We start from the raw sequence: 113,713 nt of genomic DNA on the forward strand, positions 1-113,713 counted from the left end.
CGCCCGCTTGGCCGTCGTGAGTTCCTCGACGGCGGTGTACCGGGTGTCGATGCCGGACTGGTCGAACGATGTGGTCACCAGGCGTTGTCCCAGGCGCGTCAAGCCCGGTTGCGTGGAGAACACGTCCCGCGCCTCCGACTGGATCAGGATGGTATCCGGAACAGCGGTTTCCAGGGCTCTCAGCGTGGCCGTCATAGTCCATTCATAGAGCAGGCAGCCGGGTAAGACAATGGACCGGCCGCCGGGCTCCCGGCTGAACCGCTACGTATTACGCGGGCGTCTTACCGGTTGATGGGCCAGGTCTGGGACACAAGGAGCGGATCCGGTGGAGTACGAAATCAATTCCCTGCCGCTGCACGTGCTCCTGGTCCACGCCACCGTGGTGTTCGTTCCGTTGGCGGCGCTGTGCGTTGCGCTCACCCTGCTCTGGCCGGCGGCGAGGCGGCGCCTGGGGATTGCCACCCCCCTGATCGCCCTGCTGGCCCTGGTGCTGGTGCCGGTCACCCAACAGGCCGGCCACTGGTTGTTCCTCAGGATCGACCAGACGCCTCTGGCCGTCGAACACATGCGGTTGGGCGACATGCTGCTGCCGTGGGTCGCCGGCCTTTTCGCCGCGGCGCTGGGGCTGTGGCTGTGGTTCCGCTACGGAACGACGGCGGACGCCTCCTCCCGGCGCAGGCTTGGCGCCGGATACCGTGTCATCGCGGCGGCGGTGGTCGCCGTCGCCGTGCTGGCCGTGTGTGCGGGCGCCACGGTGGCGGTGGTGCTGACCGGCGAATCCGGAACGCGGGCGGTCTGGGAAGGCGCCTACTCCGGGCCGCCGGCGCTGCCCTGACCAACTCCGGCCCACAGGCTCCGGCATCGCGCGCTCCGGGGCCGTGGTGCGGCGCTGCTACCGGCCCAGGCGCCGGTAGGAGGAGCCGAAGTGGATGAGCGGATCGGCGCTTTCCGAACCGGCGGCGTCCCGGCCCATGGCCACCACCTCGCCGACGATCAGCAGGTGGGTGGCCGCCGGATGCGCCGCCGTCGTCCTCAGCTCGAACCACGCGGGGGCTCCGCCGATCACTGCGGCACCGGTGGCCGGGCCGCGCCGGTACGGCACCTGGTTGAGCAGGCCTTCCACCGGATTGCCCGGGCTCGCCAGCCAGTTCGCCGTGCCCTGGTGCTGCGACGCCAGCAGGCTCAAGGCCCAGGTCCCCGACTCGGCCACGGCGTCGCAAATCCTCGACTCCTCGAAGAGGCTGACCAGCATGGTGGGCGGATCGTAGGACACCGAGAGATAACCGCTGACGGTCGCCGCGTAGTCCCGGTTCCGCCACCGCGTCGACACCACAGCGACGCCGGCGGCAATGTCGGCGCTGAGCGTGCGGTACAGGTCGATGTCCCGCTGGTCCGCGGCGCCCAGCCGGACGGGATGGGCCGCCAGTTCTCCGTCCAGTTCCATGCCGCCATCTTTGCATGCCGGCCGCGGCGCGGCTCCGGGAAGGGTTTAAAACGACGGCACCGGATGATAGGGATGATAGACAGTAAGCACCCTGAGGATTACGAGTGGAGTGGATATGGCCCAGCGGCTCGTTGCAGACCTTATTGTCGATCGGCTTCGCGCGTGGCAGGTGTCGCGGATCTTCGGCTACAGCGGCGACGGCATCAACACGTTCATGGGCGCGCTGCGGCGCGCGGGGACGGTCGAGTTCGTCCAGGCCCGGCACGAGGAAAATGCCGCCTTCATGGCGGTGGGGCACGCCAAGTACACGGGCGGGGTGGGGGTGGTCACGGCCACCCAGGGTCCCGGCGCCATACACCTGCTCAACGGCCTGTACGACGCCAAACTCGACAGCGTCCCGGTAGTGGCCATCGTCGGGCAGCAGTCGCGCACCGCGCTCGGCTCCGGGTACATGCAGGAAGTGGACCTGGCCAACCTGACCAAGGACGTGGCCACCTTCCGGCAGCAGGTGAGCACCCCGGAGCAGGTTCCGCTGGTGCTGGACCGCGCCTTCAAGGCGGCCCTGAGCGGCCGCGGCCCGGCCGTGGTGATCATTCCGCACGACATCCAGAAACTTCCCGCCCCCGAACTCGAGCACTCCCATGGCGTGGTGACCACCGCGCCGATCTGGCGAGCCCCGCACGTTGTCCCGGACCCGGACGACCTGCGCGCGGCCGCGGCCGTGCTCAACGCCGGGCAGCGGGTTGCCCTGCTGGTAGGACAGGGAGCGCGGGATGCCCGCGGGCAGGTGGTTGCGGTGGCGGAGAAGCTCGGGGCCGGCATCGCCACCAGCCTGCTCGGCAAGCCCTATGTGGACGAGTCGCTGCCTCTCGCGGCCGGAACCATGGGTCACCTGGGCACCGCCGCCAGCGGCCAACTGCTGGCACACTGCGACACCTTGCTGATCGTCGGCTCCAACGACCCCTGGACGGAGTTCTACCCGCCGCCGGGCGCTGCCCGCGCCGTGCAGATCGACAATGACGCCAGTGCCATCGGCAACCGCTATCCGGTCGAGGCGGCGCTCACCGGCGACGCCGCCACGACCCTGGCGGCGCTGCTGCCGCTGCTGGAGGACCGCCCCGCCGGCCAGTGGCGCGAGCAGGTGGAAGGCTGGGTGCGGCAGTCGCGCGAGCTGTCGCGGCAGCGGGCCATGACGCCGGCGCAACCGGTCAACCCCGAACGGGTGGCCTTTGAGCTCAACGAAAGATTCCCGGCGGACGGCCTGCTCGCCGTCGATGTCGGCAGTTCCGTCTACTGGTATGCCCGGCAGCTGCGGCTGCCGGAAGGCGCCCAGGCACACCTCTCCAGCACCCTGGCAAGCATGGGCTGTTCGATACCGTACGGCATCGCCGCCAAGCTGGCCGCCCCGGAACGGGTGGTTGTTGCCCTCACGGGAGACGGGGCCATGCAGATGAGCGGCCTGGCCGAACTGATTACCGTCGGCCGGCTCTGGCAGCGGTGGATGGACCCCCGTTTTGTGGTCTGTGTCCTGAACAACCGGGAACTCGCCGAAGTAACCTGGGAACAACGGGAGATGGAGGCCGAGCCGCGGTTCGCCGACAGCCAGGCCCTGCCCGATGTCGACTACGCGGGCTACGCACGGCTGCTCGGACTGCACGGGAAGCGGGTCGAGGACCCCGAGCAGCTCGGGGCCGCGTGGGACGAGGCACTGGCCGCCGACCGGCCGTATCTCATCGAGGTGCTCACCGATCCCGATGTTCCGCTGCTCCCGCCGTTCCCTGCCGGGCGGGAAAACGCCGAGACTATGCAGCGGACGCTGGATCAGGAAGGACAGGCAGCCGACGGCGCGAAGGACCTGCTGCGCGCCTACACCGAGCAGGAAGAAGCCGGTAACGATCGGGCACCCGGACAGGAAGAGGCCGGCAGCGATCGGTCCGGACAGGAGGGAACCGGCCGGGACACCGTGTGAATGAAGGACTTGATGGATGAGCGAGGCGGCAGAATTCATCGACCTCACGTTGCGGCGGGAAGCCTCCTGGGAACGCGCGGAGGCGCAGAATGGGGCGGGCGAAGGATTGCGCTACTACGGCGCGTCGGTCGGTGCGGTCCGCGGAACGGTCCGGGACGCCGGGCGGAAGTTCCGGCCGCTCTCGCACGACGAGGTGACGGCCCTCAGCTCCGAACTGTGGTCCCGGCCGGTCTTCGAGCGGCGCCTGGCCGCCGTGGTGCTGCTGCAGTCGAACCAACGCCTCTTGCGAAGCTCTGACCTCACCCGGCTGGAAGGCTTCCTTCGCGACGCGCGCCTTGCGGCCTTGGCTGACCCGCTCGCCGTTGACGTCGTCGGTCCCTTGATCCAGGGGCTGACCGGCCAGTCCCGCACGCGTGCGGAAGCGATCCTCGATCGGTGGGCGGAAGAAGAGGACCCGTGGCTGCGCCGGGCCGCCCTGCTTGCCCCTTTGCGGGCGGTGCGGGCCGGCCGGGGTGATGCCGGCGGGTTTGTGCGCCGGGCACGTGCTGCGGAGGACGACGGCAGCGGCATCGTCCAGGAGGCGGTCGCCGTGGTGCGCGCCGAAGCGGCCGCCATCGGCCAGGGGCGGATGCCTTCTCCCTAGGCACGCCGCCGGGGAGGCCGGCGGTCTGTGCGCGCTGCGGGCACAAAAAAGCCCCGGAAGTCCGGGGCTTTCTCTGTGCGCAGGAAGGGACTCGAACCCTCACCCTCAATAAGAGGACTAGCACCTCAAGCTAGCGCGTCTACCATTCCGCCACCCGCGCAGGTGGACTTTCGCCGGTTCTCCAGCGGCCGTCAGGCGCACCGATTCCGTCGAAAGCAGCGAGAAAAACTCTAACATGTTTTGCCCGAACTGTTGAATCGGGCCCTCCGTGCGCTCGACGATGCCGGCACCGGGGCGCGGCTCCGGCCGCGCCCCGTGGCACCGCGCCGCGGCGCCGCCTGCGGACAGCTGCTGCACTCGGCCGCTCCCGCTCGTTAGGCTGGGGACAGACATCGATTCCGAGGAGCCTTCATGACTGTACCGAGCCCGCACGAAGAAGTGGCCGAGATCTGCCAGGAACTGATCCGGATCGACACCTCCAACTACGGCGGAAACGAGGGGCCGGGGGAGCGGCTGGCCGCCGAGTACGCGGCCGGACTGCTGGAAGAAGCCGGACTGGCCACCGACGTGTTCGAGTCCGCGCCCGGCCGGACGTCGGTCGTCACGAGGATGGCCGGCACGGACCCCTCGGCGCCGGCGCTGGTCGTGCACGGACACCTGGACGTGGTGCCGGCGCAAGCCGATGACTGGCAGGTGGATCCGTTCAGCGGCGAGGAGCGGGACGGGCTCATCTGGGGCCGGGGCGCCGTGGACATGAAGGACATGGACGCGATGATCCTCTCGGTGGCGCGGCACATGGCACGCAGCGGCACCCGGCCGCGCCGCGACATCGTCTTCGCGTTCTTCGCCGACGAGGAGGCCGGCGGCACGTACGGGGCGCGATGGGCGGTAGAGAACCGTCCCGAGCTTTTCGACGGCGCAACCGAGGCCATCTCGGAAGTGGGCGGCTTCTCGGCCACCATCGGCGGCCGCCGCGCCTACCTGCTCCAGACCGCGGAGAAGGGGATCGCGTGGCTGCGGCTGGCGGTCGCCGGCCGGGCCGGGCACGGTTCCCAGATCAACACGGACAACGCGGTGACCACGCTGGCGGCCGCGGTGGCCCGGATCGGGGCGCACCAGTGGCCGATCGAGCTGACGGACACCACCCGCCGGTTCCTCGACGGGGTGACCGAGCTGACCGGCGTCGAATTCGACCCGGACAACCCGGACATCCTGCTCAAGGAACTGGGCACCCTGGCCCGTTTTGTCGGCGCCACCCTGCAGAACACGTCCAACCCGACGGTGTTGAAGGCCGGCTACAAGGAAAATGTGATCCCCGGGCTGGCCGAGGCGCGGATCGACGCCCGGACACTGCCCGGGCAGGAAGAGCTCGTGCTGGCCACCATCCGCGAACTGGCCGGCCCCGACGTGCAGGTCAGCTACGTGCACCAGGACAGGTCGCTGGAGGTGCCGTTCGCCGGGAACCTGGTGGACGCCATGATCGATTCGCTCGCGCATGAGGATCCGGACGCCGTGGTGCTCCCGTACACGCTCTCCGGCGGCACGGACAACAAGGCGCTGGCCCGGCTGGGCATCACCGGCTACGGCTTCGCTCCGCTGCGGTTGCCCGACGACCTGGACTTCACCGGGATGTTCCACGGCGTCGACGAACGGGTGCCGGTGGACTCGCTGAAGTTCGGCACCCGCGTCCTGCAGCGCCTGCTCACCACCTACTGACCTCTTGGAACGACGACGAAAGGACCACCGGCATGCCCGCCAGTGTTGAAGAACTGCTCCCGGACCACCTGCTCGAGACCATCAGGGGCCGGGCCGCAGGCTACGACGAAGCGAACAGCTTCTTCCACGAAGACTTCGCCGACCTCGTCGAGGCGGGCTACCTGAAAATGTTCGTCCCGGAGGAAGACGGCGGCCTGGGCTACACGCTGGAGGAGGCAACCAGGGCACAGATGCGGCTGGCCACCGCGGCGCCGGCCACGGCGCTTGCGGTCAACATGCACCTGGTGTGGACCGGCGTCGCGCGGGTCCTCAAGGCCCGCGGCGACGACAGCATGGACTACGTCCTGGCTGAGGCCGGCCGCGGCGAAGTCTTCGGGTTCGGGGTCTCCGAGGCCGGCAACGACCAGGTCCTCTTCGATTCGCGCACCGTCGCCGCACCCCGCGGGGACGGCGGATACGAGTTCACCGGCAGGAAGGTGTTCACCAGCCTCTCGCCCGCCTGGACGCGGCTCGGCGTCTTCGGCCGCGACGATTCCGGCACCGAACCGCAGCTGGTGTGGGGGTTCATCGACCGGGACAAGCCCGGCTACCGGATCAAGGACGACTGGAACACGCTGGGCATGCGCGCCAGCCAGTCCAACACCACGGTGCTGGAAGGCGCTGTTGCCGCGCCGGAGCGGATCTTCCGGAAACTTCCGGTGGGGCCGAACCCGGATCCGTTGATCTTCGGCATCTTCTCGTGCTTCGAAATCCTGCTCTCGTCCGTCTATGCGGGAATCGGCACCCGGGCCCTGGACCTCGCGGTGGAAGCCGTGCACCGCCGTCGTTCGCTGAAAACGGGCAAGAGCTACGCGCAGGATCCGGACATCCGCTGGCGGGTGGCCGACGCCGCCCTGGCCATGGACGGGCTGTACCCGCAGCTGGCGTCCATTGCCCGCGACGTGGATACGCTGGCCGACCACGGCAAGTTCTGGTTCGCCAAACTGTCCGGCATCAAGATCAGGGCCACCGAAACCGCCAAGGACGTGGTGGAGAAGGCCGTACGCGTCTCCGGCGGCGGCGGGTACTTCCGCGGCCGTGAACTGGAGCGGCTGTACCGCGACGTGCTGGCCGGGCTCTACCACCCCTCGGACGACGAGTCCGCGCACAGCACCGTGGCAACGGCCTGGCTGGGGCCGCTGGAAGACTGACGAGGGCGAACGCACCGCCTGCCGGGGTCAGGCGGTGCGTTCGACCTTGAGCACCCTGCGGCGGAGCCAGTACTTGCGGCCGCCGCCCAGGTACAGCCGGGTCCGGACCAGATCCCACTTGCCGTACTCGGCGTGCTCGGTCAGCGCGCGGCGGGCTTCGCCGACGGATTCGTCTTTGTTCACGGTCAGGACCAGGTATTCGTACTGCCGGGCGTAGTCGCGTTCGCGGGTGACGGCGGCACCCAGAAATTGTTCTCTCATTGCCCTCCTGTTCTCTTCACTTATTCTCCACAATGCGGCTAACGTCTACAGCATGAGCATTGATCCGCGCGTCGCACTCGAGTCACTGGTTTCCGCCCTGCAGGAGCATCTGGCCGCCGCATCCAGCCGCCGGGGTGATGACGATCCTGCCGTGGAAGCGGCCTTCTCGTCCATTATGGAATCGTTCGAAACCTACGAGGACGCGCTCTACGATGCTTACGGCGAAGTGACGCCGCTGGTCATTTACGACGAGTCGGACGACGAGGGCATGGACGAACCCGACGACGTGGTGGACCCGTTCGACGACGATCTGGAGATCGAAGAAAAGTAGCACGCCCCGGGGCCGCCCGGATCCGATCAAGCGCTTAAGCGCCGGGCGCCGCCGCGCCCGGGGCGGGCGGTTACGGCGTGGAAATCTCGTCCAGGGCCTGGCCGATCGCCGCGGGCAGGGCGTCCAACGGTGCCTTCAGGATTTCTGCCAGCTGGGCGGGGGTGCGGGGACCCACCACGGCCGTGCCGACGGCGGGCCGCTGCAGCAGCCAGCTCAGCGCCAGATCCAGCGGCCGGACGTCCAGGCCCCGCGCCGCCGTGGCCAGCGCATCCACGATCCGGGCCGGCCGGCCGCTCAGGTACGGTTCCACGTAGCCGGCGTGCTGCTCGGAGGCGGCCCGGGAATCGGCCGGAATGCCCGTGCGGTACTTGCCGGTCAGGACGCCGCGTCCCAGCGGCGACCAGGCCATCAGGCCCGGCCCGAGGGCCCGCGCCGCCGGAATGACTTCGTGTTCGGCCCGGCGGTGCAGCAGCGAATATTCGTTCTGCACCGCGACCAGCGGAACCGGGCTGATCGAGGCCGCCCGGGCCAGCTGCCAGCCGGAGTAGTTGGACACTCCCACATAGCGTGCGCGGCCCGACGACACCGCGTGCTCGAGAGCGGAAAGGGTCTCTTCCAGCGGCGCGCCGCCGTCGTCCCAGAGATGGACCAGCCACAGGTCCAGGTAGTCCGTGCCCAGCCGGGCCAGGCTGGCGTCCAGGCTGCGCAGCATGGCGCCGCGGGACGTGTCCACCTCGCGCCGGCCCTCGCTGCGCGTCACGCCCGCCTTGGAGACCACCAGCACCTCCTGCCGGGGAACCAGCTCGCCCAGGAACGCCCCGAGCATGGCCTCGCTGCGGCCTTCGGCGTACGGCGCGGCGGTGTCCAGGAGCGTGCCGCCGGCGTCCAGGTAGGCGCGCAGCATGGTGCCGGCGGCTTCCTCGTCCGTTTCCTCTCCCCACGTCATCGTTCCCAGCGACAGCTGCGGGACCTTCAGCCCGCTGTGACCCAAGCGATTGTGCTCCATAAAGCCAGCTTATGGCCTGCGCTGCCGCGCCCTCGGCAGCGGCCCGCCGAGCGACGCGCGTGCGGCGCAGCGCGTGCCCCGTCCTCCCGGACGGGCGGCCCGTCAGCCCCGGCCCACGCCGGGCACCCGGGGTCATGCCGTGGGCGGATCTTCGCCGCCGCGGCTGTGTCCGTTTCCGTTTCGCGCGCCTTGGTGCCATAAGGTCGAGGATGTGAATTGGCTAGAAGCAATCATCCTGGGGCTCGTCCAGGGCCTGACCGAGTTCCTCCCGATCTCGTCCAGCGCCCACTTGCGCATCGTCGGAGAGCTCCTGCCCGGTGCCGCCGACCCCGGGGCCGCCTTCACCGCCATCACCCAGCTGGGCACGGAGACCGCCGTCGTCGTCTATTTCTGGCGCGATATCGTCAACATCATTAAGGCCTGGTTCGGCTCGCTCACCGGCAAGGTACCCCGGAACGACCCGGACGCCCGGATGGGCTGGCTGGTCATCATCGGCTCGATCCCCATCGGCGTGCTCGGGCTGCTGTTCCAGGACCAGATCGAATCCACCTTCCGCAGCCTGTGGATCGTGGCCACCATGCTGATTGTCTTCGGCGTGTTCCTGGCCATCGCCGACTCCATCGGCCGCCAGGTGCGCACGCTGGACAAGCTCACCTACAAGCACGGCATCCTGTACGGGCTGGCCCAGGCGCTGGCCCTGATCCCGGGCGTCTCCCGCTCCGGCGGCACCATCACGGCCGGACTGTTGATGGGCTACACCCGCGAGGCCGCCGCCCGGTATTCGTTCCTGCTGGCGATCCCGGCGGTCTTCGCCTCGGGCCTGTACCAGCTGGCCAAGAGCTTCGGCGAACCCGGGCCGTACGGGCTGGGGGAGACGGCGCTGGCCACGGTGGTGGCCTTCGGCGTCGGCTTCGTGATCATCGGATGGTTCTTGAAGTACGTGTCCACCCGCAGCTACCGGCTCTTCGTCTGGTACCGGATCGCCCTGGGCGCGCTGTTGTTCGTGCTGCTGGGCGCCGGAGTCATCAACGCCTGACCCGCGGGAATTTATCCGGCTCCTGCATCCTTGAATGTTAGGAGCGTAATTTACGACGGCGGCCCGCCCGCCATCTGCGTCCGTGCACCTCATCGGAAGGAAACTCAAGAGTGCTTGGTTGGAATGCCCGTGCCGTACCCGAAATTCCGGGCGGCAAAGACGAACTGACCATCCACGACACCTCCGTGGGGTCGCTGGTACGGCTTGAGCCGTCCTCGACGGGAAGCCTGTACGTCTGCGGCATCACCCCGTACGACGCCACGCACATGGGCCATGCCGCCACCTACGTGGCCTTCGACCTGCTCAACCGCTATTGGCGCGACGCCGGGCGCACCGTCAACTATGTGCAGAATGTCACGGACATCGACGATCCGCTGCTGGAACGCGCCGCGGCCACCGGCATGGACTGGCAGCTGCTGGCGAAGGACCAGACCGAGCTGTTCCGCACCGACATGGAAGAACTCAACGTCATCCCGCCCGGCGAGTACATCGGAGCGGTGGAATCGATCGAGTGGATCGTTCCGGTGGTGGAGGATCTGCTGGCCCGCGGCCTTGCCTACCGCGTACCGGGCACCGGCGGCGAGCCCGACGGCGACGTCTACTTCGATTCCGTTGCCGCTGCGGGACCGGGCTGGCACAACGGCGCCACCTCCAGGCTGACCGAAGACCAGATGCTGCCGCTCTTTGCCGAGCGCGGCGGCGATCCGGAGCGCCAGGGCAAGAAACACCCGCTGGACGCACTGTTGTGGCGCGTCGCCCGCGACGGCGAACCCGAGTGGCCGGGCGCCTCGCTCGGCCCCGGCCGCCCCGGCTGGCACATCGAGTGTTCGGTGATCGCGCGCAAGTTCCTGCCGGAAACCTTCGACGTCCAGGCCGGCGGCTCGGACCTGAGCTTCCCGCATCACGAAATGAGCGCCGGGCACGCCTACGCCATGACCGGAAAGCCGCTGGCCAAGCACTTCATGCACGCCGGCATGGTCGGCCTCGACGGCGAAAAGATGAGCAAGTCCAAGGGCAACCTCGTGCTGGTCTCGGCCCTGCGCGAAGAAGGCGTGGAGCCGGCAGCGATCCGCACCGTGCTGCTGGGCCAGCATTACCGCAGCGACTGGTTCTGGACCGAGGACCTGCTCCGCCAGGCGCAGGCGCGGCTTTCTGCGTGGCGCGGCGCGGCCCCCTCTGTGCGGGCCGAGCAGGTACCCGAGCTTGCGCAGCAAATCCGCCGGGCGCTCTCGAACGACCTCAACGCACCCGCGGCCCTGGCCGAAATCGACGGCTTCGCCGAGCACTCCCGGCAGCAAGCCGCAGGGCAGGCCGGTGACGGCGCCGAGCAGTTCGCGGCGCTGCTCGACGCGCTCCTCGGTATCCGGCTCTAAGCCAAGAACCGGGGCCGGAGGCGGGAACCACTAAGCCGCGCATCGCCGAGCGAGGAACGAGCGAGGTCTAAGCGGCGTGTGGTTCCCGTGCAGGCCCCTACTCTTTCCCGCGCTTCTTGAGGTAGCGCTCGAACTCGCGGGCGATGGATTCCCCGGTCGCCTCCGGCAACTCGGCCGTGTCCTTGGCTTCCTCCAGCTGCCGCACGTAGGCGGCGACTTCCGGATCCTCGGTGGCAAGTTCGTCCACGCCGCGCTCCCACGCTTCGGCTTCTTCGCTCAGGACCGACACTTCCAGCGGGACCTGCAGGATGTCCTCCAGCCGGTGCAGCAAAGCCAGCTCGGCCTTGGGGGAGGGCGACTGTCCCACGTAGTGCGGCACCGCGGCCCAGACGGACATGGTGGGGATGCCGGCCAGCGAGGCGACATCGGACAACACTCCGACGATTCCGGTGGGGCCTTCGTACTGGCTGGATTCGGTATTCAGGGCGCGGCGGACGTCGTCGTCGTCGCTGGTGACCGTGACGGGAATGGGGCGCGTGTGCGGCACGTCGGCCAAGAGGGCGCCGACCAGGATGATGCAGTCCACGCCCAGCTCTTCGGCGTGGGCCAACAGCTCCGCGGTGTACGCGCGCCAGCGGTAGGACGGCTCCACCCCGTGGACAAAGATAATGTCCAGCAGGCTGCCCGGGATGCTGCTGCGGGTCAGTTTCGTCGTCGGCCATTTGATCCGGCGTTCCCCGGAGGCGGTGCGGTGCACCACCGGCCGGGTGAACTGGAAATCGTAATAAAGATCCGGGTCCACCGTGGCCACCTTGTGGCTGTCCCAGAGCCGGCTCAGGTACTTGACGGCGTCCGTGGCGGCTTCGCCGGCATCGTTCCAGCCTTCGAAGGCGGCCAGCATCACGGTGTAACGCCGCGGTGGCTCGCCGGGCTTCGTCTGCGGGAACAGCAAGTGCAAACCGCGCTGCTCGCCGTCGCCTTCCGTGGGCAGGTCGCCACTGTCCTGAGTACTCACGGTTTCACCCTAATCCTCCCGGCACGGCTTGTCAGTGAGCCGACATTCGATTCGCGCCCAGCATAGCCCCCGATTCCGGTGCCGGAGCCCCGTGCCCGAGCCCATGACGGGGCCGATGCCGGGGCCGGGCAGGAAGGGCCCGTAGACTGGATGCATGCCCGAAATCTCCCCTTCCCCCGCTGCGTCCAGCCACCCGTCGTCCGGCCTGCAGGCCGTTTTCTGGGACATGGACGGAACGCTCGTCGACACCGAGCCGTACTGGATCGAAGCCGAATCCGAATTGGTAGCGTCGTTCGGCGGGGTGTGGAACGACGAACTGGGCAAAAAGCTGGTGGGCAACGCGCTGGAGACATCGGCCGCCGTGCTGCAGCAGGCCGGCGTCGAGCTGGGCATCCGCGAGATTGTCGACCGGCTGATCGACGCCGTGACCGAACGTGTCCGCGGCCGCATCCCGTGGCGCCCCGGCGCGCGGGAGTTGCTCGCGGAGCTGGCCGGGGCAGGCATTCCGTCCGTCCTGGTGACCATGAGCGAGACCAAGCTCGCCGCCGAAGTGGTCAGGGCGCTGCCCGAGGGCAGCTTCCGCCACGTCGTCACCGGTGACATGGTCACGCGTGGCAAGCCGGACCCGGAACCGTACCAGCAGGCCTTCGACTGGCTCAGCGGCCACCTGCCCGGCGCCGACAAGCAGTACGTCGTGGCGCTGGAAGACTCGGTCCCCGGAGTTGCCTCCGCCGAAGCCGCCGGCCTCGTGACCGTGGCCATCCCGCACGTCGTGCCCGTGCCGCCGGCACCGGGGCGCCCGCACTGGGACAGCCTGGCCGGAAAGAGCCTGGCGGACGTGGAGCGCGTCCTGGTGCGCGCCGCCCAGGAAGCAGGAGTATGAGCGGGCAGACCCCCCGGCCGGCGGAGGAAAAAGAGCGCAGCGAAGGGATTCCCCTCGGGCGCATGTTTGGCGTCCCGGTAGTCTTGGCCTGGTCGTGGTTCGTGATCGCCGCCTTCATCGTGCTGATCTTCGGCCCCCAGGTGCAGCGCCTGATGCCGGAAATCGGCGTGGGAGCCTACGCCGTAGCCCTAGGCTATGCGCTGCTGCTGCTGTTCTCAGTGCTGGTGCACGAACTCGCCCACGCCCTGACCGCCCGGACCTTCCGGTGGCCGTCGGCCAAAATCGTGCTCAACCTCTGGGGCGGCCACACGCAGTTCGACAACTTCAACGCCACACCGGGCAAGTCCCTGCTGGTGGCCCTGTCCGGGCCCGTGGCCAACTTTGCGTTGGCCGGCGCCGGCATGCTGGTCCTGCCGCTGTTCCGCGGCGAACCGATTCCGTTCCTGCTGACCGACATCTTCATCTGGGCCAACTTCCTGGTGGCCGTCTTCAATATCCTCCCGGGGCTTCCGTTGGACGGCGGGCGGCTGGTGGAGACCGCGGTCTGGAAGGCGACCGGCAGCCAGGAGAAGGGGACCGTTGCGGCGGGCTGGGCCGGCCGCGCCATCGTGGTGCTGCTGGTGATCGGCGTGATCGGCGTCCCGTTGCTGCGGGGCGGCACGCCGGACCTCCAGCTCGTGGTGCTCATGGTGCTGGTGTGCGGTTTCCTCTGGATGGGCGCCAGTTCCGCTATCTCGCACGCCCGGATGCGCTTGCGGCTGCCGTCCGTCAGCGCCGGGCAGCTCAAGCTTCCGGCCGCGTCGCTGCCCGCCACCGCCACGGTGGACCAGGTGCGGCAGCTGATCCAGGGGCACCCCGGGCTCTCCGTGGTGCTTACCGCCGCGACCGGCCAGCCCGAAGCAGTGGTGGACCGCACGGCGCTGGACCAGGTGCCGCCGCCGGCCGCCGCCCGGACGCCCGCCGCGGCCGTCTCCCGGGCCTTGGCGCCGGGGGCCTACGTCCCGGAGGCGGCCGCCGGCCAGGAGTTGGTGCAGTACCTGGCCCGGCTGTCCGGCAGCGAGTACGCCGTGATCGACGCCGAGGGCCGCGTCACCGGGGTGCTCCAGCAAAGCACGGTGGTCCGCGCCATCACCGGCAAGGCCGGCAGGCTCTGATCCCGCCGGCCGCGCGCGCCGGAACCCGGCCGCCGGCCGGAATACAATCGACGGACCGGCCCGGCACACACCGCCGCGGCCGCACACACAACGACCGGAAGTGATCCACGCATGAGCTCCTCCACCAGCGCGCACGGCTCCGACCAGCGACGCGGGCCGTTCCGGCCCGGGGAACGGGTCCAGCTCACGGACGAAAAGGGCCGGATGAACACCATCACCCTGACGCCCGGTGGCGCGTTCCATACCCACAAGGGCTTCCTGCCGCACGACGAGGTGATCGGACGGCAAGAGGGCACGGTGGTGGCAAACACGGTGGGCCACCGGTACCAGGCCCTGCGCCCCCTGCTTTCGGACTTCGTGCTCTCCATGCCGCGCGGTGCCGCCGTCGTCTACCCCAAGGACGCCGCCCAGATCGTGACCATGGCGGACATCTTCCCGGGCGCCCGGGTGGTGGAGGCCGGGGTCGGCTCGGGTGCGCTGAGCATTTCGCTGCTGCGCGCCGTGGGCGACGGCGGACGGCTGCACTCGTTCGAGCGGCGCGAGGAATTTGCCGACGTCGCCCGCGGCAACGTGGAAACGTTCTTCGGCGGGCCGCACCCTGCCTGGCAGATCTCGCTGGGCGATTTCCAGGACGAAGTCGTCAAAGCCGAGGAACCCGGCAGCGTGGACCGGGTGGTGCTGGACATGCTGGCGCCGTGGGAATGCCTCGACGCCGTGGCGACGGTGCTGGCGCCCGGCGGCGTCTGGATCAGCTACGTCGCGACCGTTACCCAATTGTCACGTACCGCCGAGGCGATCCGGGCCGACGGCCGGTTTACCGAGCCCGACGGCTGGGAGTCGATGGTCCGCGGCTGGCACCTGGAAGGCTTGGCCGTCCGGCCCGACCACCGCATGGTGGCGCACACCGGTTTCCTGCTCACTGCCCGCCGGCTGGCCGGCGGCGAGACGGGCCTGACGCCCAAGCGCCGTCCGTCCAAGACCGGCTTCGCCGCCGAGGACGTGCAGGCGTGGACCGGCGACGAGGACGATTGGAATGCCGAGGCGCTGGGGGAGCGGACCGTGTCCGACCGCCGGCTCCGCCGCGTTGCCAAGGACGCCGCCTCCACCGTGCAGCGGGGAGCGTTCAAAAACATCAATCCCGAAACCGACTGAGGACGGGGCGCGGCCGCTTCCGTGAGGGCATCGGAACAAGATGTCTCGGTTTGGCGTTTTCTTTCGTAGACAGGTGCAGCCGGCGCGGGTGCCGGTTAGTGTCTAGGGAAGGAACCGATCACGGAAGCAGGTCGCGGTGATGAACGACCAGAACCAGAACAACCAACCGGCACCGGCTGAACGGCAGGACGACCAGCGCGACGCGCTGACGGTCGCCCAGCGCCAGATCAACGTCCTGCGCGACAAACTGCGCCACCTGGACAAGCAGTTGGCCGCGGCCACGCAAAACAATTCCCGCCTCGTCTCCACGCTCGAGACCGCGAAGAGCGAGATCGTCCGGCTCAAGTCCGCCCTCGAACGCGACGGCGAAACCCCCTTCAGCTTCGCGACCATCACCCAGGTCAACAAGGCGCAAAGGCCGCGGCCCGGCACGAGCAACGCTGCCATGGTGCAGGAGAGCGTCGACATCGTGCAGTCCGGACGCAAGCTGCGCGTCGCGGTCAGCCCGCTGGTGAAGATGGACCACCTCGCCCCCGGCCAGGAAGTCCTGCTCAATGAGTCGCTGACAGTGATCGCCGCGCTCGGCTTCGAGCGCTCCGGCGAGCTGGTCACCATCAAGGAAATGCTCGACGGCGACCGCGTCCTGGTGGTCGGACGGGCCGACGAGGAACGGGTCGTCAAGCTGTCCGGCGCCCTGCGGACCGAACGGCTCCGGGTCGGCGACGCCGTGTCCATCGACGCCCGCAGCGGTTACGCGCTGGAGAAAATTCCGCGCAGCGAGGTGGAGAACCTCATCCTCGAGGAGGTGCCGGACATCTCCTACGAGGACATCGGCGGCCTCGGTCCGCAGATCGACCAGATCCGCGACGCCGTCGAGCTTCCCTTCCTGCATCCCGACCTCTACCGCGAGCACGGCCTGAAGGCCCCCAAGGGCATCCTGCTCTACGGCCCTCCCGGATGCGGCAAGACGCTGATCGCCAAGGCCGTGGCCAACTCCTTGGCCGCCAAGGCCATCGAGCGCAGCGGCACGGACACCCGCAGCTACTTCCTGAACATCAAGGGACCGGAACTGCTGGACAAGTACGTGGGCGAGACCGAGCGGCACATCCGGCTGATTTTCGCCCGGGCACGCGAGAAGGCCTCCGACGGGAGCCCGGTGGTGGTCTTCTTCGACGAAATGGATTCGCTGTTCCGCACCCGCGGCACGGGCGTCTCGTCCGACGTCGAAACGACCATCGTGCCGCAGCTGCTGTCCGAGATCGACGGCGTGGAGAAGCTGGAGAACGTGATCGTCATCGGCGCCTCCAACCGCGAGGACATGATCGACCCGGCCATCCTGCGCCCCGGCCGGCTGGACGTGAAGATCAAGATCCACCGGCCGGACGCCGAGGCGGCCGCGGACATCTTCGCCAAGTACCTCACCACCAATCTCCCCATCCATGCCGAGGACCTCGCCGAGCACGGGCAGGACCGCAAGGCCACCATCGACGCGATGATCCAGCGCACGGTCGAGGAGATGTACTCCACGGACAAGTCCAACGAGTACCTTGAAGTCACCTACGCCAGCGGCGACACGGAAATGCTCTACTTCAAGGACTTCAATTCCGGCGCCGTCATCCAGAACGTGGTGGACCGGGCCAAGAAGAACGCCATCAAGGACCTGCTGACCAACCAGCAGAAGGGCCTGCGGATCGAGCATCTGCTCAGCGCCGTGGTGGACGAATTCCGCGAGCACGAGGACCTCCCCAACACCACCAACCCGGACGACTGGGCCCGGATTTCCGGCAAGAAGGGCGAGCGGATCACCTACATCCGCACCATCGTGCAGGGCAAGGCCGGGCAGGAGGCCGGCAAGGCCATCGAAACGATGTCGAACACCGGGCAGTACTTGTGAGCGTCTATCGCGTGATGGGTTCGGAGACGGAGTATGGCATCCATGCTCCCGGCGAACCCCTGGCCAACTCCACTGTGCTCTCCTCGCAGGTGATCAACGCGTACGCGGCGACCATGCGGAAGGGCCTGGGGAATCTGGCCGGCACCCGGTGGGATTACACCGACGAGGAGCCGCTGCACGATGCCCGGGGATTCGACCTCTCGCGCGACCAGGCCGACCCGTCCCAGCTGACCGATGTCCCGCCGATCCTCGACGCCGAGCAGATAGCGCTGGCCGGCGGCCGCGCGGCCGGCAGCGAGTTCTACACGGACGAATCCTCCGGCGTGCTCATGAACATGGTGCTCAGCAACGGGGCCCGGCTGTACGTGGACCACGCCCACCCGGAATACTCCTCGCCCGAGGTGACCAACCCGCTGGATGCGGTGCGCTGGGACAAGGCGGGCGACGCCGTCGTGCTCGCGGCGATGCGCAGGATCGCCGCCACGCCGGGATTCTCGCCGGTGAACCTGTACAAGAACAACACGGACAACAAGTCGGTCTCCTACGGCGCGCACGAGAACTACCTGATGCCGCGCAGCGTGCCGTTCAACCGGATCGTCACCGGCTTGATTCCGTTTTTCGTGTCCCGGCAGGTCGTGTGCGGTGCCGGACGGGTGGGGCTGGGCAGCAACGGCCGCACCCCGGGCTACCAGGTCAGCCAGCGGGCGGATTTCTTCGAGGCCGAAGTGGGGTTGGAGACCACCATCCGGCGGCCCATCATCAACACCAGGGACGAACCGCACGCGGTCGCGGACAAGTACCGGCGGCTGCACGTGATCATCGGCGACGCGAACCTGAGCGAGGTGTCGATTTTTCTCAAGATGGGCACCACCGCCGTCGTGCTGTCCATGATCGAACACGGCGAGGTGCCGGACGTCCAGCTGGCCGACCCGGTGCAGGCCCTGCAGGCGATCAGCCACGACCCCTCCCTGCAGCAGAAGGTCGCGCTCAAGGACGGCAGCATGGTCACCGGCCTGGACCTGCAGGAGATCTACCTGCAGGCGGCGGTGGAGCATTGCCGCCGGCACGGCACCGACAGCGGCCAGACCGCGGACGTGCTGCGGCGCTGGGCTGCGGTGCTGGAGACACTCCGCCGCGACCCGATGGGCGCCGCGGACCAGCTGGACTGGGTGGCCAAGCTCAAACTGCTGCAGGCCTACCGGGACCGGGACGGCATGGAATGGGGCGACCCGCGCCTGGGCCTGATCGACCTGCAATATGCCGACGTCCGGCCCGAGAAGGGCCTCTACCACCGCCTGGCCGCACGCGGCCGGATCCGCCGGCTGCTCTCGGACGCCCAGATCGACGCCGCCGTGGGCGAGCCGCCCGAGGACACTCGTGCCTACTTTCGCGGGAAGTGCATTCAGCACTTCCCCCGCGAGGTGGTCGGGGCCAGCTGGGACTCGGTGATTTTCGATCTTCCCGACCGGCGCCGGCTGCAGCGCATCCCCACCCGCGAGCCGTTGCGCGGCAACCGCGCACTGACCGGCAGGCTCTTCGAGGAGGCTTCGTCGGCAGAGGAGTTCATCACGGCGTTGCTGGGCCCCGCGGACGAGCCCCACGTGGCAACATAAGCACTAGGACAGAGTCGATCGTCCCACCAGAAGGAGGCCATCATGGCAACCCAGGACCGCAAGAACGTGGACTCGCGCCGCGACGACGAAGAGTACGACGACGAGCCCACGCCCGAGCCTGCCGCCGCACCTGCCGGGCAGGCCGAGACCGAAGGCACGGATGATCTGCTGGACGAGATCGACGGCGTGCTGGAACAGAACGCGGAAGAATTTGTGCGCGGTTTCGTGCAGAAGGGCGGCCAGTAGTTGATGGACATGCCGGCCGGCGGTCCGGGCTCGGTTTTCGCCCAGATTTCCCATTCAGCCACCGCCTCCTTCAGCGAGTATCTGGCGCGCACCGCCCCGGATCTGCTGCCGGGCGCCCGCGGGGCCCAGCAACTGCCGGCGGGGGCCGCACCGATGGTGCCCCACGGCACGACCATCGTCTCGATGACGTTCGCCGGCGGCGTGCTCATGGCCGGCGACCGGCGGGCAACCATGGGCAACTTGATTGCCAGCCGGCACATTGAAAAGGTCTTTCCGGCCGATTCCCATTCGCTGCTGGGCATCGCCGGCACCGCCGGAATCGCCCTGGACATCACGCGGCTCTTCCAGGTGGAACTCGAGCACTACGAGAAGATCGAAGGCACGCTGCTCAGCCTCGACGGCAAGGCCAACCGGCTGGGGGCGATGATCCGGTCGAACCTGCCGATGGCGATGCAGGGCCTCGCGGTCATTCCGCTGTTCGCCGGTTTCGATGCGGAGCGCCGGGTGGGCCGGCTGTTCTCCTACGATGTTACGGGCGGACGCTATGAGGAGCAGGAGCACCACAGCGTGGGGTCCGGGTCGGTCTTTGCCCGCGGGGCGCTGAAGAAGCTCTGGCAGCCGAACCTGGAGGAAGCGGCAGCGGTCCGGGTGGCCATCGAAGCCCTGTACGACGCCGCCGACGACGACTCGGCGACCGGGGGACCGGATGCCGTCCGGCAGGTGTGGCCCGTGATCTACACCGTCAACGCCGCCGGCGCCCGCCGGATCCCGGACCGGGAACTGGCCGTCACGTCCGAGGCCGTCATCGGCGCGCGCGCCGTGGCCGGACGGGAGGCCTGAGCATGACGCAGCAGTTCTATGTCTCGCCCGAACAGCTGATGAAGGACCGGGCGGACTTCGCCCGGAAAGGCATCGCCCGGGGCCGTTCTGTGGTGGTGCTCAGCTGCTCCGAGGGAATCGCGCTGGTCGCCGAAAACCCCTCGCCGGCGCTGCACAAGATCGGGGAAATCTACGACCGGATCGCGTTCGCAGCGGTCGGCAAGTACAACGAGTTCGAAAGCCTGCGCCAGGCCGGTGTCCGCTACGCCGACGTGCGCGGCTACTCCTATGACCGGGACGACGTCACGGGCCGCGGCCTCGCCAGCGTCTATGCGCAAAGCCTGGGCGCCGTGTTCACCGCCGACAGCAAGCCGTTCGAAGTGGAGCTTGCCGTCGCCGAGGTCGGCGATACGCCGGCCGAAGACCGGCTGTTCCGGCTGACCTTCGACGGGTCTATCGCCGACGAACGCGGCTTCGTGGTGATGGGTGGTTCGGCCGAGGCGGTGGGCGAGAGGCTGCGCGGCAACCGGGGCGCCGACCGGGACTTTTCCGGCGCGGTCCGGGCGGCGGTGGCCGCCCTGTCCGGCGGGACCGGCGAACTGGAGGCGGGGCAGGGCAGGGAACTGCGTCCCGAGGGACTGGAAGTCGCCGTCCTGGACCGCGACCCGCTGTCCACCCGGGGGAGCCGGCGCGCCTTCCGCCGGTTGCCCACCGCTGAACTGGACCGGATATTGGGCGAGGGAATGGACGGCTAGCCATGGATCGACGCATCTTCGGGATCGAGACCGAGTTCGGCATTTCCTATTCGGCGCCGGATTCGCGCCCGCTCTCGCCCGAAGAGGTGGCCCGCTACCTCTTCCGCAAAGTGGTCACGTGGGGCAGGTCGTCCAACGTGTTCCTGACCAACGGGTCCCGGCTCTACCTGGACGTCGGGTCCCATCCGGAGTACGCCACCGCGGAATGCGACGACGTCGCCCAGCTGGTGGCGCAGGACCGGGCGGGGGAACTGATCCTCGAAGACCTGATGAACGAAGCCCAGGAGCGGCTGGCGCGGGAGGGGTTCGGCGGCAGCGTCTACCTGTTCAAGAACAACACCGATTCCGCCGGGAATTCCTACGGAAGCCACGAAAACTACCTGATCCCGCGCAAACTGGAATTCTCCCGGCTGGCCGACATCATGATCCCGTTCCTGGTGACGCGGCAGATCCTGGTCGGTGCCGGCAAGGTGCTCAAGACGCAAAACGGCTCCATCTACGCCTTCTCCCAGCGCGCCGACCACATTTGGGAGGGCGTCTCGTCCGCCACCACCCGGTCACGGCCGATCATCAACACGAGGGACGAACCGCACGCAGATGCCGAGTACTACCGGCGGCTGCATGTCATCAACGGCGACTCAAACATGTCCGAGTCCACCACCATGCTCAAGGTCGGGACGGTGGACCTGCTCCTGCGGATGATCGAAGCGGGGGTCATCATGCGCGACCTCCGGCTGGAAAACCCGATCCGCAGCATCCGGGACATCTCGCACGACCTGACCGGCCGCAGGCCGCTGAAACTGGCCAGCGGGCGGGAGATGTCCGCGCTGGCCATGCAGCAGGAATACCTGGCCAAGGCGCGCGGGTTCGTCCAGGCCAACGGGGCACACAGCCCGCACGTGGAGCGCATCCTCGACTTGTGGGAACGGACCCTGGCGGCGGTCGAATCGGGCGACCACCGCGGCATCGAGCGGGAAATCGACTGGGCCATCAAGAAGCGGCTGATCAACCGGATCATGGACCGCCAGGCGATCGACCTGGATCACCCGCGTATCGCGCAGGTGGATTTGACCTACCACGACATCTCCAGCCGGCGCGGCCTCTACCACCTGCTGCAGGCACGCGGGGAGGTGGCCCGGGTGGTGGAGGAACAGGACGTCAAGGACGCCGTGGACCGGCCGCCGCAGACCACCCGCGCCAAACTGCGCGGCGACTTTGTCCGCGCGACCCGGGAAAACGGGCGCGACTTCACGGTCGACTGGGTCCACCTGAAGCTCAACGACCGCTCCCAGCAGACCATCCTCTGCAAAGACCCGTTCAAAAGCGAAGACCCCAGGGTCGAGGCACTGCTCGCCACCTTGTGACCTCCGCGCTGTATTCCAAGCGGTTCACCAGATTTCTCTGCGAGAATGTCCCGTGCCCCGCAAGTTCCGCGATAAGAAAGTCGATTGTGCGCAAAATACTCTCCATCCTCCTGCCGGCCGCCTTGCTGCTCACCGCGTGCGGCGGTAACGGCGATTCGGGTTCGGACAGCCTGGATGACATCTCCGTGACCTCCGGCGCAGAGGGCGCCGCCCCCGCCGTCGAATTCGCCGCGCCGCTGGAGCTGCCCGAATCCCGGGCCGAAGTCATCACCGAAGGCGAGGGGGACGGTGCTGCCGCGGGCCAGTGGATCCGCTACCGGCTGCTGGCCAAGGACGCCGTCACCGGCGAACAACTCGGCGAGACGTACTCCGGCCTGGCCGACCAGACGGTGGAACTGAGCGAGGGCTTCGAGACCGCCGACCCCGCCCTGTACGAGGCGCTGCTCGGTTCCAACCCGGGCAGCGAGATCGCCTACTACGTCCAGCCGCCGGCCGAGGCCGGCGCCTCCGCGCCCGCGCAGAACCCGCAGCTGCTTTTCCTGACCGTGCAGGACGTCAAGGACAAGGGCGTCAAGGCCGACGCGGCCGAGGTCGCGGAACTGGAGAAGGCCGGCAAACTGCCGGAGATCACGCTCGACGACGAGGGCGTCCCCGCGGTCAAGATCCCGGAAGGAAACGACGCCCCGGACAACCTGATCGTGAATGTCATCGAAGAAGGCGACGGCAAGGAGGCCACCGAGACCAGCACCGTGAAGGCGAACTACGCCGGGTGGAACTGGGCCGCGGGCACCGAATTCGACTCCAGCTTCTCCCGCGGAGAAGCGACCGAATTCCCGCTGGACGGCGTCATCGAAGGCTGGACCAAGGGGCTGGCCGGCCTGAAGGAAGGCTCGAAGGTCATGCTGTCCATTCCCACTGAACTGGCCTACGTCCAGGGCCAGGGAGATGCCGTGGGGGACCTCATCTTCTACGTGGAGCTGACGGACGTCCAGTAAGGGATGCCGCCGCACCGTGCGGTAACGTAGCCGACGCAGCACCAGATACACGTCAAGCAAGAGAGGTTCAGCATGTCTTTTGGCAAGCGCGAATATGACCGCACCAAACCCGAGATCGACTTCCCCGGGACCGAAACCCCGCAGGACCTGGTGATCGAAGACATCATCGTGGGAGACGGCGCCGAGGCCAAGGCCGGCGACACCGTATCCACCCACTACGTGGGCGTTGCCTGGTCCACCGGCGAAGAGTTCGACGCATCGTGGAACCGCGGCGCACCGCTGGACTTCCGCGTCGGCGTCGGCCAGGTCATCCAGGGCTGGGACCAGGGCCTGCTGGGCATGAAGGTGGGCGGCCGCCGCCGGCTGGAGATTCCGGCCCACCTCGCCTACGGCGACCGCGGCGCAGGGTCCGCGATCGCGCCGGGCGAATCGCTGATCTTCGTGGTGGACCTGCTCGGCGTCCGCTGAGCCCACCAACCGGCTACCGGGGGCGGAGCGACGGAGAACGTTAGTTCATCGTTACTCCGCCCCTTCGGCGTTGACTTCGCCCCGAAACCCTCCAGCCAGTAACGTTTCAACTATGTCCGCCTCCAAGACCGAACGACTCCTCAACCTGCTGATCGCGCTGCTGGAACGCCGCCGGGGCTACAGCAAGGAAGAGCTGCGCGCGCTGATCCCGCCGTATCGCGAGGCGACCAGCGACGACGCCTTCAACCGGCTGTTCGAGCGGGACAAAGAAGACCTGCGGGAAATGGGCATCCCGGTGGAGACGTTCCCGGACGACACGCTCTACGAAAACGACAACAGCGGGCTGCGGTACCGGATCGACCGGCACAAGTACCGGTTGCCGGAACTCCACTTCACCGCCCGGGAGAGCGCGGTGCTCTCGCTCGCCTCCCGCTTGTGGCAGCAGGCCTCGCTGGGGTCGGCGGCCGCCCGGGCCGTGCGCCGGCTCGACGTGCAGGGAGCCCTGGCCGACGGCGATCCACTGATCGGGGTGGAACCGCGCATCCGGACCGCGGAGCCGGCCTTCGAACCGCTGCTCAAGGCGGTGCTGGACCACACCCCCGTCTCCTTCGACTACCGGTCGCCCAAGGACGGCCGGCCGCAGCCGCGTCGGGTCGAGCCCTGGGGGCTGGGCAACCGGTACGGCCACTGGTACCTGGCCGGCCGCGACCTGGACCGGGACGCGCAGCGCACCTTCCGGCTGTCCAGGGTCACCTCCGCCATCAAGAAGCTGAACGGGACCTACAGCATCCCGGAAGGGTTCGCCATGCGCCCGGTGCTGGACGGGCTGCAGGCGCCGGAGGACAACGGGACCGCCGTGCTCCTGCTCCGGCAGGACAAAGCCAACTCGCTGCGCGCGGCGGCCGCCGCCGCCGAGGGTGTCCGGCCCCCGGCGGGCTGGGACGCCGTCACCCTGGGCTACGGCGACGCGGAGGTGCTGGCGGAGGAAATTGCCTCGCACGGCGCCAACGCCCTGGTTCAGGGCCCGGACGAGCTGCGCGGCGCCGTGGTGCGCCGGCTGGAAGGCGCCCTGGCCGCCGCGACCCAGGCACCGCCGTCGTATGCCCTGCTGGAGGACGGTTCACGGCCGGCACGGAAGACGGGGTCGCTGGACCATCTGCCGCGGCTGCTGGACCTGGTCTCCTACGTCACGGCGAATCCGGGGGTGCCGCTGGACGCCACCGCCGAGAAGTTCAAGATCAGCAAGAACCAGCTGATCAAGGACCTGAACCTGCTGTTCGTCTGCGGGACTCCCGGCTACGGCCCGGACCAGCTCATCGAAGCGTTCTGGGAAGACGGCACCATCTCCATTAACAACGCCGACGAGATCGACAAGCCGGTGCGCCTGAGCCTGGACGAGGCGCTCTCGCTGGTGGTCGGCCTGCAGGCCCTCGAGACCGTGCCCGGGGTGGGGGAGCAGCCCGCCCTGCGCAGCGCGCTCAGCAAGCTGCTGGCGGCGGCCGGCGGGGTTGCCGCCCGCCACACGGCCATCGCCGCGGATTTGGCGGCCGAGGGCAGCACGCCCGAGGTGCTCGCGCTGCAGGAAGCCGCGGCCGCCCGGCGGAGCGTGGACATCGACTACCTCGTGCCGTCGCGGGATGAGATGACGAACCGCCGGATCGACCCGCTCCGGGTCTTCGCCGTGGACGGCCACTGGTACACCGAGGCCTGGTGCCACCGCCAGCAGGCCGTGCGGCAGTTCCGGGTGGACCGCATGCGCTCCCTGGCCGCCACCGCCGAGCGCTTTGAGCCGCCGGCGGAACGGAGCAGCGAATTCCCCGACAGCCTGTTCACCCCGCAGGAGACGGACCAGGTGGTGGTGCTGCGGATCTCCGAGCGCCTGGCCGAACTGGCCGACCAATACAATGCCCGGCGCCGCGCGGTCCTGGCGGACGGTTCGCTCGCGGCCGAAATCCGGCTCTCCAGCACGGCGGTGCTGCCCGGCCTGGCGGCACGCCACGGCGGCGAAGTTGCCGTGCTGGAACCGGCGGAGGCGGCGGGCCAGACGCGGGAATGGCTGCGGCAGGCGCTGGAGGCCTACCGCGAGGCCCCGGCTTCGGCCGGAAGCTAGAGTGGACAGCATGCCCCTTTGGTTCTGGATCCTGCTCTGGGTTGCCCTCTGCGCGCTGGCCCTGGTGTTCATCGCCCTGCTCGGCTGGCGGATTTTCCGCCAGTTCGTGCGAACTTTGCGTGAATTCGAGGCGGCGGCCGACCGGCTGGCCGGCGGACTCCCAACGGAACAGCAGCCCGCCGACCCGCACCGGCCCCGGCTGGCACTCTTCGCCGACTCCGCGGTACTCAAGGAGGAATACGTCCAGGGCAAGGAGCGGCGGCGCGAGGAGCGGAGGCGGCGCCGGTTCGCCCGGCGTACGGCCCGCGGGCAGCGGCAGTCCCTGCGCGACCTGCGGCTGTCCTGACCCGCCGATGGCATAGGATGGACTAGACGAAAGGAACCACGCATGGGACGACTCTTCGATAACCCCTGGACCATCATTATTCTGGTCATCATTGTGCTGCTGCTCTTCGGCGCACCGAAGCTGCCGGGCCTTGCCCGCAGCCTGGGCCAGTCCATGCGGATCTTCAAGTCCGAGGTGAAGCAGATGAAGGACGACGACGCGTCCGCCACCGACCCGGACTCGGAACCCGTCGAGGGCCGCGTGGTCAACCCGCCGCGGAACAACACTGACAACCGCGGACAGCAGCCGAATGCGAACGGCGGATCCCCATCGCCGCACCAGCAGTAAGGGCCGTGGCCGGTAAGAAAGGCCGGAAGGCCAACCCTGAGGGGCGGATGCCGCTCAAGGCCCATCTGAAAGAACTCCGCAACCGGCTCATCATTTCCGGCATTGCCGTCCTGCTCGGCGCGGTCGCCGGCTGGTTCCTGTACGACCCCGTGATGGTCGCCGTCCAGGCACCGCTGATGGAAATCTCGGCGGAAGAGGGCCGGCGCGCGGAAATCAACTACGGCAGTGTCGGATCTCCGTTCGACCTGAAAATCCAGGTCTCCATCTTCCTGGGGCTGCTGGTCAGTTCCCCGGTGTGGATCTACCAGGTGTGGGCCTTCATCACGCCCGGCCTGAAGACCAAGGAACGCCGCTACACGCTCGGCTTCATGGTCGCCGCCGTGCCGCTGTTCCTGCTCGGGATCTACTTCGGCTGGATCGTGCTCCCGGAGATCGTCAAGGTCCTGACCATGTTCACGCCGGAAGGCGGTGTGAACCAGATCCTGGCCACCGACTACCTGACGTTCGTGATGCGGATGTTCCTTTCCCTCGGCATCGCGTTCCTGCTCCCCGTGGTGTTGGTGGGGCTGAATTTCGCCGGTCTGCTGTCCGGCCGCCGCGTGATCAAGAGCTGGCGGATCGTGGTGTTCGTGGTCTGCCTGGTGGCGGCGATGGCCGCCCCCGGCCCGGACGCCATGTCCATGTTCCTGCTGGCGGCCCCCTTGCTGGTGTTGTTCTTCGTGGCAACCGGCATCAGCCTGCTCAACGACAAGCGGCGGGACAAGCGGCGCAAGGTCCGTGAAGCGGAAGTCGCCGCCGGCGTCGACCAGGCCACGCCGCTCGATCAGCTGAAGGCCGACGACCCGGAGCAGGACGGAGCCAAATAGGCTGCGGCCGGTCAGGGGTCGGCGGCACCCATCGGGCCGGCGGATTTAAGCGGATAGGCTTTTGCTATGAGTTCCCCCTCCGAACGCTACCTTGCGGCCGCCGAACGGGTGGCCTTCTCGAAGACCCGGCTGTACTCGTTCAGCCAGACGCTCGGATTTGAACTCGACCCGTTCCAGCGCGAGGCGTGCGAGGCCCTGGAGCGCGGCCGCGGCGTCCTGGTCGCGGCTCCCACCGGCGCCGGCAAGACCGTCGTCGGCGAGTTCGCCGTCTACATGGCCCTGCAGCGGGGACTCAAGGCGTTCTATACGACGCCGATCAAGGCCCTGAGCAACCAGAAGTACAACGAGCTCGTGGCCACCTACGGCGCCGAGCGGGTGGGGCTGCTCACCGGGGACACCTCGGTTAATCCGCACGCGGACGTGGTGGTGATGACCACCGAGGTATTGCGGAACATGCTGTACGCCAATTCCGACACCCTGCTGGACCTGGCCTATGTGGTGATGGACGAAGTCCACTACCTGGCCGACCGGTTCCGCGGCGCCGTGTGGGAAGAAGTCATTATCCACCTGCCCGACGACGTGCAGTTGGTCTCACTGTCTGCGACCGTCTCCAACGCGGAGGAATTCGGTGCCTGGCTGGACACCGTCCGCGGCGACACCGACGTGGTGGTGTCCGAGCACCGCCCCGTCCCGCTGTGGCAGCACGTCATGGTCGGCTCGGACTTATTCGATCTTTTCGCCGGCGACGTCGCCTTCGACGAAACCGCGCAGGAAGCCGGCGGCGGCCGCGCCTACGAGGTGAACCCGGAGCTGTTGAAACTGGCGTCGGCCGAGCACCGGCTCAACCGCAGCGCCAACTGGGGCCGTTCCGGCGGCCGGCGCGGGCGGCGCGCGCCCGAACCACCGCGGCAGGCGCTGACCCGGATTCGGCGCGCCAGCCGGCCGCAGGTCATCGCCAAGCTCGACAGCGAGGGACTGCTGCCGGCCATCACGTTCATTTTCTCCCGTAACGGCTGCGACGCCGCCGTCAAGCAGTGCCTGGAATCCGGGTTGCTGCTCACCACGGAGAAGGAACGCGCCGTCATCGTCCGCCGGGTGGACGAGGCCGTGCAGGACATCGCCGAAGAGGACCTGGACGTGCTGGGCTTCTGGACCTGGCGCGAAGGCCTGTCCCGCGGATTTTCCGCCCACCACGCCGGCATGCTGCCGACGTTCAAGGAGGTGGTCGAGAAGCTCTTCGCCGACAATCTGGTCCGCGCCGTCTTCGCCACGGAGACGCTGGCGCTGGGCGTCAATATGCCTGCGCGGACGGTGGTGCTGGAGAAACTGGACAAGTTCAACGGCGAGGCGCACGTCGACATCACGGCCGGGGAGTACACGCAGCTCACCGGCCGCGCCGGGAGGCGGGGCATCGACGTCGAGGGCCATGCCGTGGTGCTCTGGCAGCCCGGTACCGATCCGGGAGCCGTAGCGGGCCTGGCCTCACGGCGGACCTATCCGCTGAACTCCAGCTTCCGGCCCACCTACAACATGAGCATCAACCTGATCGCGCAGTTCGGCCGCGGCCCGGCCCGGGAGATCCTGGAAACCTCGTTCGCACAGTTCCAGGCCGACCGCTCCGTGGTCGGCCTGGCCAAGCAGGTGCGCAGCCGGGAAGAATCGCTGGCCGGCTACGAGAAGGCCATGAGCTGCCACCTGGGCGACTTCAACGAATACGCCCGCCTGCGCCGGGACCTGAACGAGGTCGAGAAACGCGCCTCCCGCACCCAGTCCCGGCACCTCCGCTCGGCGGCGGCATCGTCCCTGGACCGCCTGCGCCGCGGCGACATCATCGATATTTCTGCGGGCCGGAACCTCGGCTACGCCGTGGTGCTGGACCGGGACGAAGCCGCCCGCGAGCCCCGTCCCACGGTGCTGACCCAGGAAAAACACATCCGCCGCATCTCCGTCGACGACTTCCAGGGCCCGGTGGAGGTACTCTCCACCATCCGGATCCCCAAGACGTTCAACGCGCGCAGCCCCAAGGAACGCCGCGATCTGGCGTCCTCGCTGCGCAATGCCCTGCACGACAAGCGCCCGCCGCGGCGGGGGAGCGAGCACCGTGACTTCATCGTCCCCGGCGGGACACAGGCCGAGCGGCAGATCAACGACCTGCGCCGAAAACTCAAGGCCCACCCCTGCCACGGCTGCAGCGACCGGGAAGACCATGCCCGCTGGGCCGAGCGCTGGTGGAATCTCCGCAAGGAAACCGACCAGCTGGTGACGCAGATCCAGGGCCGCACGAACACCATCGCCAAGACCTTCGACCGGGTCTGCCAGGTGCTCGACAGCTATGGCTACCTGGAGACCGGCGGCGACGGCGTCGCCATCAGCCCCGCCGGAGAACGGTTGCGGCGGATCTACGGCGACCGTGACCTGCTGGTGGCGCTGTGCCTGGAGCAGGACGCCTTCGCGGGGCTCACCGCCGCGGAACTGGCGGCCTTCGTCTCCTGCCTCGTGTACCAGGCCAAGCGGGAAGAGGCCGGCATCCGGCCCAAGATGCCCTCGGCGGCCATGGAAGCGTCCGTCATGATCGCCGTCCGTGAGTGGTCGCAGCTGACTGATCTCGAGGAACAGCACCGGCTGCCGCTCACCGGCGAGCCGGAGCTGGGACTCGCCTGGCCGATGTACAAGTGGGCCAGCGGCCGGTCCCTGCAGACCGCGCTCAAGGGCACGGACCTGGCCGCCGGCGACTTTGTCCGGTGGGCCAAGCAGGTGATCGACCTGCTGGACCAGCTGATCAAAGTGCCCGCCCTCGATCCTCAGCTCGCGGCCCGCGGCAGGCAGGCCATTGGCTTGGTCCGCCGGGGCGTCGTCGCCTACGCCGCCGTGGCCGAATAGCGTCGGTCCCGCGCGCACCACCCTTTTGAAAGGATTTCCATGAGCGAATCTGTACTGCCCGCTGCCACGGGCCTCACGCTGTACCGCAATGGCAGCATCTACAGCGCCGCCGACCCGTACGCCACGGCGATGCTCATCGACGGCGGCACCGTGGCCTGGATCGGGTCGGAACATGCCGCGACGTCCATCGCCGACGGCAGCATGCGCGTCGTCGACCTCGATGGACGCCTGGTGGCGCCCGGTTTCGTGGACGCGCACGCCCACGTGACGCAGACGGGGCTCGCCCTGTCCTCGCTCAACCTGACCGGCTGCGCATCGCTGGTGGAACTGCTCGACGCCGTCGCCGCCGCTGCCCGGCAGGACGGCGGCCCCGTCCTGGGCCACGGTTGGGACGAAACCCGGTGGCCCGGGAACCGCGCCCCCTCCGCCGCCGAACTGGACCGGGCGGCCGGCGGAGCGGAGGTCTTCCTGACGCGGGTGGATGTCCATTCGGCGGCCGTCTCCGCCGCGCTGGCGTCCCGCCTGTCGCTCTCGGAGGTGCCGGGCTGGTCGGTTACCGGGACGGTCAGCGGGCCGGCCCTTGAACGGGTTCGGGCCGCGGTCCAGACCCCTGCAGCAGGCCGGCGTGAAGAGCTCCAGCGGCTGGCCCTGCGGCACGCTGCGTCCCGCGGGTACGTCGCCGTCACGGAGATGGCCGCCCCGCAACTGGGGCCCGCAGAGGACCTGCTGGCGCTGCTCGCGCTCGGCGATGCCGAGCCCGGACCGAGGATCCTGCCGTATTGGGGGGAGCTGATGACCTCCGCCGAACAGGTCAAGGAAACGGTGCACTACTTCTCCGGCCGCCTCCGGGGGCTGGGCGGGGACCTGACCATGGACGGGTCCATCGGATCGCATTCGGCGGCCGTCAGTGCGGGCTACGCCGACCTCCCGGGGGCCCACGGGACGCTCTATCTCGACACCGAGGCTGCGGCGCGGCATGTGGAACTGACGGCGGAGCAGGGCATCCAGGCGGGTTTCCATGTGATTGGCGATGCCGGTCTGCTGCGGGTGCTCGACGCCCTGGACTTGGCCGCCGAACGCGTCGGGGACGCTGCGGTACGTTCGGCCCGCCACCGCCTCGAACATGTGGAAATGGTGCCCGAAGGGGCGCTGGAGCGGATGCTCCGGCACGGGGTCACCGCCAGCATGCAGCCGCTCTTCGACGCCTATTGGGGCGGGGCGGAAGGCATGTACGCCACGCGGCTCGGCGCCGAATCGGCACTCGCCATGAACGCAGTGGGAACGCTGCAGACTGCGGGCGTTCCGGTCGCGATCGGTTCCGACGCCCCGGTCACGGAACAAAGTCCGTGGGCCGCCGTGAAGGCGTGCCTGGAGCACCATAACCGGTCCGAGCAGATCTCGGCCCGGGCGGCGTTCCTGGCGCACACCAGGGCCGGTTGGCGAGCCGCGGGAGAACGGAACCCCATGGAGGGCCAGCTGGCTCCGGGCACTCCCGCGACGTTCGCCGTCTGGGACGCGGACGAACTCTCCATCCAGACTCCCGACTCGCGGGTGTCCGCCTGGAGCACCGATGCACGTGCCGGCACGCCGATGCTGCCCTCTCTGGACAGCGGCAGGTTGCCGGTGTGTGTCCGCACCGTGATGAATGGAGTAACCATTTATAACGGCTCCTGAGGCCGGTCCGGTTTGGGCTGACGCCGAAAAATCTGAACGATTTGCTTGATTTCGGTGACTTTCGGCGGCCAGGAGCCCCGCTCTGACGTGCAGGTATGGACAAAACCGCAGGTCAGAGCGGTATTGACACATGCCGCTCAGCCAGTAGGCTGAACTCTCAATGGGCCGGTATTTCTTCGCGGATTCCGGTCCGTGCCGGGGAGAGAGGCTGCTGGCGGCACCTGCCTGCGGGCGGGTTGCGCCCGATGTCCCTTGACGAACCGGCACTTCCAGGGTAGGTCCGCACGTCAGTAGAAAACATGTCTGCGTTCCCCCACAGGTTTGCTTTCGTGGCCCGAAGGCGTGCGGACCTACCCTTCCTTCCACCTGAGGCCGCTGGCCGGGCGTGCCCGCCCGCCTCCGGTACATACTCATGGCCTATACTGGACCGTCGATGCGGAAGCCCCCGGGTATCTCCGGCTCGAGGAAATCTGCGGTTAGCAGCACAACGTTCGAAAGGCCACTGAGTGCGGGTCGTCACCATCATCCCGACGTATAACGAGATCGAGTCCCTCCCGAAGACAGTAGCCCGCCTCCGTACCGCCGTACCCGGCTCGGACATCCTGGTGGTCGACGACAATTCCCCGGACGGCACCGGAACCCTGGCCGACCGACTGGCGGCCGACGACTCCGCCATCCACGTCCTCCACCGCGAAGGGAAAGCGGGGCTCGGCGCCGCCTACATCGCCGGCTTCCGCTGGGGGCTTGACGCGGGGTACGACGTCCTGGTGGAGATGGACGCCGACGGCTCCCACCAGCCCGAGGAGCTGACCCGCTTACTGGGCGCACTCGACGGCGGCGCTGACATGGTCAAGGGCTCGCGTTGGATTCCGGGCGGGAAAGTGGTCAACTGGCCTCTCCACCGCAAGGCCATTTCCTTGGCCGGCAGCCTGTACTCCCGGCTCATGCTGGGCGTGGCCATCCGGGACATCACCGGCGGCTTCAACGCTTTCAAGGCCGGGACCCTGCGCGCCATCGATCTGGACAGCGTGGAATCGGTTGGTTACTGCTTCCAGATCGACCTCACCTGGCAGACCCTGAAGGCAGGACTGGCGGTCCGTGAAGTGCCGATCACCTTCGTCGAACGCGAATACGGCGACTCGAAAATGAGCGGCGGCATCGTGCTGGAGTCCATCCTGCTGGTCACCAAGTGGGGGATCGCGGACAAGTGGCGGAAACTCCGCGCCCGCAAACGCTGACCGCCGAACGCAGAAAAACCCGACGGCACCAACCCGACGGCACAAAAGAGAGAGGGAGCGCGCCCGTCAGGGCGCGCGCCCGCTCTCGGAGGATGGGCGGTCAGGCCTTAAGCCGTGCGCCGTTCCCCGCGGCGTTCGCGCAGCTTGGTCAGGCGGTCCTCGAGGATCTGTTCGAGCTCCTCAACGCTGCGGCGTTCCAGCAGCATGTCCCAGTGGGTGCGCACCGGCTTGGCATTCGGATCCACGGGCTTTTCTCCGTTGACCAGGAGTGCTTCCTTGCCCGACTTGGAAACCCATACCGGGGGGATCTCGGCTTCTGCGGCAAAGGTCACGAACACCTGCTCGCCGTCCTCGCAACGGTACTCAACGCGCTGGCGCGGAGCCGGTTCGACACCGGATTCAGTCTCCATGCTCTGCGCTCCGAGGCGCATACCCCGCAGGCTACGATCGCTCATGATCTCTCCCTCTTGTCTTGTGGCGGACCGGCGGCTGGACCGCGTCCGCGATGGCTCGCTAACAGTCTCAACGTCGGCGGGCGGCCGTCTGTTCCCGGCCGCGATGATAACGCGAATCCCGCCTGCGTCAAGGATGGTTGTAGGCGGCAACTTCCCGGCAAACCACCCATTATAGTCCGGGCAGCGGTCCAGGGTAAACCAAAGCCGGGAGCCGGGAGCATCCGACCCGCTGACGCTCCGGGCTCCCGGCCCCGTGCCTGTTTCTGCTGTCTCAGCCGCGCAGCTCGCTGCCGCTCATTGAGGCGGCCGGGGCCGTCTCGCTGTCCGGCGTCGCCGTTCCCAGCAGGTTGCCGATGCCCTTGAGCGCTTCGCCGACCTCGCTGGGGATGATCCAGAGCTTGTTCGACTCGCCTTCGGCGATCTTGGGCAGCGTCTGCAGGTACTGGTAGGCCAGCAGCTTCTGCGTCGGGTTGCCCTTGTGGATGGCGTCGAACACCTTCTGAATTGCCTGGGCCTCGCCGTCGGCGCGCAGGATCGCTGCCTTGGCGTCGCCCTCGGCGGCGAGGATGGCCGCCTGGCGCTGGCCTTCGGCCGTCAGGATCTGAGACTGTTTCGTGCCTTCGGCGGTCAGGATGGCCGCCCGGCGGTCGCGCTCGGCCCGCATCTGCTTTTCCATCGAGTCCTGGATGGAGTGGGGCGGATCGATCGCCTTGAGCTCCACGCGGGAGACGCGGATGCCCCAGCGTCCGGTGGCCTCGTCCAGGACGCCGCGGAGCTGGCCGTTGATCTGGTCGCGTGAGGTCAGCGCCTCTTCCAGGTTCAGGCCGCCCACGACGTTGCGGAGCGTGGTGGTGGTCAGCTGCTCCACGGCCTGGATGTAATTGGCGATCTCATAGGTCGCGGCGCGGGCATCGGTCACCTGGAAGTAGACGACGGTGTCGATGGAGACTACCAGGTTGTCTTCGGTGATGACCGGCTGCGGCGGAAAGGACACGACCTGTTCGCGCAGATCCAGCAGCGGCAGCAGCCGGTCCACGAAGGGGATCAGGATGGTCAGCCCGGGGTTCAGCGTGCGCTGGTACTTGCCCAGCCGTTCCACGACGCCTGCCCGTGCCTGCGGGATGATCCGCACGGCGCGGACCAGCACGATCACGACGAAGACGATCAGGACCAGCAGCACGATCCAGATTCCGATATTGCTATCCATAGTTCCCCTCTAAGAGTGGTGTCAGTGGGTCACGGTGCCGGCACGATGCCCGCCCGGGTCTTACTGGGCCGGCAGCGGCCCGTCTGCGCGCTGCGGTGTCACGACGGCGGTTGCCCCCTCGATCCGAGCCACCGAAACGCGCTGGCCGGCTGGGATGGCAGACCCGTCCGCCGACCGGGCCGACCAGGTGTCACCGCCAATCTTCACCACGCCGGAATGGCCGGTGACGGATTCGAGGGTCATCGCCGATTCGCCGATCAGCCGGTCAATGTTGGTGGCGAGGTCCCGCGGTCCGCTGCGCAGATGCCGCAGCGCTACCGGTCGGACGAAAAGCACCATCAGCAGCGCGACCACGCAGAAGATGACCACCTGCATCCAGAAGGGCAGGCCGAGCAGCGCTCCGAACAGGGCCACGAGCGCGCCGGAGGACATCATGATGAAGAAGAGGTCCAGCGTCATCATTTCGACGATGGCCAGGATCAGGAACACGGCCAGCCAGAGGACCCAGCTGTTGGCGACGAGCCATTCGATCATCAGTACCCCCTGATGTTGGAGCAGCCGCAGTCGCGTAGGCCTGCCTCTTTCACGCGTGCATGAACCGCGGGCTGCTGCTGCCCTTGATACCACCATCATGCCCGACGACGGCGCGTGGGCGGAGTGAAATTCGCCACTTCCGGGCGGTGCGGGGCGTTTCGTGGCCAAGTTGTGACCAGAAAGGCCGTCCGGCGGGCCGGGGTGCGTTGCTGGATAGGATGATCCAGTGCTGAACACCGCGCCCTGCCGCGCACCCCGGAGCGGGCCATGCGAACCCTGCTGACCAGCAATCGGCTGTTCCTGAAGACCCTGCGGCTGCTGGCCGGCCTCTTCGCCTACGGGATCGCCATTGCGCTGATGATCCGGGCCAACCTTGGCTCGGCCCCCTGGGATGTGCTCAGCCAGGGCGTGGCCAGGACCACGGGCATCAGCTTCGGCTGGGCCACGGTGGCGATCAGCGCGGCCGTGCTGCTGTTGTGGATCCCGCTGCGGCAAAAGCCGGGCGCGGGAACGGTCGCGAACGCCATCCTCGTCGGGTTTTTCGCCGACTTCGGGCTGTTGCTCATCCCGTTCTGGGACCACCTGGCCGCGCAGGTTCTCTCGTTCACTGCCGGACTGGTCCTGCTGGCGGCGGCCAGCGCGCTGTATATCGGGGCAGGCCTCGGACCCGGCCCCCGGGACGGCCTGATGACCGGCCTGCACGCCGCCACCGGCTGGCAGGTCTGGATAGTCCGCACCGGCATCGAAGCGGCGGCGACCCTCGCCGGGTGGCTGCTCGGCGGCGTCGTGGGCCTCGGCACGCTCGTGTTCGTCCTGGCCATCGGACCCTTGATCCAGCTGTTTTTGAAGTGGATGTTCGTCGACCTGAATCCGGGTGTCCGGAAGAAAACCCCAGCCAGGGCCGGCCGCGGCCAGCGGGGGCGCTCGGGCTCCCGGCCGCGCTAGCCGGCGGGGCGGACGGGCTCCCCGCCGCGGCCTCGGCGCCGGTACGTACTCACGGTGAAACGCGCGGTGACCTGAAGCGGTCGACCGGCCTCCCCGACGGCCGCACGCACCGCGTCGGCGTCGGTGTGGTGGGCGTTGGGCCCCATCATCACCAGCCGCACGATGTCCTCCGTGTCCAACTGAAGCGGCACCTGCAGCGGATCGGCGGCCAGCTCTTCGAATTCGCCGCCCAGGGCCGCCCCCAGCCGGTCAGCCTTGTCGCTATCGACGGCCAGCAGCGGGACCACGTCACGCAGCTCGTCCAGGTGCCCCGGCGCAGCTGTGGCGACCACCAGGTGCCCGTTCGGTTTCAGCACCCGGGCGAATTCGGCCGGGTTGCGGGGGGCAAACACGTTGAGGATCAGGTCCACGGTCCCGGCCGCCAGCGGCAGCGGCTTCCAGAGGTCCCAGACCAGGCACAAGGCATCCGGCAGCGTCCGGGCCGCGCGCCGGAGGGCGAACTTGGACAGGTCCAGCGCCACGGCCCGCCCGTCGCCCAGCCCCTTGAGGACGGCTGCGAGGTAGTAGCCGGTGCCGGCGCCGGCATCCAGCACCACGGGAGCGGGGGAGCCGTGCCGGAGGGCGCCGACCGTCCGGGATAGCTGCTCCGCCAGGGGTGCGTAGTGGCCGGCACCCAGGAACGCCTCCCGGGCGGAGACCATGTCGGCACTGTCCGGAATGAACCGGGTGCCGCGCCCGGTGAGCATATTGACATACCCCTGCCGGGCGCCGTCGTACTGGTGGCCGTCCGCGCAGCGGAGCCCTTGGGCCGGGGAGGGCCCGGCGACTATCAGTCCTTCCCCGCAGACCGGGCAGAGCAGCAGCGGGATCAGGTCCGGGAAGTGCGGGGCGGAGGGCATGCTCCATCCTAGGCAAAGCCGGACGATGATCGGCCGATTGGCTCCGGCCTGCTGGTGAGACTAGGCTCACAGTCGTGCGATCTGAAGACATTGCTTTATTAAATTCCGTGTCCGCCCCCACGCTCCATCCGGACGGCGGCAGGGCCGCGGTTTCGGCCACGCATCCAGACTTTGCGTCGGACAGCTACGTGGGGCAGCTGTGGGAAGTCCCGCTGGACGACGGCGGTGCCGCGCCGCGCCGCCTCACGCGCGGTTTCCGGGACACGGCACCCGCCTACTCGCCCAACGGGCTCTGCCTGGCGTTCCTCCGCGCGGCCGGACCGGGGGAACGGGCGCAACTGATGGTGGTGGACAGCCGGGGCGGGGAGCCGGTCGCGGTCACCGACGAGAAACTGGGTGTCTCCTCGTTCGTCTGGTCCCCGGACTCACGCCGCCTGGTCTTCGCGGCCCGGGTCCCCGCCGGCGGACGCTACGGCACGATGGACGGCGTTGGTCCCGGAGCCGAGGATCCCCGGCTGGTCACCGGCTACAAGTACCGCCTGAACGGGGTCGGCTATACCGGGGACAAGCGTGCCCAGCTGTTCGCGGTGGACGCACCGGATGTGCAGGCCGAACCGCCGGTCGCTCCGGTCGGCCGCGCCGCCCGCCAGGCGGGCCGGGACGGCGAAGCCGATTTTACCGCCGTGCCCGAGGCGCGCCGGCTGACGTTCGCGGACGCCGACCATGACGGCCCGGCCTTCAGCCCCGACGGCCGCACGCTCTACTTCACCGCGGCCCTCCACGAGGGAGCCGACGAGGACCTGCGCCGGGACGTGTTCGCGCTGGAGCCCGACGATGCCGGCGGCAGTCCGCGGCTGATGTCCAACCTTTCCGGGCCGCTCCTGGCCGCCGCGTCGCCGCGGCCCAGCGCCGACGGCCGCTGGCTGTTCTACCTGGGCAGCCTGATCGGCGGCGGGAGGGACTTCGTGGCGCAGAATGCCGCGCTGTACGCGGCTCCGGTCTCCGCCCCCCACGACGTGCGCCGCCTGACCGATCCGGAGGGGACGGACCTGGCCGAAGGCACGCTGGTGGCGGCCGGTCCGGATGCGGTGCTGGCCCTGAACCGGCACCGCGGCGCCGTGCAGCTGGTGGAAGTCCCGGCAACCGGCGGCATAGCCGTCCTGGTCGACGGCCCGCTGACCGCAGCGGCGGCCGACCGGGCGGCGGGCCGCACCGTGGTGAGTTTCTCGGACGCGTCGACCGCCGGCGACCTGGGGCTCGTGACCGGCAGCGGACTGACCCGCCTGACAGATTTTTCCGCTGCGCTGCGGGACTCCGGCATCATTGCGCCGCGGGAAGCGACCTTCGCTTCGGCCGACGGGTACCCGGTGCACGGCTGGGTGCTGCTGCCCGAGGGCCGGGGGCCGCACGCCGTGCTGCTGAACATCCACGGCGGGCCGTTCGCGCAGTACGGCTGGGAGGTTTTCGACGAGGCACAGGTCTACGCCCGGGCCGGCTACGCCGTCGTCATGTGCAACCCCCGCGGTTCAGCGGGCTACGGGCAGGCGCACGGGCGCGCCGTCAAGGGCTCCATGGGAGCCCTCGCCATGGCCGACGTCCTGGCATTCCTGGAGGGATCCATCGCCAAGTACCCGCAGCTGGACGGCACGCGGCAGGGCATCATGGGCGGATCCTACGGTGGCTACTTGACCGCCTGGACGGTGTCCCGGGACCACCGGTTCACTGCCGCAATCGTGGAGCGGGGCTACCTGGATCCGCCGTCGTTCGTCGGTTCCTCGGACATCGGCTGGTTCTTTTCGGACGAATACACCGGCACTGATCCGGAGCAGGTGCGCGGCCAGAACCCGTTCGCCGGGCTGGATTCCGTCCGGACGCCGGTGTTCGTCATCCATTCCGAAGACGACCTGCGTTGCCCGCTGGAACAGGCCCAGCGCTACTACGTGGGCCTCAAGCAGCGCGGCGTCCCCACGCAACTGCTGATCTTCCCCGGGGAGAACCACGAGCTGTCCCGTACCGGTACGCCGTGGCACCGGAAGCAGCGCTTCGACGAGATCCTGGGCTGGTGGGCGGCCCACCTTCCCACGGCGCAGAACAACGACGGCGGACACGCGGCAGCCGCCGAACCGGATCCCGCAACACGGGCGTAGTCCGGCGGCCGGGCCGGCGGCAGGGCCGGGGTCGGCACGTTCCGTTTCGTTTCCGGCCCGGCACCGTGCCGGCCGGCGACGTGCCGGCACGGTGCGGAGCTAGAAGGCCAGGCCGGCGCGTGCCCGGTCGATCGTCGGCTGCGCCCAGTGCCGGGTGTATTCGTCATTGCCGCTCAGGGACCGGGGCTGCATCTTGTCCACGTAGATCGTGCCCGAGAGATGGTCCGTTTCGTGCTGCACGATCCTGGCCTGCCAGCCCGAGAAGGTTTCGCGTGCGCGCCCACCGTCGGGCCGTTCGAAGTCGAGGTCGACGCTGCGGGGGCGTTCGACCACCGCCTGGTAGCCCGCGAAGGACAGGCACCCCTCATAGAATGCGGCTGTCTCGTCGCCGCGGGCGCGGTAGGACGGATTGATGATGGCGAAGTAGGGGAGCGGGGCTCGTTCACGGGTTGCGGCCACCTCCACGTCCGGCTGGAAGGTATCCTCGAGGACCGCGATGCGCAGCGGGATTCCGATCTGCGGCGCCGCCAGCCCGACGCCGGGCGCCGCATGCATGGTCCGGCGCAGGAGCGCGAGCAGGGCGTTCAGGTCCGCGTCGTCCAGTTGGCCGTCGAACGTCGCGGCGGGCTGCCTCAGCACGGGCTCGCCTACCTGCAGGATGGGGGCAGGGTCACCGGAGGCGGCCAGCGCATGGACCAGATCGCGCAGGCGTTCCGCAGGGTAGTCAGTCACAGCTGCCAGTGTAGGGCGCGCCGGCCCTTCCTGCGCCGCTAGCCGCTCCGGTCCGCGGAGGAGCAGGCGTCGGTAATGAACCGGTATATCTCCCGGGTGAAATCCCGTCCGCCGTCCAGCCGCAGTACGCCGTGTCCGCTCGCCGTCCTGATGGATACCGGAATCTTGGTGCCCAGCTTGTCCTCGGCCAGCGCATGGGGATCGCAGCGGGTCGGCACGACGCGCAGGGCCAGCCGCGACACCGGATCCGTCCCGGCCACCCGGATGTCTTTGGGCCACGGGTGTTCGGCGTCTTCGCTGAGCAAGGTGGTGGTCCCGAAGGATTCGATGACCAGCGACCCCTTCCCGCCGGACGGCTGGACATCAATTCCGACGACGGCCGCGCCGCGCCCGGCCAGCACCTGAAGCCCGGGGTTGACCCGAAGCCCGGCCACCGAAGCCGCCGCCTGCGCCAGGCAGTCCCCGGTGTAGTTGCGCGAGAGCACACCGTGCGGATCGCCGGCAGGAACTTCCACCGTGCCCGGCGCGGAGCCCTCGCCGTCCAGGGTCACCGCTATCCGATGCTCTGCAGCAGTCGGGGACGGACCGGCGGAGCACCGGGCGGCCGGCAGGTCAGCCGGCAGGCTCACCGTCGCACCGGGCGACACCTTGGTCCCGCCGGTGCGCGTCGGCTTCCAGTCGGCGGCGTCGTCGTAAAGCGGGGAATGCAGCGCCGCGGAGGTGACGAGCAGGGGCTGCGCGGAGGTGTTGGTGATCATGAGGTTGACCACCCGGTCCGTGTAGTCGGCCCGGCTCTGGTCCACGGCGGCAGCGATCAGGTTCCGGGCGCTCGGGGATGCAGGGGAGAGGCTCCCGGGAGCGCCCGAACATGCGGCCAGCAGGGCCGCCGTCATCAGCAGCACCACCAAGCCGCTGCGGTACCGCAGGGGACCGGGAACCATGCCACTAAGGTAGTACCAACTCCAGTGGACGTGCTCCTCACCGGCAGCGAAAGGGCAACCTGTGGCCGAACGATTGATGCTCCTCGACACCGCGTCGCTGTACTTCCGGGCCTTCCACGCCCTGCCGGACACGATCAAAGCCAAGGACGGCACCCCCGTGAACGCCGTGCGCGGGCTGCTCGACATCATGGCCCGGCTGATCACCGACTACCGACCCACCCGGCTGGTGGCCTGCTGGGACAACGACTGGCGCCCCGCGTGGCGGGTCGAGCTGCTCCCCACCTACAAGAGCCACCGCGTGGCCAGGCCGGTGCCGGACGGCCTCGATATCGAGGAGACGCCGGCGGGCCTGGTGGAACAGCTGCCCCTGATCCGCGAGGTGCTCGACGCGCTCAACGTCGCCGTCATCGGCGCGGACCATCACGAGGCCGACGACGTCATCGGCAGTCTCGCGGCCCAGGCCGACGTGCCCGTGGACATCGTCACGGGGGACCGGGACCTCTTCCAGTTGGTGGACGACGACCGCGCGGTGCGGGTGATCTACACGGCGCGGGGCATGAGCAACCTCGAGGTGATGACCGACGTGTCGGTGGTGCGCAAGTACAGCGTGCTGCCCAGCCAGTACGCGGACTTCGCCACGTTGCGCGGGGACACGTCCGACGGCTTGCCCGGAGTTGCGGGCATCGGCGACAAGACGGCGGCCGGGCTGCTGAAGGACTACGGCAGCCTCGGCGGAATCGTTGCGGCGGCAGCGGACCCAACGGCTGCCATGGCCGCACGGATGCGGGCCAAGATCACGGAGGCCGCCGATTACCTCGACGTCGCCCCGACCGTTGTCGGCGTTGTCCGCGACCTGGAGCTCGGGACGTTCGATGCCACCCTCCGGCCGCTGCGCCCCGAAGAGGCAGAACGGCTTGAGCAGCTCGCGAAGGACCTGAACCTGGGCGGACCGTCCCGCCGCATCCGCCAAGCGCTTGAGGCGGTCGGCGAGGCGGCAGAGTAACGCCGGCCGCGGCGGACCAAAAATCCGGAGCGGGTTCCGGACAAGTCCATTAAGGTAAAGACGTAATCGTTGCCGCGGCGGGCGGAGTGGCGCCCGCAGGCCAGGCACACGAACCGAGCGGACAGCGGCCTTGCTGGCGCAGGGTCGGGCCGTGCGGGCGAGGCACCCAAGGGATGGAGACAGCAATGAGCACGGCCACGACGAGGGACCTGCAACCGGCGTCAGTGCATTCGGCGGACAGCCACGACCTGATCCGGGTGCAGGGCGCCCGGGTGAACAACCTCAGGGACATCAATATCGAGATCCCTAAACGGCGGCTCACGGTGTTTACCGGGGTCTCGGGATCGGGCAAGAGTTCGCTGGTGTTCAGCACCATTGCCGCGGAGTCGCAGCGCCTGATCAACGAGACCTACAGCGCGTTCGTCCAGGGCTTCATGCCGACCTTGTCGCGTCCCGAGGTCGACTTCCTCGCCGGCCTGACCACCGCAATCATCGTGGACCAGGAACGGATGGGCGCCAACCCGCGTTCCACCGTGGGCACGGCCACCGACGCCAACGCCATGCTGCGGATCCTCTTCAGCAGGCTGGGCGACCCGTCTATCGGGTCGCCCAACGCCTTCTCCTTCAACGTCCCGTCGGTCAAGGCCAGCGGGGCCATCACGGTCGAGCGCGGCGGCAAGACCAAGGCGGAGAAGGCGACCTTCAACCGCCTCGGCGGGATGTGCCCGCGTTGCGAGGGCATGGGCTCGGTCAGCGATTTCGACCTGTCCGCGCTCTACGACGAGACGAAGTCGCTTTCCGAAGGCGCGCTGACGGTACCCGGCTACAGCATGGACGGGTGGTACGGCCGCATCTTCAGCGGCGCAGGACTGCCGATGGACAAGCCGATTGCGAAGTTCACCAAGAAGGAGCTCCACCAGCTGCTCTATTCGGAGCCGACCAAGATCAAGGTGGAGGGGATCAACCTCACGTATGAGGGCTTGATTCCCAAGGTCCAGAAATCGATGCTCTCCAAGGACCGTGAGGCGATGCAGCCGCACATCCGGGCCTTCGTGGACCGCGCGATCACCTTTGCCACCTGTCCCGATTGCAACGGGACCCGGCTCGCGCAGGAGGCGCTGTCGTCGAAAATCCGCGGCAAGAACATCGCAGATCTTTGCCGGATGCAGATCAGCGACCTGGCCGAGTGGATCCGCGATCTAAAAGAGCCGTCGGTCGCGCCGCTGCTCACCGGCCTGCAGCACCTGCTCGATTCGTTTGCGGAGATCGGATTGGGTTACTTGTCGCTCGACCGGCCGGCGGGGACGTTGTCCGGGGGAGAGGCACAGCGCACCAAGATGATCCGCCACCTGGGCTCGTCGCTCACCGACGTAACCTACGTGTTTGATGAACCCACCATCGGCCTGCACCCCCATGACATCGAGCGGATGAACCAGTTGCTGCTTCAGTTGCGGGACAAGGGCAACACCGTGCTGGTGGTGGAGCACAAGCCCGAGACCATAGCCATTGCCGACCACGTCGTGGATCTCGGGCCGGGCGCGGGCACGTCGGGCGGGACGATCTGCTTCGAAGGCAGCGTTGAGGAACTGCGGGGGAGCGACACCACCACCGGCCGCCACTTCGACGACCGGGCGTCCCTGAAGGAGTCGGTCCGCCCGTTCACGCGTGCCCTGGAGGTTCGGGGCGCCTCGACGCACAACCTTCAGGACGTGGACGTCGACGTCCCGCTCGGAGTGCTTGCGGTGATCACCGGGGTCGCCGGCTCGGGCAAGAGTTCGCTGATCCACGGCTCGGTCGCGCGCCGCCCCGGCGTCGTGGTGATAGATCAGGGAGCGATCAAAGGGTCACGGCGCAGCAATCCTGCCACCTACACGGGATTGCTCGAGCCGATCCGCAAGGCATTCGCCAAGGCCAACGGCGTCAAGCCGGCTCTGTTCAGCTCCAACTCCGAGGGCGCGTGCCCCGTTTGCAACGGCGCCGGCGTCATCTACACCGAACTGGGCATCATGGAGACCGTCGAGTCCACCTGCGAGGAATGCGAGGGGAAGCGGTTCCAGGCGGCGGTGCTGGAATACACGCTCGGCGGCCGGAACATCGCGGAGGTGCTCGCCATGCCGGTGACCGAGGCCGAGGAGTTCTTCGGCACGGGCGATGCGCGCACCCCGGCCGCCCACAAGATCCTGGAGCGGCTCGCCGACGTGGGACTCGGCTACATGACGCTCGGCCAACCGCTCACCACGCTGTCCGGCGGCGAAAGGCAACGGCTCAAGCTGGCGACACAAATGGCCGACAAGGGCGACGTCTACGTGCTCGATGAGCCAACGACGGGACTTCACCTGGCCGACGTCGAGCAGCTGCTCGGCCTGCTGGACCGCCTCGTCGACTCCGGCAAGTCGGTCATCGTGATCGAGCACCATCAGGCCGTCATGGCGCACGCCGACTGGATTATCGACATCGGGCCCGGGGCGGGGCATGCCGGCGGCCGCATTGTCTTCGAGGGGACGCCGGCCGATCTCGTCGCCGATCGTTCCACGTTGACCGGCAAGCACCTGGCGGCCTACGTCGGTGCCTGAGGACTAAAGCAGCCGCCGGAGTCCCGAACTCCGGCGGCAGCAGGTGGGTGCAGAGTTATGTCAAGCTACTGCTGGTTTCAGGGGAGCGACGACTTCATTGCGAGGGATCCCTGCACTCGCGGTTGCCGGAAAACAGCCTTTCCAGCCCACTATCGGGTCTCGCCTCGAATTCGCCGCCCAAATGGCGTGACATCGAGCTCTGGCTGCCTGTAGCCGGCGTTCGGCCGTGAGCTCGTGTGACTGTGAACGTCATGGATCATTGGAGCGGCCAGCAGCACACAGTCGGCCTGCCACGAGATGTTCCGGCCAGCGGGTGCAGGCCGGTACTTCGCAAAACTGGGTAGGACACGCAGCCAACGACCGATTAAGCATGCGCCACAGCAGGAGGCGAACCGCCACGGCTTGGGCCTTTCCGTAACGCCGATAATCCACATTATGTCAAGTAGAACAGTGGTTCTTGCATCCGATTCAAGAACCCCCTCCTCCGTCATCCTTGGGCGACTCTGGCGTCCAGCCCCTTCTGCCAATCCGCTCTGGTCGGCTGATAGCCGACGTTATGAAGGCTGGTCGTTTGAGCCGCCTATTGGCGGGCTTGGTTCTGATGGTTGGGCCACCCGTGAAGTTCGAGGCATGCGTGCCGCATAGATTCAGGCAGGATGGGTTGCCTGGAAGAGAGTGTTTCCGCGGGATAGTCAGTACTCCCGGGCCTCGACCATCTCCAGGATGTGCGTTTTGGCCTCGCCGACCTTGGCCGGAGACTTCTCCGGGGATGGCCACACCTTGGTGCGCAGGGTGTCGAGGAACGCGCCGGCTTCGGCTACCGAGTCGAAGTCAATGTCGAGCATTACTTCATGGTCCTGCTCCGCAGGGCGGAATATCCGGTAGCCCCGCGCTCCGGAGCGCTCCCGTCCGGCGGCGTCGTTCTCGAAGGCGCTCCTCCACATCTCATAGTCACGAACCTGAAGGTCGATCCGCAGCGTTGCCATTGGTTCTCATCCTTCCCTACAGTTGCCGAGCATTCATTACCCGGCACATGTAATCATTACGTTGATATTCTACTCTTATGGGAACAACGGTCAAGAGCCGCAGGTACGATTCACCCCGCCGCCGGGAACAGGCGGAGGCGACGCGCAAGGCAATCCTTGACGCTGCCCAGCGGCTCTTTGAGCGCCAGGGCTACCCCTCAACATCGATGCCCGCCATTGCCGAAGAAGCAGGCGTAGCGCTGAAGACGATTTACGTCTACTTCGCCACCAAGGCAGCGCTGGTGCACACGCTATGGGGCGCCCGGTTCGGCGCTGAAGAAGCAAAGCTGCCTGTCTTGGAACGGGACTGGTACCAAGCCGTGGTCGAGGAACCCGACCCGGAACGGAAGCTCCGCTTGGTCGCAGCCCAGGGACGCCGCGTTAAAACCCGGTCCGGAGCGTTACTGGAAATGATCCGCACCGCCGCGTCAGCCGACCCCGAGATCGCCGACCTCTGGGCAGGCATCCAAGGGAAACTCCTCGATGTGCAGCGCGCCATCGTCGAGCAACTCCATGCCAGCGGATCCCTCGCCCCATCGCTGAACGTCTCGAGGGCAACTGACATCCTCTGGACGCTTAACCACCCGAATGTGTGGCAACTCCTGGTCTCAAACCGCGGCTGGACCGACGAAGAGTACGAGCGATGGCTGGGCGACGCCTTCTGCTTACAACTCCTCCGCTCCCCCGCCGCGCCCCACGATGGGACAAGCCCCGCCCACCACTAGAGGCAGGTGGTCGATAGCCGACGTTATGTGAGGCTAGTTGCCTGAGGCCATAGAGAGGGGTCAATCGGCGAGTTCCTAGCGCTTGTCCAGGCGCGGAGCATCGCATGTAGATAGATAACGTTGGAGATGACGGGGTGCCACGCCGCGCACCGAATGAGTCAGTTCAAGAATGGACAATAAGCGCCGCGACTCGATCCAGTTCGTCCTCGGAGTTGTAAAAATGAACGGCCAGCCGAATCCTGCCGGCACGAACAGAAGCGACCACATTGGCCTGATTAAATCGCTCAAGGACCGCTTCGGTGTCGTCGGCCTGGACGGAAAAAATGGTGGAACGGTTCTCCGCAGCGATGGGCCGAAAGGCCAAGCCCTGTGCTGTCAGTGCGTCCTGCAGGCGGGTCGCCAACTGAGCGTTGCGCTCCAGAAGCGCAGTCGTCCCAAACCGGCGGAAGATGCCTAATGCCGCCTGCTCTGCCATTGCTGGAAACCAGGCCAGCGAGGCATCGAGTTTAGAAGCAGTGGGTGACAGGTCCATCACTGGCCCGTAGAAGCTCTCTGCTGGTTTTCGTGCTGCCTTCCACCCCGGGCCGACCGGATGTATGCGATCCAACAACTCAGGCCGGACATAGAGGTAGCCCATACCACGCGAGCCGAGCAAGAATTTGTGGCTTGCGGCGGCGAGGAAGTCGACGCCGTCGCGCACGACGTCCAGCGGTACCGCCCCAGCAGCTTGGCAGGCATCAACGAAAAACCATGCTCCGGAGTTTCTCGCGATCTTGCTGATGGCTTTCAGGTTGGCTCGGAAGCCGTTGGCTGAATGAACTGCACTTACAGCTATGAGCCGGGTCCCGCCGTCCGCAGCTAGGTCAAACTCTTCGATCGACACGTCCTCCCCCGCTGGCGACACGGTCCGCACTTCGTAGCCGCGCTCTCGTAGCAGCAGCCACGGATAGTAGTTTGACGTGAACTCATTGTCAGCGACAACGATGTTCTCACCACGGTTCGCCCACGGCAGATTAGCGGCCACAATCCCAGCGGCGGTACTCACCGCCGGAACGATGGCGACGTCCGCGGCAGTGGCGCCGATGATCTCAGCGAAGACGCTGCGAGCGTCCTCCCCGGCCCGTTCTGCTTCGCTCCAATTGAACTTCCCCACAGCCCACTGCTCAACCGACCGCTCATAGGCTTCACGGGCCGGGGTACAGCCAACGTTCATGCTCGCTGTGTTGAGATAAATAGTGTCTCCGAGCCCGGGAAACAGCCCCCGGAGGTCAGCAACCGACATTAGAGCGCCTCCATAGAACCCGAGCACCGTTAGAAACGTGGGCCCAACCATTAGCCGGGGTAGAGAACGCTTTCATCGTATTGCCAATACTGAGGCCCGGCCAGCCCTAGAGGCGTTTCCCCAGAAGGAACTTCCAAAAGGGATCGAGTCCCCCCTGCTCGGTCGATAATGGTGGTTACCAGTAGTCTCGATGTGGCCCCACGAGCGAAGCCGGCCCGGGCCAGTGCGCCTCCCCTTCCAAGGTTCGAGAGGCCTTCCCGGACGGATGCGCTTAGCGGAACCGAGCGAAGACTCGAACCGGGCCAGCTTCGAAATCCGATCCCTCGGTCAGTCCCATGGATTGGTAGAAGGCGCGCTGCCGAGGTTCATCATCAGTGATGAGCACCGTTTGCCGAACGTGCTGGTACCGCTCCCTCACCTGATCAAAAAGGGCGCGTCCGACGCCGGTTCCCTGAAACGCCGGGTGTACCAAGATGTCTTGCACATAACAGATTGTTGCATCGTCCGAAACGGCCCGTGCGAGGCCTATTAGCCTGCCGTGTTGAGTCCGAGCCACTGCTACGAAGGAGGAGTTCCTTATCGCACAATAGAGCAGATCTGGGTTGTTGGTGTAAGCAGTCCAACCGACAGACTCATAGAGCGAAAGCAGTTCTGCATCGGAGACTGGCAGGGCGGTCGATATCGTGAAAGCAGCCACGGACCTAGTGTTGCACTGCGATATCCCTCGGCAATTAATGCCGGTGGAGTCCCGCGTCCCCGGCTACGCCATGGAGGTCCTTCACCTCGGTTCGGGACCCGGTTTCGGCAGGTCCTTACCGCCCGCACGAGGCATCCAGGCGTCGCTGAAGCGGGCCAGAAGAGGACCTGCGACCGCCAGGATCATCACATATGCCGCGGCGATGGGCCCCACCACTGTGTAGCCTGCCGCAACGGCCAAACCCGCAATGACGACGGAAAACTCCCCCCGGGTGATCAGGGCGGCCCCCGCCCGGAGCCGTCCACGCTGCCGAACGCCTTCCTTTCCTGCTGCCCACCAGCCTGTACCCAGTTTGGTAGCAGCGGTCACGACGGACAGCAGCAGTGCTGCAGGCAGGATTGGCCACATGTCCGCAGGATCGATGGCCAGGCCGAAGGTCACAAAGAAGATCGCTGCAAAGAGATCGCGCAGCGGGCTCAAAACGTGCCGGGCACGGTCGGCAAAGTGCTGGGGAATCGCTATGCCCACCAGGAAAGCGCCGACTGCCGCACTGGCGCCCATCCCCTCGGCCACGCCGGCAACGGCCAATGTAATGCCGAGGAGGCGCAACATGACCTGTTCATTCTGGGGATGAGACAGCAGACGTCCCATCCGGTACCCGGCCTTGCGTGCCGCGACAAGGGCGAGCGTCACGGCGCTTGCGGCCAGGGCAACTCCCCCGGCTGCCTGCCAGGCTCCGCCGCCGGCAAGAACCACAACCAGGATTGGAAGGAACAGCGCCATGGCGATGTCCTCCAAAACCAGTATCGACAGCACCGCCGGCGTCTCCCGATTTCCCAACCGGCCCAGGTCATTCAACAGCCTGGCGATGATGCCGGACGAGGATATCCAGGTGACTCCCCCAAGTGCCATAGCCGCCTGCCACGGCAGCTGCAGCACCAGTCCCAACAGGAACCCGGGTACCGCGTTCAGCAGGAAATCGATCAAACCCGAGACCCGATGCCGCTTGAGGCTGTACATCAGCTCGGCCGCGGAGAACTCGAGCCCCAGCAGGAGCAGCAAAAGGACGATGCCGATCTCCCCCGCGGTTTCCACAAAGGGCCCCGCTGCATGCACCGGCAGCAGCCCGTCCTCTCCGAACGGCAACCCGGAAAGGAGGTAAAACGGGACCGGTGAAAGGCCAAGCCTGTGTGCCAGGAACCCGAGCCCGGAGAGGACGGTGAACAGCACTCCCAGTTCGATCAGGAGGAGCGACAGGTGTGTCACGTTCAGGTGGCGGTCGGCGCATTGATGAGAGCTTCGAGTGCGGCCAGCCCATCGGCCGACCCCAGGGCTATCAGGTCATCGTTGGCTAAGAGATGCTCTTGTGGGGTGGGGCCCGTGATCACGCGCTCCCCGCGTATGATCGCCACGATTGAGCACCCCGTCCGGCTGCGGGCCTTGCTGTCCCCCAGCGGCCGGCCCGCATACGGTGAGTTGGGCCGAACGGCGAAGCGGCTCGTTTCCAATCCCGGGACCTCCCGGGAGAGATCCGCAAAGCGTTGCATGATCCGGGGCGCGCCCAATAGCTCGGCCAGCTGTAACGCTTCTTCCGGTTCCAATTGGAGCTTGCTGACTGCCCGGTCCGGATCGGCTTCGTCAAAGGTCAGGATGTCGGCGCCGCCATTCCGGTCTATCACCAGGGAAAAATTGACGTTGGTCCTCGTCTTCAGGTCATATCGCATGCCGACGCCGGGGAGCATGGTTTCGACGATTTCCACAGCACGATCCTAGGTTGAAGGCCGATATTACCCGGCCCACAACGGCACAGACCCCGGAGTGCAAAGCGGCCTTGCCGAAGATCAGGCCGATGGATTCTGATCGGTTGCGGGCCCTGCCGGAGATGCAAGCGCGTCTCCGTGTCGGCTACGGTATCCCGTTTTGCAGTCCGGTGGGACCCCTGGATGCGGTCATCTCCGCAGCCGAAGCTGACCAACCTGGATGACTTTCCGTCACCGTGCCGCGTCCGCCCCCACGGAAGGTCCCGCGAGCCGTGGCGATCTTTCGCCAAGCCCGCCTGTGGTGAACACTAAACAGCATGCGAACCTTTGGCGTGGAGGAAGAGCTGCTTTTGGTGGACGCCAAGACCGGCGCCCTAGCGTCCGTCTCGGAACAACTGCTCCGGGAGCAGGGACACCCTGCGACGCTGGATGCACCCGCGGATACTGCGTCCCGCGGCGGCTACAAGGGCAGCCTGATGTCGGAGGTCAAGCAGGAGCAGCTCGAAGCGGTGTCGGCCCCGTACAAGGATCTGCAGGACCTGGCCGCGGGGATCAGGGCCGGGCGCGAGGAGGCCGACCGACAGGCGCGGCCTTTTGGCGCCAGGGCTGCGGCATTGGGCACCTATCCCCTGCCCGCCACCACCAGCCTCGTGCCGCGCCCGCGATACCAGGCCATGGAATCCCGGTTCGGGATGACCTTGCGCGAACAACTGACGTGCGGGTTCCACGTGCACGTCTCCGTGGCCTCCGATGAGGAAGCCGTTGCCGTGCTTGACCGGATCCGCGTCTGGCTGCCGGTCCTGCTCGCGCTGAGCACCAACTCCCCCTTCTGGCAAGGCGTGGATAGCGGCTACGCCAGCTTCCGCTACCAGGTCTGGAAACGGTGGCCCACCGCCGGGCCGACCGGCATCTTCGGCTCCGCCGATGCCTACCACCAACTGTTGGGGATGCTGCTCGAGTGCGACGTGCTGCTGGACAAGGGGATGATCTATTTCGACGCGCGGCTTGGTCAACGGCATCCGACGGTCGAGATCCGCGTGGCCGACGTATGCCTGCAAGCGGAACACGCCGCCGCCGTTGCCGCCTTGTGCCGGGCCCTGGTGGAGACGGCTGCCCGGCAATGGAGCGACGGCAGCCCGCCGCCTCCGGTACCGGCGGAGCTGCTGCGTCTTGCTTCCTGGCGGGCCAGCAGGTCGGGACTGGAAGAAGAACTGCTCCACCCCTTGAAGGGCGACCGCGCCCCGGCCCGAAACGTGGTCGCCGCCCTGCTCGAACATGTCGGACCCGTGTTGGCGGAAACGGACGATCTGGATCCCATACGGGCCGTCGTCGAGGGAATCCTTCGCGACGGGACCGGCGCGGCAAGGCAGCGGGGAGTCCTCGCGCGCCAGCACAGACTCACGGACGTCGTCTTCGATGCCGTCAGGAACACGCACCTTGCGGCCGGCATCCTGTGAGCTCCCCGCTGGCGGGAGCACCCGGAAGGGACTCCGGGCGCAAAGGGCGCTAGCCGGCGTCGTAAGCGCGCTGCAGTTCGCCGATGTCGATCTTCCTCATCTGCAGCATGGCTTCCATGGCACGTTGCGCCTTCTGCGGATCCGGCCCGCCGATCAGCCGCGGCAGCACCGAGGGAATGATCTGCCAGGACAACCCGTACTTGTCCTTGAGCCATCCGCATTGGCTCTCGGCACCGCCGTCGGCGGTCAGCGCGTCCCAGAGCCGGTCGACCTCCGCCTGGTCCTCACAGTCCACCTGCAGGGACACGGCCTCATTAAACGTGAACTGGGCTCCCCCATTCAGGGCCGTGAAGGACTGGCCGTCCAACTCGAACTCTACGGTCAGCACCTGGCCTTCCGACCCCGGACCGGTCTCGCCGTAGTGCGACACGTCGAGGATCTTCGAGTTTTTGAACAACTGGACGTAGAACTGTGCCGCCTCTTCGGCCTCGCTGTCGAACCACAGGCACGGCGTGATCTTCTGCATGATGGGCTCCTCCCCTATGTCAGGCGTACCGGAACCGCCCTCGGGCGTCCATGAATCGGGTACTTCAACGTGCACCGGGCGGACCGGCGGCTGGGCGAGATGCCTCAGGCTCAGCCAGGGGCAGCGGCCAGCAGCAGGGTCGTGGCGTCGGTGCCACCCGGGTCTATCACCTTCAGGCGGCACCCCTCCCCTTCGGGGGCCGCATAACCGGGAAGCCGCTTGCTTTCACTGCAGCGGTGAAGCTCCTCCAGGGCGGCAGCTTCAATCCGGGCATTCTGGAGGTTGATGGTGACGCCCCGCCCGGGCGCAAGCGCGCTGGTGCGGCGAACCAACGAATACAGCGCCACAATGTTTCGGGTTGTCACGTGCCCGCGCACTTCGATATTGGCGGATTCCCGATCGATATCCAGCCGGACGACCACTCGCAGTTTGGGATCCATGCTTTGTCCCCTCAAGAGTTCCCCATGGCCGCTCCTTGACCGGTGATCATCATAAGAGGACGAATGTGGCGTGGGCAACAGACCGCGGGGAATATTTCGTGGGGACGGAACGCGGGCCCTGCAGGGGGCGGCGGCACCACCGGGCGGGACCGTGCTTTCTATTACGGACTGCGCCGCTGACCCGGCGCCGCCCGCTTGGCCGGGAATGCCCAGGCGTCGCCTGCGCTCAGCGCAGGAGAACCGCGATGCCGGTAGCGGCCGCGGCCCACAGCACGCTCGCGAAGGTGCCCAGGATAAAGCGCTCGGCCGCCCCGGACTGACCGAGTTCCGAATACCGGCCCAGGCCTTTTACTGCGAGGACAACTGCCAATCCTTCCGGCCACTCGGCCAGCAGGGTGGCCGCGATGGCCGTCCGCTCGAGAACCCCGATCCAGGCCCCTCCGCGAAGCACAGGGGATGCTTCGGGGTCGGTGTGGTTGTCCGGGTGCGAGGCATTGAACGACAACCGCAGGATGGTCACGGTGGCCGGGCCACCGCCGATCGCGGCGGCCGCCACGCCCAGCGCATAGGCTGCCGGGCCCAGGCCGCCGGACCCCAGGACCGCCAACAATCCCGCAATGCCCAGGAGCAGCAGCGACACGGCGCTGGCGGCGTACAGCCAACGGTTGCCCCGCCCCTGGAACCGCTCGAAGTACATGGGCGCCGCCACGGCCGCGGCCACGCAGAGCGCGAGCAGTGCCATGACGCTCATCGGTCGGCCCCTTCCAGCAACGCTTGTGCCGCCAACCGTGCGCGTCGCCACTCCGGCCAGAGCCCACTATGCAGCCTGCTGGAGACGGCCTGCTGTGTGATTCCCAGCCGGTCGGCGATTTGCTGCTGGGTGAGTCCTTCATCACTGAGCATCCCGGCTTCGGTCGCCTGCCTGCTGCGCTTCCGCGCCACCGACACCAGCAACTGCAGCACCGCTTCGGCATGGCCGGCCTCCTCGCGGGCACCGGAGACGGCGACGTTGCCCGGCGCTGTCTTGGCCGCGGTCACCGCTTCGCGTGCGCGCTCGAAGGCCTCGCCGGAACCCGCGCGGGTAGACGCCGGCAACGGAGTAACGACCCCGCCCACGCCTATTCCCACGCTCCAGTGGTTGCTGACCGCCAGGTCCAGGGCAAGACCAGCCGCCACGGCAGCGTCGGCGACGACCGCCTGCATCTCGTCGCCGGCGGTGCGTTCGAAACCGCGCACCAGCGGACGGGACGGGTCCTCATTCAGGGCGCCGAGCGCGCCCTCGACGAGGTCCACGTGCCGGCGGGAGCGCCGCTGATCGACCGTCAACACATACATACAAATCTGCTTCCTTGTGGCTCAGGCAACAAGTATGCAGGGTTGTAGGCGCGGATGCAACCTTACTGCTCCACCGGCTGGTGGCTGACTAGCCCTAGGAGATTGCCTTCGGAGTCGCGGATGAACCCCATCCACTCATCCATGCCGGCAGGTCCCAGGGCGTCATCGGCATGCCGGAAGATGATGTGTGGTTCCTCGACAACCGCAATCCCCCGGGCGCGCAGTTCCTCGATCCGGTCCCGCACCGAGTCGACCTGCAGGTACAATAGGGCGGCCGGCGCGCCCACCTCCAGCAGCAGTCGCACGCCGTCGAGATCGAAGAACACCAAGCCCGGAGGGTCGAAGACCCCGGCCGGCGGATAACCGAGCAGGTCGGTGTAGAAAGCGGTGGCCCGCTCGAGCTCATGCACACCGAGCGCAGCCTGTGCCAACTTCATGGATACCGCTCCTCCCCCTCCGCCGCCCGGCTTCGCCCCCTGCCCGACTGCCGCGGACGGCGTCGGCCCCCGGCCGGCTCGTCCTCGCATCGTACGCCCGTGCGTGCCCGATAGTGTGGAGGGGTGACTGAAACATCGCCCCGGCTCCGCGCGGGCATCCCGTTGGCGGCCGCATCGATCGCCCTGGACCTGGCCGCCGTCGTCATTTTTGCGGCGGCGGGCCGAAACACGCACGAACACGGAATGGCCCTGGCCGGAATCCTGATTACCGCGAGCCCGTTCCTGGCCGGGGCCCTCGTGGGCTGGCTGGCCGCGCGCGCCTGGCGCCGGCCGGCCGCCCTCTGGCCGACCGGGGTCGCCGTCTGGCTGGCCGCAGTGGCCCTGGGGCTCACCCTGCGCGGCCTGGCGGGCGGCGGGCTCGCGCTGTCCTTCCAGATCGTGGCCTTCCTGGTCCTCGGCGCCCTGCTGTTGGGGTGGCGGGCGGCCGCCGCACTGTTCATCAAACTACGTTTCGCCCGACGGGTGGAATAACCTCGGATAGAGGGAAGAACACCCAGTTCCAGCAGAAAGGCAGTGCAGTGGCTACAGCATTCGTTCTCATCCGCACCGATGCGACCCGGATTCCGGAGTGCGCCCAGGAGATCTCCGAGATCGAGGGCATCAGCGAGGTCTATTCGGTCACCGGCGAATGGGATTTGATCGCCGTCGCCCGGGTCGCCAAGCACGACGAGCTGGCCGATGTCATCGCCGACCGGCTCTCGAAGGTCCAGGGCGTGCAGGCAACGACCACTCACATCGCCTTCCGCGCCTATTCCAAGCATGACCTGGATGCAGCCTTCTCGCTCGGGTTCGAGCACTAGGCTTCGCGCGCGCAGACAAAGTGCCCCGGACAATCTGTCCGGGGCACTCCTTGTTAAGCTGTTGCGGCCCACGCGCGGGCCGGGAAGTCAGCGGGTAGCGTCGATCCAGCGCTGCAGCGCTTCGGCCGCGGCACCGCTGTCGATGGCTTCCTCGGCCCGTTCCAAACCGGCGGCCAGCCGCTCCAGCAGCGGGGCGTCGGCTGTTGCCTCGTTGGCCACCAGGGCGGCGGCCGCGTTGAGGACGACGGCGTCGCGCACCGGCCCCTTGTCCCCCGCGAGCACGCGGCGCACCACTTCGGCATTCGCGGCGGCGTCGCCGCCGCGCAGGTCGTCCAGCGTTGCCCGGGGGATGCCGAGGTCCAGCGGGTCCAGGTCGTGTTCCGTCACCGCGCCTCCGCGCACCTCCCATACCGACGAGGGGCCCGTGGTGGTCAGCTCATCCAGGCCGTCCCCGCCGCGGAAGACCAGCGCGCGGATGCCCCGGGCGGCCAGCACGCCGGCGATGAGCGGCGCCAGCCGGGCATCGGCAACGCCGATGGCGGCCGCCGTGGGATTCGCCGGGTTAGTCATGGGACCCATGAAATTGAAGGCCGTGGCCACGCCGAGTTCCGCGCGCACCGCGCCCGCATAGCGCATGGAGGGGTGGAACACCTGCGCGAAGCAGAACGTGATCCCCGCTTCGACGGCGGTTTGTGCCACGCGGTCCACCGGGAGGTCCAGGCGCACACCGAGGGCTTCGATCACATCGGCAGAACCGGACGACGACGACGCGGCGCGGTTTCCGTGCTTGACGATCCGAGCCCCGGCCCCCGCGCACACCAGGGCGGCCATGGACGAGATGTTGACGGTGTTCTGCCGGTCCCCGCCGGTGCCGACGATGTCCAGCTTCTCCCCCGGGATGTCGATCGGCCGGGCGTTGCCGACCATGGCCTCCACCAGGCCGGTCAGCTCATCGACTGTCTCCCCCTTCGCCCGCAGCGCGACCAGGAAGCCGGCCATCTGCGCGTCGGAGGCCCCGCCGGACATGATCGTGTTCATCGCCCACTGGGTTTGGGCCGCAGTGAGGTCCTGCCGGGAGATCAGGGCAGAGATCAGTTCAGGCCAGGTGGGTGTGTTCTGAGCGTTGGGTTCGGTCGTCACTTCACTAGGTTATCTACGTTTTGTAGAAACTTCCGGATTGTTAACTTCCGCGCCGTTCCGCGGAATCCAGCGGTTCAGGAACCGGAACGCGGCGCCACGCGTTCAAATGCATTGGTGAAGTAGGCAGATTTATAGACATAATGGCCTTGTGACAACTGCAACCCATGCCCCCAGTACCCCGGCGCATCCAACGCTGAATCGCCCCAACCTGGTTTCCGTCGGAACCGTTGTGTGGCTCTCCAGCGAGCTGATGTTCTTTGCCGGCCTTTTCGCTATGTACTTCACCCTCCGCGCCACCTCCGGCGAGATGTGGGCGATGGAAACCGCGAAGTTGAATGTTCCGTTTGCGCTGGCCAACACCATCATCCTGGTGTCCAGCTCCTTCACCTGCCAGTACGGCGTCTTCGCCGCAGAGCGCTTGCAGGCCCGCCGCTCCGGCGGGCTCTTCAATGTCGCCAAGTGGGGCATGGTCGAATGGTTCCTGCTGACATTCTTCCTCGGCGCCATCTTCGTCTCCGTCCAGGCCTACGAATACGCGATGCTCGTCTCCGAAGGCGTCTCGATGTCCTCGAATTCCTACGGTTCGGCGTTCTACATCACCACCGGCTTCCACGGCCTCCACGTCACAGGCGGCCTCATCGCTTTCCTGCTGATCATCGGCCGCGCCTACGTCGCCAAGAAGTTCGGCCATTTCGAAGCCACGTCGGCCATCGTCACGTCGTACTACTGGCACTTCGTCGACGTCGTGTGGATCGCTCTCTTCATCATCATCTACTTCCTTAAGTAGACGGCAGAAAGGTCCGCGCCTCGCTGCGGACCAGCCGGCCGAACATCTACGCACACGCACCGCAAAGTTAGGAACCAACAAGTGAAGGCACTCTCCCAGAGGCGACGACATCCCCTGGCGGCCGTTGCCCTGCTGCTCATGGGACTGCTCGTCACCGGCGGACTGTACGCCGTTGCCGGGAACGTCAACGAGGCCAAGGCCCAAACCACCACCTTTTCCGCGCAGGACATCGAAGAGGGCGAGAAGCTCTTCGTGGCGAACTGCGCAACTTGTCACGGAATCGGTGCTGTCGGGGCCCCGGAGGGTGCGCACGGCAACCAGGCCGGTCCGTCGCTGATCGGCGTCGGCGCCGCAGCCGTGGACTTCCAGGTAGGAACCGGCCGTATGCCCATGCAGATGTCCGGCCCCCAGGCAATGGAAAAGCCGAACCAGTTCAACGAAGAGCAGACCATGCAGCTGGCGGCTTACGTAGCCTCCCTCGGTGCCGGTCCCGCGATTCCGTCGGATGAATTCCTCGACGTCTCCCAGGGTGATCCTGCCGCCGGCGGCGAGATCTTCCGGGTCAACTGCGCCATGTGCCACAACGCCGCCGCAGCAGGTGGTGCCCTGACGCGCGGCAAGTTCGCGCCGGCGCTTGCCGGCGTCAGCGAAGCGCACATCTACGAGGCCATGGCCACCGGTCCGCAGAACATGCCGGTGTTCAGCGACGCGAACATCTCCCCGGAGGAGAAGCGCGACGTCATCGCCTTCCTGAAGACCATCGAAGAGCAGCCCTCCCCCGGTGGGTTCGCCCTTGGCGGGCTCGGCCCCGTGTCCGAGGGCCTGCTGATGTGGACGCTTGGATTGGGCGTGGTCATCGCGTTCACCATCTGGCTGACCCAGCGGTCTTCCTAACCTTCGCTTCCGGCGGCCCCAACGGGCCGCCGGAGAAGCGCCAACAGTCATTAATGAGTTTTGAACTATTTAGAGAAGGATGAGAGGGATCATGGGCGACCATAGTCACGGCAGTCCGAACACCTCGGGCACCGTTGCTACGGCTGGTCAGAGCGACGTGGAGAAGTTTCAGGATCCTGGACTCCCCCCGCACCGCCCGCGCCGTGCCGACAAAGATCCCCGGGCGGAAAAGCGAGCCGAACGCCAGGTTGCGATACTCTTCGTAATCTCCATCATCGGCACCGTACTTTTCTTCGTCGGGTACTTTGGCATCCGCTTGGATGACACCACCGCAACGCTGCGACTGCAGAACTTCACCCTCGGCATGGGCACCGCTTTTGCCATGCTGGGCATTGGCGTGGGCATTGTCCACTGGGCCAAGACCCTCATGCCGGACCACGAGATCGTTGAAGAGCGCCACGAGGTCCGCACCGAGGAAGACCGCAAGGACGCCGAGCAGATCATCGGCCAGGTCCTGGACGAATCCGGCATCTCCCGCCGTCCGCTGATCCGCAACACCCTGATCGGCGCCGGCGTGCTGGCTATCCTGCCGGCCATCGGCATTTTCCGCGACCTGTCCAAGGACCTGAACCCGGAGGTGCTGCGGCACACCATGTGGGACGCAGGTGTCCGGTTGACCCGCGACCCCAGCGGCACCCCGATCAAGGCCTCGGATGTCACCATTGGTTCCGCGTTCCACGTCATCCCCGAGGGGCTCAACGAGGCCGAGCACAAGCTCGAGGAGAAGGCCAAGGCGGTCGTCCTCTTGATGCGCCTGAATCCCGACGTCCTCCAGGTCTCCCCAGGTCGCGAAGACTGGAACTACAATGGCATCGTTGCGTACTCCAAGATCTGCACTCACGTTGGCTGCCCGGTGGCGCTGTACGAACAGCACACGCACCACCTGCTCTGCCCTTGCCACCAGTCGACCTTCGATGCGGCACAGGAATGCAAGGTTGTGTTCGGCCCGGCCGCACACGCCCTTCCCCAGCTGCCGATCAGCGTCGACGACGAGGGCTACCTGATCGCCACAAGCGATTTCCATGAACCTGTCGGACCTAGCTACTGGGAGCGTGGCTAAGCATGAGCGCTTCAACTGATACCTACGTACCCAAGACGCGGGCCGGACGGATCACCAACTTCGTCGATACCCGCGTCGGCGGTTCGGGGATCGTCAAGGAATTCGGCCGGAAGATCTTCCCCGACCACTGGTCCTTCATGTTCGGCGAAGTGGCACTGTACTCCTTCGTCATCCTGCTGCTCACCGGAACGTTCCTGACGTTCTTCTTCGATCCTTCGATGGCTCATACCACATACGACGGACCGTATGTGCCGCTCAAGGGCGTCGAAATGTCCGTCGCCTACCAGTCCACCCTGGAGATCTCGTTCGAGATCCGCGGCGGCCTGTTCATGCGCCAGCTGCACCACTGGTCTGCGCTGCTGTTCGTTGCCTCGGTCTCTTTCCACATGCTGCGCGTGTTCTTCACGGGTGCGTTCCGCCGCCCGCGTGAGCTGAACTGGGTTGTCGGCTGCGTCCTGTTGATCCTGGCCCTGGCTGCCGGCTTCACCGGCTACTCCCTGCCGGACGACCTGCTCTCCGGTAACGGCCTGCGCATCATCGACGGCGTCATCAAGGCAATCCCGCTGGTTGGTACCTACATTTCGCTGCTGCTGTTCGGCGGCGAGTTCCCGGGTACGGACATCGTGGGCCGCCTGTACGTGCTGCACATCCTGCTGGTCCCGGCCTTGATCCTCCTGATGATCGCCGTCCACCTGTTCATGGTTGTCGTGCACAAGCACACCCAGTACCCCGGCCCCGGCCGTTCCGAGACCAACGTCGTCGGCTTCCCGATTGGCCCGGTCTACGCGGCCAAGGCAGGCGGCTTCTTCTTCGTTGTCTTCGGCATCCTGGCCGTCATTGCGGCGAACTTCCAGATCCTGGCGATCTGGGACTACGGCCCCTACGACCCCTCCCCCGTTTCGGCCGGTACCCAGCCTGACTGGTACATCGGCTGGGTGGACGGCGCGCTGCGCCTGATGCCCGGCGTGGGCGAGTTCGTGATCTTCGGCCGGACCATTTCGCTGAACGTGCTCCTCCCGGCCCTCGGCCCGGCCGCCCTGCTGTTCACCGTGATGTTCGCCTGGCCGTGGATCGAAAGCTGGGTGACCAAGGACACCCGCGAGCACCACATCCTGGACCGCCCGCGCAACGTCCCGTTCCGCACCGCCACCGGCGTCGCCGGCATCGTCTTCTACTCGGTGATGTGGGCAGCTGCCAGCTCCGACTTGATCGCCACGCACTTCCACGTGTCGCTCAACGACGTGACGTACTGGCTGCGTGCGCTGTTCTTCCTGGGCCCGATCCTCGGCTTCATCGTCACGCGCCGCATTTGCCTGGCGCTGCAGCGCAAGGACCGGGAGATCGCCCTCCATGGCCGGGAGACCGGACGCATTGTCCGCCTGCCGCATGGTGAGTTCATCGAGGTCCACGAGCCGCTGAACGAGTACAAGCAGTACCGGCTGGTCAGCTACGAGTCGCCCGAGGTGATCCCGGCGCAGCCGAACAGGGCTGGCCACGTCAAGCGCTCCGAGAAGCTGCGCGGCGCCTTGTCCCGGTTCTTCTTCGAAGACCGTGTGGCACCGGTTACCCCGGCCGAGCTGGAGGCTGCACACAGCCACCACGCCGAGGTTGAGGCACCCGCCGAGAAGGCGGAAGTCACCGCCCGCTAAGGCAATAACCGCACAGAGAATGGCCCCGGACCTGGTCCGGGGCCATTCTCTTTTGACTCGCCCCTTTGCCTCGCCGCCGGTGAGGCACCCTGCGTCTACCGAGCTGCTGCGCTCCCCCGGCGCTGCCGCCACTGGGGCATTGCGGCGGTTCCAGGGGTCGTGTGCGGCCGCAGCAAGCGGCCTGGGTTGTCGGGTACGTCCAGCGGCGCCTAGTGCCACGGGCGGGCCGGTGTGCCCCCGACAAACGGGGCTATCGGCGACGGCGGTCATTGCCCCTTGCCGGCATGTGCGGCTACGCGCGAGGCCGTCCGCCCACTGCAGGGCTTGTACGGCGGACGACGATAGGCTGGCGGCGCGGGCGGCCTCCAGCGGCCCTCTGGCGCCCTTAAAAGCGCTTGACGTTGTAGGAACGCGGCGCGCGTCCCCCGGGCCGTTGCAGCGGCACCCACAGCTTGTAGCGGTCCGCGCGGTAATACGAGATCGAGAAGTCGACCATGGTCTTGGAGACGTAGGCATGCCGCTGGATCTTCAGCAGCGGCGATCCGATGTCCACGCTCAGGAGCCGCGCGATGGAGGGCTGGGCTGCGGTTGCCTCGATGGTGTCCTCTCCCCACTCCATGATCAGTCCGTAGCGTTCGCTCAGGATGTTGTACAGCGACGACGGCGGCCCCTCGTCGAGGATCCCGGGCACCCGCTGCGCCGGAATGAAGTTTTCGTCCACGCTCATCGGTTCGGCGTCCGCCAGCAGCAGGCGGCGGAAGCGCACCACGGGCTGCCCCTCCTCGATCTGCAACTCGCGGGCGACCAGCGGGGTGGCGCCGATCTGCTCGAAGCTGAGGACACGGGCATCGGGAACCATGCCGCGGCGTTGCATCTCTTCGCTGTAGGAGGTGAGCTTGACCTGCAGGTCCAGCTTCGGCTGCCGCACGAAGGTCCCCAGGCCGACAATGCGTTCGAGCACCTGTTCGGCGACGAGGGAGTCGATCGCCTGGCGTACGGTCATCCTCGCCACGCCGAAGCGTTCGGCCAGCTCCCTCTCCGAGGGAAAAGCGGCCCCGGGTTCGCAGCGTTCCTGGGCATGCCTGCGCAAAATGTCCCTGAGCTGGACGTGTTTCGCGGTACGGGAGGAGCCATCGAGCCCACCCTCGATCGCGGCGGCGTTCACGGACATGCGGCCTCCTGTTCAGCCGGTTGCATTCACCCATTCTATCGGTCTAGACCAGCGTCCCGGCGCCCGGCCGGCCCCGCGGGTACGCGAAAGGGTCCGGAACCTCACGGTTCCGGACCCTTTCGTCGGGTAGCTGCGGGTATTAGTGCGCGTGGTCCCCGCGGCTGTATTCGTAGACCCAGCCGATGATGGCCACCGTGGTCAGGCCGACTGAGATGTAGACGATCCACCAGCCGACCGCCAGGCCCATGAATCCAGTGGCGGCACCGAGACCCAGCACGATGGGCCACCAGCTCCACGGGCTGAACATGCCCTGCTCGCCGGCACCCTCATGGATTTCGGCGTCTACCCGGTCCTCCGGACGGGCACCGATGCGCCGCGCCGTGAACCAGAGGTAACCGCCAATCATCAGGGACAGTCCGGCCGTCAGGTACAGCGCCAGCCAGCCGACGGGCTCCTCCCAGTTCCCCATGTAGCCGTAGACGGTGGCAACGAGGGCGAAGAACGGCGCAAGCGCAATGAATAGCCAGGCTTCAATCTTCACAGTTATGCGTCCTTCTGGTCAGCGGGACCGGCCATCTGGGCCACCGGTGCCGGAGTCGTCGGGGTGTGCCGCGGCGCCAGCTCCGGGTGGTGCAGGTCCAGCGCGGGGCGCTCCGACCGGATGCGGGGCAGCGAGGTGAAGTTGTGCCGCGGCGGCGGGCAGGAGGTCGCCCACTCAAGCGAAGCACCGAAGCCCCAGGGGTCGTCGACCTCGACCTTCTTGCCGTTGCGCCAGGTGATGTAGACGTTCCAGAAGAACGGGATCATCGAGGCGCCCAACACGAAGGATGCCACCGTGGAGAACTGGTTCATCGCGGTGAACCCGTCTTCCGGCATGTAGTCGGCGTAGCGACGGGGCATGCCCTCGACGCCGAGCCAGTGCTGGATGAGGAAGGTGCCGTGGAAGCCCAGGAACAGCATCCAGAAGTGGATCTTGCCGAGGCGCTCGTTGAGCATCTTGCCGGTCCACTTGGGCCACCAGAAGTAGAAGCCCGCGAACATCGCGAACACGACCGTACCGAAGACCACGTAGTGGAAGTGCGCCACCACGAAGTAGGTATCGGAGACGTGGAAGTCCAGCGGCGGCGACGCCAGGATGATGCCGGTCAGGCCGCCGAACAGGAAGGTGGCCAGGAAGCCCAGGCTCCACAGCATAGGCGTCTCGAAGGTGATCGATCCGCGCCACATGGTGCCGATCCAGTTGAAGAACTTCACCCCGGTTGGCACCGCGATGAGCATCGTCATGAAGGCGAAGAACGGCAGCAGCACCGAGCCGGTGACGTACATGTGGTGGGCCCACACCGTCACTGACAGCGCCGCGATGGCGATCGTGGCGTAGACCAGGCCCTTGTAGCCGAAGATCGGCTTGCGGCTGAACACCGGGAAGATCTCGGAAACGATGCCGAAGAACGGCAGGGCGATGATGTAGACCTCGGGGTGGCCGAAGAACCAGAACAGGTGCTGCCAGAGGATGGCGCCGCCGTTCTCCGGGTTGAAGATGTGCGCGCCCAAGCGCCGGTCGGCACCGAGGGCGAACAGCGCGGAGGCCAGGGGCGGGAAAGCCATCATGACGAGGATGGCGGTAACCAGCGTGTTCCAGGTGAAGATCGGCATGCGCCACATGGTCAGGCCGGGGGCGCGCATGGTGATGATCGTGGTGATGAAGTTGACCGAACCGAGGATGGTGCCGAAGCCGGACAGCGCCAAACCAAAGACCCACAAGTCCCCGCCGACTCCCGGGGAGAAGGTGGTGTTGGACAACGGTGCATAGGCGAACCAGCCGAAGGAAGCGGCGCCCTGCGGGGTGATGAAGCCGGCCACCGCGATGATGCTGCCGAACAGGAAGAACCAGAAAGCCAGCGCGTTCAGGCGCGGGAACGCTACGTCGGGGGCGCCGATCTGCAGCGGCATGATGACGTTGGCGAAGCCGGCGAACAGCGGCGTGGCGAACATCAGCAGCATCACCGTGCCGTGCATGGTGAACAGCTGGTTGTACTGTTCCTTGGTCTGCAGGATCTGCATTCCGGGCTCGAACAGTTCGGCACGGATGACCAGGGCCATCACGCCACCGAGGCAGAAGAAGATGAACGACGCGATCAGGTACATGTACCCGATGGTCTTGTGATCCGTGGAGGTGATCCAGTTGACGACGATGCGCCCCTTGGACACCGGCACGACGCGCGGAGCTACCGTGGTAGCCCGGTCGTCAGCTGTGTATTCGTACGTTGACACTTGTGGCCCTCGCTCCTTTACTCAGACGCTTCAGCGTAGGGGTTGCGGTCGTACTCTTCGCCAAGCTGGCCGTCCTTGAGCCGCGCCATCTGAGCGTCGAATTCAGCCTCGGAGACCACCGCGACACGGAAGAGCATTTCGGAGTGGTACTCGCCACACAGCTCGGCGCACTTGCCGTCGTAGATGCCCTCACGGGTGGGGGTGAAGTTCAGGTAGTTGGTCTTGCCCGGGATCATGTCCACCTTCTGCAGGAAGGCGGGGACCCAGAACGAGTGGATGACGTCGCGGGAGTTGATCTGCAGCTCCACGCTCTGGTTCACCGGCAGGTACAGCGTGGGCAGGGTCTCCGGGACGCCGGTCTCGCCGGTCAGGTGGGCCTGCACGCCGGCAAAGTACTTGTCCTGCTTGACGTAGTTGAAGTCCCAGGCCCACTGCTTGCCGCGCACGTCGACGACGACGTCGGGGTTGTCCACCCGCTCGGTGATGTTGGACGTGGTCTTGTCCGTGAAGTAGAAGAAGACCATGACCATGACCACGGGAACCGCGGTGTAGAAGATCTCCAGCGGCAGGTTGTAGCTCAGCTGGCGCGGGTAACCCGTTTCGTCCTTGCGGCGGCGGTACGCGATAATGCACCAGAGGATCAGGCCCCAGGTCACGACTCCGACGGCCAGCGCGGCGATCCATCCGTTGACCCACAAATCAATGATTTCGGGCGTGTGGTTGGTAACGTCCCGCTCGGTGGGCAACCAACCCAAACGGACTTCTTCTGAACATCCCGTCAACAACAACGCACCGAGTGCACCCAGACCTGTAGCCTTGGCGATTTTGGCGCGTCGACTGCCGGTTCGAACCTGCGAACTCACAGACGGCCCTTCCTCTTTGTTTCGTGCAAGTGATGCGGCCATGGCAGAGCTGAGCTTGGCCGCATATCCAGTTTTACTACTCACTGTAGAGCTTACCCGCCCACATGACTTCCATGTGACAGGCTCCCCCGTGCGTCGGCCGTTCCGGCGGCCGGAGAGCGCCCTGCAGGCCCTTAGTGGAAGGAGTCTCCACAGGCGCAGGAGCCACCGGCATTCGGATTGTCGATGGTGAAGCCCTGCTTGGAAATCGTGTCCTCGAAGTCGATCGAGGCGCCCGAGAGGTAAGGAACGCTCATCTTGTCGACGACGACCTCGACCCCGTCGAAATCACGGACAGCGTCCCCGTCGAGCATCCGCTCGTCGAAGTACAGCTGGTAGATCAGGCCGGAGCATCCGCCCGGCTGTACGGCAACGCGCAGGCGCAGATCCGTGCGGCCTTCCTGTTCCAGGAGGCTGCGGACCTTTCCGGCGGCGACGTCGGTCAAAGCCACTTCATGCGTGGGCAGTTCTGCCGCTTCGGGTGCCGTGGTGGGGGCGGACGAGTTGGTCGTTGCGCTCATTGCACTTCCTTATCTATTTCGGGCCGTCCGGTGACCTGCTGCTATTACTCAGTGGTGCGTCGGGCTTCCCATCCATCGTACGTCTGGTGGGCCGAAATGGGATAACTCTCCCCCGCCTCCAGCCTGGCCCGAACAGGCCTAGAGTCTTTCGCTGTTCAACCGTGCCAGGAGCAGGGCCTGGGCCAGGACCGCATTGCGGAAGTCGCCGAGATGCAGCGACTCGTTGGCCGAGTGCGCCCTCGAGTCGGGGTCTTCGACGCCGGTGATCAGGATCTGTGCCTCCGGATAGACTTCCGTGAGGTCGGCGATGAACGGGATGGAACCGCCCATGCCGGCCTCCACCGGCAGTGTGCCCCACGCCTGCTCCAGGGCCCACAGCGACGCCTGGGCCGCGGGCGCGGAGGTGTCGGTGGCGAACGCGTGGCCGCGCTCCCCCGGCACGAAGGTGGCGGCGGCGCCGAAGGGCGCATGGGCGGCAACGTGCGCGGCCACCGCTTCCATCGCCCGGTCCGGATCCTGTCCCGGTGCCAGCCGGAGGCTGATCTTGGCGCGGGCGGCGGGAATCAAGGTGTTGGACGCGAGCTCGACGCTGGGGGCGTCAAAGCCGATCACCGACAGGGCCGGCTTGTTCCAGAGCCGGTCGGCAATGCTGCCGGTGCCCGCGAGCCGCACGGACTCGAGCACCGACGAATCGCGGCGGAAGTCTTCTTCCGGATAGTCCACCGAGGCGGCGGGAGCCGAAACGAGGCCCTCGATGGCGACCGCCCCGTCGTCGTCGTGGAAGGTGGCGATCAGCCGGGACAGCAGCGTGGGCGCATCCAGCAGCGGCCCGCCGAACATGCCCGAATGGACGGCGTGTTCCAGCACCCGCAGCTCCACGGTGCCGTCCACCAGACCGCGCAGGCTGGTGGTCAGTGCCGGGATGCCGACCTTCCAGTTGCTGGAGTCGGCGACGATGATGGCGTCTGCCCGCAGCAGTTCGCGGTGTGTCTCGAGGAACGGGCGGAAGCTTGGCGAACCGGCCTCCTCCTCCCCCTCGAAGAACAACGTGATGCCGAGCCCGAAATCGTCGCCGAGGACCTCCAGCAGCGTACGCAGCGAGGCCAAGTGGACCATGATCCCGGCCTTGTCGTCGGCGGTTCCGCGCCCATAGAGGCGGCCGTCGATCTCGGTGGCCTTGAACGGTTCCGTCCGCCAGAGCGCCGGGTCCCCCGGCGGCTGCACGTCGTGGTGGGCATACAGCAGGACGGTCGGCTTGCCCGGCGCGGCCGGGCGGCGGGCCACGACGGCGGGGCCGCCGGCGGCCTCGCCGTTCGCCACGCTGAGGATCTGTACGTCCTCCAGGCCCAGCTCCCGGACCATGCCGGCTACGGCATCCGCGCTGCGCGCCAGGTCCTCCGGGTCGAAGGCCGGCCAGGCGATCCCCGGGATGGAAACCAGCTGTTCCAACGAGGAGATGGTGAGCCCCATGCCGGCGTCGACGGCGGCCGCAAGTTCGTCTACGTTCACATTGGTCATAGTCGACACCCTATCGCCCGGGCACCGTCGCGACGATGCCCCGTGGCTGCCCCGGCGGCGCGGGCCCCAAGGGGGACAACGGCCGTATGCGGTCCGGTATTCTTGACTGGTGTTCGGACGTAAAAAAGAGGCTCCCACGCCCCAGGAAACCATCGACCAGGCCAACGACGCCCAGCAGCCTCGATACGGCAAGGGCGCGCCCACGCCCCGGCGCAAGGACCAGGAAGCTGCGCGCAAGCGCCCCCTGGTCCCAAATGACCGCAAGGCCGCCAAGGAGGCCAACCGGGCCGCCATGGCGGATCAGCGGCTGAAGATGCGCGAGGCCATGAACACCGGCGACGAGCGCTTTCTGCCGCTGCGCGACAAGGGGCCGCAGAAGCGCTTCGTCCGCGACTTCGTGGACGCCCGCTGGGTGCTGGGCGAGTTCCTGATTGTCTTCGCCCTCATCTTCGTGGTCCTCAGCTTTATCCGCGACCTCAACGTCCAGGCGTTCATCCTGTTCGGCTTCTGGGTGCTGCTGGCGCTGGTCGCCATCGACGCCTTCATCCTCGGCCGCCAGCTCAAGAAGCGCCTGGCCGCCAAGTTTGGCGAGGTCGAGCGCGGGGCGGTCTGGTACGGCGTCATGCGCGGGCTGCAGCTGCGCCGGATGCGCCTGCCGAAGCCGCAGGTCAAGCGCGGCGAATACCCCGCCTGATCCAGGGGAGGGACCGGTCGAAGGGTCGGGAGCATCGCGGCTCCCGACCCTTTCGCATACCAAGGGTCGGGAGCATTGCGGCTCCCGGCCCTATTGCATGCCCTCGAGGCCCGGCCGGGCTCCGGATGGCTCGGCCCGGTTTCGGAATGACGCCGTGCAGGGCCGTTCAGCGCCGGCGCTTGGCCAGGCCGCGGTTGATGCGGCCGGCCCAGAAGGGCCCCTCGTACAGGAACGCCGTATAGCCCTGCACCAGGGTGGCACCGGCGTCCAGCCGCTGCTGCACGTCGCCGGCCGTCTCGACACCGCCGACGGATATCAGCGCCAGGTCGTCCCCGACGGCGGTGCGCAGCCGGCGCAGCACGTCGAGGGAGCGCTGCTTCAGCGGTGCGCCGGAGAGGCCGCCCTCGCCGCAGGCAGCGATCTTGCTTTGGTCCGAGACAAGACCCTCGCGGGAAACCGTCGTGTTGGTCGCGATGATGCCGTCCAGGTTCAGTTCCAGCGCGAGCCGGGCGACGTCGTCGATGTCCTCGTCGCTGAGGTCCGGGGCGATCTTCACCAGCAACGGGACATGGCGGCCGGCCGCGGAATCGGCGGTCTCCCCCACTGCCCGCAGCAGCGGTCGCAGCGTCTCCACGTTCTGCAGCAGCCGCAGTCCGGGCGTGTTCGGCGATGAAACGTTGACCACGAGGTAGTCGGCGGACCGGGCCAACAGCCGGGTGCTCTTCAGGTAGTCCTCGGTGGCATCGGCCAGTTCCACCACCTTGGTCTTGCCGATGTTCACGCCGATGACGGGCCGGAGCGTGCCGTATCGGGAAGCCAGGCCGCGCCGGGCGGCGGCGATCCGCGGCGCGACGGCGGCTGCGCCGTCGTTATTGAAGCCCATCCGGTTGATCACGGCGCGGTCCTCGACCAGCCGGAACAGTCGGGGCTGCGCGTTGCCCGGCTGCGCGCTCCCGGTGATGGTGCCGACCTCCACCGCGCCGAAACCCAGGTCGGCCAGCGCCTCGATGCCGAAACCTTCCTTGTCGAAGCCCGCTGCCAGGCCGAACGGCGAGGGGAAGGTCAGGCCCAGCGCCTCGGTGGCCAGGGACGGATCCGGGCGGGTGACGCGGCGCAGCACTGCCCCGGCCCCGCACCGGTGCGCGGCGCGGATGAGCTGGAAACCGATTCGGTGGGCACGCTCGGCGTCCATCCAGGAGAACGCGGCGCGGAAGAAGGCGGGGTAGAGGCGCATGGTCCTAGTTTTCCGTGCGGAGGCCGCCGCACCAAACCGTGTCCACCCGGCGATAACATGGGGGCAGCAACCGGACAGAGAGGAAGGACCACCGTGGCGACGGCAGCCGACTGGCAGGAAGACATCCTCGGCCCGGAATTCGAGTCCACGGTCCTGCAAGTGCCGGCCCCCGGCGGGCGGGAGCAGCGGGCGACGCTGATCCGCTACCTGCCGCACTCCCCGCAGCGCTCCCCCGGCGGGCACGCCGTCCTGTATGTGCACGGCTGGAGCGACTATTTCTTCAATACGGAACTGGCAGAGTTCTGGCACCGCCAAGGCGTGGCGTTCTTCGCGCTGGACCTGCACCACCACGGACGCAGCCTGCGGGAGGGTGATCCGGCGGGCTTTGTGACGGATTTGCGCCAGTACGAGGACGAGATTTCGCTGGCGCTCGATCTGATCCGTGAGGAACGCGGCCAGTCGGAGACGAAGATTACGCTGATGGGACACTCCACCGGAGGGCTGGTGGCTGCCCTGTGGGCGGCGGAACACCCGGGCGAGCTGCGCGCCTTGGTCCTGAACAGTCCCTGGCTGGAAATGCACGGCAGTTCCCTGGTCCGGCGCGCCGCCGGCGCGGTGCTGGAACCGTTGTCCCGGCTGAAGCCGGAAACCGAGATCAGATTGCCGGTCCGCGGCTTCTACTACCGCAGCATCAGCAGCACCGCGGAGGGCGAATGGGATCTGGACCCCAAGCTGCGGCCGCCGGAGTCCTTCCCCGTGCGCGCCGGTTGGCTCAGCGCCATCTGGGAGGGACAGTCGAAGGTCGCGAAGGGCCTCAAGCTCGAGATCCCGGTGCTGGTGATGTCTTCGACCCGCAGCATGAACGGCTCGGTCTGGCACGAGGACATGAGGAGCACCGACGTGGTGCTGGACATCCGCACCATGACCGAGCGGGCGGTCCGGCTCGGCTACACCGTCTCCATCGAGCAGGTCCAGGACGCCCTGCACGACGTGTTCCTCTCCCGGACCGAGGTGCGGCGGGACGCCTATGCCCGGCTGCAGCGCTGGGCGCAGGCCTACGTGTTGCAGGACGACCGGACCGAGGACCTCACGGACACCCAGCAGCGGTAGCCGACCAGGGCTAGGCTCCGCCGACCGCGGCGGCGTCCACCGCTCCCCCGTACCGCCGGTCGCGGCGGGCGTAAATGTCGATGGCTTCCCAGAGGGTGCGGCGGTCCACGTCGGGCCAGAGGGTATCCATGAACACCATCTCCGCATACGCGGACTGCCACAGCATGAAGTTGGAGAAGCGCTGCTCCCCCGACGTGCGCAGGAACAGGTCGACGTCCGGCAGGTCCGGCTCGTCGAGGTAGCGCTGCACGGTCTTTTCCGAGACCGACGACGCCCGCAGCCGTCCGGCGGCGACGTCGGCGGCGATGGCCGCGGCGGCATCGGCGATCTCCGCCCGCCCGCCGTAGTTCACGCACATGGTCAGGGTGCAGGTGGCGTTGCCGGCCGTCTGGCGCTCGGCGACCTCCAGCTCGTTGACCACCGACTTCCACAACCGGGGCCGGCGGCCGGACCAGCGGATGCGCACCCCCCAGGCGTCGAGCTGGTCGCGCTGGCGGCGCAGCACGTCCCGGCTAAAGCCCATCAGGAAGCGGACCTCTTCCGGGGACCGCTTCCAGTTCTCGGTGGAGAAGGCGTACACGCTGACGTGTTTGACCCCGATTTCGATCGCGCCGGCCATCACGTCCAGCAGGGCCGCTTCCCCGGCGCGGTGACCCTCGGTCCGCGGCAGCCCGCGCTGGTTCGCCCAGCGGCCGTTGCCGTCCATCACGATGGCCACGTGTTCCGGGACCAGCGCCGGAGGAAGGGCGGGCGGTTTGGCGCCGGAGGGATGCGGCCATGGCCGCTGCGGTTGCCGGGAAATCGGGGTCACACTCGCTCCACATGCTTGAGGGATTTCAGGGTTCGTTCAAGGTGCCACTGCAGGTAACTGGCCACCAGGCCGGCGGCCTCACGGCGCGGACCGGCGGCGGAGGCGTCCGCCGCCGGCCAGTCTCCGGAGAGCAGGGCGGCGAGCAGCTGCATCGTTTCCGGTGCGGGCGAGGCCGACCCGGGCGGACGGCAATCGTGGCAAACGGCGCCGCCCAGCGGAGCGGCAAAGGCGGTATGCGGTCCCTGGGCGCCGCACCGGGCACACTCGTCGAAGCTGGGGGCCCAGCCCGCCGTCGCAAGGGCCCGCAGCAGGTAGGAATCCAGGATCAGCTCGGGTGCGTGCACGCTGCGGCTGAGGGCCGAAAGCGCGCCGATGACCAGCCCGTACTGCGCTCCTGCCGACTCGCCGTCCACGTCGGTGAGTTTTTCCGCCGTCTCGCAGATGGCGGCGGCGGAGGTGTACTTGGTGTAGTCGGCGGCGATGTCCCGGCCGTACGGCCCGACCATCTGGGCCTGCGTGACGATGTCCAGGCTCCGGCCGGAGACCAGTTGCAGGTCCGCGACCATGAAGGGTTCCAGCACCGCGCCGAACTTGCTGCTGGTGCGCCGCACGCCTTTGGCAACCGCCCGGATCTGGCCGTGCTGCCTGGTCAGCAGCGTGATGATCCGGTCGGCCTCGCCGAGTTTGTGGGTCCGCAGGATGACGCCCTGGTCCCGGTACGTGCGGGAGGCGAAGGATCTGTTGGACACCGTTTCATTCTCCCACTTAAGCGGGCTTCCCCGCCGCGGCACGGCAGGGAAGCCCGCTGGGCGGTTTCCTAGAGCGAGCCGGCGGCCTTGGCGCCTTCGTCGCGGATGGCGCGGTTCACCGCGGACACGACGGCTTTCAGCGAGGCCATGGTGGTGTTCGTGTCGATGCCGATGCCCCACAGCACCCGGTCGCCCACGGCGCACTCGACGTAGGCGGCGGCCCGGGCGTTGCCCCCCTCGGAGAGGGCGTGCTCGGTGTAGTCCAGTACCCGCACGTCCACGCCGTCCTGCCGGAAAATTTCCAGCAGCGCGGCGATCGGCCCGTTGCCTTCGGCCGTGCGGCGGCTCTGGACGCCGTCCACGCCCATGGTTGCGGTCAGCTGGAACGAACCGTCGTCGGCGCTGTCGGTCTTCACCGATCCCAGGGTGTAGTGGCCCCACCGGTTGTCCGGGGTCGGCAGGTACTCGTCGGTGAAGGTCTCCCACAGCTGCGCCGGGCTGACCTCGCCGCCCACGGTGTCCGTGCGGCGCTGGATGACGCCCGAGAACTCGATCTGGGCGCGGCGCGGCAGGTCCAGGTTGTGCTCTTGCTTGAGCAGGTAGGCCACGCCGCCCTTGCCTGACTGCGAGTTCACCCGGATCACTGCCTCATAGCTGCGGCCCAGATCCTTCGGATCGACCGGCAGGTAGGGCACCGCCCAGACCAGTTCGTCCACCGTCTTGCCCTGGCCGGCCGCGTCGGCCTCCATGGCCTCAAAGCCCTTCTTGATGGCGTCCTGGTGGGAGCCGGAGAACGCCGTGAACACCAGGTCGCCGCCGTACGGGGAGCGTTCGGGCACCGGCAGCTGGTTGCAGTATTCGACGGTGCGGCGCACTTCGTCGATGTTGGAGAAATCGATCATCGGGTCGATGCCCTGGCTGAACAGGTTCAGCCCCAGCGTCACCAGGTCCACGTTGCCGGTCCGCTCGCCGTTGCCGAACAGGCAGCCCTCGATCCGGTCGGCGCCGGCCAGGTAGCCCAGTTCCGCCGCCGCCACACCGGTGCCCCGGTCGTTGTGCGGGTGCAGCGAGAGGATCACGTTCTCGCGGTTGTTCAGGTTCCGCGACATCCACTCGATGGAATCCGCGTAGACATTCGGGGTGGCCATCTCCACCGTGGCCGGCAGGTTCAGGATGACGTTCCGGTCCGCGGAGATCTCGAAGACGTCGGTGACGGCGTTGCAGATGCGGGCGGCGAATTCCAGCTCCGTGCCGGTGTAGGACTCGGGCGAGTATTCGTAGGTGATCTCGGTGCCCTTCAGGCCCTCTTCGTACTTCCGGCACAGCCGGGCGCCCTGCAAGGCGATATCCACGATGCCGTCCTGGTCTTCCCGGAACACCACCCGCCGCTGCAGCACGGAGGTGGAGTTGTACAGGTGCACGATGGCGCGGCCGGCGCCGGCGATGGACTCGTAGGTGCGCTCGATCAGGTGCTCGCGGGACTGCGTGAGGACCTGGATGGTCACATCATCGGGGATCCGGTCGCCTTCGATCAGCTGGCGGACAAAGTCGAAGTCGGTCTGCGATGCGGACGGGAAACCGACTTCGATCTCCTTGTAGCCCATCTTGACCAGCAGGTCGAACATCTTGTGCTTGCGTTCGGGGCTCATCGGATCGATCAGCGCCTGGTTCCCGTCGCGCAGGTCCACGGCGCACCAGCGCGGGGCCTTCGTCATCACTTTGTCCGGCCAGGTGCGGTCGGGCAGTTCTACGGCGATCTGGTCCTGGAAGGGAATGTACTTATGGATGGGCATTCCGGAGGACTTTTGTGCGTTTCGCATTTTGGTGTGTGGCCTTTTCTCATGGGAGCTAATCGAAAAATTTTGGCCGGGCAACACAAACTCCGCAGCGAGGGTTCGGCCTGTCAAACAGAAGTTCGCGTGGCCTCGCCGCGGCAGCTAAGAAGGAGCATTCCTGCGCGCACAATTTCACACTAGCACGGTGCGTAGGATGTGAGGGAAAAGATGAAAGCAACGAAGAAATGAGGCGCACATGAGCCGCTCCGGCATCGTGTTGTCCAACGTCGACCCGGCCGTCCGCCCGCAGGACGACCTCTTCCGGCACGTGAACGGGAAGTGGCTGGCGGAGACCGCCATCCCCGACGACCGCGCACTGGAAGGCTCCTTCACCGCCCTGCGCGACGCCTCCGAAGAATCCGTGCGGGCCATCATCGAAGACGCCGCCACGCACCCGGATCCGACCAGCCCGGCGGGAAAGATCGGCGTCCTCTACGCCGGTTTCATGGACACCGACACGGCCGAGGCCAAGGGCTTCTCGCCGCTGGCGGAGCAGTTCGCCGCGATCGCGAAAATCTCCGACCGGGACGGGCTGCGCGAGGTCATCGGGGCCTTCAGCCGCAGCGGCGCCGCGTATCCGCTCGCGTTCTTCGTCAACAACGACGCCGGCGACCCCACCCGCTACCTGATCTACCTGTACCAGGCGGGACTGGGTTTGCCGGACGAGGCGTATTACCGCGAGGACGACTTCGGCCCCATCCGCGAGGCCTACCGGGACTACGCCCGGAAGATGCTGCAGCTGGCCGGCTTCGACCCGGTGCAGGCGGACGCGGCACTGGACCTGGAGCACAAGCTGGCGGCCGGCCACCTGGACAAGGTCTCCTGCCGCGACCCGCAGCAGACCTACAACCTGCGCACCGCCGGCCAGGTGGCCGCCATGGCGGACTGGATGCCGGACTGGCTCGCGGCCTTGGGCCCGGAAGCGGGCGGCTCGGCCGAGATGGTGGTCTGCCAGCCCGGGTTCCTCGGCACGCTCGACGCCCTGCTGGACAGCGAGCCGCTGGAGGCCTGGCAGGCCTGGCTGCGGCTCCACGTGCTGACGACGGCGGCCCCCTACCTTCACGACGAAGCGGTCCAGACGCACTTCGGCTTCTACGGCCGCACCCTCAGCGGCACCCCGGAACTCAAGGAGCGGTGGAAGCGCGGCGTGTCCCTGGTGGAAGGCGCCCTCGGGGAAGCCATCGGGCAGGAATACGTGGCGCGGCATTTCCCGCCGGCGCACAAGGAACGCATGGAAGAACTGGTGGCCAACCTGCTGGCCGCCTACCGGGAGAGCATCTCCGCCCTGCCGTGGCTCAGCAGCGCAACGATCGGTAAAGCGCTGGAGAAGCTGGCGGCCTTCCGCACCAAGATCGGCTACCCGGAGAAGTGGATCGACTACTCCGCCTTCGTGCCCGGGGACGATGTCTGGTCCAACGTCCTCGCCTCCAACGAGTTCGAGGTCCGCCGCAACCTGGCGAAGCTGGGCAAGCCCATCGACGAGGCCGAGTGGCACATGACGCCGCAGACCGTGAACGCCTACTACATGCCCACCATGAACGAGATCGTCTTCCCCGCGGCGATCCTGCAGCCGCCCTTCTTCGACGCCGACGCCGATGCCGCGGCCAACTACGGCGCCATCGGCGCGGTCATCGGCCACGAGATCGGCCACGGCTTCGACGACAAGGGCTCGCAGTACGACGGCACCGGAGCGCTGCGGAACTGGTGGTCCGACGAAGACCGGGCCGCCTTCGAGCGGCTCACCGGCCAACTGGTGGCCCAATACGCGGCGCTCAGTCCGGCGGAGGCTCCCGACAACACCGTCAACGGCGAACTCACCCTGGGCGAGAACATCGGCGACCTCGGCGGGCTGGCCATCGCCTACCGCGCGTACCGGCTGAGCCTGGCGGGCCGGGAAGCCCCGGTGATCGACGGGCTGAGCGGCAGCCAGCGGTTCTTCTACTCCTGGGCCGAATGCTGGCGCCAGAAGATCCGTTCCGAGGAGGCGGCACGCCGGCTGGCGATCGACCCGCACGCCCCGAACGAGTTCCGCTGCAACCAGGTGGTGCGCAACCTGGACGCGTTCCACGAAGCGTTCGGCACCGCTCCGGGCGACGGGCTGTGGCTCGCCCCGGCCGAGCGGGTCAGGATTTGGTAGCGGCTGCTTAGAAGGCGCCGGGCTGCTGGCAGGTGACCTGGTCGGCGGTCTGGCCCTTGAAGCCGCCGGCCACGCCGCCGGTCTCGGCCAGCTGCGTGCCGCTGGCGAAGTCCCGGCCAACCGACAGGGCGACGCCGTAATGGTCGCCGGAGGAGAGGACGTTGGCCCGGGGGACGTTCAGTTCTTGCGCGAGGGCGAGGGCCACGTGTTCGAATCCGGTCGAGTAGAACAGCTGCGTGGTGGTGCGTTCGGATCCGCCGTCGCCCGGGGCCGCCAGCAGGTACCCCAGCGCCTGCAGCTGTTCGGAGAGTTCCTCCTCGCGGCCGGCCGCGCCGGAGGCGTTGACCACCTTGACGGGCTGCACGGCCGGGTCGAAGGACGGCACGCCGGCCGTCGGGTCCCCGCCCGGCGCGGTCGTCGCCCCGGCGGTCGCCCCGCCGTCGTCGGTCGCGGTCGGGGACGGGGTGCCGCCGCCTGAGGCACCGGCCGTGGATTCCCCGCTCGCTTCCCCCGTGGTCGTCGGGTCGGGCTTCCCGGCGGTGTTGACCTCCGGCGCGGTGACGTCGCCGTCCTCGCGCAGGATCTGGAACAGGGCCTGACCCGGCTCCTCGTCCACGACCAAACGGTTCTCGTCCATCGGGGCGCTCTGCGTGGGCAGCGCGACGAACGCAACCTTCCCCAGGTCCACGCTCTTGACCCGGTCCGCCAGGGCCAGCAGCCGGGAAACCTCCGCCAGGCCTTCGTCCACCGTGAGGTTGTTAACCACGGCCTCGGCGATGGAGTAGAGGCGGGGCACGTTGGTCAGCGTGCCTTCGGACTGGACCTTGCGGGCCATGGACGCCAGGAAGCTTTGCTGCGCACGGATCCGGCCGCGGTCTCCGCCGTCGCCGAAGGAGTGCCGGGTGCGCAGGAACGCCAGCGCCTGCTCGCCCTGCACGGTGCTCACGCCGGCCGGCAACCGCAGCTTGGAGTAGGTGTCATTGATGGGCTCGTTGACGCAGACTTCCACCCCGCCGATCACGGTGGAGAGCTCCTTGACGGCGTTAAAATCGGCCATCATGAAGTGGTCGATCTCCAGGCCGGTCATCTCGTTGACGGCTGCCACGGTGCAGCCGGGGCCGCCATAGGTCAGGGCGGCATTGAGCTGGGCATCCTGCTGCTCCGGATAGACCTCGCCGGTCTCCGGATCGGTGCAGGTGGGGATGGTGGTGAGCAGGTCGCGCGGCAGGCTGACCACGGTGACCCGCTCCCGGTCCGCGGACAGGTTCATCAGCATCATCACGTCCGATTTGCCGAAGCCGGCTGACGAGCCATCCGAGCCGTACCGGCCGTCGCTGCCGGCGCGTGTGTCGGTACCCAGGATCAGGATCTGCACGGGATCGCGGCTCAGGTCCACCGGAAGCCCTTGGGCGCCGGTGCCCAGGTTCAGCGGCGAGGTGCTGAGGCTGTCGCGCAGGCCCACGATTTTGAACACCACGACGCCCACACCGGCCGCCAGCGCCAGCGCCAGCGCGCCCGCCACGACCTTCAGCCACAGCAGCCTGGGTCCGCGGCCCATGTGCCTCGGATTGGCGGCCCGCGCCTGCCCGCGCCGCGGCGTGCCGCCGGCCGGGGACCGCGGGGCGGAATCCTGCCCAGCCGGCTGCTGTCCCGCCGGGGTCTGCGGCGCCGGGGTCTGCGGGTCATCACCGAAACTGCCGCGATGATCCACGGGTACCCCTCTGCACGGTTATAAGCCAGACGAAAATGACGCGGCCAGCCAATCACTGGCCGCTAAGTATTCTACGGGTTGCGGCCCGGGAAAGTTCCCGGCGGCGCCGGAGGCTCAGAAACCGAGCCGCACCAGCTGCTTGGGATCGCGTTGCCAGTCCTTGGCTATTTTCACGTGCAGGTCCAGGTAGACGCGGGTGCCCAGCAGGCCCTCGATCCCCTTGCGGGCGCGGGTGCCGACGTCACGGAGCCTCTCCCCGCCCTTGCCGATGATGATGGCCTTCTGCGACGGACGTTCCACGAAAAGGTTCACCCGGACATCCAGCAGCGGGTTGTCGGCGCTGCGGCCTTCGCGCGGAACGATCTCCTCGACCACCACGGCGAGCGAGTGGGGCAGTTCGTCGCGCACGCCCTCCAGCGCCGCCTCCCGGACCAGTTCGGCCACCATGACGGCCTCGGGTTCGTCCGTGAGCTCGCCGTCGGGATAAAGCGGCGGCGACAGCGGCATCTGCCGGACGAGCACATCGGCGACCGTCTGGACCTGGTCCCCCTTGGCGGCGGAAACCGGCACGATGTCGGCGAAACCGTCCGGGCCGAAGATCTCCGCGCCCAGCGCCGCGACCGCCAGCAGCTGCTCGGCCAGCGCCTGCTTGTCCATCAGGTCCGTCTTGGTCACCAGTGCCACCACTGGCTTGCCGGACAGGGCGGCCAGCTGGTTGGCAATGAACCGGTCGCCGGGGCCGATTTTTTCGTTGGCCGGCAGGCAGAAGCCGATAGCGTCCACTTCCGCCAGCGTGTCCGCCACCAGGTCGTTCAGCCGCTGCCCCAGCAGGGTCCGGGGCCGGTGCAGGCCGGGCGTGTCCACCAGCACCAGCTGGGCATCCGGGCGGTGCACGATGCCGCGGATGGTGTGCCGCGTGGTCTGCGGCTTGGCGGAGGTGATGGCCACCTTCTGCCCGACCAGCGCGTTTGTCAGCGTGGACTTGCCCGCGTTCGGGCGGCCCACGAGCGACACGAAACCGGCGCGGTAGTCCTTGGGCCAGCCGCTGGACGGCATGGCCATGGCCTTGTCGGTGCTCTCTTCGCCAGTGGCGTTTTCGGGGTTGGTCATCGTTCCCTCTCCGTCCCGGGCATGCGGGCGGGGTCATCGGCGGCGGCAGCGCCGTCGTCGTTGGCGTACTGGTCCCGGGCGGGCGCTTCATACCAGGCCAGGACATGGCTGACGCGGTTGCGCCGGCCCTCCAGCCGTTCGGCGCGCAGGTGCAGGCCGTCCAGCTCCACTTCGCTGCCGACGATCGGCACCCGGCCGAGGCTCTTGGCCAGCAGCCCGCCGACGGTGTCCACCTCTTCGTCGTCCAGCTCCAGATTGAACAGTTCGCCGACGTCGTCGATGCTGGTGCGCGCGCTGACCCGGTACAGGCCGTCCGGCAGCGCCTCGATTTCGGGGCGCTCGGTGTCGTATTCGTCGACGATCTCGCCGACGATCTCCTCGATGAGGTCCTCCAGCGTGACCAGGCCGGCGGTGCCGCCGTATTCGTCGATCACGATCGCCACGTGCGTGGACTCGCGCTGCATTTCCTGCAGCAGCTCGCCGACCGACTTCGACTCGGGCACGTAGCGGACCTCGCGGCAGATCTGGTCCACCAGCATGCCGGCGCCGTGGTCGGCCCGGCCGTGGATCCTGGCGGCCACGTCCTTCAGGTAGACGATGCCGCGGATCTGGTCCGCGGTGTCCATGATCACGGGGATCCGCGAATAGCCCGACTGCAGGAACAGCGTCATGGCCTCCTGCAGGGTGGAGCCGGAGTCGATGCTGAGCATGTCCGTGCGCGGCACCATCACCGCCCGGACCTTGGTATCGCCCAGCTCGAAGACGGAGTGGATCAGTTCCGCCTCGGTGTCCTCGATCATGTCGGACTCGTTGGCCCGGTCCACGAGTTCGCGGAACTCCTCTTCCGTGAAGAAGGCCGCGTCGGCGCGCGGCGCGTTCGGGGCAACCGTGCTGCCCAGACGGACCAACCATTGGGGCACCGGGCCGAGGATCGAGCACAGCAGCCTGACCAGCAAGGCGGTGGAAAGCACGACGGCGCCGGCGTGCATCCGGCCCAGTTGCCGCGGGGAAACCCCAACCAGCACGAATCCGACGGCGGCCATGGTGACGGTGGCCAGCAGTCCGGCCAGCCAGATGTTGTCCAGCAGGTCGTGGAACAGCAGGGCGATGGCGACGGCGGCGGCCATCTCGAACCAGACGCGCCAGAAACGCAGCCCGTGCATGTGGGCCGCCGGCGAGGCCAGGATGAGGCGCAGGCTGCGGCTCCGGCCGGAACGCAGCAGGTTTTCGGCGTCGTGGCGCGGCAGGTAGGTGAAGGCGGCCTCGGCGGCGGTCAGCACCCCGGCGAACAGCGTGAAAGCCAGCGTCATGCCGGCGAGTATCCAGAGCATCGCCGGTCTCTACAGGGTGGTTTCGGTGGGGGCTGCCTTGCCGGTGAAGGAGGACAGCAACTGGCGCTGCAGGCCGAACATCTCTTCCTTCTCGGCCGGCTCGGCGTGGTCGAAGCCGAGCAGATGCAGGATGCCGTGCGTGGTCAGCAGCAGCATTTCGTCCAACAGGCCGTGGCCGGCCTTCTTCGCCTGCTCCTGCGCCACCTGCGGGCAGATCACGATGTCGCCCAGCACGCCGGGCGGGCCCGGCTTCATCGCGGTGCCGGGACGCAGTTCGTCCATCGGGAAGGACAGCACGTCGGTAGCACCCGGCTCGTCCATCCACTCGATGTGCAGCCGCTCCATCGCTTCGGTGTCGACCATGATGATGGACAGTTCCGCTTCAGGATGGACGTAGAGGGAGTCCAGCACGAACCGTGCCAGCCGCACCAGCTCTTCCTCGTTGGCGGCGACGGCCGATTCGTTGTTGACCTCGATGCTCATGCTCGATCCTCCGGGCCGGCTTCCACATCCGTCTTCCGCCGGGCGGCGGGTGCGCGGCGCGGGCCCCGGCCGCCGTCCGAGCGGCGCGATTCGTCCCGGCCGCCCTCGCCGCGCCGGGACTCGTCCCAGCGGCTGTACGCCGTCACGATGTCGCTGACCAGCCGGTGGCGGACCACGTCGGTGGCGTCCAGCCGGGAGAAGCGGACGTCTTCCACGCCGTCGAGTATTTCGCTGACGATCTTCAGGCCCGAACTGGTGCCGTTCGGCAGGTCGATCTGCGTCACGTCGCCGGTCACGACCATCTTGGAACCGAAGCCCAGCCGGGTGAGGAACATCTTCATCTGTTCCGGGGTGGTGTTCTGCGCCTCGTCCAGGATGATGAACGCGTCGTTGAGCGTGCGCCCGCGCATGTAGGCCAGCGGCGCCACCTCAATGGTGCCCGCGGCCATCAGGCGCGGAATCGACTCCGGGTCCATCATGTCGTGCAGGGCGTCGTAGAGCGGGCGCAGGTACGGGTCGATCTTGTCGCTGAGCGTGCCGGGCAGGAAGCCCAGCCGCTCCCCCGCCTCGACGGCGGGTCGGGTCAGAATGATGCGGTTGACCTCTTTGTGCTGCAGGGCCTGGACCGCCTTGGCCATCGCCAGGTAGGTCTTGCCGGTGCCCGCGGGGCCGATCCCGAAGACCACGGTGTGGTTGTCGATGGCTTCGACGTAGTTCTTCTGGTTCAGGGTCTTCGGCCGGATGTTGCGGCCGCGCGAGGAGAGGATGTTCAGCGTCAGGACCTCGGCCGGCCGCTGCGCCGACTGTTCGCCGAGCATGCGCAGCAGCTGGGCGACCACCTGCGCGGTGATCCTCGTATCCTTCGCCGCCAGGGCGCGGATCTCTTCCACCACGTTGAGCGTGAGCTGCACCGCGTCGGCGGGGCCGGTGATGGAGAGTTCGTTGCCGCGTACATGCAGGTCCACATCGCTGAACTCCGACTCGATGACCCGCAGCACCTCATCGTGGGCGCCGAGCGCCCTGACCATGTGTTCCGACGAATCGAAATGGACGGAACGGCTGCTTGATCCGAGCGGATCGACATCCAGGCGTGATTGGGACATAGTCCGGCCGATGTGGCCTTTCATCGCTCCTTCGGTGGGCGCTTGCTGGCGGTAACCGGAAATGGATCCGGTCCCGACGGTACACGTCCATGCTACGGCACGAGCCGCCGCACCGTCCTCTGCGGGGACGAAAAACGCCTTGGTATCGATCCTGCATCAATCCTGCATCAGTCCGGTTGAGCGCTGGTTAAAGCAGCCATCAGCCCCCCTCCCCTGTGCCAAGCTAGTGAGGCAGGAAAGGCGGCAGCAGCCCTTTTCGGCCCACACCCACCCGGTCATTGCCCACGTCAGAAGGGATCGAAAGCATCGCCAGCAACCAGCTCCGGCAGCCCGCAGGCCCGGTCCCGACACGCCGCTTCGGTGCGTGGTTGGCACTGGTCACTGCCTCGTCGCTGGTGCTGCTCGGATGCTCGCCGCAGGCCGCCGGCGGTGGCGGCGGCGGCCAGACCTCGATGCCGGATCCCACCGCCCCCGCTTCGGCCAGCAGCCCCCTGGTCTCCAGCGTGCCGGTCGAAACCCTGCGCTCCTCGGAACTCTCTCCCATCTACTGGCTGGGCACCAACGCCGACAACGTGTTCCTGTACCGCGAATACCGCCAGGCGGAAAACCTCGGTGATCCCATCACGACGGCGGTGGCCGCGCTGACGCGGCTTCAGCCCCTCGATCCGGACTACTTCAACCCGCTCAGCCCGGCGAGCAAGGTGGGCGCCTCCATCACCAACGGTTCGGTCATCACGCTGGACATTTCCTCGGACGCGTTCAACCGCCGCGTGGATGCCGGCATCGCCGAACGGGCCGTGCAGCAACTGGTCTTCACCGCCACGGCCGCGGCGGCGAACGCCGGGCTGAGCACGTCGGACGATCCGCTGGAAGTGGTCATCCTCGTGGACGGGCATCACGGTTACGAAGCCTTTGGCCATGTGCCGCTGGGCCAGCCGATGGGCCGGAACAGCAGCCTGGCCGCCCCGGTATGGATCATCGACCCGGCCGACGGTGCTACCGCCGCCGGACGCGTGGAGGTGTTCGGCCGCGGCGTCGCGTACGAATCGGAACTGAGCTGGCAGATTTTTCGCCTTGCCGGCTCCGACGACACGTCCGAAGGCGAACTGGTCAAGGACGGCACGGCCCTCGTGGATGCCGACAGCGGGCAGATCGGCGAGTTCCGGTTCAGCCAGAAGCTGGATCCGGGCACCTACCGGCTGTACGTGTTCCAAGAGGACCAGGACGGGCGGACCGACGAACGGCAGAATGCGGACAGCAAGGTCTTCACCATCACCTAGGCCGGTTCTGCTGACGGACGTGGTCAGCGCCAGCGGCCCAGCAACTCGCTGAGCAAGGTCAAGGCGGCGGGCCCGGCCGTGGAGGAACGCAGGACGTGCGGACCCAGCCGCACCGCCACCGCCCCGGCGTCGAGCATCGCGTCCACTTCGGCCTGGCTCATCCCGCCTTCGGGGCCCACAATCATCAGCACGCGCGCCACGCCGCCGGTCCGGCCCCCGGGCCGGGCACCTGGCCGGGCACCGGCGCCGTCGTTTCCGCCGCGCTCCCCGGCGGCTGAGCCGGCACGCAACCCGGCCGCCTCCACGGCGTCGGCCACGCTGCCTGCGGCGTCCTCGTGCAGCAGCAGCGAGAGCCGGCTGTCCCGGATCAGGGCACAGAGCCCGGCCCGTTCCACCAGCGGCTCCACCTCCGGAACGCGGGCACGCCGCGACTGCTTGGCGGCCGCCCGGACCGCCAACTGCCATTTCGCCGCTCCCTTGGCCGCCTTGTCCGCCTTCCAGCGCACGATGCTGCGTTCGGCCTGCCACGGCACCACGGCATCGACGCCCAGTTCGGTGGCCGCTTCGATGGCAAGTTCGTCGCGGTTTCCCTTGGCCAGCGCCTGCACCAGCACCAACTCCGGGTCCGGCCTCGGTTCCTGCAGGATCCGGAGCGCGCGGACGGTGAGCTGGCCGGACGTGCCGGCAACGGCCTCCCCTATCAGCCGCCGGCCCAGCCCGTCGGCCAGATCGACGGCTTCACCCGACTCGATCCGCTTGACGGTGACGGCGTGCCGCGCCTCGTCCCCGGCCAGGGTGAAGCTGTCGCCCGGAGCGACGTCGTCGAGCTCGCCCGGAGCCGTGAAGAACAGGTGGCTGGTCACGCCTAGAGGTTACCGAGCCGGTCCCGCAGGCGGGCGAAGACGCCCGTGCCGGAGGACGCCAGCTTGCCCTCGGTGTATTCCTCGCCGCGGGCCCGGGCCAGCCGGCGCAGCAGGTCCTCCTGCTCCGCATCCAGCTTGCTGGGCGTCTCCACATGCACGTGCACCTGCAGGTCGCCGCGGCCGTAACCGCGCAGGTGGGTCACGCCCAGGCCGCGCAGGGTGAGGGTCTCGCCCGCCTGCGTGCCAGGCTTGATGCTGACTTCCTGTTCGCCGTCGAAGGTGTCCAGCGTAAGGTCGGTGCCCAGCGCGGCAGCGGTCATCGGCACCGAGAGCGTGACATGCAGGTCGTCACCCTCGCGGATGAAGTTCTTGTCCGGGTTGACGCGGATTTCCACATACAGGTCGCCCTGCGGGCCGCCAGCAGGGCCTGCTTCGCCCTGGCCGGCCAGCTGGATCCGCGTTCCGGTCCCGACGCCCGCCGGGAGCTTGATGGTGAGCGAACGCCGGCTGCGGACGCGGCCTTCCCCGTTGCACTCGTTGCAGGGGTCGGGAATGACCGTGCCGAAGCCCTGGCAGCTGCCGCACGCGGCAGTGGTCATGACCTGGCCCAGGATGGACCGCACCGCACGCTGGACCTGGCCGGAACCGCCGCAGATGTCGCAGGTGCGCGGGCTGGTGCCGGGGCGGCAGCAACTGCCGTCGCAGGTGGGGCAGACGACGGCGGTGTCCACTTCGATTTTCTTGTTGACCCCGAAGACCGCGTCCTTGAGGTCGATCCGCACATTGATCAGGGCATCCTGGCCGCGGCGGGTCCGGGAGGCCGGACCGGCGCCGCCCGCCCCGGCGCCGCCGAAGAAGCTTTCGAAGATGTCCTGGAAGGCGAACCCGGACCCGGAGAAGCCACCGCCGAAGCCGGTGTCGTTGCCGTTCTCGTTGCCGGTGGTGTCGTAGATGCGCCGCTTCTGCGGGTCGGACAGCACCTCGTAGGCGTGGCTGACCTGCTTAAACTGTTCGGCTGCCTCCGGGCCGGGGTTCACATCCGGATGCAGCTTGCGGGCCAGCTTGCGGTAGGCCTTCTTGATTTCCTCGGTGGAGGCGTCCTGGCTGACACCGAGGGCGTCGTAGTGGTTACTCACCTTGTAGTACTTCACTTCCTGGGGATCGGTTCACCGGCGCCGACGGCCGGTGCGGACACTGCGCGGCGTGTGGCTAGCCGGCGAGGATCCGTGACAAATAACGTGCGACGGCGCGCACCGCGGCCATGGTGGTGGGATAGTCCATCCGGGTGGGGCCGAGGATGCCGACCTTGGCCGTCGCGCCCGGGCCGTACCCGGTGGCCACCACGGAGGTTTCGGCCAGCGAACCGTAGGGGTTTTCGCTGCCGATGCTCACCGACATGCCGCGCGCGTCCTGATGCAGTTCGGAGAGCAACTGCAGCAGCACCACCTGTTCTTCAAGAGCCTCGAGGATGGGACCGATGCTCAACTGGAAGTCGACCGTGGAACGGGCCAGGTTGGCCGTGCCGGCCATCAGGATCCGCTCCTCGTTCGTGGCCGCGGCAAGCTGCGAAAGCTGCGACGCCAAGGCCTCGACCGTGCCCGCCGGTGCCGTCTGCGGCGGCACCGGGAAGGTCTTCAGCAGCCCCGGCACCGCCGCCAGCGGTTTCCCGGACAGCGCCGAAAGGAACGCTGCGCGCAGCGTGGACAGAGCATCCTCGGTGACGTCCGCCGGAAGCGCCGCGACATGCTGCTCCACCTTGCCGTTGTCCGCGATCAGCACGACCAGGGCCCTTTTGGGAGCCAGCAGGATGAATTCGATGTGGCGCACCTTGGCAGCACCCAGCTGGGGATACTGGATGACGGCCACCTGGTTGGTCAACTGGGACAGCAACCGCACGGTGCGTTCCATGACATCGTCGAGGTCATCGGCGCCTTCCAGCAGTTTCTGGATGGCGCGGCGCTCGGGGGCAGAGAGCGGCTTGACGTCCGAAATCCGGTCCACGAACAGGCGGTAGCCCTTGTCCGTGGGAATCCGGCCGGCGCTGGTGTGCGGGGCGACGATCAGCCCCTCTTCCTCCAGCGCCGCCATGTCGTTGCGGATCGTGGCTGACGACACGCCCAGGCTGTGCCGGTCGACCAGTGCCTTGGAGCCCACCGGCTCGCGCGAGTGCACATAGTCTTCGACAATGGCGCGGAGCACTTCCAGCCTCCGGACCTCGCTCACTGCACTCCTCCTGTCTCCAACTCGTCTGCGGACAGACCGTTAGCACTCAACACGTCCAAGTGCTAAGTCTAATACGTCGCCGCCGTTGTTAGCATTGTCGGGCGGCCGTGCCGTGAGGACCACAACCAGCAGAGGACTTAAAGTTTATGAGCAGCTACGGCTGGGGCCCCCAGGATCTCACCGCCCCCAAGGCCCGGGCACTGCGCGAAATCGGCGCCGAACCGGGACTGGTGCTCGAGGACGCACAGAGCGGGTGGGTGGGCGCCGTCGTCCGGGTGGAGAAGTCCGGCGGTGTGCATCTGGTGTCGCTGGAAGACCGCCGGGGCAAGGTCCGCTCGTTTCCGCTGGGTTTCGGCTTCCTGTTCGAGGGCGAGCCGGTGAAGGTAGTGCCGGCGGCGCCCGCGCAGAAGGCACCCGTCCGGCAACGGACGGCCTCCGGTTCGGTCAAGGTCGAGGGACAGCGTGCCAGGGTCGCGCGGGCCAGCCGGATCTGGGTCGAAGGCAAGCATGACGCCGAACTCGTGGAAAAGGTCTGGGGAGACGACCTCCGGGTAGAGGGAATCGTGGTCGAACCCCTGCACGGCGTGGACGATTTGGCGGCGGCCGTGGCGGACTTCTCCCCCGGTCCGCAGCGCAGGCTCGGCATTTTGGTGGACCACCTGGTCCCCAACTCCAAGGAGTGGCGGATAGCCGAGGCCGCCATGGCCGTGCCCGCGGCGGCGGGCAACGTACTGATTGTGGGCCACCCCTACGTCGATGTTTGGCAGGCCATCAAACCGGCGGTCATCGGGCGGTCCGCGTGGCCGGTGGTTCCGCGCGGCACCGATTGGAAGACCGGCATCCTTGCCGGCCTCGGCTGGCCGCACCGGACCCAGATCGACATCGCCGACGGCTGGAAGAGGCTGCTGGGCAGTGTCAACACCTATGCCGACCTGGAGCCCAGCCTCCTGGGCCGGGTGGAAGAAGTCATCGATTTCCTGACCGTGTGAGCCGGTCCCGGCCGGCGCCGGCGCCCGCGGAATGCACCGGGTGACGGGGTGGAACGGCTAGGCTAGGAACAGAAGTGAGCCATCAGAAGATTTTCCGAAGGTAGGTCCAGTGTCCGAGAACTCTGCTCGTAAGCAGCAGCCGGAGCGCAAGTCCGCTCCGCGCCAGCAGTACCAGAGCGCGTCGGCGTCCGCTTTGCCCCTGACCCCTTCGGAGGACCGGCAATGGGCCACCATGGCGCACTTCGGCGGCATCCTGGGCTGCTTCCCGTCGCTGGCGATCTACCTGATCTTCAAGGACCGGGGTCCCTTTACCGCCCAAGAGTCCAAAGAGGCCCTGAACTTCACCGTTCCGCCCACCGTGGTGGCCATCATTGCGAACCTGCTGATCGTCATCCCGGCGGTCAGCGGGCTCTTTGCCGTCATCGCGGCCTCCATCTGGGTTTTCCTCACGGTTTATTCCGTCATTGCCGGCGTCAAGTGCAACCGCGGCGTTCCCTACCGGTACGCCTACAACCTGCGCCTGTTCCGCTAGCCCTGGCATCCCGCTAGCCCTGCCGCTCCGGTAGCCCTGCCGCTCCGCCAGCCTCTTCCGGTAGCCCTGCCGCTCCGCTAGCACTGCCGGCTCCGCCTCCCTCCTACCCTGCCTGCCGCGAGAACCGCTGGCGGGCGGTGTTCATCCCCGCCGCGATCGGCACGTGGGCGGTCGCCGCGGCCAGGCCGAAGCGCGGCATGTCGCTGTAGACACTCTCCCGGCCCCCCGGCACGCTCTCGTAGGTCTCGTGCCAGACGCCCACGTCCCCGCTGCCGGCCGATTCGCGCATGAACCGCCGCCAGGGTTCCAGGTGCGGGGCCGAGCGGTCGGAGGCGAACCGCTGCAAATGTTCCGGGCTCTTCCAGTAGCTGACCATGATCGTGGTCCGCCCGAACCACTGGTGGAAGCCCAGCAGCCCGGCCTCCGGCGAGGACGCCAGGTGCGCCAGCATCGCCGGCATCGCCGACGCGGTGCGGGCCACCCTGCCGACCTTCCACCATCGGTTGGCCCGCATCCCGATGAGGAAGACGGTAACCCGTTCGCCGCCCGGGTCGGCCGTGAACCGTCCTGTGTGTACTTGTTCCGACATGAGCCGATTCCTCTCATAACAGTGTTACAGAACATTGTTATGGAATACTGGGGTCATGGCAAGACCCATAGTCCACGATGATTCGCTGCGCCGCACGCTCCTCGACACTGCCGCGGCCCTGATCGCCCGCGACGGCGCGCCGGCTGTGTCGCTCCGGGCGATCGCGGCGGCGGCCGGGACGTCAACGACGGCGGTGTACTCGCTCTTCGGCGGGAAGGCGGAGCTGCTCACCGCCATCCTCGACGACGGTTTCGCCTCCTTCGCGGCCTCCCAACAGCGCGCCGCTCCCGACGGACTGGAGGCGCTGGGCAGGGCCTATCGGGCGTGGGCCTTGGAGCATCCGGTCCTGTACGGCCTCATGTTCGGCGGTTCATTGGCCAGCCAGGTGCCGTGCCAGCCGACGCCCGGCGCCGCGGAGCCAGCGATCGCGCCGCTGTTTGCCGCCGTCGCCGCCGCCCTGCCCGGGGCATCGGACGACGACGTCGCGTCCATGGTCGGCGTGGTGTGGGGCCAGGTCCACGGGCTCGTCTCGCTGGAGCTGGCGGGCGCCCCGGCGGCCGGGTGGAGCTGGGACTCCGCCTACGAGGCGGCCCTGCACCGGATCGGCCGGTCGCTGGAGGCCGGTGAAGTCAGTCCTCGAGCAGCCGGCGCACCACCGCGTCGGCCAGCAGCCGGCCCTTGAGGGTGAGCCGGATGGTCCCGGCGAAGGCCGCGGCCGGGTCGACCAGGGCGTCGGCGATCAGCCCGGCCACGGCCTTCCGGCCGTTCGGGCCCAGGTCCCGGGTCTGCAGCCCGTCGATGATGCGGGTCTGGAGCATCACGTGTTCCAGCTGGCGGGTGCCGGTGTCCAGCGTTTCGCGGCCGGCTGCCGGAGATACCCCCGTGGCCAGCCGCTGGGCGTAGGCCGCGGGGTGCTTCACGTTCCACCACCGGACGCCGCCCACGTGCGAATGTGCGCCCGGACCGGCTCCCCACCAGTCGTCCCCGCGCCAGTAGGCCAGGTTGTGCCGGCAGCGGTCCTCGGGAGTGCGGGCCCAGTTGCTGACCTCGTACCAGCCGAAGCCTGCCGCGCCGAGCCGCGCGTCGGCGATCTCATACTTGGCGGCATGGTCGTCGTCGTCGATGCCGGGCACTTCGCCGCGCCGGATCTGGGCGGCAAGCTTGGTGCCTTCCTCGACGATCAGGGCGTAGGCGGAGATATGGTCCGGCGTGCAGGCGATCGCGGAGTCGAGGCTGGCTTCCCAGTCCGCGATGGATTCGCCCGGCGTGCCGTAGATCAGGTCGAGGCTGACGTTCAGCCCGGCGTCACGTGCCCACTGCACGGCCTGCGGCACCCGCTCCGGGTCGTGCGTGCGGTCGAGCACCTGCAGGACGTGCGGCACGGCGGACTGCATGCCGAAGGACACCCGGGTGAATCCGGCGTCGGCCAGGATCTCCAGCGACTGCGGCGTCACCGAGTCCGGGTTGGCCTCCGTGGTGACCTCCGCGCCCGGCTCCAAACCCCACAGGCCTGCGGCCCGGCGCAGCATGGACGCCAGGTCCGCCGCCGGCAGCAGGGTGGGCGTGCCGCCCCCAAAGAACACTGTGGACAGCGGCCGCTCCGGCACGCCGGAATCGCGCAAGACCCGCGCGGCCAGCTCCAGCTCCGTGTTCAGGGTGCCCGAGTATTCATCCTGCGACGCGCCGGAACCCAGTTCCTTGGCGGTGTAGGTGTTGAAATCGCAGTAGCCGCAGCGCACCCGGCAGAACGGGATGTGCACATACAGGCAGAACGCGCGGTCCTCCGCGCCGACCGCCGCCTGTGCGGGCAGCAGGCCGTCGGCCGGCGCCGGGTCCCCCACGGGCAGGACGCTAGGCACTGAGGCGCGCCTCCGCCGTCGTCGTTGTTGTCACAAGCACTGCGGAACTACTTCTTTGCCTTGTCCTTGGAGTCATCCGACGACAGCGCGGCGATGAAGGCCTCCTGCGGGACCTCCACGCGGCCGACCATCTTCATCCGCTTCTTGCCTTCCTTCTGCTTCTCCAGCAGCTTGCGCTTACGGGAGATGTCGCCGCCGTAGCACTTGGCCAGCACGTCCTTGCGGATGGCGCGGATGTTTTCGCGCGCGATGATGCGGGAACCGATCGCGGCCTGGATGGGCACCTCGAACTGCTGGCGCGGGATGAGCTCGCGCAGCTTGGAGGTCATCATGACGCCGTAGCTGTAGGCCTTCTCACGGTGCGTGATGGCGCTGAACGCGTCGACCTGTTCGCCCTGCAGCAGGATGTCCACCTTGACCAGGTCGGCCACCTGCTCGCCGTCGGCCTTCCAGTCCAGCGAGGCATAGCCGCGGGTGCGCGACTTGAGGTTGTCGAAGAAGTCGAAGACGATTTCCGCCAGCGGCAGCCGGTAGCGCAGCTCCACCCGGTCCTCGGAGAGGTAGTCCATCCCCTTCATCTCGCCGCGGCGGCCTTGGCAGAGCTCCATGATGGTGCCGACGAACTCGTTGGGCGCGAGGATGGTCGCCGAGACCATCGGCTCGCGAACCTCGGAAACCTTCCCGTCGGGATATTCGCTCGGGTTGGTGACCGTCAGGATCTTCTTGTCCTCCAGCGTGACCTCGTAGACCACGTTGGGGGCCGTGGAGATCAGGTCCAGGTTGAACTCGGCCTCAAGCCGTTCCCGGGTGATTTCCAGGTGCAGCAGCCCGAGGAAGCCGACCCGGAAGCCGAAGCCGAGGGCCGCTGAGGTCTCCGGCTCGTAGATCAGTGCCGCGTCGTTGAGCTTGAGCTTGTCCAGCGCGTCGCGCAGTACCGGGTAGTCCGTCCCGTCGATCGGGTAGAGCCCGGAAAAGACCATGGGCTTGGGGTCTGCGTAGCCGCCGAGGGACTCCGCTGCCGGCTTGAGCAGGTTGGTGACGGTGTCGCCGACCTTGGACTGGCGGACGTCCTTCACGCCAGTGATCAGGTAGCCGACCTCCCCGACGCCCAGGCCGTTGGACGGGGTGGGTTCGGGCGAGCTGACCCCGATCTCGAGCAGCTCGTGGCTGGCCCGGGTGGACATCATCTGGATGCGTTCGCGCGGCGAAAGCTTGCCGTCGACCACGCGGACATACGTGACCACACCGCGGTAGGTGTCGTAGACCGAGTCGAAGATCATCGCGCGGGCCGGTGCGTCCGCGTCGCCCGTCGGGGCCGGCAGGTCGCGCACGATCTTGTCCAGCAGCGCTTCGACGCCCACGCCGGTCTTGCCGGAGACCTTCAGCACGTCTTCGGGATCGCCGCCGATCAGGTTCGCCAGCTCGGCCGCGTACTTTTCCGGCTGCGCGGCCGGCAGGTCGATCTTGTTCAGGACCGGGATGATGGTGAGGTCGTTCTCCATCGCCAGGTAGAGGTTGGCCAGCGTCTGGGCCTCGATGCCCTGGGCCGCGTCCACCAGCAGGACCGCGCCTTCGCAGGCTGCCAGCGACCGGGAAACTTCATAGGTGAAGTCCACGTGGCCCGGGGTGTCGATCATGTTCAGGGCGTAACTGACGTCGTCAAGCTCCCACGGCATGCGCACGGCCTGGGACTTGATGGTGATGCCGCGTTCCCGCTCGATGTCCATCCGGTCCAGGTACTGGGCCTTCATGTCGCGCGGCTGGACCACGCCGGTGAGCTGGAGCATCCGGTCGGCAAGAGTGGACTTGCCGTGGTCGATGTGGGCGATGATGCAAAAGTTCCTGATGATCGCCGGATCGGTGGCGGCAGGCACCGGCGCGGTGCGGGCCATCGGTGACACAGATGGTTCCTTACTCTCAGACAAGCGGGCTACGGCAATGCGGCCGGGTCGACCAGCACGCTGAATTTGCTCAACTATAAGTGTCCCACGCCGGCCCGCGATCCGCGCACCCGGGCGCGTAGCCGGCGAGATCGCTCAGGTGCCGGATCGACGGACCCGCCGCTCTCGCGCAGGTGCCGAACCGGCAGACCTGCCGTTCTCGCGGCCGTGCCGAAACGGCAGACGCGTCGATTTCCCGCCCGTGCCGCCGTCGGTAGCCTAGGGCCATGGCATTTTCCCAACGCGGCCTCAACCGTCTCCTTCGCTCCGCCGTCCGAGCCGTCCGCGGGCTGTCCCGTGCCGGACACTCCGGAGGTTCCACGCCGCGGCGCGGTCCGGTGGCCGGCAGGCAGGGCCGGCCTCCCGGAGGTGTGGCCGGTCCCCGGGGCACGGAAACCGGTCCGGGCTCGGCGTATCCGGGCGACTACCGGGGCACCGGGACCATCAGCTACTCCCCCGAGGCCGACGGCGCGCCGGATCCCGGCGAGATCGTCTGGACGTGGGTGCCGTATGAAGAGGACCACACGCGGGGCAAGGACAGGCCCGTCCTGGTCATCGGCTACCACCGCGGCCGCTTGCTGGCGCTCATGCTGACCACACGGGACCGGAACAACGACGGCCAGCGCGACCGCGACTACCTGGATCTGGGCTCAGGCGCCTGGGACATCCGGGGCCGCCCGAGTGAAGTCAAGCTCGACCGCGTGCTGCAGCTGGAGCCGGATCGGGTCCGGCGCGAAGGAGCGGTGCTGCCGCGGGCCTCGTTCGACGAGGTTGCCCGGGCCATGCGCCGCCGCGGCTGGAGCTGATCGGAGGGGCGGCCGGCGGTCCCGGGCTGTGCACCGGCCGGCCCGCGGCGTGTCGGCCGCCCGCAGGCCCGCCGCCGGGGCGCGGCGTGTCGGTCGCGCGCAGGTCCGCCGCCCTGAGCACGGATCTGCTAACATTTATAGCTGTGTGTCCGCGCAGGTCGACGGGCACCTCGGGCCGGTTGCCATTACGGTACCCCACGCCGCTCAGTCAATGACCGGACCGACTGCCCTCAAAAGACCAAGTTCCTCAACAAAGAGAGTTATTTCGTGGCCAATATCAAGTCCCAGAAGAAGCGCATCCTCACCAACGAGAAGGCACGCCAGCGCAACATCTCGGTTCGGTCCGAGCTGAAGACCGCCATCCGCGCCGTGACCGGTGCCGTCCAGTCCGCTGACCAGGACGCCGCCGCCACCGCCCTGGTTGCCGCTAGCCGGAAGCTCGACAAGGCCGTCAGCAAGGGTGTCATCCACAAGAACAACGCCGCGAACCACAAGTCTTCGCTGGCCAAGAAGGTCAACGCGCTCTAAGCAGCGCGTTCCGGCCGAAAGGCCGACCTAAGCCAAGGCCGGAGGCCGCCACCCGTTCGGGGTGGTGGCCTCCGGCTTTTGTGCGTCCGGCCGTCCGGCTGCAGACGACGGCCCGCCCGGAGGGTACCTTTGGTTGTGTCCGCGGGCGCCGGGGGTCTGCGCGCGCCGTTATCTCGGGCGGGATGGGGCGGGGAAATGAACGGCTCGAATGCCTACCTGCGGTTCGTCGACCGGGTGGGGCGGTCCCCGGCGCTGGACGGGGCGGTCGGAGTGCTGGGCGGGCTGGGCGCTCCCCTGGTCGGAAGGCCTGCGCTCAAACGGTTCTTCAGCGGGGTGGACACAGCCATCCCGCCGCATGCGATCCTGACCGACGCGCCGTTCGGCGCCTGGTTCATGGCCGTGTTCCTCGACTTGTTTGACGACGACGGCGGAGAGCGCCTGGCCGCCCGCCGTCTGGTGGGTGTGGGGGTGCTGGCCGCCCTTCCCACCGCAGTGGCCGGCCTGGCCGAATGGACCACGGCGGACCCGGCCACGCGGCGCATCGGCGTTTTGCATTCAGCGGCAACCTCGGCGGCCACCGTGGTATTCGCCGGCTCGTGGCTGGCCCGCCGGAAGGGACGTCAGGGGCTGGGGATCGGCTTGGCGCGGGCAGGCTCAGCCGTCGCGATCACCGGGGGTTTCCTCGGCGGCTACATGGGCAGCCGGGTCCGGGGGCACGGCGGAAGAGCCAGCGGCGCCTGAGGTTCAGCGGCGCGCGCTGGTGGCGATCAAGGTGACGGCCCGCTCCACGGCATATTCCGGGTCGCGGCCCTCGCCTTTGACCTGGGCATCGGTCTCGGCCAAAACCTGGATGCAGCGGGCCAGGGCATCTGATTCCCACAGCCGCGCGTCCCTGCGGGCCTGGTCAAACTGCCACGGCGCCATGCCCAGATCGCGCGCATTGGCCGACGCGCTCTTGACCTTGGCAATCTGGCGTAGCTTCATGGCCAGCACGGCAACGATCGGCACGGGATCCACCCCGGTAGCCAGGGCGTGCCGGAGGGAAGACAGCGCGGCCGCGCCGCGGCCGGATACGGCCGCATCCGCGACTTTGAATCCGGTGGCCTCGACCCGCCCGCCGTAGTACTTCTCGACCGTCTCTTCGGTGACCGCACTGTCGGCGTCGGAAATCAATTGGGAACAGGCGGCTGCCAGGTCCGGGAGGGACGAGCCGACGGCGGCCACCAGGGCCTGGGCCGCGGCGGGTTCGATGGCCCGGCGGGCCGACTTGAACTCCTGCCTGACGAAGTCCAGTTTTTCGGAGTCCTTCTTCATGGCCTGGCAGTCGACAACGGGGGCGCCGGAAGCCTTGACCGCGTCCAGCAGTTTCTTGCCGCGGGTTCCGCCCCCGTGGTGCAGGACGAGCCAGACGTCCTCGGCCGGTGCCGCCACATAGGCCAGCAGGTCCGTGAGGAACTCGTCGTTCATCTGCGCCAGCGACGACGCCTCGATGAGTTTCGCTTCTCCGAAGAGGCTGGGGCTGGCCAGCATGGTGAGCTCGCCGGTGGTGTAGGCGGAGGCATCGAGCTGGACCAGCTCAAGGTCCGGGTGCTGGCCGCGCAGGAGGCCCCGGATGCGTTCCTTGGCCCGGTGGGCCAAGTACTCTTCCGGACCGCTGACGAGCACGACGGCGGCCGGCTCGACGTCACGCCAGGAGACGGTGACGGCACTCTTCTTGGCGGCCGAAGAGCGGGATCCGGGTGGCGGGTTCACGGCAGTTTCCTCCTTGTTCAGGTCAAGAGTTTCACGATCCGGGCCTTTTGCCCAAAGTAGTTGCCCGCTGCCGCCTGGCCCGGGTCTCCGCTACCCGCTTGGCCCAGTTCTCGTTACCCACCTGGCACAGTTCTCCCCTGCCCGGCCGGCTCGGGCCTCCGCTGCCCGGCTAGCGGTTAGCGCGGACGGACAATTCCCGGTCGCCGACGTCCACGAGGACCGTTCCCAGCTCGTCGGTCCTGAGGGCGTGCGCGCCGGCCGCTTTGAGCGCCGCCAGGATTTCGCCCGCCGGATGGCCGTAATCGTTGCCGGCGCCCACGGAGATCAGGGCCGCGGCCGGACGCAGCGCGGTGATAAGTTCGGTTCCCCCGTTCCGTGCGCCGTGATGGCTGACCTTGAGCACGTCGACGGCGAAGTCCGGTCCCAACCGGCGTATCAGGGCCGGCAATTGCTCCTCCTCCAGGTCGCCGGTCAGCAGCATCCGCGTCGATCCTCCGGCAGGCGACGGCAGCGTGAGGTCGATGACGATGCTCGCGTCGTTTTCGGACAGCCCGCCCCCGCCCTCCACCGGCCAGTGCACCGCCCAGGCAACTGCTCCGGACGAGCCGGAAAGGCCCGCAAAGGCACGCTCGGCCTGCAGCCGCTGGCCCTCAAGCGTGGCCAGCACGGAAGCCGGTGGCGCTGCCTCGGCGCTCGAGTACAGCACCCGCGCTGTCTGCCGTCCCGCAACGGCTCCCGCCAGTCCGCCATAGTGGTCCAAATGCATGTGGGTCAGCACCAGCAGGTCGATCCTTTCCACGTTGAGTCGGTCAAGGCACCGGTCCATGACCTCCGGGTCGGGTCCGGTATCCACCACGATCGCGCTGCCCTCGCCTGTGCGCACCACCAGCCCATCACCCTGTCCGACGTCGCAGGCCGCCACGTCCCACTCCCCCGCCGGTGCCGGCCGCAGCAGCGCACCCGCCAGCGCCCCTGCTGCGAGCCCGGGCAGGGCTGTCCAACAGACCAGCTTGAACAACGTAGGGCGCATGCCGGAAGCGACGCCGCGCCCCCGCAACTCCGACCCGGCGTCGTCGTCGGACCCATGGTGTTGCTCCTGCGGAGCCCGCCGTCTGTCCGCGGCCCGCAGTCCCCACAGGAGCGCCAGACCGGCACCCGCCGCTCCGGCGGCACCCAGCGGGCCACCCGCCCACGGCAGCGCGGCCATGGGCAATTCGGAGAACCAGCGGGCGACCCCTGCGATCCACAAGGTCATCCAGCCCGCGGCATGCAGCACCGCGGCGCCCGGTCCTGGCAACAGCGGCAGCAGTCCCGTCCCGATCATCCCGGTGACCGTGATGAAGGGGACCAGCGGTCCCGCAGCCACGTTGGCGGGGACAGCATACAAGGCCAGTTCGGGCTGGAGCTGGACAATGACCGGGGCACAGAAGACCTGCGCCGCCAGCGGCATGGCGACCGCGTGCGCCAGCGGGACCGGCAGGAAGCGCTGCAGGCGGCGGGAGCACGCGGTCCCCAGCAGCACGAGCGAGAGGGTCGCCAACACCGAGAGCACGAAGCTGTAGCTGGCCGCCAGCCACGGATCGACGATCAGCAACACCAGCACCGCCACGGCCAGGAAGGACAGCGCTGCCCTGCCCCGTCCGCTCAGTACCGCAACCACTCCCAGCGAGCCCATCACCGCCGCCCGCAGCACGCTGGGCTCCGGCCGGACCAGCAGCACGAACCCGGCGAGACCAACAAGGCCCGCAACCGCCTTCGCCCACCGGGGCAGGCGGACCGCCGATCCGAGCAGGTAGATGAAGGCCAGCACATACGAAACATTGGCGCCGCTGACGGTGAGAAGGTGCGTCAACCCGGTACGCCGCATGGCCTCCTCGAGGTCCGCAGCCTGGTGTTCCTTGTCCCCCAGCACCATCCCGGGAAGCAGCCCCCGGGCGTCGGGTGGCAATCCCGCCAGCGCCGCCACGAACTGGCCGCGCAGGGCCGAGACCCACGCGTCCAGGGGTGGTGCCGAGCGCTCCGACGGGGCGGTGGCTGCTATCAGCAGGGCATCGACGGCCTGTCCCGGGACCGCCCGGACGAGCTTGCCGGAGGTCCGCAGCCGCTCGCCGAACCGCACGTGGGACCACTCCGGCCCGCCCAGGACCTGCACCGGCGTGTCGGCCTCGAACCGCACGCGGCCGGCCGTGGCCTCGACGATGGTCGCGGTCAGGTGGAAACGCGGCCCGCTGCCAAACTGCCGCGGCGCCCTGACCTCCGCGGCGTCCCCGGTCGCCACCAGGCGGGCCGTGATGGTCTGCTCGGCGGTGATGGCCGTCCCGATCGGGCCCGCCAGCCGCTTCGCCTGCTGCAGCCCCACCGTCAGGGACAGCAGCCCGGTGCAACTGCACAGCACAACGACGACGGCGATGCCTCCCACGCCGCGGCCCCGAGGCCGGGCGCGGGATTGAGGCGGGTTTCCCTGCTGCCGGGCTCGTGGGTGGTGCCGGCTTCCCTCCCGGGGGGACCTTGGCTGAGGCGGGTCTTCCCGGGGCCGGGTTCGATGGTGGCGTGCCGGCCAGCTGGCCAGCCGAGGCAGGAGCCGGACCGGCCGCAGCGGCAACAGCAAACGGGCGCTCGCTGCACAGGCGGTTCCCAACAGCACGCCCGCGGACAGCAGGGCCACCCCCGGCGGCGCGTGCGGCAGCGCCAGCGCAGCTGCCCAGCATGCCGCCGCAACGAGCCCCAAGCGAAGATCCAAGCGCCGGCCGTCGGCCTCCGCCGCAGCGGCCTCAGCGGCCGCGGGATCTGGCTCGACGTGGCGCAGCAACAGACGGCCCAGGTCGCTGCGCCGGCTGGGCGGCTGTCCTCCCTCATTCTGGTCCGGCCTAACGACAGAAGGACGTCGGGCCGCATCCGCGTACCGCTGCCAGCGCGGCGGCCGGCTCATACCGACACCAGCTCCACCAACGACTCCAGCATGACCGGCCCGATGCCGGGCACTGCATCAAGATCCGACGGCTGCCCGTACGGGCCGTGCTGCTCGCGGAACTCGACAATCCGCGCGGCAAGAACCGGTCCGACCCGGGGCAGCTCAAGGAGCTCCTCGGCCGTCGCCGTATTGATGTTGATCTTGGCAGCCGGACCGCCAGCGGCGCCGCCGCCCTTACTGGCTTCCGCCTCCCCGCCGCCGGAGCCCCCACCGGCACCGCCGCCGCCTCCCGAACCGACCGCCGGTTGTGGCGGCCTGGGCGCATCCGGCGTGGGCACATAGACCTGCTGTCCGTCGGTCAACGGCGCCGCGAGGTTCAGCGCCTCGAGCTGGGCCTTCTTCGTGGCACCCCCGGCCGCGTCAATGGCCTCGAACACCCTTGAGCCGTCGGCCAGCCGGACGATCCCCGGCGAGGCAACGGCCCCGGCCACATGGACGATGATGCCGGGGCCGCCGCCTGCCGGTTCATCCGCGGTCTCCGTACCGTCTTCGCCGGCAGCAGCAGACGGCGCTGCTGGGGGCTCCCCTTCCGATCCCTCGGCGGCAGGCGGACGGGCAGCCGGCGCGGACGCCAGCGGGATGCTCTCCAAGATAGGAGCAGTCGAGCGGCTTACATCGGCGGTGGCCAGCGAAACAAGTCCGTAGCCGAGGCACAGCCCGGCCACCACGAATGCGGCCCCGAGGGCTATGCGGAAGCGCGGAGTTCGCCGCGGCCGCGACGCAATGCCGCCGCGGGCGGTTGACGGAAGCCAGCGGTGTCGGCCCATCGGGCAACAGTAGGGCGGTGGGGCTGCTGCCCCGCCCGTGCAGCAAACTGTCGTGGACAGCGGCTCGGCGGCGCTGTCTGTGGAGGACAGGAACACTCAACCTCGGGATGGCATCCGCGGTCCGACGACCAGCGTGGCACAAATCAGAAATATGCATGGACAATCAAATCTCCAGCAATACTGAGTGCATGGGAAACGATCGCCACCGACTAAGTGTCGAAACTGCTACCTCGCACTACACGGAAATTCCCACAGGACGAGAGCACCCGCTGGACTTCCTCGGATTCCTGGTTGACGGTCGGCCCCTAAAGGACCTGCTGAGAATTCCAGAAGACGCGGCGCGGCCGGAACAGGAAACCACGGCACTGCGTGATGATTGGTCACCGAAGGCTGCATTGGAGTACTTAGACCGACTGCTGGGACATATGCCGGGTGACTTCGACGACGGGCGTATTGCGCTCCTGCTCTGTCCGGTCTGCGGCGATCTATGGTGCGGCACGGTGAGCATGGAACTGTCGCAGACGCCCCAGACAATCACATGGCAGAGATTCGGTTGGCAGGCCGCTGACGACGAGCCTTGGATCTTCCCGGGCCAGTCCTTCACCTTTGAGCGGACCGAATACGAAAACCTTCTGCAGGGTATCCGGGAGCACTATGAAGAGCGAGCCTACCGGCCTACGCCGCTCAAAGGTTTTCGACGTTTATTCGCGCCCCGCACGGACCGAAAATAGCGGCATACTGGCCGTAGCCCGCGTTCGAGACTTCTGATCAATCCTGCGAATAGCCGTATGCTGCCGCGTCGTGATGTGCGGCGTGCAGGATGGGCGGCAGAGCGGGCGGGGTATCTACCGCCCGCTCTGCAATACTGCAGGCATGGAAACCCTGATGCATTGGCCGGCTTGGCTTGACGATGTGGCGGCTCCAGGCCGCCCCTGGGTAGTGGCCGCTGTTGCTGTCGCAGCCATTGGCATGCTGTTGCTCCTCTTTGAGCTGGCGACCCGGCCTGATGCTGAGCTGTTGCCTGGGTATTTGATCGTGTACGCAGTTATTGGGCTGTTCATTTACGGTCCTGATCGCAGAGATGTCACTTGGGGCCGCGTCTTGGCATTCGTTCTGCCCGGTTTGTTGATGGTGGCGCTGTGGGTGCTGGGCACCGGCTACTGGGGCGGGCTTTGGTTGCTGGGCCTGCCGGCCTGGGCCATTGTCTGCCGGCGCTGGGACAATTACGGCGGGACGCAGCGGGTGGCAAAGCTGGCACTTTTCGTGGTGCTCCTGGCGGCGTCGTCGCTGTTCTTCGTCTTTTACGGGCTCTACCCGTTTCTCGGTACCGCCCTACTCGCCATGGTGCCGCTAGTACCGCTGGCACACTTCATCGCATCGCCTGCTTACAGGCAGCGGCTCCTGCGAGCCGCCGTCGAGTTCCTGCTCTCCTGCGCGGTCGTTGCAGTGGCGCTGACGCTGCCGGAGCTCGGATGGGCTTCGCCGCGGGGCTTCGCCGGCGCGGCGGTGCTGGCAGGGCTGTTGATGGCAGCGTGGGCCGGCCGGCGCTCGGTCGCAGTAAAGCCCGGGCCTAGGTACTCCTGAAGCTGGTGTCACGTTGAGCAACAAATTTTCCGGTAGCTGTTAGAGATGATGGCCCCGTCATGGCTATCTACAAACTGGAGCAGCTCGCTTAGGCCTGGCATCACCGCCGGCTGTCGCCCGGCGTGACTCGACCACGGTCGTGAGCGTTCAATCGCCATCGTTTGTTCCGTAGACGAGCCTGCGCAAGGAGTTGAGGCTCATCTCATCAGCTGCCACTTCCACTTCACCGTCCCTCGTTCGGATACTGACCACGCGCTGGTTCCTACGGATCTCCTTTCGCGTAGACGGAGGCAGCACCCGTTGCTCGGGCGGTGACTGGACCTCGAGTATTCGGGGCGCTCCGATGAATTGGTCCGGGCCAAACGGTTCGATGACGTTGCGCTCTCTGAACACGATGGTGCTTGGCTTGAGCTGAGCCGACCCGGGTGCCCAGCGGTCGCGCAGTGACCCGGGCACAGCGTTGGGGTACCGGAGGAGGCAATCAATGATCCCGTGTTCTTCGATATCCACGATCAGACGCTTGCGTTTGTCGCGTCTCACACCGACGAGCAGCAGGGCTTCGACGAGGATGACTACCCCGAGGCTGGTGAGGATACGGGCGCCCAGGTCCGCATTCGGCAGCAGAATATTTGCAGGCAGCAAAGCCACCATGGGCAGCCACCAAATGGCGTGATCAGAGATGCGCTCCAGTTTGCTCTTCGGAGCGCGTGTCGGTACTTCGGGCGCGACCATGCTTCATTGTCGTCCCTTCGCCTTTGGAATTACTGGCACTCGAGTATCGATATGAGAGTTGTGCCGCAGGTAAGCAAAAGCTTGTTCCCCGGAACGACTAGTCCAGGGGCGGCGTCGGCGGACCGACGACCACCGCGACGACGCCCAGTCCGGTGTGGGCGGCCAGGACCGAGGGCACCGGGGTCAGCAGCACCTCGTCGCTCAGGTACTGCTGCAGGGTTTCCGCGATGGCCCGGCTCTCGGTTTCGTTGCCGAAGTAGTGCACCGCCACACGGGGTTCGTAGTCGAGTTCCTCGATCCGGCGCACCACCAGCTGCTGCAGCCGGGCCTGGGCGCGGGCGGCGGTGCGCACCTTCTCCAGCGGCAGGATGGCACCGTCGCGGATGGCCAGCAGCGGCTTGATCGCCAGCAGGGTGCCGAGCAGGCCGGAGGCGGCGGAAATCCGGCCGCCGCGGCGCAGCTGGTCCAGGCTGGGCACGTAGAAAAAGACGTCTGAACACACGGCGGCCGCCTTGGCGCGCTCCGTCACGGCCTGCCGGTCGAGACCGCTCTGCGCCGCGATGACGGCATCGATGACGGCGAATCCTTCACCCAGCGCGGCGCTGCGCGTGTCCACCACTTCCACCGGGATGCCCACGCCGTCGGCCGCCAGGCCCGCCGCTTCGATCGTGCCGGAGAGCTCGGCCGAGAGGTGGATGGAGACGATCGCGTCGAAGCCCAGGTCTTCGAGCTCCCGGTAGGTCCGCTCCAGAAGCCCCGGCGACGGGCGCGACGTCTTGATGTCGCGCCCCTCGGCGAGCCCGACCGCCAGGGCGGACGCGACGTCGTCGACGCCTTCCCCGTAGATCTGGCCCGAAATCATGACCGGCATCGGCACCACCCGCAGCCAGTCCGCCGTGTCCGGCTGGTTGACCCAGTCCGCGGGCAGCGTAGCCGCCGAATCCGTGACGACGGCGACCCGGTGCCGCGGCGGCTGCCCCGGCCGGGCAGGCGCCTGCTGCTGCTGGTGCAGCAACTGCTTGGACCGCTGTACGAGGTGCTCGAGCCAATTCATCGGGGCCGGGCCGCCGGTCAGGCCGGCACGATGTTGACCAGCTTCGGCGCGCGCACAATCACCTTGCGCACTCCGCGGCCGTCAAGGGTCCGGATGATCTGCGGCGAGGCCAGGGCGAGCTTTTCCAGCTCGTCCGCGTCCACGTCGGCTGCCACCTCCAGCCGGTCGCGCACCTTCCCGGCTACCTGCACCACGGCCGTGACCGTGTCCTGCACCAGCAGGGACTGGTCCACGGCCGGCCAGGACGCCTTAACGACGGACGGTTCGTGGCCCAGCCGGGCCCAGAGGTCCTCCGCGGTGTAGGGGGCAAACAGGCTCAGGATGATGGCGACGGCCTCGGTGGCCTCGCGGACGGCCGGGTCGGCGGCACCAGGTCCGGCGTCGATGGCCTTGCGGGTGGCGTTGACCAGCTCCATCAGCCGGGCGATGACCACGTTAAACTTGCCGGCATCGAGCAGTTCCGCCGCGTCGGCAACGGTCCGGTGGGTGACGGAGCGCAGGGCGCGGTCGCCGTCGTCGTACTCCGTGCCCGGAGCGGAGGCGACGTCCTGTCCCAGCCGCCAGGCGCGGGCCAGGAACTTGGCCGAGCCGGAGGGCGAAACGTCCGCCCAGTCCACGTCGTCTTCGGGCGGCGAGGCGAAGATCATGGTCAGCCGCACGGCGTCCACGCCGAACTTGTCCAGCTGCTCGCCCAGGTCCACGCCGTTGCCCAGCGACTTGCTCATCGCCTTGCCGCCGTTGAGCACCTGGCCCTGGTTCAGCAGCGCGCGGAACGGCTCGTCGAAGTCGATCAGGTCCATGTCCTTGAGCACCTTGGTGAAGAACCGACTGTAGAGCAGGTGCAGGATGGCGTGCTCGACTCCGCCGACGTACTGGTCCACCGGCAGCCAGCGGGCCGCGGCGTCCTTCTCGAACGGGCCCTCGGCGTAGTCCGGGGAGGCGAAGCGCAGGTAGTACCAGGACGAATCCACGAAGGTGTCCATGGTGTCGGTGTCCCGGCGGGCGGCCTTGCCGCAATTCGGGCAGTCGGTGTTGACCCAGTCCGCGGCGGAGGCCAGCGGCGAGGTGCCCTTGGGCGACAGGGCTTCGCCGCGCAGGTCGTCGGGCAGCCGCACGGGCAGCTGGTCATCGGGAACCGGGACCTCACCGCACTCGTCGCAGTGGACGATCGGGATCGGCGCGCCCCAGAACCGCTGCCGGGACAGCAGCCAGTCACGCAGCCGGAAGTTCACGGTCTTCTCGCCGGTGCCGGCCGCCTCCACGAGGTCGATGGCGCGGGCAATGGCCTCGGTCTTGGACAGGCCGTCGAGCTCGCCGGAATTGATCAGGGTGCCTTCGCCGCTGGTGGCGATCCCGGTCTCGGCCGGGTCCCCTTCCCCGGTGTCGACGACGGCGCGCACGGGCAGGTCGAAGGCCTTCGCGAAGTCGAGGTCGCGCTGGTCGTGCGCCGGGACGGCCATGATGGCGCCGGTCCCGTAGTCGGCCAGCACGTAGTCGGCGGCCCAGACCGGCAGCTTTTCGCCGTTGAGCGGGTTGATCGCGTAGCGGCCCAGGAACACGCCGGTCTTCTCGCGTTCGGTGGACTGGCGCTCGATGTCGGAGAGTGCCTTGATCTGCTCCCGGTAGGCCATCAGCGCATCGTGATGCTCCGGGGCCACCAGGTCCAGCGCCAGGTGCGCGTCAGCCGCGACCACGAAGAAGGTGGCGCCGTTCAGGGTGTCCGGGCGGGTGGTGAAGACCGTGACGTCCTGGGCCGGGCGTCCGCCCGCCTCCTCCACCGTGAACCGGACGTGCGCGCCCTCGGAGCGGCCGATCCAGTTGCGCTGCATGGCCAGCACGCGCTCCGGCCAGTGGCCCTTGAGCTCGTCCATGTCGTCCAGCAGGCGGTCGGCGTAATCGGTGATCTTGAAGTACCACTGGTTCAGGCTCTTCTTGGTCACGGGGGTGCCGCAGCGTTCACAGGCCCCGTTGACCACCTGTTCGTTGGCCAGCACGGTCAGGTCCTTCGGGCACCAGTTGACCGGGGAGTTCTTGCGGTAGGCCAGGCCGCGCTCGTAGAACCGCAGGAACAGCCACTGGGTCCAGCGGTAGTACTCCGGGTCGGAGGTGTGCACCCGGCGCGACCAGTCGGCGCTGATCGCGTAGCGCTTGAAGGACGCCGCCTGGGTGTCGATGTTGGCGTAGGTCCACTCGCTGGGGTGGGCGTTGCGCTTGATCGCGGCGTTCTCAGCCGGCAGGCCGAAGGAGTCCCAGCCGATCGGGTGCAGGACGTCGTAGCCCTTCAGCCGCCAGTAGCGTGCCACGACGTCGCCCATGGCGAAGGCTTCGGCGTGGCCCATGTGCAGGTCGCCGGAGGGGTAGGGGAACATGTCCAGCACGTAGCGGCGTTCGCGGGAACCGTCGTCGGCGGGAGCGAAGACATCAAGTTCCTCCCACACGGCCGGCCACTTGGCCTCCATGGCAGAGAAACTGTACTCGTGCTGTTCCGTTCCCGGCTGCGTACTCACTGTGCTTGCCTCGTCCTCTTGTCTGTACTGCGCACTGGCCTGACTCCCCTAGACACACAAAAGCCCCTCGGCATCGGAGGGGCGGGCCGCTGAAGCAGGGCCTGGGCCCCGCGGCAGCGGCTAGCTAAGGAGCAGTGCGAACATGGGACCACTTTACCGCACGTTCACAGGACATCGTCGTCGACCCAGTCGAAGGTCCGGGTGACCGCTTTCTTCCACAAACGCAGCCTGCGTTCCCGCTCTTCCGCCTGCATCTGCGGCTCCCACACCTTGTCCTGCACCCAGTTCCGCGCCAGCTGGTCCGTGCCCTCCCAGAACCCGACGGCGAGGCCCGCGGCATAGGCCGCCCCCAGCGCCGTCGTCTCGGTGACCCGGGGCCGCATCACGGGCACGCCCAGGATGTCCGCCTGGAACTGCATCAGCGCATCGTTGGCGACCATCCCGCCGTCGACCTTGAGGCCGGTCAGCGGCACCGCGGCGTCCGCGTTCACCGCATCCAGGACTTCCCGGGTCTGGAAGGCCGTGGCCTCCAGCGCGGCCCGGGCAATGTGCGCCTTGGTCACGAAGCGGGTCAGGCCGACCAGCGCGCCGCGGGCGTCCTGGCGCCAGTACGGGGCGAACAGGCCCGAGAACGCGGGCACGAAGTAGCAGCCGCCGGTGTCCTCGACCGTGCCCGCCAGTTGCTCCGCCTCCTGCGCGGACGAGATCAGGCCCAGGTTGTCGCGCAGCCACTGGATCAGCGACCCTGCGACGGCGATCGACCCCTCCAGCACATAGTGCGGCGCCGCCTTGCCCAGCTGGTAGCCCACTGATGTGAGCAGGCCGTGCGACGACCTGACGATCTCCTCGCCCGTGTTGACCAGCACGAAGCACCCGGTGCCGTACGTGTTCTTGGCCTCGCCGGGGTTGAAGGCCGCCTGCCCGAACGTGGCCGCCTGCTGGTCGCCGAGGATGCCGGCGACCGGGACGTGCCGCAGCAGCTGCGAGCCATGAACGGTCGCGTAGGGCTCGGACGAGGAGCGGATCTCCGGCAGCATCGCGGCCGGCACGCCGAAGGCGTCCAGGATCTCCCGTTCCCACTGCAGCGTGCGCAGGTCCATGAACAGGGTGCGGGAGGCGTTGGTCACGTCGGTGGCGTGCGTGCCGCCGTCCGGCCCGCCGGTCAGGTTCCACAGCACCCAGCTGTCGGTGGTGCCGAACAGCAGCTCGCCGGCCTCGGCCCGTTCCCGCGCCCCGGCCACGTTGCGCAGGATCCAGGCCAGCTTGGTCCCGGCGAAGTAGGGTGCCAGCGGCAGCCCGGTCTGCTCGCGGAAGCGGTCCACCCCGCCGTCGGCGGCCAGTTCGTCGCAGATCTGCTGCGTGCGCACGTCCTGCCAGACGATCGCGTTGTAGACCGGCCGGCCGGTGCTCTTCTCCCACACCACGGTGGTTTCGCGCTGGTTGGTGATGCCCACGGCGGCGATGTCGTGCCGGGTCAGGCTGGCCCGGGACAGCGCCGTGCCCACCACCTCGCGGGTGTTGTCCCAGATTTCCAGCGGGTCGTGTTCCACCCAGCCCGGCTGCGGGAAGATCTGCCGGTGCTCGCGCTGGCCGGTGGAGACCGGCGTGCCGGCGTGGTCGAAAATAATCGCGCGCGTGGATGTGGTTCCCTGGTCGATCGCCAGCACGAACTCCGCCATCTGTGTCCTCCACGCTCGGGTCCGGGCTTCCGTGCCCGGCTGCTGTTGAACCTAACCGGCGGCGCACGCCAGCGTCAATCGAGCGGGCCGTCGCCGTCGTCCGCCGTGCTGCCCCTTTACGGCGCCCGGGCCGGCCGCCTCCCGGCGCCTCCAGGCACCGCGGTCCGGTGCCCTGCGCAAGCCAATCGGCCGCGCTGCGCGGCATCGCGCCCGGGGGTCGGTAGAGTCGAAGGCATGAAATCAGGAGGGACCCCGGCGTGACCGCCGTTGCCGACCGTGCGGTGCGCCGCGAAATTCTGCTCGACGGCGCACGGGTGCGCTACTGGGAATACCCCGCGGACGACGACGGCGCGCCCACCCTCCTGGTCATCCACGGCTTCCGCGGCGATCACCACGGGTTGGAACTAGTGGTGGGCCGGCTGCCCGGCTACCGTGTGATCGCCCCCGACCTTCCCGGCTTCGGCGAATCGGAGCCGCTGGCTGCCGGCACGCACGGGATCGAGGGTTACACCCGGTTCCTGCACGCCCTGGCCGGCGCGCTGGAGCTGGGCCCGGACACCTACGTCCTGGGACACTCCTTCGGGTCCATCGTGGTGAGCCACTACCTGGCGGCGCATCCGGGCAGCTTCCGGGCCGCCGTCCTGGTCAACCCGATCAGCGAACCCGCGCTGCAGGGACCCAAGGCGATACCGTCCCGGCTGGCCGGCTTCTACTACTTCGCCGGGGCCCAGCTGCCCGAGCGGCTGGGGCTCTGGCTGCTGCGCCACCGGCTGATCGTCCGGGGCATGAGCATCATGATGGCGAAGACCCGCGACCCGCAGCTACGTTCCTACATCCACGGGCAGCACGACGCCTACTTCAGCGCGTTCGCGGACCGGCGGGTGGTGCTGGAGGCCTTCCGGGCGTCCATCTCCGCCGATGTCGCGCAGGTCGCCGGCCTGCTGAAGCTTCCGGTACTCCTGATCGCCGGCGAACGGGACGACATCGGTTCCGTGGCGAGCCAGCGCAGGCTCGCCTCGATGATCCCCGACTCCCGGCTGGAAGTGATCCCCGCCGTCGGGCATTTGATCCATTACGAAACCCCGGCAGCGGCCGCCGCCCTCATCCGGGACTTCATCGACGGAATGAGTGCATGAAACTCCTGATTGACGCCCGGTTCACGCGCACCGACCAGCTGGACGGCATCAGCCGGTACGGCGCCAGCCTCATCGAAGCCGCGTCCCGACTGGCGGACGTGAGCATGCTGATCAACGACGAGCGGCAGCTGCAGCTCCTGCCCGACGTGCCCTGGGTCAAGATCAACAGTCCGCTCTCCCCCGCCGAACTCTTCGTGGCGCGCCGCGTGAACAGGCTGGGCGCCGACGTCGTCGTCTGCCCGATGCAGACCATGGGCAGTTTCGGTCGCAAATACGGGCTTATCCTGACGCTGCACGACCTGATCTACTACTCCCACCCCAAACCGCCGGGCTTCCTGCCTAAGCCGGTGCAGTGGCTGTGGCGGCTTTACCACAAGGCCTACTGGCCGCAGCGTCTCCTGTTGAACCGTGCGGACACGGTGGCCACCATCAGTCACACCACGCGGGCGCTGATGGAACGGCACCGGCTCACCCGCAGGCCGATCCGGATTGTTTCCAACGCCGCCCAGCCGCAGGGAGCGCCGCGTGATCCGGCGGGCGGCCGCGACAAGACCCTGCTCTACATGGGCTCGTTCATGCCGTACAAGAACGTCGAAACCATCGTTGACGCCATGACGCTGCTGCCGGACTACCGGCTCCATCTGCTCAGCCCGATCCGTCCGGACCGGCAGGCCGAGCTGGAGGCGCGGGCCGTCGACCCTCGCCGGCTGGTCTTCCACAACGGGATATCCGACGACGGGTACCAGCAGCTGCTGCAGCGGGCCACGGCGCTGGTAACGCTCTCCCGCGACGAGGGCTTCGGCCTGCCGATGATCGAGGCCATGGCCGCCGGGACGCCGGTGATCGCCAGCGATATCCCCATCTTCCGGGAGGTCGGTGGCGGCGCCGTCACCCTCGTGGACCCGGACGAGCCCGCCGACTTCGCGGCGGCCGTGGCAGCGCTTGACCAGCCCGGTGCCTTCCGCGCGGCGTCGGAGGCCAGCATCCGCAGAGCGGCGGCCTACGACTGGAACGAGTCGGCCAAGCAGCTGGTCGCCGCAGCCGAGGAAGTGATGGAACGACGGCGGGGCCGGTCCCGCTAGCTTGATGGCCGGCGCCGAGGAGAAGCCGGTTGGGTGTCGTCCCGGAAGCGCGCCGATCGACAACGCGACTCATTTCTTCTTCCCACACCTCGCAAGCGGGTTGAGCTGCTGACGGCGGACTTCCACTTTGATGTGGCCGAGTAAGGTCACGGCACTGGTTTCTTGCTTCCCGGCCCAGAAACCGGCCCAGAAACCGGCACCGTTACCGTCACCGTCGCCGGCAGCGTCACCGGCAGCGGCAGCGGAGGGTGCATCCTCCGAAACTGTCAGTAGCGGCGCAACCGCAGCGGAGACGGAGGCGGAGGTTGCGTGTCTTCCGAAACTGTCAGTGGCGGCGGATAGTCTGTTTTCAGTAGCAGTTCAGCACCATCGTTGGCCGCCGGGCAGTGGGTTTGCCGGTGGCGTCTGCGGATCCGTCCGGGGTTCGTTACCGCTCGTAGTCGAGGCCATGCAGTGCGCATGCTGAAGATTGAGACGCTGAGATGTTTGATCCGGCCCTACCCGAACCTCCCGCCGCAGCAGGGCTTGCTCCAAGATCGTCTGCCGCAGCGCCGGGCGCCCTAGTACCACCTGCCGGCAGGGGTCTCATGCTGGACGCCGGGCCGGCCGCGGCACCGGTGGGTTCTGCGGCGGTTCGCGCTGCGGCCGCTGCCCTCGAGGGCATCGACGTGGGTGCGCCGGACCGGGAACTGGTGGAGGAGCTCACGGCGTTGGAGGGTTTGAAGGCTGCCGCCGCTGCCGCGCAGGCCAGGGTCCAGGTCGCCTTGGAGGAATCGGTGCGTGCCCGCCGTGCCGCCGCCGGGATCCCGAAAGACCGGCAGGGCGCCGGGGTGGCCGCCCAGATCGGGTTGGCCAGGCGCGAGTCCCCGCACCGTGCCGCGGTCCTGCTGAACCTGTCCCGGACCCTGGTCGCACAGATGCCGCACACCCTGGCTGCGCTGGCCGCGGGGAGCCTGAACGAATACCGGGCCGAGATCCTGGCCCAGGAAACCGGCTGCCTGTCCCCGGAGCACCGCGCCCGCGTGGACCGGGAACTGGCCGGCAACCGGGAGCGGCTGCACGGGCTCGGGAACCGGGTGCTGCGGGCCGAAGCCAAGCGCCTCGCCTACCGGCTCGATCCCCGCTCGGTGGTGGACCGGGCGGCGAAGGCCGAAGCGGACCGGCATGTGTCTTCCCGGCCCGAGCCCGACACCATGGTTTCGGTCCGGACCCTGCTGCCGGTCATCCAGGGGGTGGCGGTGATGGCCGCCCTGCACCGGGAAGCGGACCGGCTGCGCAGCATGGGCGACCCCCGGTCTAGGGGACAGCTGATGGCCGACACCGTGTTCGAACGCGTCACCGGGCGCAGCACCGCCGACCCGGCCCGGCTGGAAATCCAGTTGGTGATGACCGACCGCGCCCTGCTGCGGGGTGAGGCCGAACCGGCCTGGCTGACCGGGCACGGCATCGTCCCGGCCCGCTACGCCCGCAACCTCACCCATCTCCCAGAACGGCCGGCACCGGCACAACCACCGACACCCACCACTGGGGGAAGCCCGCCCGGTCGGAACGCTGCCGGGCCCGGCCGCCAGGACAGGGGGCTGCCGGCGGCAGGACCAACCGGGTGCAGCCCGCCCGGCCGGATCGGGCAGAAGGCGCCGCCGGCCGGGACCGAACCGGGGTGGAAGACCGCCCGCGAGCAGGCCCAACGCACCAAAGTGTTGCAACAGGCCAGCGTGGAGGACATCTGGGTCCGCCGCCTCTACACCGCCCCGGGAACCGGGCAGTTGTTGGGGATGGATTCGGCCGCACGCAAGTTCCCCGACGGGATGCGCCGGATGATCCAGGCCCACATCGTGCCCTGGGCACACGGCGGTAAAACCACCATGGCCAACGGCCAGGGACTGTGCGAACAATGCAACCAGTCAAAGGAAGCCGAAGGCTGGACCAGCCGCCCACTCCACGGACCACACCACTCCGTGGAGACCACCACGCCCACCGGACACACCTACACCTCCACCCCGCCACCACTACCAGGCACGCCGCCGCCGGATGCAGAGGCAGCCCCTGCTTCCCGGTCCGGCGCCGCCCCTGCGTCCCGAGCCGGCAACGGAGCGCGCGCCCGGAAGGCTACAGCAGGTCGGTCCCGTCGCAGCGCACCTGCACCGGGTCGGGGACGCGCTTAGCGGACAGCGCCGCCTTCCGGTGACGAAGCGCGGCAGTCACGCGGGGTCCGTCCTGATAGCTGAAGAACAGCAACAGGCGGTGCTCGCCGCTCTCCCCCGGTTGGGCCGGCAGCTCGACGGGCCCGACGCTGCGAAGGCTGCCGCTGAGCTCAAAGTCCGCCATGAAGGCCTCAATGCCTGAGGGCTTCCCGGTCAGGGCGGCGATCCTGACCGCCGGGGGAAGCTGAAGCTCACGCCGCAACTGCATTTCCCGGGCTGCGGCACCGGTGGGGTCCCACCGAACCAAGGGCGCCACAACCGCGTCCTGGTCGGCGGTGACTACCACCAGCCCCCCTTCGGACGACGGCTGCACCAGCGACGCGGCGCGGAACCACCGGCGCAGCACGTCTTCGGGGGTGCGCAGAGACTCGCGGCTGAGCATGGCGTTGCCATCCAGCAGCAACGCCGCGGCATACCCATCGGGTGCCACCGGCTCGGCTCCCGGTGTTGCGACCACCAGGGCTTTCCGTGACTCGACGACAGACTTGATGTGTTCCCCCGAGGAAGACACGACCGTCGCCCCCGGGAACGCACGTCCCAGTTCCTCCGCCGTGCGCAGGGCGCCGACCGCAGAGGCACGGAGCCTGTGGGACCCGCATTCGGGGCAGGAGTAGTTCGTGGCTAATCGGCCGCACCACCGGCAAGCCGGCGCCGCGGACCGGCCCGGCTGCGCCAGCGGCCCGTTACAGTCGGTGCATCTGGCCGGCGTGCGGCAGTCCTGGCAGGCAAGGGCAGGTGAAAAGCCGGTCCGCGCCACCTGGACCAGCACCGGGCCGCGCTCCAGGCCTTCCTTTGCGGCAAGCCACGCGGCATGCGGCAGACGGGCGTGGCGCAGCATGGGATCGCGTTCCTGTTGGAACGAATCCGCGGTGTTGAGGATGCGCGGAGTCGCTTGGCGCAGGAACGGCCGGGCAGGCGTGAGCTCGGACGCCCAGCCGCTCTCAACCAGCCGCTGTGTTTCGCCGCTGCGCGAGACACCCACGAAGAGGGCCGCGCAACCGGCCTGTGCCGTGCGCAGCAACAACACCTCGCGCGCATGCTGGTACGGGGAACGCTGCTCCAGCAACAGGTCATCGCCGTCGTCCCACATGGCCACCAGTCCGAGATCCTGCACCGGAGCGAAGGCGGCCGAGCGCGTCCCCACGGCCACCGAGACCTCACTATGCAGCAACCGCAGGTAGTTCCGGTAGCGGGGCGTCGGCCCATCCTCGGCAGTCAGGCAGACATACTGGTCCGCGCCGAGGACGCGCTCCAGTTCGGCTTCCAGCCGTGCCAGGTCCTTCGCGTCCGGAACGACGACGACGGCGCCGCGGCCGCTCTGCCGGACGCTTGCCACGGCGTGGGCTACCTGGGCTGTCCACGAAGCAGGGCCGAAGGACTTGTGGCTGGCCAACACGGCACGCGGGGCGGCACCTGACGCCAGCCCGGCCAGAAACTCACCGGCGCCGTCGTAACCGGCGAAGGCTTGCTCCGCGCCATCCGGAGCCGGCGCGGTAGCCGGAGGTGCGGCGGCAGAGATGACAGAGGTAACCGGAGGCGCGGTGCCAGCCGGAGCTGCCGGATCAGCCGGAGGTGCCGGGTCAGCCAAAGGCGCCGGATCAGCCGCCTGGCCCTCCTCGCGGGCGGCGAATTCCTTGTCCACTTTGGCCACGCGGGGCGGGATGGCGGCGCGCAGTACGTCGCTGACGTTTCCGGCATAGCGCTCGGCCACGGACGTGGCCAGCTGGAGCAGCTCCTCGGTCAACACCGGCTGCGCGGACACCACTTTGGCCAACGGGGCCAGCTTGACCCCTTCCGGCACCTCCGACGTGCGGCGGGTGATGTACCCGCTCATTTCCTGGCCGCCGAAACGGGCCTTGACCCGCGCGCCGGGAACAGCGTCGGCGTCCAAATTCTCCGGCACCAGGTAGTCGAAGATCCGGTCCAGATGTGGCAGCGACGTTTCGATCAGCACCTGCGCCACCGGGTTGGTCGCGGCCGCCGGTACGGTGCCCGGCGCCTGCTTGGGGGCACCGAAGCCCTGAAGCAGGCTCAGCTGGTGCGGATCAGAGCCCATCAGGCTCAGGCGTTGAAGTAGCTGCGCAGCGCGTCGGCCCGGTCGGTCCGCTCCCACGTGAAGTCGGGATGTTCACGGCCGAAATGGCCGTGCGCCGCGGTCTGCTTGTAGATGGGCCGTTTGAGCCGCAGGTCGTCGATGATGCCCAGCGGACGCAGGTCGAAGACTTCCTCGATCGCTTGGGCGATGCGCGCCGGGTCAACCGTCTCGGTTCCGAAGGTTTCGACGTAGATGCCGACCGGCCGCGCCATGCCGATGGCGTATGCAATCTGGATCTCGGCGCGCCGGGCGAGCCCCGCGGCCACCACGTTCTTGGCTACCCAGCGCATGGCGTAGGCGGCCGAACGGTCCACCTTTGACGGATCCTTGCCGGAAAATGCGCCGCCGCCGTGACGGGCCATGCCGCCGTAGGTATCCACGATGATCTTGCGTCCGGTCAGCCCGGCGTCGCCCACCGGCCCGCCGATCACGAAGTCGCCGCCCGGATTGAGGATGTAGCGCACGTTCGTAGCGTCCAGGGAGCTGGCCGCCAGCACCGGCTCAATCACGCGCGAAGTGAGGTCCGCACGCAGGTGGTCCAGATCCACGCCGCCTTCATGCTGGCTGGAAATCACGACCGAGTTAACGGACACCGGCTTGTCGCCGTCATAACCGATGGTCACCTGCGTCTTGCCGTCGGGCCGCAGATACGGCAGCGTCCCGTCCTTCCGCACCTCGGTCAAACGCTCCGACAAGCGGTGCGCGAGCCAGATCGGTGCGGGCATCAAGACGTCGGTCTCGTCGCTGGCATAGCCGAACATGATGCCCTGGTCGCCGGCACCCTGGGCATCGCGCGCGTCGATGCCGGTCCCCTCACGGTTTTCGAACGAGTTGAAGACCCCGGAGGCGATCTCCGGCGACTGCTGGCCGATCGAAACCGACACGCCGCAACGCTCGCCGTCAAACCCCTTGTCCGAGGAGTTGTACCCGATCTCCAGGATGGTGTCGCGGACAATCTGCGGGATCTCCACATAGCCCTTCGTGGTGACCTCACCGGCCACGTGTACCAGGCCGGTCGTCGTCAGCGTCTCTACGGCTACCCGCGACTCGGGATCCTCGCGCAACAGCGCGTCGAGGATGGCGTCGGAAATCTGGTCACAGATCTTGTCCGGATGGCCTTCGGTCACGGACTCGGACGTGAAGAGCCGCAGATTGCTGTCAGAAGAAGTCACAGACATACCTTACTTGCTGGCGAGGACCGCCACGGAACGGTTGAGGCGGCACCGAACGCCGGGTCATGCAGCGAAACGGAACGAAATAGGGGGTCACGGTGGGCCGGTTCCCGCGGCAGGCTGGAAGCAGCCCGCACGCAGTGTCAGCGGGAGAGTTCGGCAGTGATGCGCTCGATGACCACGACCGCCGCGCTGTCTTTGCTGCCGCGGTGGGTCTGCGGTTCGACGCCGCCGCGAGCCAGCACCGTGATCTCGGTGTCATCCTGCCCGAACACCAGGTCGCGGCCCACGCGGTTGAGCACCAGCAGGTCGCAGCCCTTTCGCTCGAGCTTGCTGCGCG

The 113,713-nt window shown here is 67.9% G+C and carries 106 protein-coding genes and 1 tRNA gene (2 of these 107 running past the window's edge); 53 read left to right on the forward strand and 54 right to left on the reverse strand.

Annotated elements, in window-relative coordinates; all coding sequences use genetic code 11:
• A protein-coding gene (locus AC5RVZ_RS22220) for a type III polyketide synthase (RefSeq protein WP_494067817.1) crosses the window boundary here: on the reverse strand, nt 1-195 show its start. 981 nt of this gene lie to the left of the window's left edge; the window shows 195 of its 1,176 coding nt (coding positions 1-195); its start codon is at nt 193-195; the stop codon falls past the left edge of the window.
• A gap of 130 nt (nt 196-325) precedes the next feature.
• Here AC5RVZ_RS22220 and AC5RVZ_RS22225 point away from each other — a divergent pair, with 130 nt between their 5' ends.
• Nucleotides 326-835, forward strand: a complete 510-nt coding sequence (locus tag AC5RVZ_RS22225; RefSeq protein ID WP_494067818.1) for a hypothetical protein — start codon at nt 326-328, stop codon at nt 833-835.
• Between the two features lie 57 nt (nt 836-892).
• Here AC5RVZ_RS22225 and AC5RVZ_RS22230 read toward each other — a convergent pair whose 3' ends face one another.
• A complete protein-coding gene (locus tag AC5RVZ_RS22230; protein WP_494067819.1) occupies nt 893-1,444 on the reverse strand; it encodes a flavin reductase family protein in 552 nt (183 codons plus the stop codon).
• A gap of 115 nt (nt 1,445-1,559) precedes the next feature.
• Here AC5RVZ_RS22230 and AC5RVZ_RS22235 point away from each other — a divergent pair, with 115 nt between their 5' ends.
• Together AC5RVZ_RS22235 and AC5RVZ_RS22240 are read left to right on the forward strand one after the other, a co-directional pair.
• Nucleotides 1,560-3,413: a thiamine pyrophosphate-requiring protein gene (locus AC5RVZ_RS22235; RefSeq protein ID WP_494067820.1), complete on the forward strand. Its 1,854-nt coding sequence runs from the start codon at nt 1,560-1,562 to the stop codon at nt 3,411-3,413.
• A gap of 16 nt (nt 3,414-3,429) precedes the next feature.
• Nucleotides 3,430-4,056 (forward strand): DNA alkylation repair protein, encoded by a 627-nt coding sequence (locus tag AC5RVZ_RS22240; RefSeq protein ID WP_494067821.1) that lies wholly within the window; start codon nt 3,430-3,432, stop codon nt 4,054-4,056.
• A 76-nt stretch (nt 4,057-4,132) separates the two neighbouring features.
• Here AC5RVZ_RS22240 and AC5RVZ_RS22245 read toward each other — a convergent pair.
• Nucleotides 4,133-4,216, reverse strand: a tRNA-Leu gene (locus AC5RVZ_RS22245).
• 251 nt (nt 4,217-4,467) lie between these two features.
• Here AC5RVZ_RS22245 and AC5RVZ_RS22250 point away from each other — a divergent pair.
• Nucleotides 4,468-5,772, forward strand: coding sequence for a M20/M25/M40 family metallo-hydrolase (locus AC5RVZ_RS22250; RefSeq protein WP_494067822.1), 1,305 nt, complete (start codon nt 4,468-4,470; stop codon nt 5,770-5,772).
• 32 nt (nt 5,773-5,804) lie between these two features.
• Complete coding sequence (locus tag AC5RVZ_RS22255) at nt 5,805-6,962, forward strand: acyl-CoA dehydrogenase family protein (RefSeq protein ID WP_494067823.1); 1,158 nt, start codon at nt 5,805-5,807, stop codon at nt 6,960-6,962.
• Nucleotides 6,963-6,989: 27 nt separating this feature from the next.
• Here the strand turns inward: AC5RVZ_RS22255 and AC5RVZ_RS22260 are convergent, their stop codons facing one another.
• Nucleotides 6,990-7,223, reverse strand: a complete 234-nt coding sequence (locus AC5RVZ_RS22260; RefSeq protein ID WP_493999711.1) for a DUF5703 family protein — start codon at nt 7,221-7,223, stop codon at nt 6,990-6,992.
• Between the two features lie 52 nt (nt 7,224-7,275).
• Between AC5RVZ_RS22260 and AC5RVZ_RS22265 the strand changes: the two genes are divergently transcribed.
• Entirely contained in the window at nt 7,276-7,554 is a 279-nt protein-coding gene (locus AC5RVZ_RS22265) for a hypothetical protein (RefSeq protein WP_493978463.1), read from the forward strand.
• Nucleotides 7,555-7,624: 70 nt separating this feature from the next.
• Here the strand turns inward: AC5RVZ_RS22265 and AC5RVZ_RS22270 are convergent, their stop codons facing one another.
• The gene (locus AC5RVZ_RS22270) at nt 7,625-8,560 is read right to left on the reverse strand and encodes an aldo/keto reductase (protein WP_494067824.1); all 936 of its coding nucleotides are present in this window, start codon (nt 8,558-8,560) and stop codon (nt 7,625-7,627) included.
• A 211-nt stretch (nt 8,561-8,771) separates the two neighbouring features.
• Here AC5RVZ_RS22270 and AC5RVZ_RS22275 point away from each other — a divergent pair, with 211 nt between their 5' ends.
• Nucleotides 8,772-9,596, forward strand: a complete 825-nt coding sequence (locus tag AC5RVZ_RS22275) for an undecaprenyl-diphosphate phosphatase (RefSeq protein ID WP_494067825.1) — start codon at nt 8,772-8,774, stop codon at nt 9,594-9,596.
• 110 nt (nt 9,597-9,706) lie between these two features.
• Nucleotides 9,707-10,969 (forward strand): cysteine--1-D-myo-inosityl 2-amino-2-deoxy-alpha-D-glucopyranoside ligase, encoded by a 1,263-nt coding sequence (mshC, locus tag AC5RVZ_RS22280; RefSeq protein WP_494067826.1) that lies wholly within the window; start codon nt 9,707-9,709, stop codon nt 10,967-10,969.
• A 97-nt stretch (nt 10,970-11,066) separates the two neighbouring features.
• On the opposite strand, the gene AC5RVZ_RS22285 is transcribed toward mshC, so the two are convergent.
• Nucleotides 11,067-11,927, reverse strand: a complete 861-nt coding sequence (locus AC5RVZ_RS22285; RefSeq protein WP_494067933.1) for a PAC2 family protein — start codon at nt 11,925-11,927, stop codon at nt 11,067-11,069.
• A 211-nt stretch (nt 11,928-12,138) separates the two neighbouring features.
• Here AC5RVZ_RS22285 and AC5RVZ_RS22290 point away from each other — a divergent pair, with 211 nt between their 5' ends.
• The 18 genes from AC5RVZ_RS22290 (at nt 12,139) to AC5RVZ_RS22375 (ending at nt 32,768) form a co-directional block, all read left to right on the forward strand.
• Nucleotides 12,139-12,867 carry an HAD family hydrolase gene (locus tag AC5RVZ_RS22290; RefSeq protein WP_494067827.1) on the forward strand — a complete coding sequence of 243 codons (729 nt, stop codon included), beginning with the start codon at nt 12,139-12,141 and terminating at the stop codon, nt 12,865-12,867.
• Nucleotides 12,864-14,021: a site-2 protease family protein gene (locus AC5RVZ_RS22295; RefSeq protein ID WP_494067828.1), complete on the forward strand. Its 1,158-nt coding sequence runs from the start codon at nt 12,864-12,866 to the stop codon at nt 14,019-14,021. Before AC5RVZ_RS22290 ends, AC5RVZ_RS22295 begins: the two co-directional genes overlap by 4 nt.
• 111 nt (nt 14,022-14,132) lie before the next feature.
• Nucleotides 14,133-15,173 (forward strand): tRNA (adenine-N1)-methyltransferase, encoded by a 1,041-nt coding sequence (locus AC5RVZ_RS22300; protein ID WP_494067829.1) that lies wholly within the window; start codon nt 14,133-14,135, stop codon nt 15,171-15,173.
• Nucleotides 15,174-15,378: 205 nt separating this feature from the next.
• Entirely contained in the window at nt 15,379-17,067 is a 1,689-nt protein-coding gene (gene arc / locus AC5RVZ_RS22305) for a proteasome ATPase (RefSeq protein ID WP_494067934.1), read from the forward strand.
• A 14-nt stretch (nt 17,068-17,081) separates the two neighbouring features.
• Nucleotides 17,082-18,680, forward strand: coding sequence for a depupylase/deamidase Dop (dop, locus tag AC5RVZ_RS22310; RefSeq protein ID WP_494067935.1), 1,599 nt, complete (start codon nt 17,082-17,084; stop codon nt 18,678-18,680).
• A 42-nt stretch (nt 18,681-18,722) separates the two neighbouring features.
• Entirely contained in the window at nt 18,723-18,926 is a 204-nt protein-coding gene (locus tag AC5RVZ_RS22315) for a ubiquitin-like protein Pup (RefSeq protein WP_494025913.1), read from the forward strand.
• Between the two features lie 3 nt (nt 18,927-18,929).
• Entirely contained in the window at nt 18,930-19,766 is an 837-nt protein-coding gene (gene prcB, locus AC5RVZ_RS22320) for a proteasome subunit beta (RefSeq protein ID WP_494067936.1), read from the forward strand.
• A gap of 2 nt (nt 19,767-19,768) precedes the next feature.
• Nucleotides 19,769-20,500 (forward strand): proteasome subunit alpha, encoded by a 732-nt coding sequence (gene prcA, locus AC5RVZ_RS22325; RefSeq protein ID WP_494067830.1) that lies wholly within the window; start codon nt 19,769-19,771, stop codon nt 20,498-20,500.
• Between the two features lie 2 nt (nt 20,501-20,502).
• Nucleotides 20,503-21,864 (forward strand): Pup--protein ligase, encoded by a 1,362-nt coding sequence (gene pafA / locus AC5RVZ_RS22330; protein ID WP_494067831.1) that lies wholly within the window; start codon nt 20,503-20,505, stop codon nt 21,862-21,864.
• A gap of 86 nt (nt 21,865-21,950) precedes the next feature.
• Nucleotides 21,951-22,859: an FKBP-type peptidyl-prolyl cis-trans isomerase gene (locus tag AC5RVZ_RS22335; RefSeq protein ID WP_494067832.1), complete on the forward strand. Its 909-nt coding sequence runs from the start codon at nt 21,951-21,953 to the stop codon at nt 22,857-22,859.
• 72 nt (nt 22,860-22,931) lie between these two features.
• Nucleotides 22,932-23,327 carry an FKBP-type peptidyl-prolyl cis-trans isomerase gene (locus AC5RVZ_RS22340; RefSeq protein ID WP_493978452.1) on the forward strand — a complete coding sequence of 132 codons (396 nt, stop codon included), beginning with the start codon at nt 22,932-22,934 and terminating at the stop codon, nt 23,325-23,327.
• A 112-nt stretch (nt 23,328-23,439) separates the two neighbouring features.
• On the forward strand, nt 23,440-25,437 hold the full coding sequence (locus tag AC5RVZ_RS22345) for a helix-turn-helix transcriptional regulator (RefSeq protein ID WP_494067833.1): 1,998 nt from the start codon (nt 23,440-23,442) through the stop codon (nt 25,435-25,437).
• Nucleotides 25,438-25,447: 10 nt separating this feature from the next.
• Complete coding sequence (locus AC5RVZ_RS22350; RefSeq protein WP_494067834.1) at nt 25,448-25,783, forward strand: hypothetical protein; 336 nt, start codon at nt 25,448-25,450, stop codon at nt 25,781-25,783.
• A 42-nt stretch (nt 25,784-25,825) separates the two neighbouring features.
• Complete coding sequence (tatA, locus tag AC5RVZ_RS22355) at nt 25,826-26,110, forward strand: Sec-independent protein translocase subunit TatA (RefSeq protein ID WP_494067835.1); 285 nt, start codon at nt 25,826-25,828, stop codon at nt 26,108-26,110.
• A gap of 5 nt (nt 26,111-26,115) precedes the next feature.
• Nucleotides 26,116-26,976 (forward strand): twin-arginine translocase subunit TatC, encoded by an 861-nt coding sequence (gene tatC / locus AC5RVZ_RS22360; protein WP_494067836.1) that lies wholly within the window; start codon nt 26,116-26,118, stop codon nt 26,974-26,976.
• A gap of 66 nt (nt 26,977-27,042) precedes the next feature.
• Nucleotides 27,043-29,856, forward strand: a complete 2,814-nt coding sequence (locus tag AC5RVZ_RS22365) for a DEAD/DEAH box helicase (RefSeq protein WP_494067837.1) — start codon at nt 27,043-27,045, stop codon at nt 29,854-29,856.
• A gap of 39 nt (nt 29,857-29,895) precedes the next feature.
• Nucleotides 29,896-31,530 carry an amidohydrolase gene (locus AC5RVZ_RS22370; RefSeq protein WP_494067838.1) on the forward strand — a complete coding sequence of 545 codons (1,635 nt, stop codon included), beginning with the start codon at nt 29,896-29,898 and terminating at the stop codon, nt 31,528-31,530.
• Nucleotides 31,531-32,036: 506 nt separating this feature from the next.
• Entirely contained in the window at nt 32,037-32,768 is a 732-nt protein-coding gene (locus tag AC5RVZ_RS22375) for a polyprenol monophosphomannose synthase (RefSeq protein WP_494067839.1), read from the forward strand.
• Nucleotides 32,769-32,875: 107 nt separating this feature from the next.
• Here AC5RVZ_RS22375 and AC5RVZ_RS22380 read toward each other — a convergent pair whose 3' ends face one another.
• The 3 genes from AC5RVZ_RS22380 to AC5RVZ_RS22390 all read right to left on the reverse strand — a co-directional run bounded on the left by AC5RVZ_RS22380 (nt 32,876) and on the right by AC5RVZ_RS22390 (nt 34,964).
• Complete coding sequence (locus AC5RVZ_RS22380; protein WP_493978444.1) at nt 32,876-33,223, reverse strand: RNA polymerase-binding protein RbpA; 348 nt, start codon at nt 33,221-33,223, stop codon at nt 32,876-32,878.
• A gap of 271 nt (nt 33,224-33,494) precedes the next feature.
• Nucleotides 33,495-34,430, reverse strand: a complete 936-nt coding sequence (locus AC5RVZ_RS22385) for an SPFH domain-containing protein (protein ID WP_494067840.1) — start codon at nt 34,428-34,430, stop codon at nt 33,495-33,497.
• A gap of 60 nt (nt 34,431-34,490) precedes the next feature.
• Nucleotides 34,491-34,964, reverse strand: coding sequence for an NfeD family protein (locus tag AC5RVZ_RS22390; protein WP_494067841.1), 474 nt, complete (start codon nt 34,962-34,964; stop codon nt 34,491-34,493).
• A gap of 267 nt (nt 34,965-35,231) precedes the next feature.
• On the opposite strand from AC5RVZ_RS22390, the gene yczE reads away from it, so the two are divergent.
• Nucleotides 35,232-35,909, forward strand: a complete 678-nt coding sequence (gene yczE, locus AC5RVZ_RS22395; RefSeq protein WP_494067842.1) for a membrane protein YczE — start codon at nt 35,232-35,234, stop codon at nt 35,907-35,909.
• Here the strand turns inward: yczE and AC5RVZ_RS22400 are convergent.
• Nucleotides 35,906-36,808: a methyltransferase domain-containing protein gene (locus tag AC5RVZ_RS22400; protein ID WP_494067843.1), complete on the reverse strand. Its 903-nt coding sequence runs from the start codon at nt 36,806-36,808 to the stop codon at nt 35,906-35,908. The two genes, yczE and AC5RVZ_RS22400, sit on opposite strands and share 4 nt — an antisense overlap.
• 74 nt (nt 36,809-36,882) lie before the next feature.
• Between AC5RVZ_RS22400 and AC5RVZ_RS22405 the strand changes: the two genes are divergently transcribed.
• Nucleotides 36,883-38,955 carry a S9 family peptidase gene (locus tag AC5RVZ_RS22405; protein WP_494067844.1) on the forward strand — a complete coding sequence of 691 codons (2,073 nt, stop codon included), beginning with the start codon at nt 36,883-36,885 and terminating at the stop codon, nt 38,953-38,955.
• 99 nt (nt 38,956-39,054) lie between these two features.
• On the opposite strand, the gene AC5RVZ_RS22410 is transcribed toward AC5RVZ_RS22405, so the two are convergent.
• Together AC5RVZ_RS22410 and AC5RVZ_RS22415 are read right to left on the reverse strand one after the other, a co-directional pair.
• Nucleotides 39,055-39,687 (reverse strand): peptide deformylase, encoded by a 633-nt coding sequence (locus tag AC5RVZ_RS22410; protein WP_494067845.1) that lies wholly within the window; start codon nt 39,685-39,687, stop codon nt 39,055-39,057.
• A 38-nt stretch (nt 39,688-39,725) separates the two neighbouring features.
• Complete coding sequence (locus tag AC5RVZ_RS22415) at nt 39,726-40,628, reverse strand: hypothetical protein (RefSeq protein WP_494067846.1); 903 nt, start codon at nt 40,626-40,628, stop codon at nt 39,726-39,728.
• Between the two features lie 61 nt (nt 40,629-40,689).
• On the opposite strand from AC5RVZ_RS22415, the gene AC5RVZ_RS22420 reads away from it, so the two are divergent.
• A complete protein-coding gene (locus AC5RVZ_RS22420) occupies nt 40,690-41,631 on the forward strand; it encodes a 5'-3' exonuclease (protein WP_494067847.1) in 942 nt (313 codons plus the stop codon).
• A gap of 185 nt (nt 41,632-41,816) precedes the next feature.
• The gene (locus tag AC5RVZ_RS22425; RefSeq protein WP_494067848.1) at nt 41,817-44,204 is read left to right on the forward strand and encodes an ATP-binding cassette domain-containing protein; all 2,388 of its coding nucleotides are present in this window, start codon (nt 41,817-41,819) and stop codon (nt 44,202-44,204) included.
• 692 nt (nt 44,205-44,896) lie between these two features.
• On the opposite strand, the gene AC5RVZ_RS22430 is transcribed toward AC5RVZ_RS22425, so the two are convergent.
• On the reverse strand, nt 44,897-45,190 hold the full coding sequence (locus AC5RVZ_RS22430; RefSeq protein WP_494067849.1) for a hypothetical protein: 294 nt from the start codon (nt 45,188-45,190) through the stop codon (nt 44,897-44,899).
• A gap of 77 nt (nt 45,191-45,267) precedes the next feature.
• On the opposite strand from AC5RVZ_RS22430, the gene AC5RVZ_RS22435 reads away from it, so the two are divergent.
• On the forward strand, nt 45,268-45,954 hold the full coding sequence (locus AC5RVZ_RS22435; RefSeq protein ID WP_494067850.1) for a TetR/AcrR family transcriptional regulator: 687 nt from the start codon (nt 45,268-45,270) through the stop codon (nt 45,952-45,954).
• A 163-nt stretch (nt 45,955-46,117) separates the two neighbouring features.
• On the opposite strand, the gene AC5RVZ_RS22440 is transcribed toward AC5RVZ_RS22435, so the two are convergent.
• The 4 genes from AC5RVZ_RS22440 to AC5RVZ_RS22455 form a co-directional block, all read right to left on the reverse strand.
• Nucleotides 46,118-47,236, reverse strand: coding sequence for an aminotransferase class V-fold PLP-dependent enzyme (locus tag AC5RVZ_RS22440; RefSeq protein WP_494067851.1), 1,119 nt, complete (start codon nt 47,234-47,236; stop codon nt 46,118-46,120).
• A gap of 271 nt (nt 47,237-47,507) precedes the next feature.
• Nucleotides 47,508-47,933: a GNAT family N-acetyltransferase gene (locus tag AC5RVZ_RS22445; protein WP_494067852.1), complete on the reverse strand. Its 426-nt coding sequence runs from the start codon at nt 47,931-47,933 to the stop codon at nt 47,508-47,510.
• 81 nt (nt 47,934-48,014) lie between these two features.
• Nucleotides 48,015-49,199 carry a cation:proton antiporter gene (locus AC5RVZ_RS22450; protein ID WP_494067853.1) on the reverse strand — a complete coding sequence of 395 codons (1,185 nt, stop codon included), beginning with the start codon at nt 49,197-49,199 and terminating at the stop codon, nt 48,015-48,017.
• Between the two features lie 2 nt (nt 49,200-49,201).
• On the reverse strand, nt 49,202-49,693 hold the full coding sequence (locus tag AC5RVZ_RS22455; RefSeq protein WP_494067854.1) for a cation:proton antiporter regulatory subunit: 492 nt from the start codon (nt 49,691-49,693) through the stop codon (nt 49,202-49,204).
• A gap of 317 nt (nt 49,694-50,010) precedes the next feature.
• Here AC5RVZ_RS22455 and AC5RVZ_RS22460 point away from each other — a divergent pair, with 317 nt between their 5' ends.
• The gene (locus tag AC5RVZ_RS22460) at nt 50,011-51,150 is read left to right on the forward strand and encodes a glutamate--cysteine ligase (protein WP_494067855.1); all 1,140 of its coding nucleotides are present in this window, start codon (nt 50,011-50,013) and stop codon (nt 51,148-51,150) included.
• A gap of 49 nt (nt 51,151-51,199) precedes the next feature.
• Here the strand turns inward: AC5RVZ_RS22460 and AC5RVZ_RS22465 are convergent, their stop codons facing one another.
• The 5 genes from AC5RVZ_RS22465 to AC5RVZ_RS22485 form a co-directional block, all read right to left on the reverse strand.
• On the reverse strand, nt 51,200-51,676 hold the full coding sequence (locus AC5RVZ_RS22465; RefSeq protein ID WP_494067856.1) for a VOC family protein: 477 nt from the start codon (nt 51,674-51,676) through the stop codon (nt 51,200-51,202).
• Between the two features lie 110 nt (nt 51,677-51,786).
• Nucleotides 51,787-52,116 (reverse strand): hypothetical protein, encoded by a 330-nt coding sequence (locus tag AC5RVZ_RS22470; RefSeq protein ID WP_494067857.1) that lies wholly within the window; start codon nt 52,114-52,116, stop codon nt 51,787-51,789.
• Nucleotides 52,117-52,342: 226 nt separating this feature from the next.
• Nucleotides 52,343-52,867: a hypothetical protein gene (locus AC5RVZ_RS22475; protein ID WP_494067858.1), complete on the reverse strand. Its 525-nt coding sequence runs from the start codon at nt 52,865-52,867 to the stop codon at nt 52,343-52,345.
• The gene (locus AC5RVZ_RS22480) at nt 52,864-53,451 is read right to left on the reverse strand and encodes a sigma factor-like helix-turn-helix DNA-binding protein (protein WP_494067859.1); all 588 of its coding nucleotides are present in this window, start codon (nt 53,449-53,451) and stop codon (nt 52,864-52,866) included. The genes AC5RVZ_RS22475 and AC5RVZ_RS22480 overlap by 4 nt, the downstream gene beginning before the upstream one ends.
• A gap of 62 nt (nt 53,452-53,513) precedes the next feature.
• A complete protein-coding gene (locus AC5RVZ_RS22485; protein WP_494067860.1) occupies nt 53,514-53,888 on the reverse strand; it encodes a VOC family protein in 375 nt (124 codons plus the stop codon).
• 123 nt (nt 53,889-54,011) lie between these two features.
• On the opposite strand from AC5RVZ_RS22485, the gene AC5RVZ_RS22490 reads away from it, so the two are divergent.
• Together AC5RVZ_RS22490 and AC5RVZ_RS22495 are read left to right on the forward strand one after the other, a co-directional pair.
• Complete coding sequence (locus AC5RVZ_RS22490; RefSeq protein ID WP_494067861.1) at nt 54,012-54,419, forward strand: DUF3054 domain-containing protein; 408 nt, start codon at nt 54,012-54,014, stop codon at nt 54,417-54,419.
• A 47-nt stretch (nt 54,420-54,466) separates the two neighbouring features.
• On the forward strand, nt 54,467-54,748 hold the full coding sequence (locus tag AC5RVZ_RS22495; RefSeq protein ID WP_493978425.1) for an Lrp/AsnC family transcriptional regulator: 282 nt from the start codon (nt 54,467-54,469) through the stop codon (nt 54,746-54,748).
• An 87-nt stretch (nt 54,749-54,835) separates the two neighbouring features.
• On the opposite strand, the gene trpD is transcribed toward AC5RVZ_RS22495, so the two are convergent.
• Entirely contained in the window at nt 54,836-55,888 is a 1,053-nt protein-coding gene (gene trpD, locus AC5RVZ_RS22500; RefSeq protein WP_493999748.1) for an anthranilate phosphoribosyltransferase, read from the reverse strand.
• Nucleotides 55,889-56,036: 148 nt separating this feature from the next.
• On the opposite strand from trpD, the gene ctaE reads away from it, so the two are divergent.
• From ctaE to qcrB, 4 genes are all read left to right on the forward strand, one after another.
• The gene (ctaE, locus tag AC5RVZ_RS22505) at nt 56,037-56,675 is read left to right on the forward strand and encodes an aa3-type cytochrome oxidase subunit III (protein ID WP_494067862.1); all 639 of its coding nucleotides are present in this window, start codon (nt 56,037-56,039) and stop codon (nt 56,673-56,675) included.
• Between the two features lie 81 nt (nt 56,676-56,756).
• The gene (gene qcrC, locus AC5RVZ_RS22510) at nt 56,757-57,569 is read left to right on the forward strand and encodes a cytochrome bc1 complex diheme cytochrome c subunit (protein ID WP_494067863.1); all 813 of its coding nucleotides are present in this window, start codon (nt 56,757-56,759) and stop codon (nt 57,567-57,569) included.
• Nucleotides 57,570-57,660: 91 nt separating this feature from the next.
• Nucleotides 57,661-58,689 carry a cytochrome bc1 complex Rieske iron-sulfur subunit gene (gene qcrA / locus AC5RVZ_RS22515; protein ID WP_493978421.1) on the forward strand — a complete coding sequence of 343 codons (1,029 nt, stop codon included), beginning with the start codon at nt 57,661-57,663 and terminating at the stop codon, nt 58,687-58,689.
• A 2-nt stretch (nt 58,690-58,691) separates the two neighbouring features.
• Nucleotides 58,692-60,338, forward strand: a complete 1,647-nt coding sequence (qcrB, locus tag AC5RVZ_RS22520) for a cytochrome bc1 complex cytochrome b subunit (protein WP_494067864.1) — start codon at nt 58,692-58,694, stop codon at nt 60,336-60,338.
• 385 nt (nt 60,339-60,723) lie between these two features.
• On the opposite strand, the gene AC5RVZ_RS22525 is transcribed toward qcrB, so the two are convergent.
• The 6 genes from AC5RVZ_RS22525 to AC5RVZ_RS22550 form a co-directional block, all read right to left on the reverse strand.
• Complete coding sequence (locus tag AC5RVZ_RS22525) at nt 60,724-61,509, reverse strand: GntR family transcriptional regulator (RefSeq protein WP_494067865.1); 786 nt, start codon at nt 61,507-61,509, stop codon at nt 60,724-60,726.
• A gap of 139 nt (nt 61,510-61,648) precedes the next feature.
• Nucleotides 61,649-62,050, reverse strand: a complete 402-nt coding sequence (locus tag AC5RVZ_RS22530; protein WP_494067866.1) for a cytochrome c oxidase subunit 4 — start codon at nt 62,048-62,050, stop codon at nt 61,649-61,651.
• A gap of 2 nt (nt 62,051-62,052) precedes the next feature.
• A complete protein-coding gene (ctaD, locus tag AC5RVZ_RS22535; protein WP_494067867.1) occupies nt 62,053-63,780 on the reverse strand; it encodes an aa3-type cytochrome oxidase subunit I in 1,728 nt (575 codons plus the stop codon).
• A 17-nt stretch (nt 63,781-63,797) separates the two neighbouring features.
• Nucleotides 63,798-64,643: an aa3-type cytochrome oxidase subunit II gene (gene ctaC / locus AC5RVZ_RS22540; protein ID WP_494067868.1), complete on the reverse strand. Its 846-nt coding sequence runs from the start codon at nt 64,641-64,643 to the stop codon at nt 63,798-63,800.
• Between the two features lie 173 nt (nt 64,644-64,816).
• Nucleotides 64,817-65,203 carry a HesB/IscA family protein gene (locus tag AC5RVZ_RS22545; RefSeq protein ID WP_493978415.1) on the reverse strand — a complete coding sequence of 129 codons (387 nt, stop codon included), beginning with the start codon at nt 65,201-65,203 and terminating at the stop codon, nt 64,817-64,819.
• 138 nt (nt 65,204-65,341) lie between these two features.
• Nucleotides 65,342-66,721 carry a dipeptidase gene (locus AC5RVZ_RS22550; protein ID WP_494067869.1) on the reverse strand — a complete coding sequence of 460 codons (1,380 nt, stop codon included), beginning with the start codon at nt 66,719-66,721 and terminating at the stop codon, nt 65,342-65,344.
• 109 nt (nt 66,722-66,830) lie between these two features.
• Between AC5RVZ_RS22550 and AC5RVZ_RS22555 the strand changes: the two genes are divergently transcribed.
• A complete protein-coding gene (locus AC5RVZ_RS22555) occupies nt 66,831-67,415 on the forward strand; it encodes a DUF3043 domain-containing protein (protein ID WP_494067870.1) in 585 nt (194 codons plus the stop codon).
• A 166-nt stretch (nt 67,416-67,581) separates the two neighbouring features.
• Here AC5RVZ_RS22555 and AC5RVZ_RS22560 read toward each other — a convergent pair whose 3' ends face one another.
• Nucleotides 67,582-68,649, reverse strand: a complete 1,068-nt coding sequence (locus AC5RVZ_RS22560; protein ID WP_494067871.1) for a quinone-dependent dihydroorotate dehydrogenase — start codon at nt 68,647-68,649, stop codon at nt 67,582-67,584.
• 93 nt (nt 68,650-68,742) lie between these two features.
• Here AC5RVZ_RS22560 and AC5RVZ_RS22565 point away from each other — a divergent pair, with 93 nt between their 5' ends.
• A complete protein-coding gene (locus AC5RVZ_RS22565) occupies nt 68,743-69,759 on the forward strand; it encodes an alpha/beta hydrolase (RefSeq protein ID WP_494067872.1) in 1,017 nt (338 codons plus the stop codon).
• Nucleotides 69,760-69,769: 10 nt separating this feature from the next.
• Here AC5RVZ_RS22565 and AC5RVZ_RS22570 read toward each other — a convergent pair whose 3' ends face one another.
• The 3 genes from AC5RVZ_RS22570 to leuA form a co-directional block, all read right to left on the reverse strand.
• Entirely contained in the window at nt 69,770-70,570 is an 801-nt protein-coding gene (locus AC5RVZ_RS22570; RefSeq protein WP_494067873.1) for an isoprenyl transferase, read from the reverse strand.
• On the reverse strand, nt 70,567-71,319 hold the full coding sequence (gene recO / locus AC5RVZ_RS22575; protein ID WP_493978410.1) for a DNA repair protein RecO: 753 nt from the start codon (nt 71,317-71,319) through the stop codon (nt 70,567-70,569). Before recO ends, AC5RVZ_RS22570 begins: the two co-directional genes overlap by 4 nt.
• A gap of 68 nt (nt 71,320-71,387) precedes the next feature.
• Nucleotides 71,388-73,139 (reverse strand): 2-isopropylmalate synthase, encoded by a 1,752-nt coding sequence (gene leuA / locus AC5RVZ_RS22580; RefSeq protein ID WP_494067874.1) that lies wholly within the window; start codon nt 73,137-73,139, stop codon nt 71,388-71,390.
• Nucleotides 73,140-73,350: 211 nt separating this feature from the next.
• Here leuA and AC5RVZ_RS22585 point away from each other — a divergent pair, with 211 nt between their 5' ends.
• A complete protein-coding gene (locus AC5RVZ_RS22585) occupies nt 73,351-75,291 on the forward strand; it encodes a M13 family metallopeptidase (RefSeq protein WP_494067875.1) in 1,941 nt (646 codons plus the stop codon).
• Between the two features lie 7 nt (nt 75,292-75,298).
• Here AC5RVZ_RS22585 and AC5RVZ_RS22590 read toward each other — a convergent pair whose 3' ends face one another.
• The 5 genes from AC5RVZ_RS22590 to AC5RVZ_RS22610 all read right to left on the reverse strand — a co-directional run bounded on the left by AC5RVZ_RS22590 (nt 75,299) and on the right by AC5RVZ_RS22610 (nt 81,029).
• The gene (locus AC5RVZ_RS22590; RefSeq protein WP_494067876.1) at nt 75,299-76,849 is read right to left on the reverse strand and encodes an LCP family protein; all 1,551 of its coding nucleotides are present in this window, start codon (nt 76,847-76,849) and stop codon (nt 75,299-75,301) included.
• A gap of 267 nt (nt 76,850-77,116) precedes the next feature.
• On the reverse strand, nt 77,117-78,064 hold the full coding sequence (gene era, locus AC5RVZ_RS22595; protein WP_493978553.1) for a GTPase Era: 948 nt from the start codon (nt 78,062-78,064) through the stop codon (nt 77,117-77,119).
• 44 nt (nt 78,065-78,108) lie between these two features.
• Complete coding sequence (locus tag AC5RVZ_RS22600; RefSeq protein WP_494067877.1) at nt 78,109-79,443, reverse strand: hemolysin family protein; 1,335 nt, start codon at nt 79,441-79,443, stop codon at nt 78,109-78,111.
• 9 nt (nt 79,444-79,452) lie between these two features.
• A complete protein-coding gene (gene ybeY / locus AC5RVZ_RS22605; RefSeq protein ID WP_493978405.1) occupies nt 79,453-79,926 on the reverse strand; it encodes an rRNA maturation RNase YbeY in 474 nt (157 codons plus the stop codon).
• A complete protein-coding gene (locus AC5RVZ_RS22610; RefSeq protein WP_494067878.1) occupies nt 79,923-81,029 on the reverse strand; it encodes a PhoH family protein in 1,107 nt (368 codons plus the stop codon). Before AC5RVZ_RS22610 ends, ybeY begins: the two co-directional genes overlap by 4 nt.
• A 368-nt stretch (nt 81,030-81,397) precedes the next feature.
• On the opposite strand from AC5RVZ_RS22610, the gene AC5RVZ_RS22615 reads away from it, so the two are divergent.
• Nucleotides 81,398-82,309, forward strand: coding sequence for a GerMN domain-containing protein (locus AC5RVZ_RS22615; RefSeq protein WP_494067879.1), 912 nt, complete (start codon nt 81,398-81,400; stop codon nt 82,307-82,309).
• 23 nt (nt 82,310-82,332) lie between these two features.
• On the opposite strand, the gene AC5RVZ_RS22620 is transcribed toward AC5RVZ_RS22615, so the two are convergent.
• The 3 genes from AC5RVZ_RS22620 to hrcA all read right to left on the reverse strand — a co-directional run bounded on the left by AC5RVZ_RS22620 (nt 82,333) and on the right by hrcA (nt 85,395).
• A complete protein-coding gene (locus AC5RVZ_RS22620) occupies nt 82,333-83,172 on the reverse strand; it encodes a 16S rRNA (uracil(1498)-N(3))-methyltransferase (RefSeq protein ID WP_494067880.1) in 840 nt (279 codons plus the stop codon).
• A gap of 2 nt (nt 83,173-83,174) precedes the next feature.
• A complete protein-coding gene (gene dnaJ, locus AC5RVZ_RS22625) occupies nt 83,175-84,308 on the reverse strand; it encodes a molecular chaperone DnaJ (protein WP_494001258.1) in 1,134 nt (377 codons plus the stop codon).
• Nucleotides 84,309-84,381: 73 nt separating this feature from the next.
• Nucleotides 84,382-85,395, reverse strand: coding sequence for a heat-inducible transcriptional repressor HrcA (hrcA, locus tag AC5RVZ_RS22630; RefSeq protein WP_494067881.1), 1,014 nt, complete (start codon nt 85,393-85,395; stop codon nt 84,382-84,384).
• Between the two features lie 146 nt (nt 85,396-85,541).
• Here hrcA and AC5RVZ_RS22635 point away from each other — a divergent pair, with 146 nt between their 5' ends.
• Nucleotides 85,542-86,384: a DUF3097 domain-containing protein gene (locus tag AC5RVZ_RS22635; protein ID WP_494067882.1), complete on the forward strand. Its 843-nt coding sequence runs from the start codon at nt 85,542-85,544 to the stop codon at nt 86,382-86,384.
• A gap of 109 nt (nt 86,385-86,493) precedes the next feature.
• A complete protein-coding gene (locus tag AC5RVZ_RS22640; protein ID WP_494067883.1) occupies nt 86,494-86,916 on the forward strand; it encodes a DUF4870 domain-containing protein in 423 nt (140 codons plus the stop codon).
• Nucleotides 86,917-87,019: 103 nt separating this feature from the next.
• Here AC5RVZ_RS22640 and AC5RVZ_RS22645 read toward each other — a convergent pair whose 3' ends face one another.
• A complete protein-coding gene (locus AC5RVZ_RS22645; RefSeq protein WP_494067884.1) occupies nt 87,020-87,505 on the reverse strand; it encodes a DUF4188 domain-containing protein in 486 nt (161 codons plus the stop codon).
• 55 nt (nt 87,506-87,560) lie between these two features.
• Here AC5RVZ_RS22645 and AC5RVZ_RS22650 point away from each other — a divergent pair, with 55 nt between their 5' ends.
• A complete protein-coding gene (locus tag AC5RVZ_RS22650) occupies nt 87,561-88,187 on the forward strand; it encodes a TetR-like C-terminal domain-containing protein (protein ID WP_494067885.1) in 627 nt (208 codons plus the stop codon).
• Here the strand turns inward: AC5RVZ_RS22650 and hemW are convergent.
• Complete coding sequence (gene hemW / locus AC5RVZ_RS22655) at nt 88,135-89,364, reverse strand: radical SAM family heme chaperone HemW (RefSeq protein ID WP_494067886.1); 1,230 nt, start codon at nt 89,362-89,364, stop codon at nt 88,135-88,137. The genes AC5RVZ_RS22650 and hemW overlap by 53 nt on opposite strands.
• A gap of 47 nt (nt 89,365-89,411) precedes the next feature.
• Complete coding sequence (lepA, locus tag AC5RVZ_RS22660; protein ID WP_493978550.1) at nt 89,412-91,265, reverse strand: translation elongation factor 4; 1,854 nt, start codon at nt 91,263-91,265, stop codon at nt 89,412-89,414.
• Nucleotides 91,266-91,531: 266 nt separating this feature from the next.
• On the opposite strand from lepA, the gene AC5RVZ_RS22665 reads away from it, so the two are divergent.
• The 3 genes from AC5RVZ_RS22665 (at nt 91,532) to AC5RVZ_RS22675 (ending at nt 93,379) form a co-directional block, all read left to right on the forward strand.
• On the forward strand, nt 91,532-92,110 hold the full coding sequence (locus AC5RVZ_RS22665; protein WP_494067887.1) for a type II toxin-antitoxin system PemK/MazF family toxin: 579 nt from the start codon (nt 91,532-91,534) through the stop codon (nt 92,108-92,110).
• Between the two features lie 267 nt (nt 92,111-92,377).
• Nucleotides 92,378-92,638: a 30S ribosomal protein S20 gene (rpsT, locus tag AC5RVZ_RS22670; protein WP_493978395.1), complete on the forward strand. Its 261-nt coding sequence runs from the start codon at nt 92,378-92,380 to the stop codon at nt 92,636-92,638.
• Nucleotides 92,639-92,833: 195 nt separating this feature from the next.
• Nucleotides 92,834-93,379 (forward strand): DUF2231 domain-containing protein, encoded by a 546-nt coding sequence (locus AC5RVZ_RS22675; RefSeq protein ID WP_494067888.1) that lies wholly within the window; start codon nt 92,834-92,836, stop codon nt 93,377-93,379.
• Between the two features lie 3 nt (nt 93,380-93,382).
• On the opposite strand, the gene holA is transcribed toward AC5RVZ_RS22675, so the two are convergent.
• The 3 genes from holA to AC5RVZ_RS22690 all read right to left on the reverse strand — a co-directional run bounded on the left by holA (nt 93,383) and on the right by AC5RVZ_RS22690 (nt 97,951).
• Nucleotides 93,383-94,390: a DNA polymerase III subunit delta gene (gene holA / locus AC5RVZ_RS22680; RefSeq protein WP_494067889.1), complete on the reverse strand. Its 1,008-nt coding sequence runs from the start codon at nt 94,388-94,390 to the stop codon at nt 93,383-93,385.
• Nucleotides 94,391-94,559: 169 nt separating this feature from the next.
• A complete protein-coding gene (locus AC5RVZ_RS22685; protein ID WP_494067890.1) occupies nt 94,560-96,809 on the reverse strand; it encodes a ComEC/Rec2 family competence protein in 2,250 nt (749 codons plus the stop codon).
• A 506-nt stretch (nt 96,810-97,315) separates the two neighbouring features.
• Nucleotides 97,316-97,951 carry a ComEA family DNA-binding protein gene (locus AC5RVZ_RS22690; RefSeq protein WP_494067891.1) on the reverse strand — a complete coding sequence of 212 codons (636 nt, stop codon included), beginning with the start codon at nt 97,949-97,951 and terminating at the stop codon, nt 97,316-97,318.
• 332 nt (nt 97,952-98,283) lie between these two features.
• Between AC5RVZ_RS22690 and AC5RVZ_RS22695 the strand changes: the two genes are divergently transcribed.
• Nucleotides 98,284-98,859 (forward strand): hypothetical protein, encoded by a 576-nt coding sequence (locus AC5RVZ_RS22695; protein ID WP_494067892.1) that lies wholly within the window; start codon nt 98,284-98,286, stop codon nt 98,857-98,859.
• Nucleotides 98,860-99,001: 142 nt separating this feature from the next.
• A complete protein-coding gene (locus AC5RVZ_RS22700) occupies nt 99,002-99,712 on the forward strand; it encodes a hypothetical protein (protein WP_494067893.1) in 711 nt (236 codons plus the stop codon).
• A gap of 147 nt (nt 99,713-99,859) precedes the next feature.
• Here AC5RVZ_RS22700 and AC5RVZ_RS22705 read toward each other — a convergent pair whose 3' ends face one another.
• The 4 genes from AC5RVZ_RS22705 to glpK all read right to left on the reverse strand — a co-directional run bounded on the left by AC5RVZ_RS22705 (nt 99,860) and on the right by glpK (nt 105,684).
• On the reverse strand, nt 99,860-100,444 hold the full coding sequence (locus tag AC5RVZ_RS22705) for a hypothetical protein (RefSeq protein WP_494067894.1): 585 nt from the start codon (nt 100,442-100,444) through the stop codon (nt 99,860-99,862).
• 97 nt (nt 100,445-100,541) lie between these two features.
• Entirely contained in the window at nt 100,542-101,498 is a 957-nt protein-coding gene (locus tag AC5RVZ_RS22710) for a DegV family protein (RefSeq protein ID WP_494067895.1), read from the reverse strand.
• Nucleotides 101,499-101,515: 17 nt separating this feature from the next.
• Nucleotides 101,516-104,005, reverse strand: coding sequence for a leucine--tRNA ligase (gene leuS / locus AC5RVZ_RS22715; RefSeq protein ID WP_494067896.1), 2,490 nt, complete (start codon nt 104,003-104,005; stop codon nt 101,516-101,518).
• 164 nt (nt 104,006-104,169) lie between these two features.
• Nucleotides 104,170-105,684 (reverse strand): glycerol kinase GlpK, encoded by a 1,515-nt coding sequence (gene glpK, locus AC5RVZ_RS22720; RefSeq protein WP_494067897.1) that lies wholly within the window; start codon nt 105,682-105,684, stop codon nt 104,170-104,172.
• Between the two features lie 257 nt (nt 105,685-105,941).
• Between glpK and AC5RVZ_RS22725 the strand changes: the two genes are divergently transcribed.
• The 3 genes from AC5RVZ_RS22725 to AC5RVZ_RS22735 all read left to right on the forward strand — a co-directional run bounded on the left by AC5RVZ_RS22725 (nt 105,942) and on the right by AC5RVZ_RS22735 (nt 110,067).
• The gene (locus AC5RVZ_RS22725) at nt 105,942-106,820 is read left to right on the forward strand and encodes an alpha/beta fold hydrolase (RefSeq protein WP_494067898.1); all 879 of its coding nucleotides are present in this window, start codon (nt 105,942-105,944) and stop codon (nt 106,818-106,820) included.
• Nucleotides 106,817-107,902 (forward strand): glycosyltransferase family 4 protein, encoded by a 1,086-nt coding sequence (locus AC5RVZ_RS22730; RefSeq protein WP_494067899.1) that lies wholly within the window; start codon nt 106,817-106,819, stop codon nt 107,900-107,902. Before AC5RVZ_RS22725 ends, AC5RVZ_RS22730 begins: the two co-directional genes overlap by 4 nt.
• 587 nt (nt 107,903-108,489) lie before the next feature.
• Entirely contained in the window at nt 108,490-110,067 is a 1,578-nt protein-coding gene (locus AC5RVZ_RS22735; protein ID WP_494067900.1) for an HNH endonuclease, read from the forward strand.
• Here AC5RVZ_RS22735 and AC5RVZ_RS22740 read toward each other — a convergent pair.
• The 3 genes from AC5RVZ_RS22740 to AC5RVZ_RS22750 all read right to left on the reverse strand — a co-directional run.
• The gene (locus AC5RVZ_RS22740; protein ID WP_494067901.1) at nt 110,012-112,162 is read right to left on the reverse strand and encodes a primosomal protein N'; all 2,151 of its coding nucleotides are present in this window, start codon (nt 112,160-112,162) and stop codon (nt 110,012-110,014) included. The two genes, AC5RVZ_RS22735 and AC5RVZ_RS22740, sit on opposite strands and share 56 nt — an antisense overlap.
• Nucleotides 112,163-112,167: 5 nt before the next feature.
• Entirely contained in the window at nt 112,168-113,373 is a 1,206-nt protein-coding gene (metK, locus tag AC5RVZ_RS22745; RefSeq protein ID WP_494067902.1) for a methionine adenosyltransferase, read from the reverse strand.
• 143 nt (nt 113,374-113,516) lie between these two features.
• Nucleotides 113,517-113,713: the 3' portion of a bifunctional phosphopantothenoylcysteine decarboxylase/phosphopantothenate synthase gene (locus tag AC5RVZ_RS22750; protein WP_494067903.1), read on the reverse strand. 1,084 nt of this gene lie beyond the right edge of the window; 197 of the gene's 1,281 nt are visible here — the last part of the coding sequence; the start codon falls outside the window, past its right edge; its stop codon occupies nt 113,517-113,519.

It is taken from the genome of Arthrobacter sp. Cza30, assembly GCF_059090765.1.

Coding starts and splice junctions, on each gene's coding strand:
- AC5RVZ_RS22235 (WP_494067820.1), top strand. CDS start 1,560: ATGGCCCAGCGGCTCGTTGCAGACCTTATTGTCGATCGGCTTCGCGCG.
- AC5RVZ_RS22300 (WP_494067829.1), top strand. CDS start 14,133: ATGAGCTCCTCCACCAGCGCGCACGGCTCCGACCAGCGACGCGGGCCG.
- AC5RVZ_RS22390 (WP_494067841.1), bottom strand. CDS start 34,964: ATGATCGAATGGCTCGTCGCCAACAGCTGGGTCCTCTGGCTGGCCGTG.
- tatA (WP_494067835.1), top strand. CDS start 25,826: ATGGGACGACTCTTCGATAACCCCTGGACCATCATTATTCTGGTCATC.
- AC5RVZ_RS22315 (WP_494025913.1), top strand. CDS start 18,723: ATGGCAACCCAGGACCGCAAGAACGTGGACTCGCGCCGCGACGACGAA.
- AC5RVZ_RS22665 (WP_494067887.1), top strand. CDS start 91,532: ATGGCATTTTCCCAACGCGGCCTCAACCGTCTCCTTCGCTCCGCCGTC.
- AC5RVZ_RS22350 (WP_494067834.1), top strand. CDS start 25,448: ATGCCCCTTTGGTTCTGGATCCTGCTCTGGGTTGCCCTCTGCGCGCTG.
- AC5RVZ_RS22345 (WP_494067833.1), top strand. CDS start 23,440: ATGTCCGCCTCCAAGACCGAACGACTCCTCAACCTGCTGATCGCGCTG.
- AC5RVZ_RS22550 (WP_494067869.1), bottom strand. CDS start 66,721: ATGACCAATGTGAACGTAGACGAACTTGCGGCCGCCGTCGACGCCGGC.
- AC5RVZ_RS22380 (WP_493978444.1), bottom strand. CDS start 33,223: ATGAGCGATCGTAGCCTGCGGGGTATGCGCCTCGGAGCGCAGAGCATG.
- AC5RVZ_RS22440 (WP_494067851.1), bottom strand. CDS start 47,236: ATGTCGGTTGCTGACCTCCGGGGGCTGTTTCCCGGGCTCGGAGACACT.
- AC5RVZ_RS22645 (WP_494067884.1), bottom strand. CDS start 87,505: ATGTCGGAACAAGTACACACAGGACGGTTCACGGCCGACCCGGGCGGC.
- AC5RVZ_RS22370 (WP_494067838.1), top strand. CDS start 29,896: ATGAGCGAATCTGTACTGCCCGCTGCCACGGGCCTCACGCTGTACCGC.
- AC5RVZ_RS22545 (WP_493978415.1), bottom strand. CDS start 65,203: ATGAGCGCAACGACCAACTCGTCCGCCCCCACCACGGCACCCGAAGCG.
- AC5RVZ_RS22430 (WP_494067849.1), bottom strand. CDS start 45,190: ATGGCAACGCTGCGGATCGACCTTCAGGTTCGTGACTATGAGATGTGG.
- AC5RVZ_RS22385 (WP_494067840.1), bottom strand. CDS start 34,430: ATGGATAGCAATATCGGAATCTGGATCGTGCTGCTGGTCCTGATCGTC.
- AC5RVZ_RS22710 (WP_494067895.1), bottom strand. CDS start 101,498: ATGAATTGGCTCGAGCACCTCGTACAGCGGTCCAAGCAGTTGCTGCAC.
- AC5RVZ_RS22470 (WP_494067857.1), bottom strand. CDS start 52,116: ATGGATCCCAAACTGCGAGTGGTCGTCCGGCTGGATATCGATCGGGAA.
- AC5RVZ_RS22240 (WP_494067821.1), top strand. CDS start 3,430: ATGAGCGAGGCGGCAGAATTCATCGACCTCACGTTGCGGCGGGAAGCC.
- AC5RVZ_RS22460 (WP_494067855.1), top strand. CDS start 50,011: ATGCGAACCTTTGGCGTGGAGGAAGAGCTGCTTTTGGTGGACGCCAAG.
- glpK (WP_494067897.1), bottom strand. CDS start 105,684: ATGGCGGAGTTCGTGCTGGCGATCGACCAGGGAACCACATCCACGCGC.
- AC5RVZ_RS22740 (WP_494067901.1), bottom strand. CDS start 112,162: ATGGGCTCTGATCCGCACCAGCTGAGCCTGCTTCAGGGCTTCGGTGCC.
- AC5RVZ_RS22585 (WP_494067875.1), top strand. CDS start 73,351: ATGAGCCGCTCCGGCATCGTGTTGTCCAACGTCGACCCGGCCGTCCGC.
- AC5RVZ_RS22675 (WP_494067888.1), top strand. CDS start 92,834: ATGAACGGCTCGAATGCCTACCTGCGGTTCGTCGACCGGGTGGGGCGG.
- AC5RVZ_RS22485 (WP_494067860.1), bottom strand. CDS start 53,888: ATGAAGTTGGCACAGGCTGCGCTCGGTGTGCATGAGCTCGAGCGGGCC.
- AC5RVZ_RS22590 (WP_494067876.1), bottom strand. CDS start 76,849: ATGGGCCGCGGACCCAGGCTGCTGTGGCTGAAGGTCGTGGCGGGCGCG.
- AC5RVZ_RS22295 (WP_494067828.1), top strand. CDS start 12,864: ATGAGCGGGCAGACCCCCCGGCCGGCGGAGGAAAAAGAGCGCAGCGAA.
- AC5RVZ_RS22695 (WP_494067892.1), top strand. CDS start 98,284: ATGGACAATCAAATCTCCAGCAATACTGAGTGCATGGGAAACGATCGC.
- leuA (WP_494067874.1), bottom strand. CDS start 73,139: ATGCGAAACGCACAAAAGTCCTCCGGAATGCCCATCCATAAGTACATT.
- prcB (WP_494067936.1), top strand. CDS start 18,930: ATGGACATGCCGGCCGGCGGTCCGGGCTCGGTTTTCGCCCAGATTTCC.
- AC5RVZ_RS22260 (WP_493999711.1), bottom strand. CDS start 7,223: ATGAGAGAACAATTTCTGGGTGCCGCCGTCACCCGCGAACGCGACTAC.
- AC5RVZ_RS22340 (WP_493978452.1), top strand. CDS start 22,932: ATGTCTTTTGGCAAGCGCGAATATGACCGCACCAAACCCGAGATCGAC.
- AC5RVZ_RS22705 (WP_494067894.1), bottom strand. CDS start 100,444: ATGGTCGCGCCCGAAGTACCGACACGCGCTCCGAAGAGCAAACTGGAG.
- dop (WP_494067935.1), top strand. CDS start 17,082: ATGGGTTCGGAGACGGAGTATGGCATCCATGCTCCCGGCGAACCCCTG.
- AC5RVZ_RS22480 (WP_494067859.1), bottom strand. CDS start 53,451: ATGTATGTGTTGACGGTCGATCAGCGGCGCTCCCGCCGGCACGTGGAC.
- AC5RVZ_RS22635 (WP_494067882.1), top strand. CDS start 85,542: ATGAGCAGCTACGGCTGGGGCCCCCAGGATCTCACCGCCCCCAAGGCC.
- prcA (WP_494067830.1), top strand. CDS start 19,769: ATGACGCAGCAGTTCTATGTCTCGCCCGAACAGCTGATGAAGGACCGG.
- AC5RVZ_RS22255 (WP_494067823.1), top strand. CDS start 5,805: ATGCCCGCCAGTGTTGAAGAACTGCTCCCGGACCACCTGCTCGAGACC.
- AC5RVZ_RS22735 (WP_494067900.1), top strand. CDS start 108,490: ATGCTGGACGCCGGGCCGGCCGCGGCACCGGTGGGTTCTGCGGCGGTT.
- ybeY (WP_493978405.1), bottom strand. CDS start 79,926: ATGAGCATCGAGGTCAACAACGAATCGGCCGTCGCCGCCAACGAGGAA.
- era (WP_493978553.1), bottom strand. CDS start 78,064: ATGGCCATGCCGTCCAGCGGCTGGCCCAAGGACTACCGCGCCGGTTTC.
- AC5RVZ_RS22730 (WP_494067899.1), top strand. CDS start 106,817: ATGAAACTCCTGATTGACGCCCGGTTCACGCGCACCGACCAGCTGGAC.
- AC5RVZ_RS22600 (WP_494067877.1), bottom strand. CDS start 79,443: ATGCTCTGGATACTCGCCGGCATGACGCTGGCTTTCACGCTGTTCGCC.
- AC5RVZ_RS22435 (WP_494067850.1), top strand. CDS start 45,268: ATGGGAACAACGGTCAAGAGCCGCAGGTACGATTCACCCCGCCGCCGG.
- AC5RVZ_RS22265 (WP_493978463.1), top strand. CDS start 7,276: ATGAGCATTGATCCGCGCGTCGCACTCGAGTCACTGGTTTCCGCCCTG.
- AC5RVZ_RS22560 (WP_494067871.1), bottom strand. CDS start 68,649: ATGCGCCTCTACCCCGCCTTCTTCCGCGCCGCGTTCTCCTGGATGGAC.
- AC5RVZ_RS22475 (WP_494067858.1), bottom strand. CDS start 52,867: ATGAGCGTCATGGCACTGCTCGCGCTCTGCGTGGCCGCGGCCGTGGCG.
- AC5RVZ_RS22525 (WP_494067865.1), bottom strand. CDS start 61,509: ATGTCCGTGAACGCCGCCGCGATCGAGGGTGGGCTCGATGGCTCCTCC.
- qcrB (WP_494067864.1), top strand. CDS start 58,692: ATGAGCGCTTCAACTGATACCTACGTACCCAAGACGCGGGCCGGACGG.
- AC5RVZ_RS22250 (WP_494067822.1), top strand. CDS start 4,468: ATGACTGTACCGAGCCCGCACGAAGAAGTGGCCGAGATCTGCCAGGAA.
- AC5RVZ_RS22425 (WP_494067848.1), top strand. CDS start 41,817: ATGAGCACGGCCACGACGAGGGACCTGCAACCGGCGTCAGTGCATTCG.
- AC5RVZ_RS22610 (WP_494067878.1), bottom strand. CDS start 81,029: ATGTCCCAATCACGCCTGGATGTCGATCCGCTCGGATCAAGCAGCCGT.
- yczE (WP_494067842.1), top strand. CDS start 35,232: ATGCGAACCCTGCTGACCAGCAATCGGCTGTTCCTGAAGACCCTGCGG.
- AC5RVZ_RS22400 (WP_494067843.1), bottom strand. CDS start 36,808: ATGCCCTCCGCCCCGCACTTCCCGGACCTGATCCCGCTGCTGCTCTGC.
- pafA (WP_494067831.1), top strand. CDS start 20,503: ATGGATCGACGCATCTTCGGGATCGAGACCGAGTTCGGCATTTCCTAT.
- AC5RVZ_RS22700 (WP_494067893.1), top strand. CDS start 99,002: ATGGAAACCCTGATGCATTGGCCGGCTTGGCTTGACGATGTGGCGGCT.
- AC5RVZ_RS22465 (WP_494067856.1), bottom strand. CDS start 51,676: ATGCAGAAGATCACGCCGTGCCTGTGGTTCGACAGCGAGGCCGAAGAG.
- AC5RVZ_RS22290 (WP_494067827.1), top strand. CDS start 12,139: ATGCCCGAAATCTCCCCTTCCCCCGCTGCGTCCAGCCACCCGTCGTCC.
- AC5RVZ_RS22230 (WP_494067819.1), bottom strand. CDS start 1,444: ATGGAACTGGACGGAGAACTGGCGGCCCATCCCGTCCGGCTGGGCGCC.
- AC5RVZ_RS22365 (WP_494067837.1), top strand. CDS start 27,043: ATGAGTTCCCCCTCCGAACGCTACCTTGCGGCCGCCGAACGGGTGGCC.
- AC5RVZ_RS22270 (WP_494067824.1), bottom strand. CDS start 8,560: ATGGAGCACAATCGCTTGGGTCACAGCGGGCTGAAGGTCCCGCAGCTG.
- qcrA (WP_493978421.1), top strand. CDS start 57,661: ATGGGCGACCATAGTCACGGCAGTCCGAACACCTCGGGCACCGTTGCT.
- AC5RVZ_RS22415 (WP_494067846.1), bottom strand. CDS start 40,628: ATGGTTCCCGGTCCCCTGCGGTACCGCAGCGGCTTGGTGGTGCTGCTG.
- AC5RVZ_RS22650 (WP_494067885.1), top strand. CDS start 87,561: ATGGCAAGACCCATAGTCCACGATGATTCGCTGCGCCGCACGCTCCTC.